General features: G+C 73.3%; 96 protein-coding genes, 4 tRNA genes and 1 pseudogene (1 of these 101 running past the window's edge). 66 read left to right on the top strand and 35 right to left on the bottom strand.

What is annotated here, in order from left to right; genetic code table 11:
* Positions 1-776: the 5' portion of a helix-turn-helix domain-containing protein gene (locus ACIOJE_RS26765; RefSeq protein ID WP_400779365.1), read on the bottom strand. 115 nt of this gene lie to the left of the window's left edge; 776 of the gene's 891 nt are visible here — the first part of the coding sequence; the start codon lies at positions 774-776; its stop codon lies beyond the left edge, outside the window.
* Positions 777-953: 177 nt separating this feature from the next.
* Between ACIOJE_RS26765 and ACIOJE_RS26760 the strand changes: the two genes are divergently transcribed.
* From ACIOJE_RS26760 to ACIOJE_RS26740, 5 genes are all read left to right on the top strand, one after another.
* On the top strand, positions 954-1322 hold the full coding sequence (locus tag ACIOJE_RS26760; protein ID WP_400779363.1) for an ATP-binding protein: 369 nt from the start codon (positions 954-956) through the stop codon (positions 1320-1322).
* A gap of 20 nt (positions 1323-1342) precedes the next feature.
* A complete protein-coding gene (locus ACIOJE_RS26755) occupies positions 1343-1576 on the top strand; it encodes a hypothetical protein (RefSeq protein WP_400779361.1) in 234 nt (77 codons plus the stop codon).
* A 105-nt stretch (positions 1577-1681) separates the two neighbouring features.
* Positions 1682-2029, top strand: coding sequence for a hypothetical protein (locus ACIOJE_RS26750; protein WP_400779359.1), 348 nt, complete (start codon positions 1682-1684; stop codon positions 2027-2029).
* A 78-nt stretch (positions 2030-2107) separates the two neighbouring features.
* Positions 2108-2308 (top strand): hypothetical protein, encoded by a 201-nt coding sequence (locus tag ACIOJE_RS26745; RefSeq protein ID WP_280678551.1) that lies wholly within the window; start codon positions 2108-2110, stop codon positions 2306-2308.
* Positions 2309-2410: 102 nt separating this feature from the next.
* Positions 2411-2815: a DUF3052 domain-containing protein gene (locus tag ACIOJE_RS26740; protein ID WP_280678549.1), complete on the top strand. Its 405-nt coding sequence runs from the start codon at positions 2411-2413 to the stop codon at positions 2813-2815.
* A 100-nt stretch (positions 2816-2915) separates the two neighbouring features.
* Here the strand turns inward: ACIOJE_RS26740 and ACIOJE_RS26735 are convergent, their stop codons facing one another.
* The gene (locus tag ACIOJE_RS26735) at positions 2916-3569 is read right to left on the bottom strand and encodes a CatB-related O-acetyltransferase (RefSeq protein ID WP_400779356.1); all 654 of its coding nucleotides are present in this window, start codon (positions 3567-3569) and stop codon (positions 2916-2918) included.
* A gap of 264 nt (positions 3570-3833) precedes the next feature.
* On the bottom strand, positions 3834-4550 hold the full coding sequence (locus tag ACIOJE_RS26730; RefSeq protein ID WP_400779354.1) for a chitinase: 717 nt from the start codon (positions 4548-4550) through the stop codon (positions 3834-3836).
* Positions 4551-4808: 258 nt separating this feature from the next.
* Here ACIOJE_RS26730 and ACIOJE_RS26725 point away from each other — a divergent pair, with 258 nt between their 5' ends.
* Entirely contained in the window at positions 4809-6743 is a 1935-nt protein-coding gene (locus ACIOJE_RS26725) for a tetratricopeptide repeat protein (RefSeq protein ID WP_400779352.1), read from the top strand.
* An 11-nt stretch (positions 6744-6754) separates the two neighbouring features.
* On the opposite strand, the gene ACIOJE_RS26720 is transcribed toward ACIOJE_RS26725, so the two are convergent.
* Positions 6755-6979 carry a DUF6011 domain-containing protein gene (locus ACIOJE_RS26720; RefSeq protein WP_280678541.1) on the bottom strand — a complete coding sequence of 75 codons (225 nt, stop codon included), beginning with the start codon at positions 6977-6979 and terminating at the stop codon, positions 6755-6757.
* A gap of 40 nt (positions 6980-7019) precedes the next feature.
* On the opposite strand from ACIOJE_RS26720, the gene ACIOJE_RS26715 reads away from it, so the two are divergent.
* On the top strand, positions 7020-7793 hold the full coding sequence (locus ACIOJE_RS26715) for a TetR/AcrR family transcriptional regulator C-terminal domain-containing protein (protein WP_400779350.1): 774 nt from the start codon (positions 7020-7022) through the stop codon (positions 7791-7793).
* A gap of 239 nt (positions 7794-8032) precedes the next feature.
* Complete coding sequence (gene rarD / locus ACIOJE_RS26710) at positions 8033-9001, top strand: EamA family transporter RarD (RefSeq protein ID WP_400779348.1); 969 nt, start codon at positions 8033-8035, stop codon at positions 8999-9001.
* Here rarD and ACIOJE_RS26705 read toward each other — a convergent pair.
* Genes ACIOJE_RS26705 through ACIOJE_RS26695 form a run of 3 tightly spaced genes read right to left on the bottom strand, consistent with a single transcriptional unit; the run spans position 8991 to position 12288 of the window.
* A complete protein-coding gene (locus ACIOJE_RS26705; protein ID WP_280678535.1) occupies positions 8991-9881 on the bottom strand; it encodes an ABC transporter permease in 891 nt (296 codons plus the stop codon). The two genes, rarD and ACIOJE_RS26705, sit on opposite strands and share 11 nt — an antisense overlap.
* On the bottom strand, positions 9868-10986 hold the full coding sequence (locus ACIOJE_RS26700; protein WP_400779345.1) for an ABC transporter ATP-binding protein: 1119 nt from the start codon (positions 10984-10986) through the stop codon (positions 9868-9870). The genes ACIOJE_RS26705 and ACIOJE_RS26700 overlap by 14 nt, the downstream gene beginning before the upstream one ends.
* 3 nt (positions 10987-10989) lie before the next feature.
* Positions 10990-12288, bottom strand: a complete 1299-nt coding sequence (locus tag ACIOJE_RS26695) for an outer membrane lipoprotein carrier protein LolA (protein ID WP_400779343.1) — start codon at positions 12286-12288, stop codon at positions 10990-10992.
* A gap of 197 nt (positions 12289-12485) precedes the next feature.
* Between ACIOJE_RS26695 and ACIOJE_RS26690 the strand changes: the two genes are divergently transcribed.
* Both ACIOJE_RS26690 and ACIOJE_RS26685 read left to right on the top strand, forming a co-directional pair.
* Positions 12486-15059 (top strand): bifunctional FO biosynthesis protein CofGH, encoded by a 2574-nt coding sequence (locus ACIOJE_RS26690; protein WP_280678529.1) that lies wholly within the window; start codon positions 12486-12488, stop codon positions 15057-15059.
* A gap of 173 nt (positions 15060-15232) precedes the next feature.
* Positions 15233-16348: an ADP-ribosylglycohydrolase family protein gene (locus ACIOJE_RS26685; RefSeq protein ID WP_280678527.1), complete on the top strand. Its 1116-nt coding sequence runs from the start codon at positions 15233-15235 to the stop codon at positions 16346-16348.
* Positions 16349-16547: 199 nt separating this feature from the next.
* Here ACIOJE_RS26685 and ACIOJE_RS26680 read toward each other — a convergent pair whose 3' ends face one another.
* From ACIOJE_RS26680 to ACIOJE_RS26670, 3 genes are all read right to left on the bottom strand, one after another.
* Entirely contained in the window at positions 16548-16757 is a 210-nt protein-coding gene (locus ACIOJE_RS26680; protein ID WP_280678521.1) for a DUF397 domain-containing protein, read from the bottom strand.
* Positions 16757-17617, bottom strand: a complete 861-nt coding sequence (locus tag ACIOJE_RS26675; protein WP_400779340.1) for a helix-turn-helix domain-containing protein — start codon at positions 17615-17617, stop codon at positions 16757-16759. Before ACIOJE_RS26675 ends, ACIOJE_RS26680 begins: the two co-directional genes overlap by 1 nt.
* 601 nt (positions 17618-18218) lie before the next feature.
* The gene (locus ACIOJE_RS26670) at positions 18219-18965 is read right to left on the bottom strand and encodes a GPP34 family phosphoprotein (protein ID WP_280678517.1); all 747 of its coding nucleotides are present in this window, start codon (positions 18963-18965) and stop codon (positions 18219-18221) included.
* 298 nt (positions 18966-19263) lie between these two features.
* Between ACIOJE_RS26670 and ACIOJE_RS26665 the strand changes: the two genes are divergently transcribed.
* Positions 19264-21666: a hypothetical protein gene (locus ACIOJE_RS26665; RefSeq protein ID WP_400779338.1), complete on the top strand. Its 2403-nt coding sequence runs from the start codon at positions 19264-19266 to the stop codon at positions 21664-21666.
* A gap of 88 nt (positions 21667-21754) precedes the next feature.
* Here ACIOJE_RS26665 and ACIOJE_RS26660 read toward each other — a convergent pair whose 3' ends face one another.
* The gene (locus tag ACIOJE_RS26660) at positions 21755-23287 is read right to left on the bottom strand and encodes a glycosyltransferase family 39 protein (protein WP_280678513.1); all 1533 of its coding nucleotides are present in this window, start codon (positions 23285-23287) and stop codon (positions 21755-21757) included.
* 126 nt (positions 23288-23413) lie between these two features.
* Here ACIOJE_RS26660 and ACIOJE_RS26655 point away from each other — a divergent pair, with 126 nt between their 5' ends.
* The 4 genes from ACIOJE_RS26655 to ACIOJE_RS26640 all read left to right on the top strand — a co-directional run bounded on the left by ACIOJE_RS26655 (position 23414) and on the right by ACIOJE_RS26640 (position 26918).
* On the top strand, positions 23414-23812 hold the full coding sequence (locus tag ACIOJE_RS26655) for a hypothetical protein (RefSeq protein ID WP_280678511.1): 399 nt from the start codon (positions 23414-23416) through the stop codon (positions 23810-23812).
* A 399-nt stretch (positions 23813-24211) separates the two neighbouring features.
* A tRNA-Arg gene (locus ACIOJE_RS26650) sits at positions 24212-24284 on the top strand.
* Between the two features lie 1020 nt (positions 24285-25304).
* Positions 25305-25874, top strand: coding sequence for a hypothetical protein (locus ACIOJE_RS26645; protein WP_280678510.1), 570 nt, complete (start codon positions 25305-25307; stop codon positions 25872-25874).
* A gap of 516 nt (positions 25875-26390) precedes the next feature.
* Positions 26391-26918, top strand: a complete 528-nt coding sequence (locus ACIOJE_RS26640) for a hypothetical protein (protein ID WP_280678508.1) — start codon at positions 26391-26393, stop codon at positions 26916-26918.
* 40 nt (positions 26919-26958) lie between these two features.
* Here ACIOJE_RS26640 and ACIOJE_RS26635 read toward each other — a convergent pair whose 3' ends face one another.
* The 4 genes from ACIOJE_RS26635 to ACIOJE_RS26620 all read right to left on the bottom strand — a co-directional run bounded on the left by ACIOJE_RS26635 (position 26959) and on the right by ACIOJE_RS26620 (position 29805).
* On the bottom strand, positions 26959-27825 hold the full coding sequence (locus ACIOJE_RS26635) for an arylamine N-acetyltransferase (RefSeq protein WP_400779334.1): 867 nt from the start codon (positions 27823-27825) through the stop codon (positions 26959-26961).
* A gap of 71 nt (positions 27826-27896) precedes the next feature.
* Positions 27897-28022, bottom strand: a complete 126-nt coding sequence (locus ACIOJE_RS26630) for a hypothetical protein (RefSeq protein ID WP_280678504.1) — start codon at positions 28020-28022, stop codon at positions 27897-27899.
* 57 nt (positions 28023-28079) lie between these two features.
* Complete coding sequence (locus tag ACIOJE_RS26625; protein ID WP_400779332.1) at positions 28080-28949, bottom strand: carbon-nitrogen hydrolase family protein; 870 nt, start codon at positions 28947-28949, stop codon at positions 28080-28082.
* 43 nt (positions 28950-28992) lie between these two features.
* Complete coding sequence (locus ACIOJE_RS26620; protein ID WP_400779330.1) at positions 28993-29805, bottom strand: phosphatase PAP2 family protein; 813 nt, start codon at positions 29803-29805, stop codon at positions 28993-28995.
* 427 nt (positions 29806-30232) lie between these two features.
* Between ACIOJE_RS26620 and ACIOJE_RS26615 the strand changes: the two genes are divergently transcribed.
* Positions 30233-31204, top strand: coding sequence for a sigma-70 family RNA polymerase sigma factor (locus ACIOJE_RS26615; RefSeq protein ID WP_280678498.1), 972 nt, complete (start codon positions 30233-30235; stop codon positions 31202-31204).
* A 234-nt stretch (positions 31205-31438) separates the two neighbouring features.
* Entirely contained in the window at positions 31439-31672 is a 234-nt protein-coding gene (locus ACIOJE_RS26610) for a hypothetical protein (RefSeq protein ID WP_280678496.1), read from the top strand.
* 12 nt (positions 31673-31684) lie between these two features.
* Here ACIOJE_RS26610 and mscL read toward each other — a convergent pair whose 3' ends face one another.
* The 5 genes from mscL to ACIOJE_RS26585 all read right to left on the bottom strand — a co-directional run bounded on the left by mscL (position 31685) and on the right by ACIOJE_RS26585 (position 36394).
* Complete coding sequence (gene mscL / locus ACIOJE_RS26605) at positions 31685-32104, bottom strand: large conductance mechanosensitive channel protein MscL (RefSeq protein ID WP_280678494.1); 420 nt, start codon at positions 32102-32104, stop codon at positions 31685-31687.
* A 30-nt stretch (positions 32105-32134) separates the two neighbouring features.
* Positions 32135-32398: a hypothetical protein gene (locus ACIOJE_RS26600; protein WP_280678492.1), complete on the bottom strand. Its 264-nt coding sequence runs from the start codon at positions 32396-32398 to the stop codon at positions 32135-32137.
* A gap of 292 nt (positions 32399-32690) precedes the next feature.
* Positions 32691-33008: an FmdB family zinc ribbon protein gene (locus tag ACIOJE_RS26595; protein ID WP_400779327.1), complete on the bottom strand. Its 318-nt coding sequence runs from the start codon at positions 33006-33008 to the stop codon at positions 32691-32693.
* Positions 33009-33156: 148 nt separating this feature from the next.
* Entirely contained in the window at positions 33157-34551 is a 1395-nt protein-coding gene (locus tag ACIOJE_RS26590) for an MFS transporter (RefSeq protein WP_280678487.1), read from the bottom strand.
* Between the two features lie 358 nt (positions 34552-34909).
* Positions 34910-36394 carry a potassium/proton antiporter gene (locus ACIOJE_RS26585; protein WP_280678485.1) on the bottom strand — a complete coding sequence of 495 codons (1485 nt, stop codon included), beginning with the start codon at positions 36392-36394 and terminating at the stop codon, positions 34910-34912.
* Between the two features lie 310 nt (positions 36395-36704).
* Here ACIOJE_RS26585 and ACIOJE_RS26580 point away from each other — a divergent pair, with 310 nt between their 5' ends.
* Entirely contained in the window at positions 36705-39416 is a 2712-nt protein-coding gene (locus ACIOJE_RS26580) for a penicillin acylase family protein (RefSeq protein WP_280678483.1), read from the top strand.
* A 54-nt stretch (positions 39417-39470) separates the two neighbouring features.
* Here ACIOJE_RS26580 and ACIOJE_RS26575 read toward each other — a convergent pair whose 3' ends face one another.
* Positions 39471-40046 (bottom strand): 5-formyltetrahydrofolate cyclo-ligase, encoded by a 576-nt coding sequence (locus ACIOJE_RS26575; protein ID WP_280678481.1) that lies wholly within the window; start codon positions 40044-40046, stop codon positions 39471-39473.
* Between the two features lie 75 nt (positions 40047-40121).
* On the opposite strand from ACIOJE_RS26575, the gene ACIOJE_RS26570 reads away from it, so the two are divergent.
* The 8 genes from ACIOJE_RS26570 (at position 40122) to ACIOJE_RS26535 (ending at position 46564) form a co-directional block, all read left to right on the top strand.
* Complete coding sequence (locus ACIOJE_RS26570; protein ID WP_400779323.1) at positions 40122-41033, top strand: GGDEF domain-containing protein; 912 nt, start codon at positions 40122-40124, stop codon at positions 41031-41033.
* Positions 41034-41083: 50 nt separating this feature from the next.
* A complete protein-coding gene (galU, locus tag ACIOJE_RS26565) occupies positions 41084-42004 on the top strand; it encodes a UTP--glucose-1-phosphate uridylyltransferase GalU (RefSeq protein ID WP_280678477.1) in 921 nt (306 codons plus the stop codon).
* Between the two features lie 25 nt (positions 42005-42029).
* Entirely contained in the window at positions 42030-43370 is a 1341-nt protein-coding gene (glp, locus tag ACIOJE_RS26560; protein WP_400779321.1) for a gephyrin-like molybdotransferase Glp, read from the top strand.
* Between the two features lie 114 nt (positions 43371-43484).
* Positions 43485-43985 (top strand): cyclic pyranopterin monophosphate synthase MoaC, encoded by a 501-nt coding sequence (gene moaC, locus ACIOJE_RS26555; protein ID WP_280678473.1) that lies wholly within the window; start codon positions 43485-43487, stop codon positions 43983-43985.
* Positions 43982-44485, top strand: a complete 504-nt coding sequence (locus ACIOJE_RS26550) for a MogA/MoaB family molybdenum cofactor biosynthesis protein (RefSeq protein ID WP_280678471.1) — start codon at positions 43982-43984, stop codon at positions 44483-44485. The genes moaC and ACIOJE_RS26550 overlap by 4 nt, the downstream gene beginning before the upstream one ends.
* Positions 44486-44523: 38 nt before the next feature.
* Entirely contained in the window at positions 44524-45108 is a 585-nt protein-coding gene (locus ACIOJE_RS26545; protein WP_400673665.1) for a GNAT family N-acetyltransferase, read from the top strand.
* A gap of 149 nt (positions 45109-45257) precedes the next feature.
* Complete coding sequence (gene glpR, locus ACIOJE_RS26540; protein WP_400779318.1) at positions 45258-46409, top strand: gephyrin-like molybdotransferase receptor GlpR; 1152 nt, start codon at positions 45258-45260, stop codon at positions 46407-46409.
* A gap of 81 nt (positions 46410-46490) precedes the next feature.
* Positions 46491-46564, top strand: a tRNA-Ala gene (locus ACIOJE_RS26535).
* Between the two features lie 130 nt (positions 46565-46694).
* On the opposite strand, the gene ACIOJE_RS26530 is transcribed toward ACIOJE_RS26535, so the two are convergent.
* The 3 genes from ACIOJE_RS26530 to ACIOJE_RS26520 all read right to left on the bottom strand — a co-directional run bounded on the left by ACIOJE_RS26530 (position 46695) and on the right by ACIOJE_RS26520 (position 49445).
* On the bottom strand, positions 46695-47153 hold the full coding sequence (locus ACIOJE_RS26530) for a universal stress protein (RefSeq protein ID WP_280678467.1): 459 nt from the start codon (positions 47151-47153) through the stop codon (positions 46695-46697).
* A gap of 91 nt (positions 47154-47244) precedes the next feature.
* Positions 47245-48120, bottom strand: a complete 876-nt coding sequence (locus tag ACIOJE_RS26525; protein WP_280678465.1) for a peptidase — start codon at positions 48118-48120, stop codon at positions 47245-47247.
* Positions 48121-48122: 2 nt separating this feature from the next.
* The gene (locus ACIOJE_RS26520) at positions 48123-49445 is read right to left on the bottom strand and encodes a VWA domain-containing protein (protein ID WP_280678463.1); all 1323 of its coding nucleotides are present in this window, start codon (positions 49443-49445) and stop codon (positions 48123-48125) included.
* Positions 49446-49669: 224 nt separating this feature from the next.
* Between ACIOJE_RS26520 and ACIOJE_RS26515 the strand changes: the two genes are divergently transcribed.
* The 7 genes from ACIOJE_RS26515 to ACIOJE_RS26485 all read left to right on the top strand — a co-directional run bounded on the left by ACIOJE_RS26515 (position 49670) and on the right by ACIOJE_RS26485 (position 58153).
* Positions 49670-50518: an ATP-binding cassette domain-containing protein gene (locus tag ACIOJE_RS26515; protein ID WP_400779444.1), complete on the top strand. Its 849-nt coding sequence runs from the start codon at positions 49670-49672 to the stop codon at positions 50516-50518.
* Positions 50515-51198: an ABC transporter gene (locus ACIOJE_RS26510; RefSeq protein ID WP_400779315.1), complete on the top strand. Its 684-nt coding sequence runs from the start codon at positions 50515-50517 to the stop codon at positions 51196-51198. Before ACIOJE_RS26515 ends, ACIOJE_RS26510 begins: the two co-directional genes overlap by 4 nt.
* 155 nt (positions 51199-51353) lie before the next feature.
* Entirely contained in the window at positions 51354-51866 is a 513-nt protein-coding gene (locus tag ACIOJE_RS26505) for a DUF1269 domain-containing protein (RefSeq protein WP_280678459.1), read from the top strand.
* 130 nt (positions 51867-51996) lie between these two features.
* Complete coding sequence (locus ACIOJE_RS26500; RefSeq protein WP_400779313.1) at positions 51997-53355, top strand: FtsW/RodA/SpoVE family cell cycle protein; 1359 nt, start codon at positions 51997-51999, stop codon at positions 53353-53355.
* Positions 53355-54875 (top strand): penicillin-binding transpeptidase domain-containing protein, encoded by a 1521-nt coding sequence (locus ACIOJE_RS26495; RefSeq protein ID WP_280678455.1) that lies wholly within the window; start codon positions 53355-53357, stop codon positions 54873-54875. The genes ACIOJE_RS26500 and ACIOJE_RS26495 overlap by 1 nt, the downstream gene beginning before the upstream one ends.
* 247 nt (positions 54876-55122) lie before the next feature.
* Positions 55123-56619 carry an amino acid permease gene (locus ACIOJE_RS26490; RefSeq protein ID WP_348534100.1) on the top strand — a complete coding sequence of 499 codons (1497 nt, stop codon included), beginning with the start codon at positions 55123-55125 and terminating at the stop codon, positions 56617-56619.
* A gap of 124 nt (positions 56620-56743) precedes the next feature.
* Complete coding sequence (locus ACIOJE_RS26485; RefSeq protein ID WP_400779311.1) at positions 56744-58153, top strand: glycosyltransferase 87 family protein; 1410 nt, start codon at positions 56744-56746, stop codon at positions 58151-58153.
* A 37-nt stretch (positions 58154-58190) separates the two neighbouring features.
* Here ACIOJE_RS26485 and ACIOJE_RS26480 read toward each other — a convergent pair whose 3' ends face one another.
* Positions 58191-59963 carry a penicillin-binding transpeptidase domain-containing protein gene (locus tag ACIOJE_RS26480; RefSeq protein WP_400779309.1) on the bottom strand — a complete coding sequence of 591 codons (1773 nt, stop codon included), beginning with the start codon at positions 59961-59963 and terminating at the stop codon, positions 58191-58193.
* Between the two features lie 176 nt (positions 59964-60139).
* On the bottom strand, positions 60140-62032 hold the full coding sequence (locus tag ACIOJE_RS26475; protein WP_400779307.1) for a phospholipid carrier-dependent glycosyltransferase: 1893 nt from the start codon (positions 62030-62032) through the stop codon (positions 60140-60142).
* Positions 62033-62138: 106 nt separating this feature from the next.
* On the opposite strand from ACIOJE_RS26475, the gene rsmI reads away from it, so the two are divergent.
* From rsmI to ACIOJE_RS26440, 7 genes are all read left to right on the top strand, one after another.
* Complete coding sequence (gene rsmI, locus ACIOJE_RS26470) at positions 62139-63011, top strand: 16S rRNA (cytidine(1402)-2'-O)-methyltransferase (RefSeq protein WP_280678445.1); 873 nt, start codon at positions 62139-62141, stop codon at positions 63009-63011.
* A 345-nt stretch (positions 63012-63356) separates the two neighbouring features.
* Complete coding sequence (locus ACIOJE_RS26465) at positions 63357-63782, top strand: hypothetical protein (RefSeq protein ID WP_280678442.1); 426 nt, start codon at positions 63357-63359, stop codon at positions 63780-63782.
* Positions 63783-63943: 161 nt separating this feature from the next.
* Positions 63944-65563: a methionine--tRNA ligase gene (metG, locus tag ACIOJE_RS26460; protein ID WP_280678440.1), complete on the top strand. Its 1620-nt coding sequence runs from the start codon at positions 63944-63946 to the stop codon at positions 65561-65563.
* A complete protein-coding gene (locus ACIOJE_RS26455) occupies positions 65563-66438 on the top strand; it encodes a TatD family hydrolase (protein WP_400779303.1) in 876 nt (291 codons plus the stop codon). Before metG ends, ACIOJE_RS26455 begins: the two co-directional genes overlap by 1 nt.
* A 147-nt stretch (positions 66439-66585) precedes the next feature.
* On the top strand, positions 66586-67551 hold the full coding sequence (gene rsmA, locus ACIOJE_RS26450) for a 16S rRNA (adenine(1518)-N(6)/adenine(1519)-N(6))-dimethyltransferase RsmA (protein ID WP_400779301.1): 966 nt from the start codon (positions 66586-66588) through the stop codon (positions 67549-67551).
* The gene (locus ACIOJE_RS26445) at positions 67548-68465 is read left to right on the top strand and encodes a 4-(cytidine 5'-diphospho)-2-C-methyl-D-erythritol kinase (RefSeq protein WP_400779299.1); all 918 of its coding nucleotides are present in this window, start codon (positions 67548-67550) and stop codon (positions 68463-68465) included. Before rsmA ends, ACIOJE_RS26445 begins: the two co-directional genes overlap by 4 nt.
* 226 nt (positions 68466-68691) lie before the next feature.
* Complete coding sequence (locus ACIOJE_RS26440; RefSeq protein ID WP_400779297.1) at positions 68692-70557, top strand: ABC-F family ATP-binding cassette domain-containing protein; 1866 nt, start codon at positions 68692-68694, stop codon at positions 70555-70557.
* Positions 70558-70624: 67 nt separating this feature from the next.
* Here ACIOJE_RS26440 and ACIOJE_RS26435 read toward each other — a convergent pair whose 3' ends face one another.
* Positions 70625-72523: an FUSC family protein gene (locus ACIOJE_RS26435; protein ID WP_280678430.1), complete on the bottom strand. Its 1899-nt coding sequence runs from the start codon at positions 72521-72523 to the stop codon at positions 70625-70627.
* A 422-nt stretch (positions 72524-72945) separates the two neighbouring features.
* Here ACIOJE_RS26435 and ACIOJE_RS26430 point away from each other — a divergent pair, with 422 nt between their 5' ends.
* The 4 genes from ACIOJE_RS26430 to ACIOJE_RS26415 all read left to right on the top strand — a co-directional run bounded on the left by ACIOJE_RS26430 (position 72946) and on the right by ACIOJE_RS26415 (position 78326).
* A complete protein-coding gene (locus ACIOJE_RS26430; protein ID WP_400779294.1) occupies positions 72946-73386 on the top strand; it encodes a hypothetical protein in 441 nt (146 codons plus the stop codon).
* A gap of 43 nt (positions 73387-73429) precedes the next feature.
* On the top strand, positions 73430-75082 hold the full coding sequence (locus ACIOJE_RS26425; RefSeq protein ID WP_400779292.1) for a WXG100 family type VII secretion target: 1653 nt from the start codon (positions 73430-73432) through the stop codon (positions 75080-75082).
* 99 nt (positions 75083-75181) lie between these two features.
* Positions 75182-76555 (top strand): type VII secretion-associated serine protease mycosin, encoded by a 1374-nt coding sequence (gene mycP, locus ACIOJE_RS26420; protein WP_400779290.1) that lies wholly within the window; start codon positions 75182-75184, stop codon positions 76553-76555.
* Between the two features lie 436 nt (positions 76556-76991).
* Complete coding sequence (locus ACIOJE_RS26415) at positions 76992-78326, top strand: MFS transporter (RefSeq protein WP_400779288.1); 1335 nt, start codon at positions 76992-76994, stop codon at positions 78324-78326.
* A 20-nt stretch (positions 78327-78346) separates the two neighbouring features.
* Here the strand turns inward: ACIOJE_RS26415 and ACIOJE_RS26410 are convergent, their stop codons facing one another.
* Positions 78347-78943, bottom strand: a complete 597-nt coding sequence (locus ACIOJE_RS26410) for a flavodoxin family protein (RefSeq protein WP_280678421.1) — start codon at positions 78941-78943, stop codon at positions 78347-78349.
* A 185-nt stretch (positions 78944-79128) separates the two neighbouring features.
* On the opposite strand from ACIOJE_RS26410, the gene ACIOJE_RS26405 reads away from it, so the two are divergent.
* The 5 genes from ACIOJE_RS26405 (at position 79129) to ACIOJE_RS26385 (ending at position 83122) form a co-directional block, all read left to right on the top strand.
* Positions 79129-79584 carry a winged helix-turn-helix transcriptional regulator gene (locus tag ACIOJE_RS26405; RefSeq protein ID WP_400779286.1) on the top strand — a complete coding sequence of 152 codons (456 nt, stop codon included), beginning with the start codon at positions 79129-79131 and terminating at the stop codon, positions 79582-79584.
* A gap of 172 nt (positions 79585-79756) precedes the next feature.
* Positions 79757-79832 (top strand) — tRNA-Thr (locus ACIOJE_RS26400).
* A gap of 170 nt (positions 79833-80002) precedes the next feature.
* Positions 80003-80671 carry a LuxR C-terminal-related transcriptional regulator gene (locus ACIOJE_RS26395; protein WP_280678417.1) on the top strand — a complete coding sequence of 223 codons (669 nt, stop codon included), beginning with the start codon at positions 80003-80005 and terminating at the stop codon, positions 80669-80671.
* A 222-nt stretch (positions 80672-80893) separates the two neighbouring features.
* A complete protein-coding gene (gene galE / locus ACIOJE_RS26390) occupies positions 80894-81856 on the top strand; it encodes a UDP-glucose 4-epimerase GalE (RefSeq protein ID WP_280678415.1) in 963 nt (320 codons plus the stop codon).
* A 318-nt stretch (positions 81857-82174) separates the two neighbouring features.
* Positions 82175-83122 (top strand): LuxR C-terminal-related transcriptional regulator, encoded by a 948-nt coding sequence (locus tag ACIOJE_RS26385; RefSeq protein WP_400779283.1) that lies wholly within the window; start codon positions 82175-82177, stop codon positions 83120-83122.
* A gap of 99 nt (positions 83123-83221) precedes the next feature.
* On the opposite strand, the gene ACIOJE_RS26380 is transcribed toward ACIOJE_RS26385, so the two are convergent.
* A complete protein-coding gene (locus tag ACIOJE_RS26380) occupies positions 83222-83719 on the bottom strand; it encodes a MarR family transcriptional regulator (protein ID WP_280678411.1) in 498 nt (165 codons plus the stop codon).
* 111 nt (positions 83720-83830) lie between these two features.
* On the opposite strand from ACIOJE_RS26380, the gene ACIOJE_RS26375 reads away from it, so the two are divergent.
* The gene (locus ACIOJE_RS26375; RefSeq protein ID WP_400779281.1) at positions 83831-84622 is read left to right on the top strand and encodes a methyltransferase domain-containing protein; all 792 of its coding nucleotides are present in this window, start codon (positions 83831-83833) and stop codon (positions 84620-84622) included.
* 48 nt (positions 84623-84670) lie between these two features.
* Here ACIOJE_RS26375 and ACIOJE_RS26370 read toward each other — a convergent pair whose 3' ends face one another.
* Both ACIOJE_RS26370 and ACIOJE_RS26365 read right to left on the bottom strand, forming a co-directional pair.
* A complete protein-coding gene (locus ACIOJE_RS26370) occupies positions 84671-85273 on the bottom strand; it encodes a TetR/AcrR family transcriptional regulator (protein ID WP_280678407.1) in 603 nt (200 codons plus the stop codon).
* A 191-nt stretch (positions 85274-85464) separates the two neighbouring features.
* On the bottom strand, positions 85465-86445 hold the full coding sequence (locus tag ACIOJE_RS26365; RefSeq protein ID WP_400779279.1) for an acyl-CoA desaturase: 981 nt from the start codon (positions 86443-86445) through the stop codon (positions 85465-85467).
* A 247-nt stretch (positions 86446-86692) separates the two neighbouring features.
* Here ACIOJE_RS26365 and ACIOJE_RS26360 point away from each other — a divergent pair.
* The 6 genes from ACIOJE_RS26360 (at position 86693) to ACIOJE_RS26335 (ending at position 91558) form a co-directional block, all read left to right on the top strand.
* Positions 86693-86763 (top strand) — tRNA-Gln (locus tag ACIOJE_RS26360).
* A gap of 142 nt (positions 86764-86905) precedes the next feature.
* Entirely contained in the window at positions 86906-88360 is a 1455-nt protein-coding gene (glmU, locus tag ACIOJE_RS26355) for a bifunctional UDP-N-acetylglucosamine diphosphorylase/glucosamine-1-phosphate N-acetyltransferase GlmU (protein WP_400779277.1), read from the top strand.
* A gap of 204 nt (positions 88361-88564) precedes the next feature.
* Positions 88565-89542, top strand: coding sequence for a ribose-phosphate diphosphokinase (locus tag ACIOJE_RS26350; protein WP_280678401.1), 978 nt, complete (start codon positions 88565-88567; stop codon positions 89540-89542).
* A gap of 282 nt (positions 89543-89824) precedes the next feature.
* Complete coding sequence (locus ACIOJE_RS26345; protein ID WP_280678399.1) at positions 89825-90412, top strand: 50S ribosomal protein L25/general stress protein Ctc; 588 nt, start codon at positions 89825-89827, stop codon at positions 90410-90412.
* A gap of 110 nt (positions 90413-90522) precedes the next feature.
* Entirely contained in the window at positions 90523-91098 is a 576-nt protein-coding gene (pth, locus tag ACIOJE_RS26340) for an aminoacyl-tRNA hydrolase (protein WP_400779274.1), read from the top strand.
* A 136-nt stretch (positions 91099-91234) separates the two neighbouring features.
* Positions 91235-91558: a hypothetical protein gene (locus ACIOJE_RS26335; protein WP_280678396.1), complete on the top strand. Its 324-nt coding sequence runs from the start codon at positions 91235-91237 to the stop codon at positions 91556-91558.
* A gap of 133 nt (positions 91559-91691) precedes the next feature.
* Here the strand turns inward: ACIOJE_RS26335 and ppc are convergent, their stop codons facing one another.
* Complete coding sequence (ppc, locus tag ACIOJE_RS26330; protein WP_400779272.1) at positions 91692-94487, bottom strand: phosphoenolpyruvate carboxylase; 2796 nt, start codon at positions 94485-94487, stop codon at positions 91692-91694.
* A 260-nt stretch (positions 94488-94747) separates the two neighbouring features.
* Here ppc and ACIOJE_RS26325 point away from each other — a divergent pair, with 260 nt between their 5' ends.
* Entirely contained in the window at positions 94748-96019 is a 1272-nt protein-coding gene (locus ACIOJE_RS26325; RefSeq protein ID WP_400779270.1) for a sensor histidine kinase, read from the top strand.
* Between the two features lie 63 nt (positions 96020-96082).
* On the opposite strand, the gene ACIOJE_RS26320 is transcribed toward ACIOJE_RS26325, so the two are convergent.
* Together ACIOJE_RS26320 and ACIOJE_RS26315 are read right to left on the bottom strand one after the other, a co-directional pair.
* Positions 96083-96592: an SUKH-3 domain-containing protein gene (locus tag ACIOJE_RS26320; RefSeq protein WP_280678834.1), complete on the bottom strand. Its 510-nt coding sequence runs from the start codon at positions 96590-96592 to the stop codon at positions 96083-96085.
* An 83-nt stretch (positions 96593-96675) separates the two neighbouring features.
* A complete protein-coding gene (locus ACIOJE_RS26315; protein WP_280678390.1) occupies positions 96676-97137 on the bottom strand; it encodes a YwqJ-related putative deaminase in 462 nt (153 codons plus the stop codon).
* Positions 97138-97231: 94 nt separating this feature from the next.
* On the opposite strand from ACIOJE_RS26315, the pseudogene ACIOJE_RS26310 reads away from it, so the two are divergent.
* The 6 genes and pseudogenes from ACIOJE_RS26310 to mfd form a co-directional block, all read left to right on the top strand.
* A pseudogene (locus tag ACIOJE_RS26310) lies at positions 97232-97621 on the top strand (Gfo/Idh/MocA family oxidoreductase); the annotation flags it as partial.
* Between the two features lie 361 nt (positions 97622-97982).
* Positions 97983-98576 carry a DegT/DnrJ/EryC1/StrS family aminotransferase gene (locus ACIOJE_RS26305; RefSeq protein ID WP_400779441.1) on the top strand — a complete coding sequence of 198 codons (594 nt, stop codon included), beginning with the start codon at positions 97983-97985 and terminating at the stop codon, positions 98574-98576.
* Between the two features lie 117 nt (positions 98577-98693).
* A complete protein-coding gene (locus tag ACIOJE_RS26300) occupies positions 98694-99695 on the top strand; it encodes an SMI1/KNR4 family protein (protein ID WP_400779268.1) in 1002 nt (333 codons plus the stop codon).
* Between the two features lie 60 nt (positions 99696-99755).
* Positions 99756-102485 carry an SUKH-4 family immunity protein gene (locus ACIOJE_RS26295; RefSeq protein WP_400779266.1) on the top strand — a complete coding sequence of 910 codons (2730 nt, stop codon included), beginning with the start codon at positions 99756-99758 and terminating at the stop codon, positions 102483-102485.
* Positions 102486-102751: 266 nt separating this feature from the next.
* The gene (locus ACIOJE_RS26290) at positions 102752-104065 is read left to right on the top strand and encodes a hypothetical protein (RefSeq protein WP_400779264.1); all 1314 of its coding nucleotides are present in this window, start codon (positions 102752-102754) and stop codon (positions 104063-104065) included.
* A gap of 721 nt (positions 104066-104786) precedes the next feature.
* On the top strand, positions 104787-108416 hold the full coding sequence (mfd, locus tag ACIOJE_RS26285; protein WP_400779262.1) for a transcription-repair coupling factor: 3630 nt from the start codon (positions 104787-104789) through the stop codon (positions 108414-108416).
* 195 nt (positions 108417-108611) lie between these two features.
* On the opposite strand, the gene ACIOJE_RS26280 is transcribed toward mfd, so the two are convergent.
* Positions 108612-109250: a DUF4352 domain-containing protein gene (locus tag ACIOJE_RS26280; RefSeq protein ID WP_400779260.1), complete on the bottom strand. Its 639-nt coding sequence runs from the start codon at positions 109248-109250 to the stop codon at positions 108612-108614.
* 212 nt (positions 109251-109462) lie between these two features.
* On the opposite strand from ACIOJE_RS26280, the gene ACIOJE_RS26275 reads away from it, so the two are divergent.
* The 3 genes from ACIOJE_RS26275 to ACIOJE_RS26265 all read left to right on the top strand — a co-directional run bounded on the left by ACIOJE_RS26275 (position 109463) and on the right by ACIOJE_RS26265 (position 114045).
* Entirely contained in the window at positions 109463-111640 is a 2178-nt protein-coding gene (locus ACIOJE_RS26275) for an N-6 DNA methylase (RefSeq protein WP_400779258.1), read from the top strand.
* A gap of 156 nt (positions 111641-111796) precedes the next feature.
* The gene (locus ACIOJE_RS26270) at positions 111797-112369 is read left to right on the top strand and encodes a hypothetical protein (RefSeq protein ID WP_280678372.1); all 573 of its coding nucleotides are present in this window, start codon (positions 111797-111799) and stop codon (positions 112367-112369) included.
* A complete protein-coding gene (locus ACIOJE_RS26265) occupies positions 112366-114045 on the top strand; it encodes a protein kinase (protein WP_400779256.1) in 1680 nt (559 codons plus the stop codon). Before ACIOJE_RS26270 ends, ACIOJE_RS26265 begins: the two co-directional genes overlap by 4 nt.
* The last annotated feature ends 152 nt before the right edge of the window (positions 114046-114197 follow it).

Genomic DNA, 114197 nt, shown 5'->3' with positions numbered 1-114197 from the left:
TGGAACATCTGGCCGTAGGCCGCCAGCTCAACAGGGTCGCCAATATGCTCGGCCCTCTTCGGACCATCCAGAATGACGGTTGCGAGTTCTCGGCAGCTGGGATCACAGAGCAGGAAAGAGCGCGAGAAGGGTGCATGCTTCGGAGCGGTGAACGGCAGCACCTGCATGTCGACGTTGGGAAGCTCGGCAATCTCAAGCAGATGCACGAGTTGAGCTCGCATGACCTCATCTCCGGCGAATCGCATGCGTAGCGCGGCCTCGTGGATAACGAAGCGGAACTGTCGCTGCTTCTCGTCAGTCAGGATCCGTTGCCGGTCCATGCGGAACTGAACCTGCGTTGTCGTGTCCCACTTCCCGTTCCTGGTGCCTCCGTTGTAGAGGGCCTCGGCATATTGGGGCAGTTGGAGTAGTCCGGGGATGTAGAGAGTCTCGTAGTTGTCGAGACGGGTTGCGCGGTCTTCGACCTCTGCCAGATCGAGCGAGAGGTCTGGCACCTTGCTCTTGTACTTGCTCCACCAGCCCTTGCCGTTGCTGGCGCCGAGACCCTGCAGCAGCTCGGCATAGGTGTTATCCGTGCACCCGTAGCCATCGAGCAAGACCGAGAGTCGCTCCGGGTCGAGCCCGGTGCGAGCGGCCTCGATGTGGCTGAGCTGCGGGCCGAGGATGCCGATGAGGGCGCCGGCATCCTTGACCGCCAGGCCTGCGGCCTCGCGTAGCCGCCTCAGCTCAGCGCCGAATCGCCGCTGCCGTTCGCTGATTTGGGTCCTGAGCGCCAAGGGGGGTTCCTTCCGTGTCGGGCCAGTCTCCACCCACACGAGTGAGCTTATCCAAGCTGGGTGGGCCTTCTTCGCGATGAGGTTGCACGCGTGAGCCCTGCGGCCCTACTCTCAGTGTTGCACCGATCACATGACGGATCGTCAGTGGTTCCCCCCTCCTCTTTCCTGGGGCTTCTCATGTGTGCCTTCAACCCTCCCGACTGGACCGCCGCCCGCACCGAACTGTGCGACCTCCTCGCCTCCGCCGGGTGGCCGCCCGACATCATCTCCGACGCCGAACTCGCCCTGCATGAACTGTTCGTCAATGCCTGGAAGCACGCCGGGAGCCCCGCGCCCCTGGTCATCGTCGCCCTCCTCGACCGCCGCCTCCGCGTCTCGGTCTGCGACGACAGCCCTACCCTCCCCGGGCCGAGCGTCCCCGCGGACCTCTTCTCCCGCTCCGGCCGGGGCCTGCACCTCGTCCGTTCCCTCACCCATCGCTTCGGCGCCGACCCCCGCAAGACGGGCAAGGCCGTCTGGTTCGAGCTGCAGTTGGACGCCGCCTGATGATGAACCGCCGCCACCCCATGAAGCCCACGGACCCCCGGATTCGCCACTACACCGAGGCCCAGATCCGTGCGCTCCTCGCCGAAGTCCACGAGCGGGGCCGCCGGTTCGGCCTGGTCTGGCCCTCCGCCACCACCGACACGACCATCGACGGCCGCGTGCTCGTCCGCTTCAACACCGCGCCCGCGTCGACCCTCCTCAACCTCCTGAACCTGCTCCTCGACGCCGAACGAGACGCCTCGTGCGATTTCTGATCGCGGCGGCCTTCGCCGTCCTCCTCGCCCTGGCGATCGCCACCGTCGTCCTGGGTGTCATCACCGCACTCAACGTTGCAAAGCCCGACGAGGAGGACCCCTGACATGCCCGGCCCCATGCCCGACCCCGACCCCTGCCCTGCACCGGACCCCCTGGCCAACGCCCTCGCCGCGACCCACTACGCCGTCGCGACCGCCTTCAACGCCCTCGTCCCCGGCACCGCCCCGCCCGTCCCCGATGACTTCGACTGGCGTGAACTCGAAGCCGTCATCTACCACCTGGGCTTCGCCGCCGACGAGTCCGACGCCGCCCTCAACCTCTACCGCCTGCTCGCCGCCGTCCAGCGGATCGCCTACCGCGAGGCCGCCGGCCGCAACTCCACGGGCCACCCGGCCCGCCTCAACCCCTGCACGCCCTCGGTGGGATTCACCCGTGGGGGTGGTGCCCGGTGAATGCCGCCGGCCGGGCCCCGCGCGGCCCCTAGCGTGGGCAGGGCCGAACGCCAGCCATCCCGGGGGAGGGGAGCCGACGTGTCCGACGTCGCCGAATACCTGATGCTCTACGTGGAGAACGGCACCGTCGTGGCCCACGACGCCGACCTCCGCCCGCACGCCTTCACGCTGCCGCCCGGCGACCTGGGTGCCACCATCGCCCGGGCCGACGCCACCGGCTGCACACAGCTCCTGCTCACCGTCAGCGCCTCCACGGTCGTCTCCTGCCGCGAGGTCTGACCTGCGTCAACGGCCGGGCGTGTTCCGGCTCGCCACCGTACGTGTCTGATTGGCTACCCGTGAGCGAGGCGGCAGGCGCCTCCGACCCAAGGGAAGACCGTCATGACGACAGAGCGCACCAACCCGGCGGCCCGGCTCGGGTTCGAGCCCGGCCAGGTCGTCCAGGAGATCGGCTACGACGACGATGTCGACCAGGACCTTCGCGAGGGCATCGAGTCGGTCATCGGCCAGGACCTCGTCGACGAGGACTACGACGACGTGGCCAACGTCGTTCTGCTCTGGTTCCGCGACGAGGACGGGGACCTCACCGACGCCCTGGTGGACGCCATCGGCCTCCTCGAAGAAGGCGGCACGATCTGGCTACTCACCCCGAAGGCCGGCCGGGACGGCTACATCGAGCCCAGCGACATCAGCGACGCCGCCCAGACCGCGGGCCTGTCCCAGGCCAGGTCGGTCAGCGTCGCCAAGGACTGGTCCGGCACCCGCCTCACCGCCCCCAAGCGCTGAGCCCCCGGTGGCGCAGGACGTCGGCTGGGCCGACTTCCTGCGCCACGCCGCCGCGCGGCTCGGCTCGGAGTCCTGGAGCCCGGCGGCGGGTCCTGGGGCGCTACTCCGCCGCCTGGGCGGCCGCGGCCTTCGCCAGGTCGTCGACGCTGCCGGACATGATCGTGCGGACGTGTTCGGTGATCCGCTGGAGCGGCCAGTCCCACCAGGCCAGGGCCAGGAGGCGGTCGACGTCCGCATCGCCGTAGCGGCGGCGGATGAGACGGGCGGGGTTGCCGCCCACGATGCCGTAGTCGGGGACGTCGTCGACGACGACGGAGCCGGAGGCGATGATCGCCCCGTGACCGATGCGGACGCCGGGCATCACCATGGCCCCGTAGCCGAACCAGACGTCGTTGCCCACCACCGTGTCGCCCCGTCCGGTCAGGCCGGTGACGAGGTCGAAGTGCTCGGCCCAGGAGCCGCCCATGATCGGGAACGGGAACGTCGAGGGGCCGTCCATGCGGTGGTTGGCGCCGTTCATGATGAACCGCACACCCGTGCCCAGCGCGCAGAACTTCCCGATGACCAGCTTCTCCGGCCCGTAGTGGTACAGCACGTTGCGGGTCTCGAAGGCGGTCGGGTCATCGGGATCGTCGTAGTAGGTGAACTCTCCGACCTCGATCAGCGGCGAGGTGACCAGCGGTTTCAGCAGCACCACCCGCGGCTGCTCGGGCATCGGATGGACCACGGTCGGGTCGGCGGGAACAGGTGGCATCGCGAAGTGCTTCCGTAGGCAACGAGAAGATCTGACGGTTCGTCGAGCGAGCGGCCGACCCGGAGATTCTGCGGCACGACCGGGGCCTTGCCGCAAGCCCCCCACTGGGCCGTATGTTGATCACGGCGAAGGGTGACGCCCTCCCCTCGCCCCCGTCATCCACTGCACGCCCATCGCCGACTCCCCCCGCCGAAGCGGCGGTCCCGCCACACAGCTGTGCGCAGGACGTCGGCCGGGCCGACTCCCTGCGCACCGTCGGACGGGTCAGCAGGAGATGTTGCCGCCTCCGACGTCGGTGCCGAGGACACCGACGAACTTCTTGTACAGGTTGATGCGGTCGTTGCGCTCGTCCGGGTTCTTGCCGTCGCACTCCAGCGCGCCGTTGATGCTGCGGATGGTCTCGCCGAAGCCCTTGTTGTTGACGATGGCGTCGTGCGGGGTCATCGACCCGGCGCCGCTCTGGGTGTCCCAGAACCAGAGGGCGGTCTTCCAGGAGACGGCGGAGTTCCGCTCGACCTGGTAGGGGTCGTGCAGCAGGTCGATGTGCAGGGCGTCGCCGGCGGCCTTGTAGTTGAAGTTCCAGCTGATCTGCAGCGGCCCGCGCCCGTAGTAGGCGGCCTGGCCGGCCGGACAGCCGTACGGCTGGGAGGCGTCGCAGTAGTGGCTGTAGTTGGCGGTGTTCTGCTCGACGACGTACTTCAGCCCGCCGGTCTCGTGGCTGACGTTGGCGAGGAACGCCGCCGCCTCGCGCTTGCGGGCGGCGTCGTTGCCGGTGGTGGTGAACTTCGGGTAGGCGCTGAGGGCGTCGACCAGGCCCTGGTAGGTGTAGAAGGCGTTCCGGCTCGGGAACATCTGGTTGAACTGGGACTCGCTGACCACGAACGAGCCGGCGGCGGTCGCCGGCGTGGCCGGCCCGGTCAGGGCGATGGTGCTCAGGACAGCGGCCGAGGCCACTGCGGACAGGGTGCGGGAGAGCTTCATCGTCACTACTCGCTCGGAATCGGGGCGGGTTGCTTCGGGGGCGAAGCGCTGGGGTCCATCGTGGTGGGCGCATTTCAGAGCAAGCGGTTCGCCGGTGCCCAAACCACTCGTTCGGGTCGTATCCGATCGAGGAGGTGAGAGGGATTCAGGCCATCTCCAGCTCGTCCGACACGCCGACAGGGTGATCATCCGGTCGTCGTATACGCGGGATAACCTCATCCGCGCACATCGGAGACACCGCGAGCGGGGGACGAACACATGGGCCAGACCGACGACGAAGGCGACGAGCGGCTCGCGGCGGAGGGCGAGGTGGCGGTGGCCCGGCTGGCGATCGACTCCGGGGACCTCCCGCACGCCGCCGACCACCTGGCCGACGCGATCCTCGCCGACCCCCAGCTGCCCGAACTGCACGAGGCGCTGGCCGAGTTGTGCGCCGCCGCCGGAGGGCCGGCCGCGGCCCGCGAGCTGTTCCCGCTGGACGGCCAGGTCTACCTGGGCACCGTCGCCTGCCGGGCCCACGTCGAGGCCGCCGCCGGGGACTGGGACACCGCCGTCGGCCTGCTCGCCTCCGCGATCCAGTACGAGCCCGCGAGACCCTGGGCGCACACCGCCTGGCTCGCCCGCGAGGACCTGCCCGCCCTCGTCGACCCGGACGCCGTCGCCCAGGCGGTGGCCCGGGCGACCGGCGGGCTGCCCGACCCGCTACCGGCCGAACTCGCCGCCGCCGTCCGGCCGTTCGACGGCTTCGTGCAGGCCGTGGTGGCCCGCCACGGCGACCACGCGTTGCTGCTGGCGATGGCCTCCGGCCTCACCCGCCGCCTCGGCGCCACCGCCCGCGCCGTCGAACTCGCCGAACTGGCCCACCGCTTGGCCCCCGGCTACATGCCCTCCGTGATGCTCGGCAACGCCCTGCGCGCCCACGGCCGGCCCGAACGGGCGCTCGCCGTCTGGGAGGCCGAACTGGCCCGGGTCGAACCGGAGCGGGACAACACCAGCAGCTACCTCGCCGTCGACGTCGCCGAGCTGTACGGCACCCTCGGCCGCCCCGCCGACGGCCTGTCCTGGCTGGACCGGGTGCTCGCCACCGAACCCGACCACCCCAAGGCGGCCCCCGCCCGGTACGGCCTGCGCCACGCCGTCGACGGCGACCCCGCCCACCTGCTCGCCCTGGCCGACCACCACCGCGCCCACCCCGACCACGAGTACGCCCAGGACCTGCTGGAGCGGCTCAGCCACCGGGAGCCCTGGCTCGGCATGGTCTCCGGCGCCACCGAGGCGACCGTCAACGTGCTGCACCAGGTGCTCGCCGCCCCCGGCACCACCCGCGACAGCGAGATCGGGTGCAGGGCCTCCGCCGTCGAGCCGCCCAGCTCGCTGCTGGCCGTCCGCCTCGCGCTGCCGCTCGCCACCGTCGACTACCAGTCGGTCGCCGAGCCCGACCCCCGGCTTCCGCTGGTCGAACCCACCACCCGGATCTGGGCCTGGGACGGCACCGACCCACGTCCGGCCGTCGCCCCGCCCGCGCCGGAGAGCGCCGAACTCGTCCGGTCCACCGCCGAGATCGTCTGGCCGACCGTCCCCGCCGCCTACGACCACGCCGTCCGGCTGGCCGGGCTGCCGCTGGACGACCTGCTCGGCACGCTCGTCCACCCGCCGATGCCCCGGGAGGACGAGCTCGGCCGGGCCCTGCTCGCCCACCAGCCCGAACTGTGGGTGCGGGCCGTCCAGGTCTTCGCCTGCCTCGGCATCGCGCACCACCGCACCGACCAGCCGTGGGAGGACTCCGACCGCCGCCGCGTGCTGGTCGACCTGCTGCTCGGGCCCGAGGACTGGGTGGTCGAGGCGGCCGGCTTCGCCCTCGTCGCGATCGGCTGGACGCACCCCGAGACCCGCGCCGACATCGCCGAGCGGCTCCGGCAGCGCCTGCACTACAGCGCCCGGGCGCGCCGCACCCGGGTGGTGACCGTCCTGCGGTCGCTGGCCGCGCTGGCGCTCGCCGCACCCTGGCTGCCCGAGGGCGACGCCGACCTGGCCCGGCGGCTGATCGAGCGGGTCGAGGCCCAGGAGACCCGGGAGGCCGCGGGGGCGGAGGAGGGCGAGGAGAGTGAAGAACCGGTCGAATCGACCGAGGCGCAGTCGGAACCCCGCCCCGGCTTCCTCCGCCGCCTCTTCGGGCGCGGCCCGCAGTCCTAGGGCCGGACGCCCTAGCCGACGCCCGGCAGCGGATCCTGGTCGACGTCGAAGCGCGCGACCCGCTCCGCCGGATCACGGCACTCCGGGCCGAGCCGGAGGATCCGCGACTCCGGGTCGTGCAGCGGGCGGTGGCAGCGGCGGCAGGTGACGCGGGGTCGGACGGCCTCGCGGGTGTCGGTGCCCGGGAGCGGCACGGGGCCGGCCGGGTCCGGGCTGCTGGTCGGGGCGCTGGTCATGGGGAGACGGTAGCCGGGCGGCCCGTGAAAAGATCCCCCCATGGCCACGGACCGCAGCAGCGCAGGAGACCCGGCGAGCACCCTCGCCCTGCTCTGGGGGCTGACCGCCGAGGAGAAGCCCGGGCGGCGCGGTCCGAAGCAGGCCCGGTCGACCGGTGAGATCGCCGCCGCGGCCATCGCCCTCGCCGACGCCGAGGGCGTGGAGGCCGTCACCATGCGCCGGGTGGCGCAGGAGCTGGGGCTGTCCCCGATGGCGCTGTACACCTACGTCCCCGGCAAGGCCGAACTGCTCGACCTGATGCTGGACACGGCCTACGCGGCGATGCCCCGCAGCACCCCCGCGGGCGACGGCTGGCGGGCCAGGGTCACCGCCGTCGCCGACGACAACCGGGCGCTCTACCGCGCCCACCCCTGGGTCGCGGCCGTCTCCACCAGCCGCCCGCCGCTCGGCCCGGGCCTGATGGCCAAGTACGAGTACGAGCTGCGCGCCTTCGAGGGCACCGGCCTGCCCGACGTCGAGCTGGACGCCGCGCTCACCCACCTGCTCGGCTTCGTCCAGACCTGCGCCCGGATGGCCGCCGACGAGCGCGCCGCCCGGCAGGACAGCGCGATGACCGACGCGCAGTGGTGGGCCGCCAACGCCGACCTGCTCGCCAAGGTCTTCGACGCCGAGCGCTACCCGGTCGCCGCCCGGGTGGGCGCCGCCGCCGGCGAGGCCCACGGCGGCGCGTACGACCCGGACCACGCGTACGCCTTCGGCCTGGCCCGCATCCTGGACGGCCTGGCGGCGCTGGTCACGCCCGGGCAGGGCTGACGGCGCCGGTCATGCGCGGGCGCCGCCGACCACGCGCGGTCGGTCCGCGCCGCGCTCACGGTCTGACGCCCAGGGCGCCAAGGCCCGACGTCTCCCCGGACGCCTCGGGGCCCGACGGCCGGGGCCCGAGGTTTCCCCAGGTCAGCGATGTCATGACCAAAATGCGGAAACGGAGATGACAGGCTGCCCTTCCGCCCGCTACCGTCACCTCGACACACGCGCGCGGAGGGCAGGCGGCCATGCCAGAGACAACCCAGCAGGACAGCGGCCGAGGCCTCTGGTACGGCTTCGCGGCCTACGGAATCTGGGGCCTCTTCCCCCTGTTCTGGCCACTGCTGGAGCCCGGCGCCGCCGACGACATCCTGGCCAACCGGATGGTCTGGTCCCTGGTCGCCGTGGTGCTGCTGCTGGTCGCCCAGCGGCACTGGGGCTGGATACGCCCGCTGCTGCGCCAGCCCCGCCGGGTCGCCATGCTGGCCGGCGCGGCCGTGGTGATCTCGATCAACTGGGGCGTCTACATCTGGGGCGTCAACGCCGGGCACGTGGTCGAGACCAGCCTCGGCTACTTCATCAACCCGCTGGTCACCATCGCCTTCGGCGTCCTGATGCTCAAGGAGCGGCTGCGCGTGGCGCAGTGGACGGCGGTCGGCATCGGCGCGGCCGCCGTCGTGGTGCTGAGCGTCGCGTACGGGCGGCTGCCGTGGATCGCGCTCACCCTGGCGCTGTCCTTCGCCACGTACGGCCTGCTGAAGAAGAAGGTCGGGCTGAGCGGGCTGGAGAGCCTGGCGGCGGAGAGCGCCTTCATGTTCCCGTTCGCGCTCGGCTACCTGGTCTACCTGGAGGTCAGCGGGCGCGGCACCTTCGGGCACACGGTGGCCGGCTCGTACGGCTGGGGGCACTCCGGGCTGCTGATGATCAGCGGGGTGGTCACGGCGATCCCGCTGCTGTTCTTCGGCGCGGCGGCCGTGCGGGTGCCGCTGACCGTGCTCGGGCTGCTGCAGTACCTGGCGCCGGTGTTCCAGTTCCTGATCGGCGTGGCGGTGTTCCACGAGTCGATGCCGCCCGCCCGCTGGGCCGGGTTCGCCCTGGTCTGGGCGGCCCTCGTGGTGCTCACCTGGGACGCGCTGCGCCAGCTGCGGGCCGACCGCGCGGGGCGGGCCGCGGCCGTGCCGCAGCCCGCCCCCGCCGAGGCGGCGGTCAGGCGCTGATGTCCCGGCTGGCGAAGCGGGACCAGGCCGCCGCGCCGAACACGGCGACGTAGGCGGCCTGCAGGCCGAGGTCCTTCCACACGCCGTCCCAGTACATCGGCTGGCGCAGCAGGTCCGCGAAGCTGAGCCAGTAGTGGGTGAACAGGAACGGCCGGACGGCGTCCAGCTGCGGGAAGGCGTCCAGGATCTGCACGGTGATCACCAGCCCGACGGTCGCGGCCATCGCCGCGATGCCGCTGCCGGTGAGCGTGGAGACGAACAGCCCGATGGCCACCAGCCCGGCCAGCGAGGCCGCCACCACCCCGGCCACCAGGACCGCCCGCAACAGCGCGTCGCCGAAGCCGATGGTGTCCCCGGAGATCAGCGTCACCTCGCCGAGCGGGAACAGCGCGGCGCCGGTGGCCAGCGCCGCCGCCGCGACCGCCGCGGTGGCGGCCAGGCAGAACACCAGCCCGGCGGTGAACTTGGCGGCCAGCAGCCTGGTCCGTCCGGCCGGCGCGACCAGCAGGTAGCGCAGCGTCCCGGTGGCCGCCTCGCCGGCGACCGAGTCCCCGGCGACCACGCCGACCGTCATCGGCAGGAACACCGGCAGCGCGACCGCGAGCGCGGTGAACACCAGGAACAGGCCGTTCTGGGTGGTCTGCGCGATGAAGTTCACGCCGCCGCCGCCCTCGTGCGGGCTGTCCGTGTTGAGCTTGACGACCACGCCGATCAGGATCGGCAGCACCGCCAGGATCCCCAGCAGCACCTTGGTGCGCATCCGGCGGAAGGTCAGGTGCAGCTCGTTGCGGAACAGCGCCAGGAACCCGGCCGCCGTCTGCGGCCGCCGCCCGATCCGGACGGGCGGTGCCGCGGGCCCCGCCGTCTCAGCCTGCGACATCGAAGCCCTCCCCGGTCAGCGCCACGAAGGCGTCCTCCAACGTGCCCCGCTCCAGCCCGAACCCGTGCACCCGCACGCCGGCCTCGACCAGCGCCGCGCACAGCTTCGGCAGCGCCTCCTCGGCCGACGTGCCGCCCGACGTACCGCCCGACGTGCCGGCCGACGACCCGAGCGCGCCGAGCTCGCCGTCCACCCGCCCGTCGCCGGGCAGCAGCGAACCGACCTGGTGGGCCGCCAGCACCTCCACGGCCTGGGCGACGTCCGGTGTGCGGACCACCAGCCGGCCCTGCGCCCGGGCGGCCAGCTCGGCGACGGTGCCCTGCACCACCAGCCGGCCCCGGGACATCACCGCCGCGTGCGAGCAGACCTGCTCGATCTCGTCCAGCAGGTGCGAGGAGAGGAACACCGTGGTGCCCTCCCCCGCGACCTCCCGCACCAGCGCCCGGATCTCACGCATGCCCTGCGGGTCCAGCCCGTTGGTGGGCTCGTCCAGCACCAGCAGCTCGCGCGGCTGCAGCAGCGCCGAGGCCAGGCCGAGCCGCTGCTTCATGCCCAGCGAGTAGGCGCGGGCCTTCTTGCCCGCCGCCGCGCTCAGCCCGACCCGCTCCAGCGCCGTCTCGACGCGGTGGCGCCGGGTGCGGGGGTCGGCGGTCGGATCGGCGGCGTCGAACCGGATCAGGTTGTCCCGCCCGGAGAGGAAGCCGTACAGCGCCGGGCCCTCGATCAGCGCGCCCACCCGGGGCAGCACGCCGGCGACGGACTGCGGCATCGGCTCGCCGAGGACGGTGGCCACGCCGGAGGTGGGGGAGATCAGGCCCATCAGCATCCGGATGGTGGTGGTCTTGCCGGAGCCGTTCGGGCCGAGGAAGCCGAAGACGGAGCCGCGCGGCACGCTCAGGTCCAGGCCGTCCACGGCGAGCTGGCCGCCCCGGAAGCGCTTGGTCAGGCCGCGGGTCCTGATCACGTCGTCGGTGCCGGAATCGACGGAGGCAGGGGAGGGGGAGGAGGGGGAGGTGGTGGTGGAAGGCGCGGGGGCCGGGCGCTGCTCGGCGCCCGGACCCCCGGCCGACTCCGTAACGTCCCCCGTTACGGGAGCCTTGGTCATCCGTCAGTTCACCCCGGCGGCGTGCTGCAGCACCGGCAGGGTCACCGCGCCGGCGAAGACCCGGCCGTCGTCGGTGACCAGGACGTTCACCACCTTGGTGCTGATCAGCGTGCCGCCGCCGACCGGCTTGCCGAGCGACTTCAGCAGCGCCTGCGGGTTCAGGGCCTGGCCCCGGCCGCCGTGCTTGCCGCTCTTCCCGCCGTCCTGCGGTGCGCCGACGGTGCCGGCGGGCAGCTGCGCCGAGACCACGGTCGTCCAGCCCTCGCCGATCACGTTCACGCCGTCGTGGCCCCGGCCGTCCGCTCCCGTGCCCGCCTGGCCCTTGCCCGGTGCGCCCTGGCCGGCCGCGTCCTGCCCCGCCGCGTCGTGCCGTCCCGCGGCGCCGTCCGCCTTCTGCTCCGTCACCTTGGCGCCCTTGGGCACGGTGAAGTCGAAGGTCTTGCCGGCCGGCTTGGCGAAGGACACGTCGGTGAAGTGCACGTCCAGGACGGTGGAACCGTCGACGCCCTTGACCACGACCGAGAGCGGCACCCCGTTGTCGGCGGCGACCGCGATCCGGACCTCGGCGACGGTCGAACCGGACTGGGTGGGCTTGACGCTCAGCTGGTACGCCTTCTGCCCGGCCACGTTGGCGGTGCCCGCCACGGTGACCGAGGTGGTGCCCGCGCTCGCGTCCAGGAACTGCCGGGCGGCCTCCTGCGGGGTCGTCGGCACCCCGGTCAGCGGAGCGCCCGGGTGCTTGCCGGTGTGCTGGGCGGCGGCCGCCGCCGGGCCGGTCAGGTGCACGGCGGTGTTGGTCGAGCTGTCCCAGGCCCAGGCCTGGTCGCCGTTGTGGACGACGGTGTAGCCGGCCATGTTCTCCAGCAGGTCCACCCGCTGGCGGTCCGGGCCGTCCACCGCGACCCGCAGGGTCTGGTCGCCGCCGAGCAGGCCGAGCAGCTTGGACTGCGGGTCCGCCGCCGAGGAGCCGCCGTTCTGGCCCCCGCCGCGGCCGGCCGCCGCGCCGAGCCCGCCGGCCGCGGCGCCGAGCAGCTGGCTGGGCAGACCGAGGTCGGTGGAGACGGACACCGTGCCGGAGAGGCTCTGCGCGTCGGAGCCGAGCGCCTTGGCCACCACCTGCTCGGCCGTCAGGGTCGGAAGGTCGGGCGGGGAGTCGGCCGCCAGCGCGGGCACCAGCCCGATCCCGGTGGCGATCACCGCGGCCACCGCCAGCGGCACCCCGGCCCGTACCAGGGTGCGCCGTCGCGAACGGTACGGCACGCCGCCGTCCACGCTGTCCCCCGCCGCCGTGTCAATGGTCATGGCGTCCTCAACTCCTCTGTGAACACGAGCGATTGGCTGTGCTCCTCCATTAGAGGCCCGCCGACCGCCCCCGTCATCGCCCTGCAGGGCCAGTTCGGGGTAAACCTCCCGGGTACACCGACCCTGAGAAGGCCTCAGGGTTGACTCCTCCGAACGTACGACACCTGGCGTAGGGTCGCGCCATGGACGGAACCGCCATGGACGCAAGCACCCCCCCGACCGCTAACGCGATGCGGCGCGCCCTGCGCCGCGCCCGGGACGGCGTCGCCCTCGACGTGACCGAGGCCGCCGTGCTGCTCCAGGCCAGAGGCGAGGACCTGAGCGACCTCTGTGCCGGCGCCGCCCGGGTCCGAGACGCCGGGCTGGCGGCGGCCGGGCGGCCCGGCGTCATCACCTACTCCAAGAGCGTCTTCATCCCGCTCACCCGGCTCTGCCGCGACAAGTGCCACTACTGCACCTTCGTCACCGTCCCCGGCAAGCTGCGCCGCGCCGGCCACGGGATGTTCATGTCCCCCGACGAGGTGCTGGACGTCGCCCGGCGCGGCGCCGAACTCGGCTGCAAGGAAGCCCTGATCACCCTCGGCGACAAGCCGGAGGACCGCTGGCCCGAGGCCCGCGAGTGGCTCGACGCGCACGGCTACGACGACACCATCGCCTACGTGCGGGCGATGTCGATCCGGATCCTGGAGGAGACCGGCCTGCTCCCGCACCTCAACCCCGGGGTGCTGAGCTGGACGGACTTCCAGCGGCTCAAGCCCGTCTCCGCCTCGATGGGCATGATGCTGGAGACCACCGCCACCCGGCTGTGGAGCGAGCCCGGCGGCCCGCACTTCGGCTCGCCGGACAAGGAGCCGGCCGTCCGGCTGCGGGTGCTGGAGGACGCCGGGCGCAGCTCCGTCCCGTTCACCAGCGGCCTGCTGATCGGCATCGGCGAGACCTACCAGGAGCGCGCCGAGTCGCTGTTCGCGCTGCGCAAGGTCTCCCGCGCCTACCACGGCGTCCAGGAGCTGATCCTGCAGAACTTCCGCGCCAAGCCGGACACGGCGATGCGCGGCATGCCCGACGCCGAACTGGACGAGCTGGTCGCCACCGTGGCGGTGGCCCGGCACCTGATGGGCCCGGCCGCCTGCCTGCAGGCGCCGCCGAACCTGGTGGACGGTGAGTACGGGCGGCTGATCGCGGCCGGCGTCGACGACTGGGGCGGCGTCTCCCCGCTGACCCCCGACCACGTCAACCCCGAGCGCCCGTGGCCGCAGATCGAGCGGCTCGCCGAGCGCTCTGCGGCGGCCGGCTTCGAGCTGCGCGAGCGCCTGGCCGTCTACCCCGAGTACGTGCGGCGCGGCGAGCCCTGGCTGGACCCGCGGGTGCTGCCGCACGTGCGCGCCCTGGCCGACCCGCAGACCGGGCTGGCGAACCCGGACGCGGTGGTCCGCGGCCTGCCCTGGCAGGAGCCCGAGGACCTGCCCGACGCGTACGGGCGGACCGACCTGCACGCCACCATCGACACCGAGGGGCGCACCGGCGACCGCCGGGCCGACTTCGAGGACGTCTACGGCGACTGGGAGGTGCTGCGCGAGCAGGTGCTCGCCGCCGGCGCGCCGGAGCGGCTCGCGGGCGACCTGCGCGAGGCCCTGGCGGTGGCCGCCGACGACCCGACGCGGCTGACCGACGACCAGGCGCTGGCGCTGTTCCACGCGGACGGCCCGGCTCTGGACGCGCTCTGCCGGATCGCCGACGACGTCCGCCGGGACGCCGTCGGGGAGGACGTCACCTACTGCGTCACCCGGAACATCAACTTCACCAACGTCTGCTACACCGGCTGCCGCTTCTGCGCCTTCGCCCAGCGCCGCACCGACGCCGACGCCTACACCCTGTCGCTGCAGCAGGTCGCCGACCGCGCCGCGCAGGCCTGGGAGGTGGGCGCCACCGAGGTCTGCATGCAGGGCGGAATCCACCCGGACCTGCCCGGCACCGCCTACTTCGACATCGCCCGCGCGGTGAAGGAGCGGGTGCCCGGCATCCACGTGCACGCCTTCTCCCCGATGGAGGTGGTCAACGGCGCGACCCGCACCGGCCTGTCCATCCGCGACTGGCTCCAGCGGGCCAAGGAGAACGGCCTGGACAGCATCCCGGGCACCGCCGCCGAGATCCTGGACGACGAGGTCCGCTGGGTGCTCACCAAGGGCAAGCTGCCGGCCGCCACCTGGGTCGAGGTGGTCACCACCGCGCACGAGCTGGGCATCCGCTCCTCGTCCACGATGATGTACGGGCACGTGGACACCCCGGCGCACTGGCTCGGGCACCTGCGGCTGCTCGCCGGGATCCAGCAGCGCACCGGTGGCTTCACCGAGTTCGTGACCCTGCCGTTCATCCACACCAACGCGCCGGTTTACCTGGCCGGCATCGCCCGGCCCGGCCCGACCGCCCGGGACAACCGCGCGGTGGTCGCGATGGCCCGGCTGCTGCTGCACCCGCACATCCCCAACATCCAGACCAGCTGGGTCAAGCTGGGCGCGGAGGGCGCCGCCGAGATGCTCCGCTCGGGCGCCAACGACCTGGGCGGCACGCTGATGGAGGAGACCATCTCGCGGATGGCCGGTTCGGCGTACGGGAGTTACAAGTCGGTGCGGGACCTCCAGGCGATCGCCGAGGCGGCGGGCCGCCCGCACCGCCAGCGCACCACCACCTACGGCGAGGTGCCGGCCGAGCGCCGGGCGGCGGCGCTGGCCTCGGACGGGCACCTGCCGGAGCTGCTGCCGGTCGTGGACTGATCCCGGCGGCGTGGCCGCCCGGGGCGCCGGACGGCGGGGTTGCAACAGTGTGTTGAAGTGCTGGTGTTCGAGGTGGCTCGTCGATACGTTCGAACCTTCGAATACAGTGCCAGGGCGCGCGACCGGCCGAGCGTCGCGCGGCCCCCTGCCCCGACGAAAGGCGCCCCGTCGTGATGCCACTGTGGTCACGCGCCCAGCAGCAGGACTTCCGCAGCCGGGTGCGGGGCTGTCTGCTCGGCGGTGCCATCGGCGACGCGCTCGGCGCCGGCGTCGAGTTCGAGCCGCTGGAGAAGATCCGCGCCCAGCACGGCCCGCAGGGCGTCACCGGGTACGTCCCCGCGTACGGGCGCACCGGCGCCGTCACCGACGACACCCAGCTCACCCTGTTCACCGTCGACGGCCTGATCCGCGCCCACATCCGGCGCGACACCGGCAGCTGGCACCCGCCCACCGACCTGCACCTGGCCTACCTGCGCTGGGCCGCCAGCCAGCGCGACTGGGGCCCCGACGAGCGCCGCCCCGACCTCGGCTGGCTCGGCCGCGAGGAGTGGCTGTACGCCCAGCGCGCCCCCGGCCAGGGCTGCCTGTCCGGCCTCTCCGGAGCCGAGGGCGAGCGTCTCGGCACCCTGGAGCGGCCCAAGAACCCGCACTCCAAGGCCTGCGGCACGGTGGTGCGGGCGGCGCCGTTCGGGCTGCTCACCACCTGGGAGCCGGGCCTGGTGTTCCAACTCGCGGTGGAGTGCGCGGTGCTCACCCACGGGCACCCCACCGGCTACCTCGCGGCCGGCGCGTTCGCGGTGATCGTCCACAGCGTGGCCCGCGGCGGCACCCTGGAGGAGGGCGTCCACCTCGCCCTGGCCCTGCTCTCCGAGCGGCAGGCGCACGAGGAGACCACCGCCGCGCTGCGGGCCGCGCTGGACGCCGTCCGGGCCGGCGAGCCGTCCGCCGACCGGGTCGAGGCGCTGGGGGAGGGCTGGGTCGCCGAGGAGGCACTGGCGATCGGGGTCTACTGCGCACTCGTCGCGCACGACGTGCGCTCGGGCCTGCTGCTCGCGGTCAACCACTCCGGGGACAGCGACTCCACCGGCGCGATCTGCGGGAACCTGCTCGGGGTGCTGCACGGTGACACCGCGCTGCCGTCCGGGCTGGTGGCCGGGCTGGAGGGGCGCGGCGCGATCCTCGAACTGGCCGACGACTTCGTGCTGGAGCTGATGCACGGCGCCGAACTGCACGACCCGCGGACCCCGGAGGGGCTGATCTGGTCCGGCCGGTACCCGGTGGTGCGCTGAGACCATCAGGTGGTGCGCCGAACGGGAGCGGTGCGAACGACAGTTGCCCGTAGCGTCGGCCGCCGCCGGAGAGGGCGACGGCCACCGCTACGGGCAACTGGACCGAGCACGGAGCCGGATCGGGGTCCCGCGGCCTTGCTGAGGGACCGGATCGGGGGGCCGGACCGGGGGCTGGATCGGGGCCTGACGAGGGGCCGGATCAGGGGCCGCCGAACGCCCCCGCGGCCGTGGCGCTCGCGAACGCGTTCCAGGCCTCGGCGGAGAAGCGGAGCTGCGGTCCCTGAGGGTCCTTCGAGTCCCGTACCGCCACCGCCCCGGCGGCCGGCCTGGCGATCTCCACACAAGCGCCGTTGCCGCCGCTGTGACTGCTCTTGCGCCAGCGGGTTCCGTGCTCGGAGGTGGTGCTCATCAGTGGTATCCCTCTTCAATCTCAGCTATCAGTGTCCGGCTCTCCGCCACGCCGAGCGCTGCCGCCCTCAGGTAGTCGTACAGACCGGTATAGCGGCGCACGTCCGCGTCCTTCTCCAGGTAGAGATCGCTCGTCACCCCTTCGAAGTAGACAACCGTGGAATCGGCTGACTCGGGGAACTCCAGCAGGGAGAATGTCCCGGTCATGCCGGGGTGGGCACCGGCCGAGAACGGGATCACCTGGATCGTGATGTTCGGCCGCTGGCTCAGCTCCATCATGTGCTTCAGCTGCTGGGCCATCACCTCGCGGCTGCCGACCTCGCGGCGCAGCACCGCCTCGTCTATGACGGTCCACAGGCTGCCCAGCTGGTTCTCGCCCTGGATGCGGTCCTGGCGCTTCATCCGGACCTGCACCCGGCGCTGCACGGCGAGCGCGTCGGTGTCCGGCTGGGTGCCCTCGACGACGGCCTGCGCGTACTGCTCGGTCTGCAGCAGGCCCGGGACGAACGAGGACTCGTACGCGCGGATCGAGGAGGCTTCGGCCTCCAGCCCGATGTAGACGCTGTACGGGGTCGGCATGTCGTTGAAGTCGTGCCACCAGCCGCGCTGGCGCGACTCCTTGGCCATCTCCATGAGGCTGGTGCGCAGCTGCTCGTCGTTCACGAGGTAGACGTCGCAGAGGTCGCGCACGTCGCGCTGGCTGATGCTGCGGCGGCCGTTCTCCAGTCGGCTGATCTTCGACTGGGAGACCATCAGCCGGCCGGCCACCTCCTCCGCGGTCATCCCGAGGCCTTCGCGGAGCTTGCGCAGCTCCGAGCCGAGGCGCCGGCGGCGCACGGTGGGATTGATGTTGGCGGACACGTCGACCTCCGGCCGGACCTCTGGTGATCGTTGGAACGGCAGCCCTCGGAACACTTCGGACATTGGGACCAACCCCCCTGACTTGGAGCAGCATGTCATCTTGGGCCAGGTCGGCGTCAGGAATCACAGGAGCGCAGTAGAACAGATCGTCGGAAAAGCACTTCTGTGAGACGCCGAAGGTCCCCAGGTGGTAATGCGGCTCAGCGGCTCGTACCGGTACGTGCTGTGAGTTGTGCTCCCCGGCGGTGCAGGTGCCGGTGGCACATGCGAGGACAGGGTCCGCCGGGCTCCCCGGGCGGGCCTCGGCGGGTCCTCGGGGACGGCAGAGGGGCGGTCGCCGGGCGACTTCCGTCGCGGGGCGACCGCCCCTCCGTGCTTCTGGTGGTGCGGGTGGTGCGGGTGGTGCACGTCGTGCCGGGTGGCGCGTTGGTGGTGCGTCGGGTCGCTCAGCGCCGTCGGGCGGCGTGAGCGAGGTGGCGCGCGCCGTCGGGCGTGTCGCCAGGCGTGCCGTGCAGGCCGTGCGTGCCGTACGGGCCGTGCGTGCCGCACGGCGGTCGGTACGGGGTTCGGGACGGCGTTCCGTGCGCCGGGGCGGCCCCGGTCAGCGGACGCCGACCCGTGAGGCGGCGACCCGCCCGGAACCCCGGCCCGCCGCACGGGCGCCGGAGCGGCCGGTGCCGGAGGCGCCGGTCGCGGACCCCTGGGGTGAACGGTTCTGCTGCGCCGGCAGGCCGTTCTGCACGTCCATCACGGCGTGCGCGACCATCCCGCCCAGCGGGTCGTACCGGATCAGGTCGCGCAACCGCGACCGTGAGGACCGGCCCTCGTTGCCCGGGTACAGGTGCTTGCCCAGGCCCACCGAGTGGGCCAGGGCCGCCAGCGCCGCCGTCCGCGGGTCCGGCGGCACGCCGGTGCGGATGGCGGTGTCCAGCCGCTGTTTGATCGCGGCGTTGGTGCAGTCGTCCGACGCCTGGTAGCGGGTCGTCGGCAGCACCCCGCACACCTGGCCCGGCACGGCCGTGACCATGCCGCAGCGCTCCAGGTGCGCCAGGTAGGTCTGCCGCAGCCCCAGTCGGGGCCCGCCGATCCAGTGCGCCGCGCGGACCGGACTGCCGCGTCGGCGCAGCAGTTCCAGTGCGTGGTCCAGAGTCGGGTCGCCGGTCGGCCGTGCGAGCACGACAGCGATCCGGTCTCCCTCCGGTACGATCCGTCCGGCCAGGGACAGCTCGACGAGCTGCGCCCCGGCGAGTCCGAGGTCGAGGGTCTGCGGCTGCGCCGTGGTACCCGTGGTCGGGTCCAAAGCGAGCAGCAAGAGTTCCTCGGGAACAGTTCTGCGGCTCTTGCCCATCCAAGCCTCCCCGCGTGGATGAGAGACAGGGTGACGCCTCTCACACGGGCTTGTCGAGTACGCCTCCGAATCGTGACCTTGCGGTGAAGGCGGGGAACCAGGGGCGGTGGGCCGGGCGTCTGACCGGTGAACGGGCCGCAGCGCGGCCGTGCGACGGCAATAAGCGCCGGTCGGGCGGGGTGTGCGCGGCCGGATCGGCCGTCGGTGGCGGAGACTGTACAGGTACACGGGGCGGGGCGTCGGCTTCCCGAAATCGGGTCTGCCGGTGCCCCGCCGGGCGTTGAGGAGGCTGGGATACGTGGGCGAGTCCCCCGACAGGGTGCTGAGGGACGGCGAGCGGGCGCAGGAGCGCGAACGCGAACGGACCGGGACGGCCGCCGGTGCCGGTGCGGACCCCGACGGCACCGCGGGCCCGGAGGCCGATGCCGCCCCCGGCGACGCGCCGGAGAAGGGGGCCAAGCGCGGCTCGACCGTACAGCTCCGTGTCCGGGATGTGGACAGCAAGACCACGATGCTGCGGCTGCCGGTGGACAGCGCGACCACCGCGCTGCGGCTGCCCGAGGAGCTGACGAAGCCCGCCGCTGCCAGGAATTCCGAGGATGCAGCGGAGGTCGCAGAGACTGCGGAGGCTTCCGCCGCCGCGGACGCAGTGCCCGAGCGGCCCGTCGGCGCCGACCCGCGTCTCGCCATGCGGACGGCCGCGGAGGGCGCGGCAGTCGCGGGGAAGGGTGCGGCGGAGAGCACGGCGGCGGCCGGTGGGAAGAGCGCGGCCGAGGGCGACACGCCGGGGGCGTCCGCGCCCGCCGAGGGCGACGCACGCGAGGCGGACGTGCCTGAGTCCGACGAGCCCGAGTCCGACGAGCCCGAGTCCGACGAGCCCGGGGCGGATGTGCCGGAGGCCGACGCGCTCGGGACTGACGCACCGAAGACTGACGCGCCGAAGGAGGCCGCGGCCGAGTCCGCCGCCCCCGCCGTCCCCGCCGTCCCCGCCGAGTCCGCCGAGTCCGCCGAGTCCGCCGAGTCGGACGGGTCGGCTGAGGCCGATTCGGCTGCCGAGGACCCCGCGTCGGTGAAGCCGGTGAAGTCGGTCGCGTCCGAGAAGCTGGAGAAGCTCGGGCCGCTGCGCGCCCCCGCCGCCCCCGCGGCCGGTACGGTTCCCGAGCCCCCGGTGCCGAGCCCGGTGCCCGAGCCGTCCCCCGTCCCGGATCCGGTGCCCGAGCCGCACCCGGCGCCCAAGCCCGTCCCCGAACCCGAGCCGCAGCCGGGCCCGGAGCCGCTGCCGAAGCCGGCCCCCGTGCCCGAGCCCGGCCCCGCCCCGGCCCCCGAGCCGCTGCCCACCCCCGACCCGCGGCCGGTGCCGCCCGTCCCGCCGCTGCCGAAGCCCGAGCCGCTGCCCGCCCCGGAGCCGCTGACCTCGCCGGAGAACACCGCCGAGGCGATGGATGTCCTGGCGACCCTCAACGCCCGCCCGGTCTCACCGCTGCGCCGCGCGCTCAAGCGGGTCACCATCTGGACGGTCTTCCTGGCCGTGGTGCTCGGCGCGGCGGTGGTGGCCCAGTTGCTGCGCCCGCTGCCGGACGCCAAGGTGCGGCTGACCGCCGCGAGCGGCTTCAGCTTCGGCGGTGACCAGCTCGACCTCGCCTGGCCGGCCAAGGGCCAGTCCGCGGCCGAGGTGGTCGGCGTGGGCAGCCTGGGCAGCTCCGGCCCGGAGACGCCGGCCTCGATCGCCAGCGTCACCAAGGTGATGAACGCCTACCTGATCCTGCAGAAGTTCCCGCTGAAGAAGGGGGAGAGCGGCCCGAAGATCACCGTCGACAAGCAGGCCGCGCAGGAGTCCGGCAACGTCGACGAGTCGAAGGTGCCGCTCACCGAGAACCAGGTGCTCACCGAGTACCAGGCGCTGGAGATGCTGATGCTGCCGTCGGCCAACAACGTGGCCCGGCTGCTCGCCCGCTTCCACTCCGGCTCCGAGGAGGCGTTCGTCAAGCTGATGAACGAGACCGCGGCCAAGTTCGGGATGGGCAACACCACGTACGCGGACCCGGCCGGCTTCAACGCGGACACCAAGAGCACCGCCAAGGACCAGCTGAAGCTGGCCGAGCAGGTCATGCAGGACGAGATCTTCCGCCAGATCGTCTCCACCCCGGACACCACCCTCGGCACCCAGAAGGTCTTCAACACCAACACCCTGATCAACCCGAAGGCCGGGATCATCGGGGTCAAGACCGGCTCCAGCACTCCGGCCGGCGGCTGCCTGATGTGGGCCGCCTACAAGGAGATCGGCGGTGTGAAGCGGCTGATCCTGGGTGTCACCCTGGGGCAGCAGGCCACCTCCTCGGCCCCCGCCGACGGCATCCTCCCGACGGTGCTGAAGGTCAGCGGCAAGCAGATCCAGGCCGCGCAGAACGGCCTGACCGGCCAGACCCTCGCCAAGAAGGGCGACGTCGTCGGCTCCGTCGAGGACGGTCTCGGCGGCAAGGTCCCGGTCGTCGCGACCAAGGACCTCGTGGTGGCCGGTTTCCCCGGCGTCACCGGCACGCTCAGCCTGGACGCGGCGAAGCTCGGCCACACCGCGAAGGCCGGCCAGGAGGTCGGCACGCTGTGGGTGGGCGAGGGCGAGAACCGGGCGACGGTCCCGGTGGCCCTTCAGTCCGACCTGAACCCGCCGTCCATCCAGTCCCGGCTGACCCGCACGCTCTGAACCCGCAACGACGGAGGGGGAGCCGGTTCGCCCGGCTCCCCCTCCGTCGTTCTCCGGGCCCGTCCGTCGCCGTTCTCCGGGCCCCGCGTCAGTTGTCGCGGTCGAGCAGCGCGACCGTGAGCCCGCCGAGCGGCGTCACCTGGTCGGGCGTCCCGTACCGCGTGCGGAGTGCCTGCGCCTGCTCCTCCGGCATGGCGGTCAGCGGGTCCTCGATGTCCCCGAGGACCAGGAGCCAGATCCGTTCCCCCTGCCCCAGGCAGGACTCCGGCTGCGGGCACGGCGCCGGTGACAGGTCCTCCGCGTCATCGGCACTCTGCGCGACGAAGACCGGGTACGGGCGGACGTCCTCCGGCAGGTAGTAGCTGACGCCCGGCCACACCATCGCCCAGGCCTGGTTGCCCAGTGGGGCCGCCATCCCGTCCCCGGACCGGTAGCCGGCCGCGATCACCCCGGCCGCCGCCCGGAACGGCTCCTCCGAGTCGTTGTGCGAGCCCACGTAGCGCACCGCGGGCTGCTCCGGCAGCGCCGCCACGGCCGGGACGGCGAGCAGCCCCAGCGCCAGCAGCCCCGCCGCCGCCCGGGCCGGTCCCGAGGCACGGAAACGTTTCGCCCAGGCCGCCGCCACGCCGTACACCGCGCCGACCCCGCCCCCGGCCAGCACCGCCCACGCGGGCACCGTGAACAGCAGGTACCGCTCTATGAAGTACGAGGTGCCGCCCTGCGACACCACCCACACGCCCACCACCGGCAGCTCCGCGAGCATCAGCGCCTGCCAGGCCTGCACCCGCCGACCCGGCAGCAGCAGCGCCGGCAGCGCCAGCAGGGCGAAGGCGTGGAAGGCCTGATCCGAGCCGAACAGGTGCTCGCCGAAGTGCCTCAGGTCCCAGAGGGACGGCGTATCGATCCAGCCCAGCTGTCGGTCCGACTGCCGGCTGCCCAGCAGCACCACCGGCAGCACCGGCAGTGCCGCCACCCCCACCGCCACCGGGTACTGCCACAGCAGCCGCCGCTCCACCGCCCCGCGCGTGCGCCACAGGTGCAGCAGCACCAGCGGGACCTGCCCGGCCACCGTGCTGAACGAGATCAGGTGCCCGGCGCCGGCCACCGCCATCGCCGCGCAGTACGGCGCCCACCGCCGCCACGTCGGCCGCTCCAGCGCCCGCAGCAGGAACCAGGTGGCCGCCGCGATCGCGCAGGTCACCAGCGCGTACGCGCGCGCCTCCTGCGCGTACCGGGACACCTCCGGCGGCACCGCGAACAGCAGCCCCGCGCCGACCGCCGCCACCCGGTTGCCGAACAGCCGCTCGGCGGTCAGCGCCACGAACGCGGCCGCCCCCGCCATCGCCAGCACGGACGGTATTCGCAGCGCCATCACGGAGTCGCCGAACACCGCGGTCCAGCCGTGCATCAGCAGGTAGTACGCGCCGTTGCTGGCGTCTATGTGCTGCAGCAGGCTCAGCAGGTCGCCCAGCGACCGGGTGGCCGCCGTCCAGGTCGCCATCTCGTCCCGCCACAGCTCCGGCGTCCCCAGCCGGTACCCGCCCACCGCCAGCATCACCACCGCGGGCCACACCCACACCTGCCCCAGCAGTCGCACCACCGGGTGCCCAGCAGGTCTCATCGGGTCCTTCGTCTCCTTCGCGCGGCGGGACAGGGCGGGTCGAACACTTCCCGGCAGGCTACTGGACCTCCCCTGACCCCCCGTCGGCACCCGCACCCCCAACCGCCACCCTCGCCACCAGGCCTGTTGGAGCCGGCTTCCTACAGCCAGCCAGCCTGGGCGACAGGCGGCGCCGGCCTGAGCACCGACCACGCCGACCCGTACCCGTCGCCGACCGTGCCGGTGAGCAAGGCCGGCGACCTCTTCCACGCGACGCGCCTGGTGGACGGGAACCGGACGTCCTTCAGTCCGCTGGACGGCTACGCCGGCTCGGCGCGGTTCGCGGCCCGGGCCGAGGCGATCGCCGGCATGCCGAACGGCGACGCGCAGCTCACAGCGGTGGGCGACGATGGCATGGTGTACCACAACGCCCTTTATGCCTCCGGAAGTTGGCAGGGAGGGTGGAACACCTCCTCCGGCGGGCAGAAGGCCGCCATCGCCGGCATGAAGGACGGCGGCGCCCAGATGGTCGTCTCCCGCAGCTGAGCGTGGCCTCCGTCGGCCGCACTCGCGGTGAACGGCGAGTGCGGCGCGACCGCTGCCCGCATGGACCGATCCCGAGCCGCCCGCCGGAACGGTCGACCCCGACCCCGACCCCGACCCCGAGACACGGGCCCGGTGCCGGCTGCTGCTTCCGCCCGCCCACGGAGGAACTCGCCGCGTTCCCGCTCACCGGCTGACCGGCCCGGATCGGCCGGCCTCACAACCTCAGCGCCCGCCAGATCCCCGATCCGGTACTCTGTGGATCGAGCGTCCAGGCGGGCGTCTCAGTACGCCCAACAGGCGAACGCAGGCCTCCCCGCCGTCCCGATGCTCACCGCCTTGTCGGCAGCCTTGCGACCGGCTCGCTCACGCGAGTTCCGCGCAGGGTTTCGGACAAGCCCCGCCTCAGTAGCTCAGGGGATAGAGCACGGCTCTCCTAAAGCCGGTGTCGCAGGTTCGAATCCTGCCTGGGGCACAGAGAACCTGCAGGTCAGGGGCCCCTCGCCGGAGTCGGCGAGGGGCCCCTGCGGCTTCCGGCGCGGATTCGGCGGGGGTCGGGCCGCCGTGGGCAGGGCGGCGTGCTCCGGCGCGGCCGGCTGGGCAGGGGCGGCCGCCCGTCCACGAGCCGACGACCCGCCGCCGGGCGGATCACCTGCCCGTCCCGGGTGGCCGTTGGCACCCTCGTCGGCGCCGACGGCATCGGCCAGGCCTCTGCGGTGCCGATCGAGGCGACGAGCCCGGCGTCGGATGTTCGGTGACCGGCACCGCGCAGCGGCCGCCACTGCCTCGCGGCAGGGCACGGGGCACCTGGGGTCGGTTTCCTCGGCCGGGTGCCATCGGCCCCGGATATCCCAACCGGCATGCCTCGATGCGGTGTTCACGCCTAAGGCGGCCTGCGGGGTCGAGCGGCGCAGGCCGGGGCCGACGGTCGGTGATCCCCGCAGTGGATCAGGCCGGCCCGGCGCAGTGCGCCCGGCCGCGATCCGCATCCGGCGAGGTTCCGGCGGCGCGGCGGGCTTCGTCACCCCGGCCGACGGGGTCGGCCCGATGGCGGGCGCTCCCGGCAGCCCCGCCGGCCGTAGGTCGCCCCCCCGCAGGTCCCCGTCCTCCTCGGCCCCGCCGGGCCCCGCCGGGCCCCGCCGGGCGGACGACGTGGCGCTCGAAGGCCGCTTCCGTGGCTGCCGGCGCGGCGGCGGCCTTGTCGTGGGCGGGGTCGACCCGTCTCGTCGCGTCGGCGGCGCCGGGCGTCCTGCCGCCAAAGGGATGGGCCTGCGTCAGATAATCACACTAATGGCCCCAGTGTTCGTCAACTGGCCTTTTTTTCACGCGACTTGATGGAGTTGCGGCCCGGTCCGGGGGTCGATGTGACGGGCCGATGCACCCCGTTTGGCCCTCTTTCGATATGCCCGAAATGACACCGATTGGGGCGGTAAGTACGTTCAATCTCGGGTCGGCTGCTCAGTCGACACATCACCTGAAATGTAGGAGAAGTTCCATGAAGATCAACCGCGTTGCCGCCACCGCCGCCGCCATCGGAGTCGCGGCCCTGGCCGTGACCGGCGTGACGTACGCGTCGGCTGCCTCCGAGCCGATGGCCCCGCAGGCTTCCGTGCGGCAGGTGGCTGCCGCTCCCCAGGTGGCTGCCGCTCCCGCCCAGCTCCCCGCCGGTGGTGGGCAGCAGGTCGCTGCTCCGGCCGAGCTGCCCGCCGACGGCGGCGCCGCCGGCGGGAAGGGCAACGAGGGGCGCAACGAGGGGCGCAACGAGGGGCACGGCGAGAAGCGCCACGAGGAGGGCCGCATCCACATCAACGAGCGGACCTACTCCGCGCACTCGGGCGGCTGCATCACCGTGGTCAGCGGCCTGGGTGCCAAGACCCTGAACATCCGCAACGACAGCCACAAGACCGTCGAGGTGTTCCGCGGGGCGGTCTGCGACAACGGCGCCCCCATCGCCACCGTCGGGCCGCGCAGCACCAGCGACGGCGTGAAGGTCCACCACACCAAGGGCATCCGGGTCAAGGACGGTGTCGTGGGCAGCTTCCGCGTGGTCGAGCACTACCGCTGAGTCGACTGGCCAGCTGCGTCGACTGAATGACGTGGAGCCCCGAGGGGTCAGCTCGGGGCTCCAGTCCGGCCCCCGCCACCGGGCGGGGCGCCCTCCCGACCAGTATCCGATAGATCCAACACGATGCGCAGACGCTGCCAGGGCTCCGGTCACCGGGCCCTGGTAGGTCTTTTCCCGGCCGGCCCGCAGCTCGCGCTCCCCGGAGCAGCTGCGGGCCCGATGCGTGCGATCCGCCGCAGGGCCGGTGCGGGAGCGGTCCGCCGGGGGCCGAAGGAGTGAGGATATGTCAGATGATCACCCTTAAGGGCTAGTCGGACCGTCAACCTGCCCACGGTTCACCTATCGTGGTCATTCGCCACCCCTCCGAGTCCGACGGCACGCGGGTGTGGCGGGTACCCCGTTCGGCTCTTTGAAGCCAATCATTCGATATGTCTGCCATGGAAGTCGCGGGGGCGGTCAGTACGTTCAGTCGTGCGCCGGCTGCCCGGTCGGCCTCTCCGAGACGGGAGAAGTTGCATGACGATGACCTGCTCCGCGGCGGTCACCGCGGCCATCGCGGCGGCCGCGGCCCTGGCCGCGACCGGCATCACCTACGCCTCGGCGGCGGCCTCCCGGCCGATGGCTCAACCGGCTTCGGCACAGCAGCCGGACGCTTTGGTCGAGGCGCTCTCCGACGGCATCCTCGGATGGGATGACAAGGGCGACGGGTACGAGAGCAGGGGTGACGGGGGCCGAAGGTTCCCCGAGCAGGGCAGGGTCCGCATCAACGAGAGGTCGTACTCCGCCTACCCGGGCGACTGCATCACCGTGATCAGCGGCCTGGGCGCCAAGAGCCTGAACATCCGCAACGACAGCCGCCGCACCGTCGAGCTCTACCCCGGCGCGGTCTGCGACAGCGGCGCCCCCATCGCCACCGTCGGGCCGGGCGGGTCCAGCGACGGCGTGATCCCGCCGCCCATCGAGGGCATCTCGGTGCTCCACGGCGTGGTGGGCAGCTTCCGGGTGGTCGGACCCTCGAAGGGTTTTGCGCGGCCGCCGAGATAGCCGGACCGTCGGCGCTCCGGCGCAATCGGATGCCGGGCCATCACATCGAACCTGCACGCCCGCTCGCCGGATCGTGCAACACCCTTGAATGCGGAAGCCCCATCTCCGCCACGAGGATCTGCTGGATCTCGCCGTCGGTGAGGGTGCGCGTGACGGTGGTGCCGTCCGCGCGGGTCACGGTCAGCTCCTCGCCGCTGAGTGACCGGTGCGCGTCGGGGCTGGTGCGCTGGACGTGGATGCGGCTGTGGAAGGGGGAGTTGGGGTAGGTGGCGATGTACCAGTTGGCCACGGTGATGTCGGAGTGCTCGGCCGGTTCGGTGGTGAAGGCGTACTGGGAGGCCCAGCCGTCGGGGCCGTGCGCTTGCAGGGTCCAGGTCTCCAGTCGCCCGGCCCGGTCGTCGCCGGTGCGCAGCAGGCGGTGGCCGCGGTTGTCGGCCCAGTGCTCCGCGTCGGGGGTGAGCGGGACGGGCCGGGTGAGCGCGCCGATCGCGCCGAAGCCGACGTCGGCGAGGTAGGGGGCGGGACGGCCGGGCACGTCCACCAGGAGGGCCATGTGCGTGCGGGGGCGGGTCGCGGGATCGCCGGTGCCCAGGACGACCCGGCCGGTCAGGTAGCGGAGCGTCAGGCCGGTCGCCCGCAGGGCGGCGGCCAGCAGGAGGTTCTGCTCGTAGCAGTAGCCGCCCCGGCGGTCCTCGACGAGCTTCTTCTGGAGGTCGTCGAGGGCCAGGGACGGCACGATGCCGTGCACCGGGTCGAGGTTCTCGAACGGGATCGACATGACATGGGCCCGGTGCACGTTGCACAGCGTCTCGATGTCGGCACCGACCGGTCCCGGATGCCCGATGCGAGCGAGATACGCGTCGAGGCGGAATCCGGGGGCGTCGGTCTGCTGTGTGTGGGTGTTCATCCGTCCACTCTTCTCCGGTGTCAAGCGGCTCGGCCGCTGTCTGGTCGGTCCTGTGCGTCGCGGGCTGTGTGCTACCGCTGGTAGGCGGCCGAGATCTGACCCGCCAGGACCGCGAACGGCATGTCCGGTGCGGCGTACACGGGGGCGGCCTCGGGTGCGGAGAGGGCGGGCAGGGCCGCGCAGACCTCCAGGGACACGCCGGCGAAGATCAGCTTCCGGGTGCGGAGGAGCGGCCGGGCCGGAGGTCGAATGGTTCAGCCCAGGGTGAAGCGCGTGCGCGGGGCGACCGGGCGGGTGCCGGCCTCGGCCAGGTCGGCGAGCAGGGTCTCGGTCTCCCGGGCGGTGCGCAGCACGGCCGGGTCGAGGTCGACGACGACGAGTTCACGCTGGTCCTCGCCCGCCTCGGCGAGCAGTCGTCCGTCCGGGGCCCACACCGCGCTGCCGCCACAGGTGTGCCAGCCGCCGGTGTGGCCGATGTGGTTGGCGAGCACCGTGTAGAGGGTGTTGTCGAGCGCGCGGGCCGGGAACCAGGTGCGGGACTCGTGGTGGCCGTGGCCCATGCTGAACAGCGCGCCGACCAGGTAGGCGTGGCAGCCGTCGAGTGCGGCGGCGCGGGCGTGCTCTGGGAAGCCCGAGTCGTAGCAGATGCCGAGGCCGAGCCGCCAGCCGTCCAGCTCCAGGGTGCAACCGGCCGTCCCGGGGCGGTAGTAGGCGCGTTCGGTCTTGAACAGGTACTGCTTGTCGTAGCGGGTGACGAAGCCGCCGTCCGGGCCGAGGACGAGGGCGGAGACGCGCAGGTCGTCGCCGTCCTGTACGGCGGCGCCGACGATCGCGGCGGTGCCGGTCTCGCGGCAGGCTTCGGCGATCGGTGCGAGGCGCGGATCGCCGGGCTGGACGGCGCACTTGAGCGGGTCGGTGCGGATCAGCTCGGGCTCGTAGCCGGAGAGGAACTTCTCGGCGAACAGCACCAGGCGGGCGTCGGCCTCGGCGGCCTCGCGGATCAACTCGGCGGCCTGGGCGGCGTTGGCGGCCACGTCGCCGGCCACGGCCTGGGCCTGGACGGTGGCGATCCGCAGCCGGCGCTCGGGGTAACGGGCGGCGGCGGGAACCGTGGTGAGAGGCATGGCCGTCACGCTATCGGACGGCTCCCGGCGGCCGCGGAGGACCTCAGTGGACGGCCTCGTCCGGGCGGTCGGTGGCGGTGCCGCCCAGCGGCTCGGTGCCGCGCGACGACCGGACCGACGGCACGGTGATCCGCTGAACCCTGGGTCTGGTGCGCCAGTTGACCCGCCGTACGTCACGGGCCAGCGCGCCCGGCCGCCAGAGTTCGACGACGGCGGTGACGGCGCCCAGCACCATCCCGGCGGCCAGCCAGCCGGCGAGCACGTCGCTCGGCCAGTGGACCCCGAGGGCGATCCGGGTCCAACCGATGGTCAGCACCGTCGCCGTGGCCACCGTGCAGGCGGCGATCCGGCCGCGTCGGTGGACCCGGTACCAGACCAGGCCGACCAGCACCGCGCAGGTGATCGCCGAGGCCATGGCGTGCCCGGAGGGGAAGGCCGGGCCGCCGGCGTGCGAGACCGGGTCGGTGAAGGAGGGGCGCTGGCGGCCGATGGCCAGCTTCAGCGCCCACAGAGCGCCCCAGCCGACCAGGGTCTGGGCGGCCACCCAGCCGGCCAGCACCCGGGCGCCGATCAGCCAGAGCCAGACGGCCGCGATGCCGAGCAGTGTACGCATCGTGACCGTGCCGCCGATGTCGGAGAGCGTCTGCACCGAGGCGGTCCAGATCCGGTGCTGCCGGGCGAAGGTGTGCAGTTCGCCGATCCAGCTCTGGTCGAGCTGTTCCAGCGGGTGCCAGTGCCGGGTCACCAGTGCGGCCAGGAGGCCGAACAGCACGGCACAGACCACCGCGAGCGCCGAATCCCGCAGAAGGCGGCGGTGACGCGCAGTGATGGAGGGCGAGCTGTTGGTCAGGTGCATGGCTGACACCTTCCCAGTGTCCCGGGTCGATCGGGAGCCGGAGTGATAGCGATTCGGCATCGTTTGTGGGGAGAACCTGCGTGCGCCGGGGTGCGGGCGCGGGCGGGCGCCGGGGGCGCGCGGGAACGCGCGCGTTCGTTCGCGGGTTCATCCAGTGCGGCGGCGGACGCGTGTGCGGCAAGTGAAGGAAACGCTCCGAAGTGGTCGGGGAATTGGCACTGAAAGTGCTCGGTAGGTCACCCAGTGTCCATATCCGGAGTGAAAACCGGCAGGATACTGCATAGTCGGGAAGAATCTGAGTGACTTGGGAATGTTGTCCGGATTCTGTTCGTTGGATCGTTACGTGTGAGCCCCGAGGGGCCCGCACTTCTTGCCCTCTCGGGGGGCAGGCAGGCAGACCTCGGCAATTCCAGCAAAGGGAGCAAGCATGGCCACCCGTGCCGTCGTTCGCGACAGGGCCGACCGGACTCGCGCGGCCCGCCCGACCAACTTCGAGGCCGACCGTGACCTGGTCGGCATGTACCTCGACGAGATCGCCAGGACACCCCTGCTCGATGCCGCCGAGGAGGTCGAGCTCTCGCTGCGGATCGAGGCCGGCGTGTACGCCCAGCACCTGCTGGCGGAGGGCGAGTTCCCCGACGGTGTCACCCGCGAGGAACTGGAGGCGATAGCCGAGGACGCCGAGCGCGCCAAGGACGTCTTCATCCGCTCCAACCTCCGGCTCGTGGTGGCGGTCGCCCGCCGGTACCCGCGCAGCGGCCTCCCGCTCCTGGACCTCATCCAGGAGGGCAACGCGGGTCTGGTGCGCGCCGTCGAGAAGTTCGACTACGCCAAGGGTTTCAAGTTCTCCACCTATGCCACCTGGTGGATCCGGCAGGCGATCACCCGGTCGATCGCCGACCAGTCCCGCACCATCCGGCTGCCCGTGCACCTGGTCGAGGAGCTGGGGCGGATCCGGCGGGTGCAGCGGGAGAAGTCCAAGGAGCTGGGCCGCGAGGCCGAGCCGGCCGAGATCGCGGCCGAGTTGGACACCACCGAGGCCCGGATCAAGGACGTGCTGGACTGGGCCCGGGATCCGGTCAGCCTCAACATGGCGGTCGACGACGAGGGCGAGACCCAGTTCGGCGACCTGGTCGAGGACACCGGGGCGACGTCCCCCGAGGACGCCGTGATGGTCATGCTCCGCCGTGAGGAGCTGGACGACCTGATCGGGCGGCTGGACGACCGTACGGCCTCGATCATCCGCTCCCGCTACGGGATGGAGGACGGCCGCGAGCGCACCCTCACCGAGGTGGGCAAGCAGCACGGCCTCACCCGCGAGCGGATCCGCCAGATCGAGAAGCACGCGCTGGCCGAGCTGAAGAAGATCGCCGACCACGCGGGCTTCGAGGCCGCCTGAGGGGCCGCCCGGGGGACTCGTCCGAGGGAGTGCCTGCGGGCCTGCGAGGCGCTCCGGGCGGCCGCCCGTGAGGTGGCGTCACGGCCGGCCGCTTGAGGCCGTCACCCGCGCCCTGATGCGGAGCGCTCCGCACCGGGGCTCGTGGTGCGCCACGGGGCTCATAGGCTGGACGCCGCAGGGCTCATAGGCTGGAGGGGGGACAGGACGATCCGGGCGAACAGCGGAGTGAGCAGGGTGAGCGAGCAGGGACAGGGCCGGGAGCGGCCGCAGGCACAGCAGCAGGAGCAGCAGGGGCAGGGTGAGCAGCCGGCGGCGCCGAAGGCCCGGCTGGTCTTCCGGGACCCGCTGGACCAGCCGTCCCGGGACGACACCGACACCGGCTGGGGCGAGCGCCCCGGAGCGGGGGAGAGCGGTGGGCGGGGGCTGGACTGGTACCTGAGCCAGCGCCCGCCGCACCACGGGGACTGAACGGGAACGTGCTCAGCGCTGCGGCGTGACCAGCGCGTCGCGGATCTCGGTGAGCAGTTGGATCTCGTTGGCCTCGGCCTCCGCCGTCTCTTCGAGGGGGCTCTTCCTTCTGGCGGCCAGCTTGTTCATGGGCACGATCAGGACGAAGTAGACGACGGCCGCGGTGATCAGGAACTGCAGGGCGGCACTGAGCACCGATCCCCACAGGATGAGGATTCCGGACGTGACCTCGCCGGTGGCGCTCGCCTCGCAGGGCCCCTTGAGGCAGGAACTGTAGGACGCCAGGTCCTTCGTCCCGAAGACACCGACGATCGGATTGATCACGCCCTTGACGAAGGCGTTGACGATGGTGGTGAAGGCCGCACCGATGACGACCGCGACGGCGAGTTCGACGACGTTTCCACGCAGCAGGAATTCCTTGAAGCCTTTCATGCCGCCGTGAACGACGAAGTCGTTTCCTGGTCACGGATGATCTTCGATGGAGCCGGATTGACAACCCGTCCGGCCCATCGCGCCGCCCGAGGGCGGCGGCAGCCCGGCCCGCGCGGGCCCGACCGCGAGCGCTGCGGCCACCGCGAGCAGCACCAGCAAGGGCACCCCGGCCCGCCGCCGTACGGCGTGCCGCCAGCGGTGCCACCCGCCGGCCCCGCGCCGGATCGGAGGGAAGCGCGGCACCTCCCGCCGGGGCGGCACGGTGGGGGCGGGCAGCGGGACGGAGAGGCTCATGGACGTCATGGTCACCACCGGGGTCGTCGGGGACCGCCCCTTTCCGGGCCGGTCGGTCTCTGGTGACCCACACGATGCGTGCCCCGCGCCGTCCCGGAAAGCCCTTATCCGCAGCCTGTGGACAACTCGACCCTGTGGACAACTTCGTACACCCGCACGAGGGACTCCGGCCCGCCCGGGATGACGAAAAGGCCCGCCGCCCCGCGAAGTGCGGGGCCGACGGGCCTTGTCGATGCTCTCTACCTGCCGCCCGGGCCGGGCCGAATGCCGCCCGCCGCGCCCGGCGGCGAGGTCAGCTCGCGGCCGGAGCCGGGCTCGAAGAGGTCGAGGAGCCGGAGGAGCTCGAAGAAGTGGAGGGCGACGACGCCGGGGTCGAGCCGGACGACGACGTGGCGCCGCCGGAGGTGCCGGTGCCCACCGTGCTGCTGGAGGACGAGCGGCTGTCGGTCCGGTAGAAGCCGGAGCCCTTGAACACGACGCCCACGGCCGAGAAGACCTTGCGGAGCCGTCCCTGGCAGTCGGGGCACGTGGTCAGCGCCTCGTCGGTGAACTTCTGCACCGCCTCCAGGCCGTTGCCGCACTCGGTGCACTGGTACTGGTACGTGGGCACTTGTCTTCCTCCTGGCACTCTCGCCTGATGAGTGCTAACGATGGTCAATGATGCGGCATTCCGCTGAATCAGTCCAGCGACTCCGATGTGAGATGAGCCGGGAGCGGCCCTCCGGCCCATCCGGGCACCACCGTCGTCGCGTGCCCGCTCAGCCCTTGGCCGCACCCACCAGCTGCGGCGCCGCGGCGCGCTCCGGCGAGGCCGTGACCGCCGCGTTCGCCGGCCCCGACGCGGTCAGCAGGTGCCGCAGCGAGACCAGCGCGACCAGGCCCAGGCCGGCGCCCGCCAGCGGCACCAGGAACCCGACGGACGGCCCGTGGCCGTCGATCAGCCGCCCGGCCGCCATCGAGCCGACCGCCAGGCCGAGGCCGATGGCACCGGTCAGCCAGGTGAAGGCCTCGGTCTTGGCGCCGTCCGCGACGAGCGTCTCGACCAGGGTGTAGCCGCTGATCAGGGTCGGCGCGATGGCCAGGCCGCAGACCAGCCCGGCGACGGTGAGCGCGATCAGGTTGGGCATCGCCCACAGCGTCGAGCAGCCCAGCACCAGCAGGGTGTAGCTCATGATCATCCGCTGCTGCACGACCCGCCGCCAGGCGATCACGCCGTACAGCACGCCGGCCACCATCGAGCCGCCCGCGAAGATCCCGTACACGGTGCCGCCGGCGCCGTGCTGCCCGACCGAGTCGGCGAAGGCGTACACCGAGACCTGCAGGCCGCCGAACACGGCGCCGACGCCGAGGAACGTCCCGGCCAGCAGCCGGACGCCGGGCGAGGCGAGCGCGGAGGCGCGCTTGGCGCCGGGGCGGTGGGCCTGGCGGGCGGGCGCGGTGTTCCGCTGGGCGGCGAAGGCCAGGCCGCCGACGACGGTCAGCGCGGCCTCGACGATCAGCCCGGTCGAGGGGCTGATGGTGGTCGCGATGGCGGCGGTCAGGATCGGGCCGATCACGAAGGTGAACTCGTCCGTGACGGACTCGAAGGCGAACGCGGTGCTCACCTTGGCCGTGGACGAGCCGGAGGCGCCGTCCGCGGTGAACTTGGCGATCCAGCGGGCCCGGACCATCGCGCCGATCTGCGGAACGCTCGCACCGGCCGGGACGGCGGCCAGGAACAGGCTCCAGGCCGGTGCGTGGCCGAGTGCCAGCGCGATCAGCGCGCCGACCGAGAGCGCGTGCACGATCACGGCCGGCACCAGCACCGCGGCCTGGCCGTAACGGTCGGCCAGCCGCCCGGTCTGCGGGCCGATCAGGGCCTGGGCGACGGCCGCCACGGCCGCGACCGTGCTGGCCGTGCCGTAGGAGCCGTGGGTCTCCTTGACGAGCAGCAGGATGCCGGTGCTGAGCATCGCGTAGGGCAAACGCGCGAGGAACGCCGGCGCCAGGAACGTCCATACGCCGGGTGTGCGCAGCAGTGTGCCGTAGCCGACGCGCGCGGGCGCGGTGGCAGTGGTGTCGGTGGTGGCGCCGGCGTCAGCGGCGGTGGTGTCGGCGGTGTCACGCGGGGTCGCGCTGTCCGCGGGGTTGTCGACCGTTCGGCGGGCCGTCACGGTCGGTCCTTCCTGCTGCCTGGTAGCGCGGCAGGGCATGGGGTGGCCCCGACGGCGCCGAGAGTCGTCCTCTCGCGCGTCGACCGGGGTAGATACCGGGTCGGCCCGGCGTGGTGGCCGGGGTCCGGACCGCGGCCGCCGAGCGGTCGCGCCAACTCTGCGTCAGGCAGATGCAGATGCTGGGTGTGATCAAACCATCATACATATACGCGCGTAGATTGTCGCGCTTTCCCCGACATGACAGCGCGCCTCCGCCCTTGTCCTGCCAATCGAAGGTGAACAGCGGATGAGGCCTTCCGGCGCCGACGGGGCGAGCCTCCCGGCGCCGGACGGCGGGACCTCCCGGCGCCGACGGGCCTCACCGCCCGTGCAGCCACCCTGCGAGCTTGCCGCCCTTGTCCACGGCCCGCAGCCGCCGCTCGGCCGCCTCGCCGACCTCGTCCGTGGTGACCACCAGCAGCTCGTCCCCGCCGCGCAGCACCGTCGCCTTGTCCGGCACGAAGGAGCTGCCCTCCCGTACCACCAGGGTGACCGCGGCCCCCTTGGGCAGTCGCAGCTCGCTGACCTCCACGCCGGACATCCGCGAGCCCGGGGCGAGCGTGACCGACAGCAGGTGCCCGTGCAGCTTCTCCAGCGGGGCGGACTCGATGTCCAGGTCCTGGCCCATCGCGCCCTCGCCGATCCGTAGCTGCTTGGCCACCCACGGCAGGGTCGGGCCCTGGATCAGGGTGAAGACGACGACCAGGATGAACACGATGTTGAAGACGTCCTGGGCCTTCGGTGCGCCCGACACCAGCGGGATGGTGGCCAGCACGATGGGGACCGCCCCGCGCAGCCCGGCCCAGCTGAGCAGTGCCTGCTCCCGGCCCGGCACCTTGAACGGGGTCAGGGTGAACACCACGGACAGCGGCCGGGCCAGGAAGACCAGCACGCCGCCGATCACCAGCGCGGGCACCACGGCGTCGCCCATCGTCTCGGGCGTGCAGAGCAGGCCGAGCAGGACGAACATGCCGATCTGCCCGATCCACGCCAGGCCGTCGGCGAAGCCCCGGACGGCCGGGCCGTGCGGCAGCTTGGAGTTCCCGAGGACCACCGCGCAGATGTAGACGGCGAGGAAGCCGGAGCCGTGCAGCAGCGCGCCGCCCGCGTAGGCGAGCACGGTCAGCGCCATCACGGCGATCGGGTAGAGGCCGGAGGAGGGCAGCGCGACGTGCTTGATCCCGTACGCGCCGAGCTTGCCGATCGCGAAGCCGATCGCCGCGCCGATCGCCAGCTCGGCGACGATCGTGCCGACCAGGACGTACCAGGAGTCCAGCTCGCCGGTGGTGGCGAAGGCGACGACCAGGATGACCACGGGCGCGTCGTTGAAGCCGGACTCGGCCTCCAGCAGGCCGGTGAGCCGGTGCGGCAGCGGGACCATGCGCAGGACGGAGAAGACGGCGGCGGCGTCGGTCGAGGAGACGATCGCGCCGAGCAGCATCGAGGTCCGCCAGTCCAGGCCGACCAGCCAGTGCGCGCCGGCCGCGGTGACGAACACGCTGACCCCGACGCCGACGGTGGCGAGCACGGTGGCGGCCGGCATCACCGGTCTGACCTCGCGCCAGCTGGTCTTGAGGCCGCCCTCGGCGAGGATCACCACGAGCGCCGTGTAGCCGAGGACCTGGGTCAGCTCGGCGTTGTTGAAGTTGACGCCGATGCCGTTCTGGCCGAGCGCGACGCCGATCCCGAGGTAGATCAGCAGGCTGGGTAGCCCTGATCGGGTGGAGATCCGCACGGCGACCACCGCGACCAGCAGGATCACGGAGAACTCGAGGAGCAGCTGGTTCAGGTGGTCGATGTTCACGCAGTGGCACCTCGGGCAGGCAGGGGCGGGCGGGGTGTCTGGTGGTGCTGAAGAGGGTGACCCGTTAAGAAGGCGTCAATGCTCCCCTTGCGGATCGTTACTCAGTCTAACATTTTGCCATATCTTTAGCTTCCTTGTCCTCTCAGGCCCCCACCGCCCCGTCCGGGCCTCCTTGTTGATCTCCCCCGAACCCACGGTGAGCGTCCCCCGTGCACGGCGCTCGGCCGACTCGGCCTAATGTGGTGCCCTGCCACGGCCCCCGGCCCTGGACACGCCCGCCCGCCCCGAAGTCAGGACCGCAAGGACCCAGATGCCCCGCTCGAAGAAGTTCCGGCGCGCCCGTCTGATCGTGATCATGCTGGTCGTGCTGCTGGTGGCCGGCGTCGGCTACGGCGGCTACCGCGGGGTCACCGCGGTCCGCGCGTCCTTCCCGGAGGTCGACGGCAGCGTCAAGGTGGCGGGCATGAGCGCGCCGGTCGACGTCAAGCGGGACGCCAACGGCATCCCCCAGCTCTACGCCGACACCTCCGAGGACCTCTTCCGCGCCCAGGGCTACGTCCAGGCGCAGGATCGCTTCTGGGAGATGGATGTCCGCCGGCACATCACCGCCGGCCGGCTGGCCGAGATGTTCGGCGACGGCCAGGTCGACACCGACGCCTTCATCCGCACCATGGGCTGGCGCCAGGTGGCGCAGAAGGAGTGGGACACCAAGCTGTCGCCCGAGTCCAAGAAGAACCTCCAGGCCTACGCGGACGGCGTGAACGCCTGGCTCGCCGAGCACCCCGGCGGCGAGAAGGCCTCGCTGGAGTACGCCCTGCTCGGCACCGTCAACGGCGACTACAAGCCCGAGCAGTGGAGCCCGGTCGACTCGGTGGCCTGGCTCAAGGCGATGGCCTGGAACCTCTCCGGGAACCTCCAGGAGGAGATCGACCGCTCGCTGCTGGCCCAGGACTTCGGCCCGGACAAGATCGCCGAGCTATACCCCGAGTACCCGTACGCCCGCAACGGCACGATCGTGAAGACCGGCACGGTGGCCGGCGACACCTACCGCCCCGCCGACGGCTCCCCCCAGTCGGGCACCGGCACCGCCACCACCCAGGGCGCGGCCACCACCAAGGCGCTGCTGCAGGGCCTCACCGACCGGGTCGACGGCCTGCCGCAGATGCTCGGCCGCCCGGGCCAGGGCATCGGCTCCAACTCCTGGGTGGTCGCCGGCACCCACACCACCACCGGCAAGCCGCTGCTGGCCAACGACCCGCACCTCGGCCCCGGCCTGCCCTCGGTCTGGTACCAGATGGGCCTGCACTGCCGCACCACCTCGCCGGCCTGCCAGTACGACGTCTCCGGCTTCACCTTCGCGGGCATGCCCGGCGTGATAATCGGCCACAACAAGGACGTCGCCTGGGGCTTCACCAACCTCGGCGCCGACGTCACCGACCTCTACCTGGAGAAGGTCACCAGTCCGGACACCTACCAGGTCGACGGCAAGGACGTGAAGTTCGACCTCCGCAAGGAGACCATCAAGGTCGCCGGCGGCGAGGACCGCACCATCACCGTCCGCACCACCCAGACCGGCGCCCCGCTCATCTCCGACCAGAGCACCGAACAGCAGAACGTCGGCAAGTACGCCCCGAACGGCACTGCCGCCCCCGACCGCGGCACCGGCGGCTACGGCGTCGCCCTGCAGTGGACCGCGCTCAGCCCCGGCAAGACCATGGACGCGGTGTTCGAGCTGGACCGGGCCCGCAACTGGGACGACTTCCGCAACGCCGCCAAGGACTTCGCCGTCCCCGCGCAGAACCTGGTCTACGCCGACGCCAAGCACATCGGCTACCAGGCCCCCGGCGACATCCCGATCCGCAGCAAGGGCGACGGCACCTACCCGGCTCCGGGCTGGGACTCCTCCTACCAGTGGAAGGGCTCGATCCCCTTCAACGCCCTGCCGTACAGCCTGGACCCGAGCGCGGGCTACATCGTCACCGCCAACCAGGCCGTGGTGGACCCGAGCTACAAGTACCCGCTCACCAAGGACTGGGAGTACGGCACCCGGGCCAAGGAGATCACCGACCAGATCGAGGGCCTGCTCAAGAACAACGGCAAGATCTCGCCGGACGACATGCAGACCATGCAGCTGGACAACACCAACATCATGGCCAAGACGCTCGTCCCGCTGCTGCTCCAGCAGCAGATCGACGACCCGTACGTGCGCGAGGCCCAGGACCTGCTGAAGGACTGGAACTACCACCAGGACGCCGATTCGGCCGCCGCCGCCTACTACAACGGCGTCTGGCGCCAGCTGCTCAACCTCGCCTTCGGCCAGAAGTTCCCGGCCGACCTGCGGGCCAAGAACAGCTGCCTGCTGGTCCGCCAGCAGGACGACCCGACCAAGCCGGACAGCTCCAGCCGGATCGTCACCGAGTGCGGCACCCGCGACCCGGGCAAGGCCCAGCCGGACGGCGGCGACCGCTGGACCGAGGTGGTGCGCCAGCAGCTGGACAAGCCCGACAGCACCTGGTGGACGTACATCGACTCCGACCACAAGGAGCAGAAGGGCCTGAACAACCTGCTCAAGGAGGCGATGAAGAACGCCCGGCAGGACCTCACCTCGCTGCTCAGCAAGGACGTCTCCACCTGGAGCTGGGGCCGCCTGCACAAGCTGACCCTGCGCGAGCAGACCCTCGGCACGGACGACTCCTCGATCGCCTCCGGCCTGGTCCACCGGCTGCTCAACCGCGGCCCGTACCGGCTCTCCGGCGGCTCGGCGGCCGTCGACGCGGCCGGCTGGAACGCGGCGGCCGGCTACCAGGTGGACTGGATCCCGTCGATGCGGATGGTGGTCGACCTGAGCGACCTCGACTCCTCGCGCTGGATCAACGTCGGCGGCGCCTCCGGCCACGCCTTCCACGACAACTACAACGACCAGACCGACCTCTGGCTCAAGGGCAAGCTGCTGACCTGGGCCTACACGCCGGACGCGGTCGAGAAGGCCACCAAGCACAAACTGGTGCTCACCAACGGCTGACCCCGCGCGACCCCGGCGGCCCCGCTCCCTGCCCGGAGCGGGGCCGCCGCCGTCTCACCCCAGCCGCTGCGGCCCGGACGGCGTGACCGCCAGGTCCACCGGCCGGTCGTGCGGCTCGGCCGGCACCTGCTCCACCAGCTCGTGCTCGTACAGCAGCACCGCCAGCACCGGCCGTGCGCCCGCCCGCGCCAGTCGGGCCAGCACCCGGTCGTAACTGCCGCCGCCGCGGCCCAGCCGCAGCCCCTGCCGGTCCACCGCCAGGCCCGGCAGCAGCACCACCGAGGCCTGTGTGACGGCCTCCGGGCCCAGCCGCGGGCCGACCGGCTCCAGCAGCCCGCGCCCCGCCGGGGCCAGCGCCTGCGGACCCTCGTACGCGGCCCAGTCCAGGTCGTTGTCGGGCAGCAGCACCGGCAGCAGCACCCGCACCCCGCGCGCCCGCAGCGCGTCCAGCAGCGGCCTGGTCCCGGGCTCGGCGCCCACCGAGACGTACGCGGCCACGGTGGTGCCCGGCGCCGCCAGCTCCCCGGCGTGCCCGGCCAGCGCGCGTGCCGCCTCCGCGCGTCCCTCGGGGGAGAGTGCGCGGCGCTCCGTCAACAGCCGTGTCCTCAGATCGCTCTTCTCGTTGTGCATCGGATCCTCCGCAACTCTGTGCCGCCGGCCGGTGTCGTCGACGCGCAGAGCCTGACACGCGAAAGGGCGTCGCGATTGTCCACCCCGCTGCTGGTCCAGGCCCTGGCCGTGCTGAGCGCCCCCGCGCTGGCCGGCGCCACCGTGCTCGGGCTGCGGCTGCGCCGGGGCGGTGCCGCAGCCGCCGCCCGGCAGGACCGGCTGCGCGAGCGGATCGCCGAGCTGGAGGCGCACTGCGCCGACCTGGAGCGCACCGCCTCCTGCGACCCGCTCACCGGCGTGTGGAACTACCGCCACCTGCAGCTCACCCTGGACCGCGAGATCGAGCGCGCCCGCCGGGCCGAGCGGACCGACCAGCCCGAAGGACCGCGCCCGCTGGCCGTGCTGCTGCTGGAGATCGCCGGCTTCGACGCGGTCGTCGCCGAGCACGGGCGCGGCCGCGCCGGCACGATACTGCGCGACCTCGCCCAGCGGCTGGCGATGGAGATCCGCCGTGCCGACACCCTCGGCCGGTACAGCGGGGAGGAGTTCCTGGTGGTGCTGCCGGACACCGGCGCCGAGGGCGCCGCGCAGGTCGCCGAACGGCTGGTCTGGTCGGTCCGCCGGCACCTGCTGCTCGACTGGTCCTCCGGCCCGCGCGAGCCCCGCCCGGCCCACGGCAACGGACTCACCGCCGCGATCGGCATCGCCGTGCTGCCCGAGGACGGCACCCACGCCGCCGTGCTGCTGCGCGCCGCCGACCGCGCGCTCGCCGAGGCCAGGGCGGCCGGCGGCGACTGCTGGCGGGTCCGCCCGCGCCCCGGGGACCGGCCCGCGGCGGAGCTGAACGCCCCGCCCGCCTGCCCTCCGGAGCACCGGACGACAGCCGAGCGTGACCGTTTGGGAAAGCCGGGTAGTGTGTCGCCCTGTGCCGGAGGGGCCCCCCTCGCTCAGCCGGTCGATTCCCATACGCCTGCCACCGTGGCCGGGCCCCGCGACGTGCTGTCATAGCCGTCGACCGCGCTCGGCCGGGCGAAAACGTGCCTGAGTAAGGTAAACGCATGACGACGACCAACTCCCGAATCCCGGTAACCAAGGCTGTGGTACCCGCGGCCGGACTGGGCACCCGCTTCCTGCCGGCAACCAAGGCCACTCCGAAGGAGATGCTGCCCGTCGTCGACAAGCCGGCCATCCAGTACGTCGTCGAGGAGGCCGCTTCCGCCGGGCTGTCCGACATACTGATGGTCACCGGCCGTAACAAGCGCGCGCTGGAGGACCACTTCGACCGCGCCTACGAGCTGGAGGAGCTGCTCTCCCGCAAGGGGGACGAGGATCGCCTGCGCCGGGTCCGCGAGTCCGTCGACCTGGCCAACATGCACTACGTCCGCCAGGGCGACCCGAAGGGCCTCGGCCACGCCGTCTCGGTCGCCGAGCAGCACGTGGCCGGCCAGCCCTTCGCCGTCCTGCTCGGCGACGACCTGATCGACCCGCGCGACCCGCTGCTCTCCCGCATGATCGAGGTGCAGCAGGAGCTCGGCGGCTCGGTCGTCGCCCTCATGGAGGTCGACCCCTCGCAGATCCACCTCTACGGCTGCGCCGCCGTCAAGGCGAACGGCTTCGGCGAGGACGTCTTCCAGGTGACCGACCTGGTCGAGAAGCCCGAGACGCACGAGGCCCCGTCGAACTACGCCGTCATCGGCCGCTACGTCCTCGACCCGCTGGTCTTCGACGTGCTGCGCGAGACCCCGCCCGGCCGCGGCGGCGAGATCCAGCTCACCGACGCCCTGCGTGAGTTGACCACCCGCGAGCCGGAGGCCGGCGGCCAGGTGCACGGCGTGCTCTTCAAGGGCCGCCGCTACGACACCGGCGACCGCGCGGACTACCTGCGCGCTATCGTCCGGCTGGCCGCCGAGCGCGCGGACCTGGGCCCGGAGTTCCGCTCCTGGCTGCGGGAGTTCGTCGCCACCGAGCTGCAGGACTGACACGACGACAGAGAGTGAGCCGCCGATGACCGGGTCCACCGAACACACCACTGGGTCCGCCGCAGCCTGCTGCGACGGGTCCGCGGACCCGGCACCGGCGGCCCCCCGCCTCTGGACGGTGGACGAGCACCTCGCCGACGTGCTGGCCGCGGTCGGCCCGCTGCCCGCCATCGAGCTGCAACTGCTCGACGCCCAGGGCTGCCGGCTCGACGAGGACGTCCGCGCCGACGGCGACCTGCCGCCCTTCGACAACAGCTCGATGGACGGCTACGCCGTCCGCACCGCCGACACGGCCGGCGCCACCGACCGCTACCCCTCGGTGCTCGCGGTCGTCGGCGACATCGCCGCCGGCGCGGACGAACTGCCCCGGGTCGGGCCCGGCCAGGCCGCCCGGATCATGACCGGCGCCCCCGTCCCACCCGGCGCCCAGGCCGTCGCCCCGGTCGAATGGACCGACGGCGGCACCGGTACCGGCGCGCCCGCCGACGCGATGACCGCGCCCGTCGAGGACGAGGAGGTCCGCGTCCTGCGCCCGGTCGCCGAGGGCGCGCACATCCGCCGCCGCGGCAGCGACGTCGCGGCCGGAGCCACCGTCCTGGAGGCCGGCACCCGGCTCGGCCCGACCCAGCTCGGCCTGCTCGCCGCGATCGGCCGCGGCACCGTGAAGGTCCGCCCGCGCCCGCGGGTCGTGGTGCTCTCCACCGGCAGCGAGCTGGTCCAGCCCGGCGAACCGGTCGGCCCCGGGCAGATCTCCGACTCCAACAGCTTCACCCTCACCGCGGCCGCCCAGGAAGCCGGTGCCATCGCCTACCGGGTCGGCGCCGTCCCGGACCGGGCCGAGCGCCTGCGCGCCGTCCTGGAGGACCAGCTCGGCCGGGCCGACCTGATCGTCACCAGCGGCGGGGTCAGCGTCGGCGCGTACGACGTGGTCAAGGAGGTCTTCGAGTCCTACGGCGGCGTCGACTTCCGCAGGCTGCGGATGCAGCCCGGCAAGCCGCAGGGCTTCGGCCGGATCGGCGGCGCGGCCGGCGTCCCGCTGCTCGCCCTGCCCGGCAACCCGGTCAGCGCCTACATCTCCTTCGAGCTGTTCGTCCGCCCGGTGATCCGCACCATGCTCGGCGCCGCTGACGTCCACCGCCCGGTGGTCCGGGCGCTCTGCCCGGCGGCACTGCGCTCGCCGGCCGGCCGCCGGCAGTTCCTGCGCGGGCGCTACTCGGCGGCGGACGGCACCGTCGAGCCGGTGGGCGGCGCCGAGTCGCACCTGGTCGGCGCCCTGGCCCGGGCGAACTGCCTGATCACCGTCCCCGAGGACGTCACCGCGCTGTCCGCCGGCAGCGAGGTCGACGTGGTGCTGCTCGGCTCCTGACCCCGGTCGCACGAGGCCGCGGGGCGCGTCCTGCCACCCGGCCCCTCCCACGGGGCGGGCCGGGGGAGCTGTACGGTAGCGCGGTATTCGATCTGCGCGCCCCTGGAGCCACCCGTGACGACACCTGCCCCTGGCGACCGCCTCACCCATGTCGACGACCAGGGCGCGGCCCGGATGGTCGACGTCTCCGAGAAGGCCACCACCGCGCGCACCGCCGTCGCGACCGGCCGGGTCCGGGTCTCCCCGACGGTGGTCGAGCTGTTGCGCGGCGAGGGGGTGCCCAAGGGTGACGCCCTCGCGGTGGCCCGGATCGCCGGGATCATGGGCGCCAAGAAGACCCCCGAGCTGGTCCCGCTCTGCCACCCGATCGCCGTCTCCGGCGTCAAGGTCGACCTCACGGTGGTGGACGACGCCGTCGAGATCACCGCCACCGTGAAGACCGCCGACCGCACCGGCGTCGAGATGGAGGCGCTGACCGCCGTCGCGGTGGCCGGCCTCACGGTGATCGACATGGTCAAGGCCGTCGACAAGGGCGCCACCATCGAGTCCGTCCGGGTGCTCAGCAAGACCGGCGGCAAGAGCGGTGACTGGTTCGCGCCGGAGGCCGGCGCATGAGGGCCCTCGCGGTGACGGTCTCCAACCGGGCCTCGGCCGGCGTCTACGAGGACAAGGGCGGCCCGCTGCTGGTGGCCGGCCTGACCGCGATGGGCTTCAGCGCCGACGGCCCCCGGGTCGTCCCGGACGGCGAGCCGGTGGAGGCCGTCCTGCGCGAGGCCGTCGCGGCCGGCTACGACGTCGTCCTCACCACCGGCGGCACCGGCATCTCGCCGATGGACCTCACCCCCGAGATGACCGCCCGGGTGATCGACCGGCAGGTCCCCGGCATCGCCGAGTCCATCCGCGCGTACGGCCGGGAGAAGGTCCCGACCTCGGCGCTCTCCCGGGGGCTGGCCGGCCTCGCCGGACGTACCCTGATCGTCAACCTGCCGGGATCGACCGGCGGCGTCCGGGACGGCCTGGCCGTCCTCGAACCGCTGCTCGCCCACGCCGTCGACCAGCTCGGCGGCGGGGACCACCCCCGGCCGGACGCCCCAGCTTCCGGGAGGGCGCACTGAACGCCGGCTGGCCGGTCGAACTCCACGAGGGGGAGGTCGTGCTGCGCCCGATCCGGGCCCGCGACCAGCGTGAGTGGCAGGAGGTCAGCCGCCGCAACCGGGACTGGCTGCGCCGCTGGGAGGCGACCGTCCCGCCCGGTCCGGCCGGGCAGGCCGCCGGGCCGCGCCCGACGTACCGGCAGATGGTCCGCTTCCTGCGCGGCGAGGCCTCGGCCGGGCGGATGCTGCCCTTCGTCGTGCTCCACAAGGGGCAGCTGGTCGGCCAGCTGACCGTCGGCGGCATCACCTGGGGCTCGATGTGCTCGGCGAACGTCGGGTACTGGATCGACGAGGCGGTGGCCGGCCGGGGCATCATGCCGACCGCCGTGGCGCTTTCGGTCAACCACTGTTTCCGCACCCTCGGACTGCACCGGATCGAGGTCTGCATCCGCCCGGAGAACGCCCCGAGCCGCCGGGTGGTGGAAAAGCTCGGCTTCCGCTCGGAGGGAATCCGCCCACGCTATCTCCACATCGACGGCGACTGGCGGGACCACCTGGTGTACGCGCTGACCGCCGAGGAGGTCCCGGAGGGGATGCTGGAACGCTGGCGGGCGATCAGTTCCGGCCGCGAGTCAACTAATTGAATATATGTTCGAAACAAATATCGATATGGCATCGGCGTGGCGGTGGACTGGCACAAATACCGGCAAAATAGTCGGAGAATCAGCTTGATCACACGACACGCCGAGCCAAATTGCTGCCAGGCCTTCCCGGCGCCCGTACGGTGTGAATCGTGAGCAGTAGTGGCCTTATCTACGCCGTCATCGTAGGGGCCTGGGCCGCCTATCTGGTGCCGATGTGGCTCCGCAGGCAGGACGAACTCAACGAGGCGCGCCCGACGGAACGCTTCAGCACCGCCATTCGCCTGCTGGCCGGGCGTTCGGGGCTGGAGCGGCGGGCAGCCCGGGCCCTGGGCGACGAACCGCGTGAAGACGAGCACGGCAGCGACGGCACTCCCGGACGGGACGAGGCCGCCGTCGGCGACCCCGCGGCGGACTCCGCGCCCTCCGCCGAGCCGTCCGCCGCCGAGCCTTCGCGTCCCGTCGAGCCCCCCGCCGTCGAGCCGGCGTCCGTCGCCGAGCCCTCGCCCGAGCGGGACGTTCGGGGGGAGCGTCCGCCGGCCGAACCGCACGGCGGTGCGCAGCGCCGGGCCCGGCTGCTGGCCCGTCGGCGCCGGATGGTCACCCTGCTCTTCCTGGCCTTCGCGCTCGGCGCCGTGGTCGCGGCGGTGGCCGGACTGGCCTTCCTCTGGGTCCCGGCCGTCCCGGCGATCCTCCTCACGCTCTACATCGGCCACCTGCGCAAGCTGGAGCGCGAGCGCTACGAGGTGAAGCTCGACCGCGCGCGGGCCGCCCAGGCGGCCGAGCGGCTGCGCAAGCGCGAGCAGCAGCGTGCCGCGGCCCGGAGCGCCCCCGTCGCGGCCCCCGCCACCCAGACCCAGACCCAGGCCCAAGGCCAAGCGCAGGCCCAGGCTCAGGTCCGGGCCCAGGCCCCGGGCGCCGGGGAGCGGGCCTGGCGCCGTCCGCACCTGCGGCTGGCCACCGACGCCGGCGAGGCCACCGTCTTCGCGCCGTCCGTCTCCGCCCCGTCCGTCTCCGCGCCGTCCGCCTCCGCGGTGGCCGAGGCGACCGAGCACGAGGAGTGGGTCGACGGCATGCGCGAGCGCGGCGCGGCCGGCCCGGACTCCTGGGAGCCGGTGCCCGTCCCGCTGCCGACGTACGTCACCGCGCCGGTCGCCCCCCGGGTCTCGCGCGGCCTCGACCTGTCGGCCCCCGGCACCTGGACCGCAGGGCGTCCCGCCGAGTCTCCCCGCAAGACCCCGCTCTTCGACCAGTACGCCGAACCCCTGGCCCCGGAGAGCCGCCCCCGCGCGGCCAACGAGTGACAGCTCCGGCCCCCGACCAGCACCGCGTCCCCGGGGGTGGTCACGGACCCCCTCCGAAAGGTGCTAGAGTTTCTTCTCGTTGGGGCTGTGGCGCAGTCCGGTAGCGCACCTCGTTCGCATCGAGGGGGTCAGGGGTTCGAATCCCCTCAGCTCCACCCAACAGAAGCCCCGCCCGGTCGTGAGACCGGGCGGGGCTTCTGCGTTGCCCGGGGCAATCCGGTGCGGGGGCGCGGGAGTTGGCCGTGTGATGGCCGTCATGGTCGGGGTGGGGCGGTGAACTGACGGTCAGTCGCGGACGATCACCACCGGACAGGGGGCGTGGTCGAGGCAGTACTGGGCGACGGTGCCGAGCGGGGCGTCGGGCGGGGTGGAGCGGCCGCGGTTGCCGAGGACGAGCAGGGCGGCGCCGGCCGCGGCGGCGACCAGGGCGGGGCCGGGCGGGCCGGCCGTGAGGCGGCGGTGCACGGACGGTGGGCGGCCGGGCGGTGGCGGGGGGCCGGGTGGGGCGCAGGAGGCCAGCGCCTCGTCGAGGATCTCGGCCGCGCGGTGCTCGCGCCCGAAGCCGTCCAGGGCGGGCGGGACGAGGCCGTGCTCGCCGTAGAGGCAGGGGAAGTCCCAGACGGCCACCGCCTCCAGCGGTCCGCCGGTGAGGACGGCCTGGCGGGCCGCCCAGCGGACGGCGGCGCGGGAGGGCGGGGAGCCGTCCACGCCGACCACGATCCTGCCGTCCGGCTGCGGGGCCATGCTTCGAGCGTAGGCCCGCGGGGCCGGGGCGGGAACGGCCGAGGGCCGGCCGGAGCGAGTCCGGCCGGCCCTCGGGGTGGGGCGGGGTGGGTCAGGGGCGCTGGGAGCCGGCGTAGGGGCCGGGCTGGGGGGCGCCGGACTGCGGCGGGACGGCGCCGTAGCGGCCCGGGCGGTGGCCGCGCGGGTGCCGGGTCAGGTTGTAGCCCAGGACGCCCGCCAGGGCGGCCAGGGCGCCGCCGCCGATGCTCCAGTACCAGCGGCTGTTCCAGCCGGAGAACCAGCCGGTGTACCAGTGTTCCTCGGGCTCCACCGGGGCGGCCGCCTTGGCGGTGCTGGCGCCGCCGCCGGCCGGCGGGACCAGCGGGGCCTTGAGCTCGCCGCCCTCCGGCTGCGCGTTGTCGGCGTTGCCCTTGGCGCTGACGTGCAACTGGACGGAGGTGGCGAGGCCGAGGTCCGGCTGCGGGACGTCGCTGACCGAGAGCCGCACGTAGTAGGTGCCGGGCAGCGGGTCGCCGGACCACGGCTCGGCCCAGGAGCGGATCTCGCGCAGGGTGCAGCTGAGCGCGAGCGTGGCGGTGTTCTGGTCGCCGGTGGCGTTCTGGGTGCCGGCCGTGCAGGACTGGCGCCGGCGCAGCCCGTCGAAGACCTCGACGGACCAGGTCTGCGGGCCGTGCCGGTCGGTCGCGGGGGCCAGGTTGACGGTCAGGCCGATCGTCGGGGTCTGGCCCTCCGAGGCGCCGAACGCCCAGTACAGGTAGTCGCCGGTGGAGGCGGCGACGTTGGCGTCCTGGCCGGGGGAGAGGTTGGTCGCGGTCAGGAAGGACGTGCCGGCCTTGGTGGCCGGGGCCGGGGTGCCGCTCGCGCTCGCCGAGGGGGACGGCGAGGCGGCCGAGGCGGCCGGCGCGGCCAGCGCGAGGGCGGGCAGCAGGGTGAGGGCGGCGAGGGCGCCGCGAAGGGTCGTACGCATGGTCAGTTCTCCCGCCAGACAGAGATCCGCCAGCGCGCGATCCAGCCGAACACCAGGCCGAACACCAGGCCGGCGAGGGTGAGGGTGAGCAGCAGGATCCAGCCGCGGCCCAGCCCCATCGCCGCGCCCTCGGGGGCGGACGAGGCGGTGGCCAGGTCGACGGTCAGTTCCAGCGGCAGGCCCGGGTCGGCCTGGACGCCGGCCTGCGGGGCCAGCGAGTTGCTGACGACCAGGCAGACGGCCGTCTCCGGCTTGGCGCTCGGCGAGGAGGTCGGACTGGCCGTGACGTAGCCCTTGGAGTCGCCGGTGGACCAGCGCAGGCCGGTGGAGATCACGTCGGTGCGGCTGCTGCCGGCGTCGGTACCGCGGACCAGCTCCTGGCCGGTCGCGCTGGTGGCCTGCAGCAGGACGCCGTAGTCCCGGGCCACCGCGCGGTCCAGGCCCACGCTGACCGAGGCACGCAGCTCCTGGCCGGACTTGACCGGGACCTTGTAGACGCGGTGCTCGGAGAACTTCTCGCGGTCGCTGTACACGCCCGGGGCGAGGACGGGGGCGTTCTCGCACTTGTCGGTGCCGACGGTCTTCACCGGGGTCACCGCGTAGGTGTCGTTGGAGCGGTCGACCAGCTGCTTCACCTTGTCGGTGAGCTGCTCCTGGGTGCGGACGTCGGTGTAGGTGCCGCCGGTCGCGTTGGCGATGCAGAGCAGCTGCTGACGGGTCTTGTCGTCGTGGGCCAGGCCGAGGGTGTCGACGACCAGGTGGATGCCCTGGGAGGCGAGTTCGCGGGCCACGTCGCAGGGGTCGGGCGGGGTGCAGGTGTCCTCGCCGTCGGTGATCAGCACCACCCGGCGGGTGGTCTCGCCCTTGCCGAGGTCCTGGGCCGCGCCGCGCAGGGCCAGGCCGATCGGGGTCCAGCCGGTGGGGCGCAGGGTGGCGACCGCCGTCTTGGCCTCGACCTTGTTGGTCTTGCCGACCGGGAACAGCTGCTTGGTGTCCTGGCAGCCCTGGTTCTTGTCGTTGCCGGGGTAGGTCGCGCCCAGGGTGCGGATGCCGAACTCGGTTTCCGCGGGCAGCGCGTCGATCACGTCGTTCAGCGACTGCTGGGCCACCGAGATGCGGCTCTTGCCCTGGATGTCCCGCTCGTTCATGGAGCCGCTGACGTCCAGGACAAGGTCGACCCGGGGGGCCTCCTGGGGCGCGGCGGCGGCGCCGGCTGATGGTTCGTCGGCGTGGGCGGGCAGGCCGAGGAGCAGCGAGGCGCCCGTTATCGCCAGGGCGGCCAGCAGGCCGCCGAGCCTGGTCTTTGGTCGTCGTCCGGTAGTCACCCGGGAGATCCTAGGGATCATCAGTTCGCCATGGCCAAACGAGTCCGGATCGTGCCCCACCCCGCCCCGGCGTGAACTCCGGCGCTTGGACGGGCGGTCGGAGCCGGGCGGGACGGCCGGGATTTACGCGGGCCCTACCCGTGCTGGATAGCCTTCCGTGCGAACTCGCCTGAACCCGTGCGGGTTCGCCGAGCCGGGTGGGAGTGGACGGGGGCGGGGTCGGGATGGAGCTGGCGGCGGTCGGCAAGCGGTACGGGCGGCGCGGGCGGTGGATCCTGCGCGGGGTCGATCTCGCCGTCGGGCCGGGGGAGTTGGTGCGGATCGCCGGGGCGAACGGGAGTGGCAAGTCGACGCTGCTGCGACTGGTGGCCGGGATCGAGCGGCCGACCGCCGGGCGGGTGGTCCGCCCGGGCGCCGCCGCGTACGTACCCGAACGCTTCCCGCCCGCGCTGCCGTTCGACGCCGCCTCGTACCTGCAGCGGGTGGGCCGGGTGCACGGGCTGTCGGCGGAGTCGGCGCGGCGGCGGGCCGGGGAGTGGCTGGACCGCTTCGGCATCGCGGACCGGGCGGGCACACCGCTGAGCCGGCTGTCGAAGGGCACCTGCCAGAAGGTCGCGGTCGCGCAGGCGCTGCTCGCCGAGGCCCGGGTGCTGCTGCTGGACGAGGCCTGGACCGGGCTCGACCCCGAGGCCAGGGCGGTGCTGGACGAGGCGGCCGCCGAGCGGGCGGCGGACGGCGGCACGGTGCTGTTCGTCGACCACGACCCGGCCCGGCTGGCCGGTCTGACCAGCGCGGCCTACCGGGTCGGCGCGGACGGCGCGCTGCGGCCCGCCGAGCAGGTGGAGCCCGTGCCGGACGGCGGCGGCCCGGTGACGGAGATCGAGGTGGACGTCCCGGGCGGCTCGCCGCTGCCGCCCCGGCTGCCCGGGGCGCCGCGGCCGACCCCGCTGGCCGGCACGGCCGTGCGGCTGACCGTGCCGGCCGCGCACTCGGACGCGCTGCTGCGCCGGTTGCTGCTCGGCTGCCCGGCCGTCCGGGTGCTGGCGGTGCGGCGCCGGGAGGAGGAGCGATGAGGCAGGTCGGGGCGCTGACCCGGTACCACCTGGAGCTGCTGGTGCGCTCGCACGCCTGGCTGCCGCCGTTCCTGACGTACGCGTTGCTGCTGGTGGTGGGTGTGACGGCGGGCAACCCGCTGCTGGGCGACCTCGGCTACGGCGCGGCGGTGCTGCTGCCGGTGAGCGCCTGGTACGTGCGCAGCGTGCTCGGCGCGGAGCCGCCGGCCGCGCGGGCCTGCCTGGTGGCGGCGGCGGGGCCGCTGCGGGTGCACCTGGGCGCGCTGCTGGCGGCGCTGACGGCCGGGCTGGTGCTGGCGGTGGCCGAGGTGGCGGTGCTGTGGTGGCTGAGCGGGACGGTGGCCAACCCGGGGGTGGAGCGGCAGCCGTCGGCCGGATCGGCGCTGGCGGCCGGGCTGCTGACGGCGGTGGTGTGCGTGCTGCTGGGGGTGCTGGCCGGGGTGCCGGCCAACCGGCCGGTGCTGATGCGGCCGCAGTACGGCATCGCGCTGGCGCTGGCGCTCGCCACGGTGGCGCTGGTGGCGCCCGCCTCCCCGGCAAACGCGGCGGTCCGCGTCCTGGTCTCCGCCGCCCGGACCGGCCGGGTGGCCGTGCCGTGGGGCGAACTGCCGCTCGCCGCCGCCCTGCTGGCCGCGGCGGTGGCCGGGACGGCGGCGCTGGCCGGTCGGCGGCCCGAGTAGGAGGCCTGGAGGATTCCCGGCAATAGCGGACACACCGTAGCGAAGAGCGAATAAATATGGATAAAGCTCGTTAGGGTGACGAACCGGGGCGCGGGGGCCCGCCGTACCGGCGCCCGGACCCGGCCGGCACGTCCGATTCGTTGGAAGGACCCGCAGTGAGCAACCTCTTCGCGATCGCCTACCCGGACCTCGCCACCGCCCAGGCGGTACGCAACGAAGCGATCGGCCTGCAGAAGCAGCAGCTGATCGACCTGGAGGACGTGGTCGTCGTGGAGCGCCGCGACGACGGCAGGATCAAGCTGCACCAGCAGGTCAGCACCACCGGCGCGGGCGCCGCGACGGGCGCGCTGTGGGGCGGCGTCATCGGGTTGCTGTTCTTCATGCCCTTCCTCGGCGCGGCGCTCGGCGGCGCGACCGGAGCCGCCGTCGGCGCCTCCACGGACATCGGGGTGGACGACGACTTCATGCGCGAGGTCGGGCAGCACCTCCGGCCGGGCACCGCGGCGGTCTTCCTGCTGGTCCGCAAGGCCACCGCCGACAAGGTCGTCCCGGCGCTGGCCCGCCACGGCGGCCAGATCATCCAGACCTCGCTGTCCGCCGCCGCCGAGGCCGAGCTGAAGGCGACCGTCGAGGCGTCCCGGGCGCAGGCCTCTCCCCCCTCCGCCTGACCCCCGCACCACCCGACAGCCGCTCACGTCGGGGCGGACCGGCCCCGTACCGCCGGTCCGCCCCGATCGGCACCCCCGGAGAGCGTTCCGGAGAGGCGTTCCCGGTACCCCGCGACCCCCAGGACGGTCCGTGGCGACACCCCCCGCCGTGACGAGAGCCGCCGCCCGGCCGAGCCGGCCGGTGCCGACCAGGCGCGGCACCGAGCTCGCGCTGGTCCTGGCCGCCGTGCTGACCGCCGTGTTCGGCTACGTCGAGGTCGGCGTCAACCTGGACGGCAAGGTGCCCGCCGACGCGGCCCAGTACGGTGCCGCGCTCGGCGTGCTCGCCCTGCTGGCGCACGCCGTGGTCCGCTGGCGGGCCCGGTACGCGGACCCGCTGCTGCTGCCGATCGCGGTGCTGCTCAACGGGATCGGCCTGGTGGTGATCTACCGGCTCGACCGGGCCTCCTCGGGCGCCGGCGCGGCCTCCACCCAGCTGCTCTGGTCGAGCCTGGGGGTGGCACTGTTCATCCTGGTCGTGCTGCTGGTGCGCGACCACCGGCGGCTGCAGCGGTACGCCTACCTCGGGGCTCTGGTGGCGCTGGTCCTGCTGGTGCTGCCGATCTTCTTCCCACCGGTGTACGGCTCGCGGATCTGGATCGTGATCGGGCCGCTGTCCTTCCAGCCGGGGGAGTTCGCCAAGGTCCTGCTGGCCGTCTTCTTCGCCGCCTACCTGGCGGTGCACCGGGACGCGCTGGCGCTCACCGGCCGCCGGGTCTGGCGCTGGCAGCTGCCGCGCGGCCGGGTGCTCGGGCCGGTGCTGCTGATCTGGGCCGCGTTCGTCGGCGTCCTGGTGCTGGAGACGGACCTCGGCACCTCGCTGCTGTTCTTCGGCCTGTTCGTGGTGATGCTGTACGTGGCCACCGCGCGCACCGGCTGGATCGCGATCGGGCTGGTGCTGGCGGCGGTCGGGGCGGTCACGGTGGGCTGGCTCTCGCCGCACGTGCACAGCCGGGTGACGGACTGGCTGGACCCGCTGGGCTCGATCGCGGCCGGCAAGGGCGCCAACCAGATCGCCCAGTCGCTGTTCGCCTTCGCCTGGGGCGGGGAACTGGGCACCGGGCTCGGCAACGGGCACTCGGTGCTGATCGGCTTCGCCGCCAAGTCGGACTTCATCCTCGCCACCATCGGCGAGGAGCTCGGCCTGACCGGGCTGATCGCGGTGTTCCTGCTGTACGCGCTGCTGGTCTCCCGGGGGTTCCGGACGGGCATCGCGCTGCGCGACCCGTTCGGGCGGCTGCTGGCGATCGGGCTGGCCGCGATCGTCGGCCTGCAGGTGTTCGTGGTGGCCGGCGGGGTGCTCGGCCTCATCCCGCTGACCGGGATGACCCTGCCGTTCGTCGCCCAGGGCGGCTCCTCGGTGGTCACCAACTGGATCATCGTGGCGCTGCTGGTGCGGATGAGCGACATCGCCCGCCGGCCGGCGCCCTTGGCGTCGGAGGAGTCCTGATGGCGCGCAACCGTCCCCGTCCGCGTCCCCGGGGCAACGGGCCGCAGGGCCTGCCCGGCATCTCCGTCACCGGGCGCCGCGCGGGCACCTTCTGCCTGCTGCTGATCGCGGCGCTGTGCGTCCAGGCCACCCGGGTGCAGGTGTTCCAGTCCGACGACCTCGACCACAACGCCGCCAACCAGCGGCTCACCATCGAGCGGTACTCGCAGCCGCGGGGCAACATCCTGGTCGGCGCGGACACCGTGACCGGCTCCGAGCCCACCGGCGGCCGGTACGACTACAAGCGCACCTACACCGACGGCCCGATGTACGCGGCCGCCACCGGCTTCGCCTCGCAGGCGTACGGCAACACCCAGCTGGAGGGGGTCGAGGACGACCTGCTGTCCGGCACCGACAGCCGGCTGTCCGGCTGGGCGGTCTGGGACGCCGTCGCCCGCAGGCAGAACCCCGGCGGGGACGTCTACACCACGCTGAACCGGGCGGCCCAGGAGGCCGCGGTGCGCGGGCTCGGCAGCCAGAAGGGCGCGGTGGCCGCGATCGAACCGGCCACCGGCCGGATCCTGGCCCTGGCCAGCACGCCGTCCTACGACCCGGGCAGCTTCGCCGGCTCCTCCTCGGCCGACCAGGCCGCCTGGAACCGGCTGCAGGCCGACACCGACCAGCCGATGCTCAACCGGGCGCTGCGCCAGACCTACCCGCCGGGCTCGACCTTCAAGGTGGTCACGGCGGCGGCCGCGCTCGCGGACGGGGTGGTGACCGACATCGACGCGCCGACCTCCGCGCCGTACCCGTACGTGCTGCCCGGGACGACCACGCCGCTGGTCAACGACAGCTCGGCGTGCGACGAGCCCGAACTGTCGCTGGACACCGCGATGGTCTACAGCTGCAACAGCGTGCTGGGCTACCTCGGGGTGCAGACCGGGCTGGACCGGATGGTGGCGATGGCCGAGAACTTCGGCTTCAACGACGCCAGGCTGGACATGCCGGTGCGCCCGGCCCGGTCCAACTTCGACACGAAGATGAACCAGTCGCAGGTCGCGCTCTCCTCGATCGGGCAGTTCGACACCGCGGCCACCCCGCTGGTGATGGCGATGGTCGCGGCCGGGGTCGCGAACAACGGGACGGTGATGCGTCCACAGCTTGTGGACAAGCTGACGAGGAGCGACGGCACCACGGTGCAGCTGACCAAGCCCGCCGTGTACCGGCAGGCGATGACCCCGGCGGTGGCCGGGCAGATCCAGCAGCTGATGACCGACGTGGTGGAGAACGGCACCGGCGGCAACGCCCGGATCGGCGGTGCGGTGGTCGGCGGGAAGACCGGCACCGCGCAGCACGGGGTGGGCAACAGCGGGACGCCGTACGCCTGGTTCATCTCCTGGGCCGGGCCCGCCGGCTCCGACGCGGTGCCGCCGGTGGCGGTGGCCGTGGTGATCGCGGACAGTGACGCCACGGACGTCACCGGTGGCGGGCTGGCGGCGCCGATCGCCCGCTCGGTGATGCGGGCGGTGCTCGGCCGCTGACCGGCCGACCGCCGCTGAGCTGCCGTTTAGTCGCCGAATGGCAGATGCGCCGTTTACGAAGTGTCCGGTTTGTATAGCCTTATGCGCCAATTCGTCCAATGCGCCGATCAGGACTGTTCGTTTGCGACACTGGTGCTTTCGCGGGGTACTGTCCCATCTTTGTTCGGTTGGTCCCCGATGACACCCCATGGCGCGTCGAGTGACCGGCCGCCAGGACACCCTCCCCCCGCCCAGAAGGACCGCAGTTTTGGCCAGCAACTCCCTCGGTGCGCGTCTGCTGCGCCGCAAGCCAGTCTCGTCCCTCATCGCCGAGAGCGAGGGCCGGGACGGCCCTCCGGCCGGCGCGCCCGAGGAGGGCGGCCGCTCCGGCATCCACCTGCGCCGCTCGATCGGCCTCTGGCAGTTGTCCTCGATCGGCATCGGCGCCACCATCGGCACCGGCATCTTCTTCGTGCTCAGCACCGCGGTGCCCTCGGCCGGCCCGGCCGTCATCCTGTCCTTCGTGCTCGCCGCGGTCACCGCCGGACTCACCGCGCTCTGCTACGCCGAGATGGCCTCCGCGATCCCGGTCTCCGGCTCCTCGTACTCCTACGCCTACGCGACCCTCGGCGAGGGCGTCGCGTTCGGCGTCGGCATCTGCCTGCTGATGGAGTACGGCGTCTCCGCCTCCGCGATCGCGGTGAGCTGGGCCGAGTACCTGAACAAGTTCCTCGACCTGACCTTCGGCTTCACCATCCCCGAGCAGCTCTCCGGCGCTCCGGACAGCACCCACTGGTTCAACCTGCCGGCGCTGCTGCTGGTCGCCATGGTCTGCGTCCTGCTCATCCGCGGCGTCAGCGAGTCGGTGAAGGTCAACGCGGTCATGGTCGCGATCAAGATCCTCATCCTGCTGCTGTTCGTCGGCATCGCGCTCACCGGCTTCCACTCCGGCAACCTGACCCCGTTCATGCCGCTCGGCATCGGCGGCGTGCAGGTCGCCGCCTCCAGCATCTTCTTCTCCTTCATCGGCCTGGACGCCGTGTCCACCGCCGGTGAGGAGGTCAAGAACCCGCGCCGCACCCTGCCGCTGGCGATCATCATCTCGCTGGTCGTGGTGACCCTGCTCTACATCCTGGTCGCCCTGGCCGGCATCGGCGCCCAGCCGTGGCAGAAGTTCGACGGCCAGGAGGCCGGCCTCGCCCAGATCCTGCAGGACATCACCGGCCAGAGCTGGCCCGCGATCGTCTTCGCGATGGGCGCGATCATCTCGATCTTCAGCATCACCCTCGTGGTGATCTACGGCCAGACCCGCATCCTCTACTCGATGGGCCGCGACGGCATGCTGCCCAAGCGCTTCGCCGAGCTCTCCCCGCGCACCGGCACCCCGGTCTGGAACACCCTGGTGGTGGGCCTCGGCGTCGGTGCGCTGGCCGCGTTCACCCCGCTGAACATCCTGGCCGACATCACCAGCCTCGGGACGCTCATCGCCTTCTCGGTCGTCTCGATCGGTGTGATCATCCTGCGCCGCACCCAGCCCGACCTGCCGCGCGGCTTCAAGGTCCCCGGCTACCCGGTCGTGCCGCTGCTCAGCGTCGCCTTCTGCGTCTACCTGATCACCGGCCTGCACGCCGACACCTTCCGGGCCGGCGGGATCGCCGTCGCCGTCGCCGTGGTCGTCTACTTCGGGTACAGCATCAAGCACTCCAAGCTGGAGCAGCCGCAGGCCGCCGCGGCGGACAACGCCGCCGACAGCAAGACCGGTTGAACCGGGCACATCCGGCCCCGCGGGGCCGCCGGGCGGGACACCCGGCGGCCCCTCGGGTGTCCGCTCCCGAACCGTGTCCCAGGGCATGGCGACAGGGCCTTGCCCCCACCCATAACCTTCCACCATGGTGAGCACCCGCACGCCCGGCTTCTCCCGCCCGCGCGGCCGCTTCACCGGCCGTTCCAGAACGCCGGCCCCGCAGACCTCCACCGCGGCGCCGTCCGAGCCCGGACGGCCGCCCGTCGGCTACTCCACCCGACCGTTCCCCCGCCAGCGTGGCGAGAGCACGTTCCCGCCCACGCCCGATCGGCTGAATCCCGCCGGACTCGCCTCGATGCGCACCGTCCAACTGCTCGGCTGCCTGGTCGCGGCCGGCTGGGCGGCCGCCTTCCCGCTCGTCTCCGACCTGCCCAACCAGCGGCTGTGGGGCCTCGTCGCGGCCCCCGCCTACGCCCTGGCCGGTCTGCTCTGCCTCACCCTGCCGCGCCGCTTCGCGGCCCGCTCCGCCGCCGCGGTCGCCCTCGTCGGGGCCGTCCTCGCGCCGCTCGCCCTGCTGGCCCTGCAGGGCCGCCACCAGTCCGAGGTGATGGTGGTCGAACGCTCGGCCCACCTGCTGCTCACCACCGGCAGCCCGTACCTGCCGCACCCGGTGGTGGTCACCGACTACAACCCGTACCTGCCGGCCATGACCCTGTTCGGGATGCCGCGCCAACTGCTCGGCGACGGCACCGCCTTCGCCCGGGTCGCGGGGGACGCCCGGATCTGGTTCGCGCTGGCCTTCGTCGCCTGCCTGCTGGCCAGCTGGCGGCTGCTGCGGCCGTCCCGGGACCGCGCCCCGCTGCTGCCGCTCGCCGTGCTCACCGCCTCGCCGCTGATCGCGCTGGCCCTGGTGGTCGGCGGGGTGGACCTGCCGCTGATCGGTCTCTGCTGCCTCGCCATGGCGCTCGCGGAGCGGGACCGCACCGTCGCCGCCGGACTGGTGCTCGCCCTCGCCTGCACCCTCAAGTGGACGTCCTGGCCGGCGCTGCCGGTCGCCGCGCTGCTGCTGTGGCGGCTGTACGGTCGCCGGCCCGCCGCCCGGACCACGCTGATCACGCTCGGCACGGGCCTGGCCGTGCTGCTGCCCTCCGTGCTGACCCGGGCGGACGCGCTGCGCGAACAGGTGGTGCGCTTCCCGCTCGGACTCACCGCCATCCACACCCCGGCCGGCAGCCCGCTGCCCGGCAAGGTGCTGGCCGGCTTCGGGCCGACCGGGCACTCCATCTCGCTGGCGCTGATGACCATGGGCGGGGTCGGGGTGGCCATCTGGCTGCTGGCCCGGCCGCCGGTGTCCGCGATCGCGGCCGCCGACCTGCTGGCCGCCGGGCTGGCCATCGCGTTCATGCTCGCCCCGGCCGGGCGGTTCGGCTACCTCGCGCTGCCGGTCGTCCTGGTGATCTGGCCCCGGCTGGCGGCCCGGCGCTGGAGCAGCCGGCGCCCGATCCCGCCGCGCCGGCTGCCGGGCAGAGCGGAGCCCGCCCTGCCACGAGGCTGAGCGGGCTCCGTCCGAAGGCCGTGTCGTACGACCGTGCTCAGCGCCCGGCGGCCGCCTTGAGCAGGGCGGCGACCGCGGGGCCGGCCGCGTCCACGCCGTGGCCGCCGCCCTGCACCTCGGCGGCGACCGCGATGTTGCCGCGGTAGGCGGTGAACCAGCTGTTGGTCACGGCCACCCCGGCCACCTCGGCGGAGCCGGTCTTGGCGCCCGCGTTGTCGGTGATCCCGGCCATCACGTCCTTGGCGGTGCCGCCCTGCGCGGTGGCCGCCATCATCGCCCTCAGCTTGCCCGCCACGTCGGGGGAGAGGTTGCGGGCGGCCTTCTGCTGGGGCAGGTCGGCGACCAGGATCGGCTGCTTGAACTCGCCGCTCTGCACCGTGGCGGTGACCGAGGCGATGGCCAGCGGGTTCATCTGGACCTTGCCCTGGCCGATGTAGTTCATCGCCTGCTCGTCCTTGTTGGCACCCGGGTCCGGCACCCGGCCGTCGGCGTTCGGCAGGCCGGTCTTCCACTCCGGGCCGAGGCCGAAGACGTCCTTGGCGGTGCTGGACAGGGTGTTCGGCTTCAGGCTGGTCAGGCCCTGGTTGATGAAGGCCGTGTTGCAGGACACCATGAAGTCCTGCTGCAGCGTGTTGTTCGGGAAGGCGCCCGGGAAGGAGTTCGGGATCGCCTGCGCGTTGCTGCTCTTCTCCGGGCAGGCCACCACGGTGTCCGGGTTGACCCCGGCCTCCAGCAGCGCCGTCGAGGTGACGATCTTCATCGTCGAGCCCGGCGCGAGCAGGCCGGTGAAGGCCCGGTTCTGGCCGTTGGTCGGCGCGTTGGCGAAGGCCAGCACCTGGCCGGTGCTCGGCTCGATCGCGACGATCGACCCGGACTTGCCGCCCAGGTCCGTCATCGCCTTCTCGGCCGCGGCCTGGACGTTGTTGTCGATGGTCACCTTGAACGGCTTGCCGGGCTTGGGCTCGACGATCGTGAACAGCTTGTCGGCGGCGGTCTTGCCGGCCGGGTCGCTGATCACCACCGCGCTGCCCGCGTCCTGGTCCTTGTTCGGGTCCGGCGGCAGCAGCTTGTGGGCGTTGTCCTGCAGGGTGGACAGCAGCGCCGGGGTGATCGAGGCGCCCTGCAGCGGCTTGCCGTTGCGGTCCACCACGTTGGACGGCGGGGCGAAGACCTGCTGGACGGCGATCGTCTCGCTGCCGGACAGGTGCGGGTGGATCACCGTCGGAGCCCAGTGCACGGCCGGGGTGTCGTCGCTCATCTTCACGACGTTCAGGAAGCCGTTGTAGTCCCAGACCCGGTTGGTGCCGGCGAACTCGGCGCGCGCCTTGAAGCCCATCAGCACGCCGGCGGGCCCGGCCGAGGCGGAGGCCGACGGGGAGTCGGTGGCACCGGGCGTCGCGCCCGCCGACGGCGTGGCCGAGGCGCCGGCGGAGGGCTTGGCGGCCGGGGCGGGGGTGCCGGTGGCCGAGGCGAAGGCCTGCGGGGTGGCCGGGCCGGCCGGGGCCAGGGTCAGCGCGCTCGGCTTGACCTGGTCCCGGAAGGCCGCCAGCGCGGTGGTGGCCGCGGTGGGGTCGTCGGTCAGCGAGGCCGCCTTGTCCAGGTCCCCGGCCGCCCAGGCCGCCAGGAAGTCCTTCGCACCGTTGGTCGCCTGCTCGGCCGAGGGCGGTTCGGCGACCACCGTGCGGGGCTTCTTCGCCGAGGACGTCCCGGAGTCCGAGCCGCCCATCAGGCTGTACGCCCCGTAGCCGCCGCCTGCGAGGACCGCGACGGACACGCCGGTGATGATGCCGATCTTCGCGCCTCTGCGCATGGTGCTGCTCCCCCATGGGTCTGCCGGCCGGGCGCAACCGACCGGGGCCGGAAACGCTATTCGCCCCCCACCCTAGGCAGCGCCGATCGGTGCGCCGACGAAACGCCCGGGAGTTGTGACGGATCTGGTACGTGTCGTGCACCGCATACGGACGATTGGGGGATGGACGGTGGACGTCAGATCCAGCTGTTGAACCACATCCGCTGGCGCCAGTCGTCCATCGGGATCGTCTGCCCGGTGAACAGCGGGAAGAAGAAGAGGAAGTTCCACACGATCAGCAGCACCAGCAGTCCGGCCGCCGCCGAGCCGATGATCCGGCGGTCCCGGGACGCGCCGGGCGGCCCGATCAGCGCGCCGACCAGCATCGTCACCGCGAGCACCAGGAACGGGACGAACACCACCGCGTAGAAGAGGAAGATCGTGCGCTGCTGGTAGGCGAACCACGGCAGGTAGCCGGCGGCCAGGCCGCACAGCACCGCGCCGGCCCGCCAGTCCCGCCGCGCCACCCAGCGCCACAGGCAGTACACCAGCGCCACCACGGCCGCCCACCACAGCAGCGGGGTGCCGATGCCCAGCACCTCGCGGGCGCACTCGGCGGCCGTGCAGCCGCTCTGGCCCTGCTTGGGGGACTCGTAGAAGAACGAGACCGGCCGGCCCAGCACCAGCCAGGACCACGGGTTCGACTGGTAGGTGTGCGGGTCGCTCAGGTGGGTGTGGAAGTCGTAGACCGTCGAGTGGTAGTGCCACAGGGCGCGCAGCCCCTCGGGTATCCACGGGTAGTCGGTCGAGCGGCCGACCGCCCAGTCCCGGCCCCAGCCGCCCTGCCCGGGGGCGTTGCTGCTGGCGAACCAGCCCCACCAGGACGTGAGGTAGACGACCAGCGACACCACCACGATCGACACGAAGGCCGGCACCACGTCCCGGGCGAGCGTCGCCAGGTACGGGCGCGGGGCCCCGGCCAGGCGGCGGGCGCCGGCGTCCCACAGGACCGTCAGCACGCCGAAGGCCGCCGCCACGTACAGGCCGCTCCACTTGGTGGCGCAGGTCAGGCCGACGCAGACGCCGGCCGCGATCCGGTACGGGCGCCAGCCCAGGTTCATTCGCTGCGCCAGGACCGCGTCCGGCACCCCGCCGAGCTTCGCCGCCAGCCGGCCCCGGGTGCGGTCGCGGTCCAGCAGCAGGAAACCGAAGGCGGCGAGGATCCAGAACATCACCACCAGGTCCAGCAGCGCGGCGCGGCTGAGCACCAGGTGCAGGCCGTCCACCGAGAGCAGCAGGCCGGCCACGCAGCCCAGCAGGGTCGAGCGGAACAGCCGGCGGGCGATCCGGGCCACCATCAGCACCGACAGCGTGCCGAGCAGGGCCACCGCGAACCGCCAGCCGAAGGGGTTCATGCCGAACAGCCACTCGCCCGCGCCGATGATCCACTTGCCCACCGGCGGGTGGACCACGTAGGAGGCCGCCGAGCGGTAGGGGACCGCCGCGCCCGGCGTCATGATCTGGTCGTTGGCGCCGTCCGGCCAGCTGATCTCGTAGCCGCCGTGCCAGAGCGCGTAGGCGTCCTTGGCGTAGTACGTCTCGTCGAAGATGATCGCGTGCGGCTGGCCGAGGTTGGTGAACCGCAGGATCCCGGCGAACACCGCCACCGCCAGCGGGCCCAGCCAGCCGGCCCAGCGGCACAGCCACGACCACAGGCCGGCCGGCACGGACACGCCCAGCCGCAGCAGCAGCGGCGACGGGGGCACCACCGCCGGGGTCACCCCGCGGCCGTCCGGCATCGGCGGGACCAGACGCTCGGCCAGCGGGGCCGTCGGGCGGGCGGCGTAGCCGAACCCGGCCAGCCGCTCCCGCCAGCTGCGCGAAGCCTGCTCGGACGGCGGGGGAGCCTGCTCGGACGGCCGCCGGGGGGCCTCGTCGGAGGGCTGTGCAGCCTGCTCGGACGGCAGGGGAGCCGGCTCGGACGGGCGGGGGCCAGGGACGGCGGGGGTCGGCAGGCCGGCCACGCCGGCGCCATCCTGCGCGGTGTGGTCTGTACCGGTGGGCGTCCGAGCCGCCGTGTCGCCGTTCATCCGCCACATCGTAGGGGCGCTCTTCGTACGTGTGAGCGCTCCCTCGGAAGCTGCCCGAATCGTCACCAAAAGCCCCGGGCGGCCGGTAGCTGCAAGGATGGGGCCCGTGACAGGAGTACTCGTTCTCGCAGGCACCCCCATCGGCGACGTCTCGGACGCCCCGCCCCGGCTGCTCACCGAACTCGCCACGGCGGACGTCATCGCCGCCGAGGACACCCGGCGGCTGCGCCGGCTCACCCAGGCGCTCGGGGTGACCCCGGCCGGGCGGGTGGTCTCCTACTTCGAGGGCAACGAAGTCGGCCGCACCCCCGAACTGGTCGAGGCGCTGCTCGGCGGAGCCCGGGTGCTGCTGGTCACCGACGCCGGCATGCCCTCCGTCTCCGACCCCGGCTACCGGCTGGTCGCCGCCGCCGTCGCCGCCGACGTCAAGGTCACCGCGGTGCCCGGACCGTCCGCCGTGCTCACCGCGCTCGCGCTGTCCGGCCTGCCCGTCGACCGCTTCACCTTCGAGGGCTTCCTGCCGCGCAAGACCGGCGACCGGGCCCGGCAGCTCGCCTCGATCGCGGCCGAGCCGCGCACCATGGTCTTCTTCGAGGCGCCGCACCGGATCGCCGAGGCGCTCGCCGCGATGGCCGAGGCGTTCGGCGCCGAGCGGCCCGCGGCCGTTTGCCGCGAGCTCACCAAGACGTACGAGGAGGTGAAGCGCGGGCCGCTCGGCGACCTGGCGAGCTGGGCGGCCGAGGGCGTCAAGGGCGAGATCACCGTCGTCGTCGCGGGTGCCCCGCCGGCCGCGCCGCAGGAGCTCACCCCCGCCGAGCTGGCCCGGCTGGTGGCCGTCCGGGAGGAGGCCGGGGAGCGCCGCAAGGAGGCCATCGCGGCGGTCGCGGTGGAGCTGTCGCTGCCGAAGCGGGAGGTGTTCGACGCGGTGGTGGCGGCCAAGAGCGCGGCCGGGAGCGAGGCCGGGAAGGCTGCGAAGTAGGGCGGCGCGCAGGGCCGTGGTCAGGGCCGTGATCAGGGCTCTGACCAGGGCTCGGCCGGTTCGGAGACCGCCCCGGGCGCGGTCGGACGGGGCCGTGGAACGGGGGTGCACTCCGGGGGGTTGCGGGACTCCTGGGGAGTCGTACCGTGGAGAGAAGGCCCCGGTAAACGCCCACGGAGCTGAAGCTTCGGCCGCGGTTTCCGGAACGGACCAGGCCCTTCGTATAGGGCTTCCCAATCCGCGTCCAAGTCTTCACAAGCAGGGCATCGGCCGAGGCGGTCCGGGCATTTCCTGGAATGGAAAGACCCAGCCGGGCGAGCGCCCGGCGGGCGCTGGGAGACGGCTATGAGCGAGATGATCGGTAGCCCCCTCGGTGGCAACGCGCTGAGCGCCCCCGGCCTGGCCGGAAGGCCGCACACTCCCGTCGAGACCGTACGGGAGGCCTACTCCTTCGCGTGCCTGAAGTGCGGGTACGGCTGGGAGCAGGCGTACGACATCGAGCACCACGTGGGCAAGGACGGGCACGTCGTCTTCGAGTACCACGCCAACGGTGTCCGGGTACCGTCCCCGCTGCTCAAGCCGACCTGCCCGGGGTGTGGTGGACACACCGTCCGGATCATGCGCGAGGGCCGGGTCGCCACCGCCGACCAGTCCTGGCACCACGCCCCCGGCTACCCGGCCCACGCCGAGCCGGCCGGGGCGCCCCCGGTGGACGGCTCCGTGAAGCCGCGCGGACGCTGGGCCCGGTTCTGGTCGCGGCTGCTGGGCTGACCGTCGACGTCGGGAGCGCACCCGGGGGCCGCCCGCCGCGAGCAGTGCGGCGGGCGGCTCCCGCCGTCCGTGCACGGGCACCCGTGTCCGGTCGGTGATGCGATCGCTCGGGCGGTCGCGCGGTCGAGGGGTGCGTTCGGGCCCGACTAAGCTTTCCGACCATGGCGGCCACTGCAGACCACAGCACCACCGGGGCGAACACCCCGGCGTACTACGTTTCCACCCCGATCTACTACGTCAACGATCGCCCGCACCTGGGCCACGCGTACACCACCGTGGCGGGCGACGTCCTCACCCGCTGGCACCGCCAGCGCGGCGAGAAGGTGTGGTACCTGACCGGCACCGACGAGCACGGTCAGAAGATCATGCGGACCGCCGAGGCCAACGGCGTCAGCCCGCAGGAATGGTGCGACAAGCTGGTCGAGGAGGCGTGGAAGCCGCTCTGGGAGCACCTGGAGATCGCCAACGACGACTTCATCCGCACCACCCAGCAGCGTCACACCGACCGGGTGCAGGAGTTCGTCCAGGACCTGTACGACAAGGGTGAGATCTACAAGGGCGGCTACTCCGGCCCGTACTGCGTCGGCTGCGAGGAGTACAAACTCCCGGCCGACCTGCTCGACGGCGCCGCCGAGGACGAGAAGCTCTGCGCCATCCACAAGAAGCCCGTCGAGTGGCTGGAGGAGGAGAACTACTTCTTCCGCCTCTCCGCGTACGGCGAGAAGCTGCTGGAGTTCTACGCCGAGAACCCCGGCTTCATCGCCCCCGAGTCCGCCCGCAACGAGGTGCTGCGCTTCGTCGAGCAGGGCCTGCAGGACCTCTCCATCTCCCGCTCCACCTTCAACTGGGGCGTCCCGCTGCCCTGGGACGAGAAGCACGTCCTCTACGTGTGGGTGGACGCGCTGCAGAACTACATCACCGCGGCCGGCTACGGCAGCGACCCGGAGCGCTTCGCCGAGCTGTGGCCCGCCTCCGTTCACCTCGTCGGCAAGGACATCCTCCGCTTCCACGCCGTCATCTGGCCCGCCATGCTGATGGCCGCCGGGCTGCCGCTGCCCAAGCGGGTCGTCGCCAACGGCTGGCTGATGGTCGGCGGCGAGAAGATGTCCAAGTCCAACCTGACCGGCATCGCGCCCACCGACCTCACCTCGCACTTCGGCGTGGACGCCTACCGCTACTACTTCCTGCGGGCGATCCCGTTCGGCACCGACGGCTCGTTCTCCTGGGAGGACTTCACCGCCCGGTACACCTCCGAACTCGCCAACGACTTCGGCAACCTGGCCTCCCGGGTCGCCGCCATGGTCGGCAAGTACTTCGACGGTGCGCTGCCGGAGGCGACCGCCCACGGCGAGGCCGAGCAGGCCGTCGCCGACGGCCTCGCCGCCGCCGTCGCCACCGCCGACCGGAAGATCGGCGAGGAGCTGGACTTCGCCGGCGGCCTCGCGGCGATCTTCGAGTTCGTCAAGCAGGTCAACGGCTACCTCACCGAGCAGGAGCCGTGGAAGGTCGCCAAGGACGACTCGGAGGAGGGGCGCGCCCGCCTCGCCACCATCCTCTACACCGCCGCCGAGGCGCTGCGCGGCACCGCCGTCCTGCTCAACCCGGTGATGCCGTCCACCGCCGAGAAGCTGTGGGTCTCGCTCGGGGCCGAGGCCGGTCTCGGCGCGCTCGCCGCGCAGACCGTCGCCACCGCGGCCGACTGGGGCCGACTGCCCGTCGGCAGCACCGTCACCAAGGGCGAGATCCTGTTCCCGCGCCTCGAAGAGAAGCCCGCCGCCTGATGTCTCCCAAGGACGATCGCGCCACGCCGCCGCCGCTGCCGGAACCCCTGGCGGTGGCGGTGGCGGACTCGCACACCCACCTCGACATGCAGTCCGGCACCCCGGCCGAAGGCCTGGCCCGGGCCGCCTCGGTCGGGGTCACCACGGTCGTCCAGGTGGGCTGCGACGTGCCCGGCTCGCGCTGGGCCGCCGACCTGGCGGCCCAGTACGAGCAGGTGCACGCGGCCGTCGCCCTGCACCCCAACGAGGCGCCGCGGATCTTCCTCGGCGACCCCGACGGCTGGTCCGGCCGGCAGCGCGCCGCGGGCGGCGCCGCCGCGCTCGACGAGGCCCTCGCCGAGATCGACCGGCTCGCCGCCCTCCCGCAGGTTCTCGCCGTCGGCGAGACCGGCCTCGACTACTTCCGCACCGGGCCCGAGGGCGTGGAGATCCAGAAGGAGTCGTTCCGCCGCCACATCGAGATGGCCAAGCGGCACGACAAGGCGCTGGTCATCCACGACCGCGACGCCCACGAGGACGTCATCGCCGTGCTGCTGGCGGAAGGCGCCCCCGAGCGGACCGTCTTCCACTGCTACTCCGGCGACGCCGAGATGGCCAAGGTCTGCGCCGAGCACGGCTGGTACCTGTCCTTCGCGGGACCGGTCACCTTCAAGGCCAACCAGCCGCTGCGCGACGCCCTCGCCGTCACCCCCCTCGACCGGATCCTGGTCGAGACCGACGCCCCCTTCCTCACCCCCCACCCTTACCGGGGCCGCCCCAACGCCCCGTACCTCATCCCGGTCACGGTCCGGTCGATGGCCGCCACCCTGGGGCTGCCCGAGGACGAGCTGTCCGCCGCCATCGCCGCGAACACGGCGCGGGCCTTCGGGTACTGAGTCGATCGAACGGACATCGGATCGCGGGGAAACGGTTCGGCACTCTCGTGGCGCTGTGATGCTGGTGAGCATGAGTGCCCGCCGTGGAGATCGACCTCGCCGCGGTCGTCGAACTCTGAGTGGCTTCCGCGCCCGTATCCTTGGCGCGTGAGCACCACCGATCCCACCTCTGACAGCCACCTGCTGGGCGCCGCCGACATCCGGGAGCTGGCGGCCGCGTTCGGCGTGAAGCCGACCAAGCAGCGCGGGCAGAACTTCGTCATCGACGGCAACACCGTGCGGCGGATCGTCCGGGCGGGTGGGGTGACGGCCGAGGACTCCGTGGTCGAGGTCGGGCCCGGGCTCGGGTCGCTGACGCTGGCGCTGCTGGAGGTGGCGCGGCACGTGACCGCGGTCGAGATCGACCCGGTGCTCGCGCAGCACCTGCCGGACACCGTCGCCGCCCGGCTGCCCGGCAAGGCGGACGCCTTCGACCTGGTGTTCAGCGACGCCATGGAGGTCACCGAGCTGCCCGGGCCGGCGCCCACCGCGCTGGTCGCCAACCTCCCGTACAACGTGGCCGTGCCCGTCCTGCTGCACATGCTGGCGACCTTCCCCAGCATCGAGCGGACCCTGGTGATGGTGCAGAGCGAGGTCGCGGACCGGCTCGCCGCCAAGCCCGGCAACAAGGTGTACGGCGTCCCGTCGGTCAAGGCCAACTGGTACGCCGACGTGAAGCGGGCCGGCGCCATCGGGCGGAACGTGTTCTGGCCCGCGCCGAACGTCGACTCCGGGCTGGTCTCGCTGATCCGCCGCGAGCCGCCGAAGACCACCGCCAGCCGCCAGGAGGTGTTCGCCGTCGTCGACGCCGCGTTCGCCCAGCGGCGCAAGACCCTGCGGGCCGCCCTGGCCGGCTGGGCCGGCTCCCCGGCCGGGGCCGAGCAGGCGCTCGCCGCCGCCGGGATCGACCACAAGCTGCGCGGCGAGATGCTGACGGTGGAGCAGTTCGCCGCGATCGCCGAGCACAAGCCCGAGGCGGCCGCCGGGCACCAGCCGGAGGCGACCGGTGAGCACCAGCCCAAGGCGGCCGCCGGGCACCGGCCGAAGCAGAGCGACGAGGTCGAGTCCGAGTGATCACCGTACGGGTTCCGGCCAAGGTCAACGTCCAGCTCGGGGTGGGCGGACTGCGTGCCGACGGGTTCCACGACCTGGCCAACGTGTTCTTCGCCGTCGCCCTCGGCGACGAGGTCACGGCCACGGCGGGGGAGGGCGTCACGCTGTCCTGCACCGGGCCGGACGCCCACGCCGTACCGCTCGACGAGAGCAACCTCGCCGCCCGTGCCGCCCGCCTGCTCGCCGCCCACCACGGCATCGCCGAGCCCGGCGTGCACCTGCACATCGCCAAGGCCATCCCGGTCGCCGGCGGCATGGCCGGCGGCAGCGCCGACGGGGCGGCCGCGCTGGTCGCCTGTGACGCGCTCTGGCAGCTCGACACCCCCCTCGACACGCTCCTGGAGCTGGCCGCCGAACTCGGCTCCGACGTGCCGTTCGCCCTGCTCGGTGGCGTCGCGCTGGGCCGCGGCCGGGGCGAGATCCTGCAGCCGCTCACCGTCGAGGGCACCTTCCACTGGGTGTTCGCGGTCGCCGACGGCGGCCTCTCCACCCCCGCCGTCTTCCGCGAGTGCGACCGCCTGCGCGAGGAGACCGGCACCGGCTCCAGCGAGGTGCAGGTGCCCACCCCCGACGCCGACCCGGCGCTGCTCGCCGCGCTCGCCGCCGGCGACGCCGTCGCCCTGGCCGCCGCCCTCACCAACGACCTCCAGCCCGCCGCCCTCTCGCTGCGCCCCTCGCTCGCGGCCACCCTGCGGGCCGGCACCGAGGCCGGCGCGCTCGGCGCCCTGGTCTCCGGCTCCGGGCCGACCTGCGCGTTCCTCGCCAAGGACGCCGACGCGGCGGCCGCCGTCGCCGAGGCACTGCGGGCCTCCGGCACCTGCCGGACCGCGCACGCCACGTACGGGCCGGTGCCAGGGGCCGGGCTGGTGCCGTAGCTCCTCCGCCGGTGCAGGGCCCCCGCCGGTGCAGGGCCCCCGCCGGTGCAGGGCCCCCGCCGATGCAGGGCCCCCGCAGGTGGGGGCTCCCGGGCCCCGCCGGTGCAGGCGGTGAGGGCGCTTCGGCGGGCCCATTAGGCTGGGGAGATCGGGGTGTCCCCGACAGGGGCGCCCGGCCGCGAGCGGCGGGCCGCCCCGAGACCGCCAACCCAGGAGCGCAGCACACGTGGCCGTCAACCTCGCCACCATCGAGTCCGTCACGAAGGTCTACGGCACCCGCGCCCTCCTGGACGGGGTCAGCCTCGGTGTCAGCGAGGGTGACCGGATCGGTGTCGTCGGACGCAACGGCGACGGCAAGACCACCCTGATCCGGATGCTCGCCAAGCTGGAGGAGCCGGACGGCGGGCGGATCACCCACGCCGGCGGGGTGGAGATGGCCATCCTCACCCAGCACGACTCGCTCGACCCCAAGGCCACCATCCGGCACGAGGTGATCGCCGACCGGGCCGACCACGAGTGGCTCGGCGACGCCCGCATCCGCGACATCATCGAAGGCCTCTTCGGCGGCCTCGACCTGCCCGGCTTCGCCGACGGCCTCGACACCGTCATCGGCCCGCTCTCCGGTGGCGAGCGCCGCCGGATCGCCCTCGCCAAGCTGCTCCTCGGCTCGCCCGACCTGATCGTCCTCGACGAGCCCACCAACCACCTCGACGTCGAGGGCATCAACTGGCTCGCCCAGCACCTGCAGAAGCGCCGCTCCGCGCTGGTCTGCGTCACCCACGACCGCTGGTTCCTCGACCAGGTCTGCACCCGGATGTGGGATGTCCAGGGCGGCGCCGTCCACGAGTACGAGGGCGGCTACTCCGACTACGTCTTCGCCCGCGCCGAGCGCTCCCGGATCGAGGCCGTCGAGGAGCAGAAGCGGCAGAACCTCGCCCGCAAGGAACTCGCCTGGCTGCGCCGCGGCGCCCCCGCCCGCACCTCCAAGCCGCGCTACCGGATCGAGGCCGCCAACGCCCTGATCGCCGACGTGCCGGAGCCGCGGGACAGCTCCGAGCTGATGAACTTCGCCAACGCGCGCCTGGGCAAGACCGTCTTCGACCTGGAGGGCGTCACCGTCAAGGCCGGCCCCAAGCTGCTGCTGGAGAACCTCACCTGGCAGCTCGGCCCCGGCGACCGGATCGGCCTGCTCGGCGTCAACGGCGCCGGCAAGACCTCGCTGCTGCGCGCCCTGCGCGACGCGTACGCCTCCGAAGGCGACGTGCAGCCCGCGTCGGGCCTGATCAAGGTCGGCAAGACGGTGCGGCTCGCCTACCTGTCGCAGGAGGTCGCCGAGCTGGACCCGGCCATCCGGGTGCTCCAGGCCGTCGAGCAGATCCGCTCGCGCGTGGACCTCGGCAAGGGCCGGGAGATGAGCGCCGGCCAGCTGTGCGAGCAGTTCGGCTTCGGCAAGGACAAGCAGTGGACGCCGGTCGGCGACCTGTCCGGCGGCGAGCGGCGGCGGCTCCAGCTGCTGCGCCTGCTCATGGACGAGCCCAACGTGCTGTTCCTCGACGAGCCCACCAACGACCTCGACATCGAGACCCTCAACCAGCTGGAGGACCTGCTCGACGGCTGGCCCGGCTCGATGATCGTCATCAGCCACGACCGCTTCTTCATCGAGCGCACCACCGACGTCGTCCACGCGCTGCTGGGCGACAAGAAGATGCGGATGCTGCCCGGCGGCGTCGACGAGTACCTGGAGCGGCGGGCGCGGATGGCCGCCTCGATCGCCGCCGCCGCTTCGGCCGCTTCCGTCACGTCGGGGGCCTCGGGCGCGGCGGGCACCTCGGGAGCCTCGGGCGCCTCGGGTGCCGAGGCCGCTCCATCGGCGCTGTCGGGCGGCGATCTGCGGGCGGCGAAGAAGGAGATGCAGAAGCTGGAGCGGCAGATCGCCAAGCTGGACGAGAAGGAGGCCAAGCTGCACGCCCAACTCGCCGAGCACGCCGCCGACTTCTCCAAGGTCGCGGAGCTGGACGCGCAGCTGCGCGGCGTCCGGGAGGAGAAGGAGGAGCTGGAGATGAGCTGGCTGGAGCTGGCCGAGCAGGTCTGAGCTCGCTGAAGGGGCCTCCGTCGGGGTCGTCTCCTGAGGATTCCTCCCGGGGTGGCTACCGGGGTGGCTACCGGGCGAGCAGGGCCTCCAGCTCGTCCGCCGCACGGCCCAGCGCACTGCGCGTCGGGTCGTGCGGCGCCGTCGGGCGGGCCGCCGCCCCGGTCGGCGGGCGGTGCTCGCGGGCTGCGGCGGTCAGCTCGTCCAGCGCCCGGCACACCCGTCCGACCTCCGTCGGGTCCGGCACCCGGCCGCCGTACCGGAGCTGCGCCGCGAACGCCGCCACCGCGCCGCCCAGCCGCTCCAAGGCCGCCGTCGCAGGCAGCCACTGCTCCGCCAGCCGACCGGTCGGCGGCGGCTCGGCCAGCCCCTGCCGCACCTCCTGGCGGGCGTCCGCCAGCGCCCGGTAGGCCGTACGGCGCAGCCACACCTCGGCCCGGCCGGCGTCCCCGGTGACCGCGTCCAGGTAGGCCCGCAGCGCGGTGGCCGCGTCCACCAGCCGCGGCTCGATCCGGTGGCGCGGACGCTCCGGCCACAGCAGGTAGCCGAAGAGCAGCACGATCGCGCTGGCGAGCACCGTGTCCAGCACCCGCGGCCAGAACTCGGCCGCGCTGCTCTGCCCGCCCAGCTGGAGCAGGATCAGCGCCATCGGCGTCATCGCCACCGTGTTCAGCCCGTAGTGCGCCGCCGTCGCGTACGGCAGCAGGGCCACGCAGAACGCGGCGATCGCCGTCAGCACCCACTCGTCGGTCGTGAGGGAGACCACGGCCGCGGTGACCGCCACCCCGAGCACCGTGCCGATCGAACGGCTCACCGCACGCAGGAACACCGAACCGAGATCCGGCTTCAGCACGAAGGCGATCGTCATCGGCACCCAGTAGCTCTTGCTGAGCGGGTAGTTGGCGGTCACCGCCGAACCCACCGCGATGCACAGCGCCACCCGCAGCCCGTACCGGACCGAACCGCGCGACAGCAGCTTCACCCGGAGCCGCCACGGATCGGGCGGGGGCGCCGGGGCGGTGCCGATCTCCGCGTCCCGGCCGGCCACGGTGTCGGCGGCGGCCCGCAGCGCCACGTCCAGGGCCTGCCGGGACGGGGTGTCCGGCTGCCAGTCCGGGACGACGACCTCGCCGCCGCCCCGCCGGACGGCGGCCGCCAGCCGGCCCGGCACCTCCGCGATCTCCGGCGGCACGGGCCGCCAGGCCCACAGCAGGCCGGTCGCCGCCTCGGTGGCGGCCAGCGCCGCCTCGTACATCCGGCGCAGCCGGGCCGTGCGGGCGGACTCCGCCCCCGGGCGGCGCGGCCTCGGGAGGAGGTCCTGGAGCTGGTTCAACCGGGCCGTCAACACCTGGCGCGAGGCCGCGCCCTGCGGCGTGCCCAGGTCGGCGAGCGTACGGCCGAACGCCTCGTACGCGGCCGCCAACGCGCGGTTGCGCGGATCGGAGGCGGGCCGGAGGTGCGCGCTCCCGGGCAGACCCAGCAGTACGACGAACGCGGCGCCCGCCGGCATCATCGGCGCCGCCGCCCACCACGGATCCGGCAACGGCATCCCGCTGCCCAGCGCGGCCGACACCAGCAGCAGCATCCCGGCCGCCGAACCGCGCGGGCCCGTCGCACTCAGCGCGCCGGACGCGAAGGCGGTGAGCGTGAGCGCCGCGCCGAGCACGGCCGCCGAGACGTCCGCATGCTGAAGGGCGGTACCGATCAGCATGCCGAGCGCCGAGGCCAGCACCGCCGACGCGATCCGGGAGGCCCGCAGCCCCGCCGGCTCGGCCCGGTCGTTCATCGTCGCGTGCATCGCACCCAGGCCGGCGAACACCCCCAGATCCAGCCGGTGCGCCAGCAGGCCGACGGTCAGCGGCACCGCCATACCCACGGCGGCGCGGACCATCAACGCGACCGGCAGCGGAGGCCGGGAGGGGCGCGCGGCGCGCGCCCACCAGGAGGGGGCGGGCTCGTCCGAAGGCATGCGATCACGTCCGTTCTGCGGCCAAGGGTCGCTGCTGTGCGACATTGCGCGGCAGATGGGGGCGTACCCGGTCCAACCGGGCGAGGCCAGTCTAGCGGGGGCTTGTCCAGGTGCCCCGGCGGGTTGCACGTGTCAAGTTCGTACCGATCGCGCACAGGCGGGCCAAGGGCCCTGCCGGTCCGACAGAGGCGGTGGCTACGATTGTGGAGGTTGAAACCGCCCCCAGGGCGGGCGGTGCACCGACCAGGACTGTACGACCGAGAAGTTGACGGTATGTTGCGGAGCGGCGGCCCCGGGGTTACCCCGAACCGCCGCCCGTACGGGGGAAGAGGTGAACTGCTGTGGCAGGAGAGGTTCCACCGAACACGGGGGCCAATCCGGATCCGTCCGGTGACGTCACGCCTTTTACGCTCAGCCATTACATGGGGATCGGCCCCGTGATCAGCACCGTGCAGACGTACGTCAGCGCCGGCGACCTGGTGTCCGCCTTCGGCAAGCAGGACGTCAAGGTCGAACTCGACACGCTCACGTCGTTCGCGAAGAAGATCGAGGCCCTGCTCCAGGCGATGGAGGGCTCCCCGGCGGCACCGTACAAGCTCCAGGAGCAGAAGCTGACCGGAGGGAGCTTCGCCAGCGCGCAGTTCGCCGAGGCGACGGCCCTGACGGCGGCCTACGGCAAGGTGCACACCCAGCTCGTCAAGCTGCACAAGGACTTCGTGTCGCAGATCGAGGCGATGAAGACAGCGGTCGCACAGACGGCGGGCAACTACTCGACCAACGAGGACAACACGACGGCCGACCAGAACGCCGTCGCGAAGAACGCAGGCGGCACCACGCCGGAGCGGGCCGACTCGACGTTCTGATGGTCGTGCGAGGAGAGATCTACGGGGAGACGGGGAGTAAGTAGTGGCAGGCGGAACGAACTTCGAGAGCTACGACCACGACAAACTGAGGAAGATGGTCGACAGCACGGACCCCTCAACGGTCCTGAGCCGCGGCACCCAGCTGCAGTCGGCCGGCCGTGTTCTGAAAGAACTGAGCACGGCGCTCAAGTCGCACATCGACCAGGTCCACTGGGAAGGCCCTGCCGCCGAGAGCTTCAAGACCTGGGCCGGGAACCTGCAGCAGTCCGCCGGACTGCTCGGCGACTACTCCAAGACCGCCGGCGACGCCATGCACCAGGCAGGCGAGGCGCTCAGCACCGCCAAGTCCGCTGTGCCCGAACCGCCGCACACGGAGATCGCGACGGTCGCCAAGCGCAACAGCCAGACGGTCTACCTGTCCCCAAGCGTGCAGCTCGCCGTCGGACAGTCCGTCGACGACTACATGAAGACGGTCAACACGAATTGGGTGACCGGGACAGAGGCCACCCAGGCCCAGGCGAAGGTTCAGAAGGAGCACCAGGAAGCCGTTCTCCAGATGGAGAAGCTGGCGCAGGCGTACGACGCGGCGACGACGAAGCTGGCCGGGCTCGGAGTAGTGGACCTCCCGGGGACGCCCGGTGGTGAGAAGGAGAGGGGCACAGACTCGGGGTACACGGGCGGTGGCGGTTACGGAGGGGGCTCGGGCGGCTCTCTCCGAAGCCCTCGTTCGAGCGGTGGTACCAGTAGCGGTGGGAACTACCGTTCGTCCGGAAATAGCTACAGCGGTGGTTCGGTCACCATTCACAACCCGGGGTCGGACCCACAGGGGCCGAGTGTGTCGGGGCACACCGACCCGATTCCGCCGCGAAACGGCGGCCAGGTGCCGCCGACGCCAGTGGATGTGGGTTCCTCGACGCCGTCTTCCGTGCCGGCGGACCCCGTCTACCGTCCTGGTACCGGCCTCGACAGCCTGCCGGCAGTGCCGACCCTGCCAGGTCAGACGGGCCCGGTCGGGCCCAGCGGTGGTGGCAGCTTCCCGCCTGACGGTCCGGGTGGTACTCCTGGATACCCAGGTGGCCCCGGTGGGACTCCGGGATACCCCGGTGTTCCGGGTGGCGGCCCGGTGACCGGCTTCCCGGTCGGGACCGGCGGTGGTTCGATTCCGGTCAAGGGTGGCAGCGGGTCCATCTCCGGCAAGGGCGGTGGCTCGGTCCCCGCCCGTACGGTTCCGTTCGGTGGCGGCTCGGTGCCGGGAAAGTCCGGCGGTACCCCGGGTCTGCCCAGCGGGACGGTATTCGGCGCCCGCGAGGCCCAGGCGGGCCGGTCGGGAACCGCCGGCAGCACGGGCGGCATGCACCCGGGGATGGGTGGCGGCCACGGAGCGGTTGGGGCGGGTGGCAGCTCGCGGGGCCGGGGCCTGACCTCGACCGGAGGAGGCACGATCGGCGGCCGCAAGGGACCGGCCGCCGGAGGGGAGTTCACACCCGGTGGCACGGGTCTGCGCAACCGGGCGACCAGTGCGGGTGGCGCCGAGGGCGGAGCCCGGTCCGGGCAGAACGGCACGATGGCCCCTGGAACGGCGGGTCACTCCGGGCGGAACGAGCGCGATCGCCGCAAGCGGGCCGACTACCTCCATGAGGACGAGGAGACCTGGACCAGCGGTACGCCGCACAGCAACCCGGACGTGATTGAGTAGGACGGCAACGACTGCCCGGCCACTGGGCCTTTCCCGGTGGCCGGGCAGACCTGTTCAGGGTGTTTCTCTCGATCGACGGGGAATTGGCGAGGAGTTGTGATGGGGCGGAAACGAGTGCGTCATCGGGTTTTTGCTGCGGCACTCCTGACTGTGGGAATCGTGGTCGGCCCGGTTGCAGTGCCTGCCGTTGCCGGTGATTCGATCCGCGCTGATCAGTGGCACCTGGATGCTATGCATGCGCCAGAAATGTGGAAGATCTCGAAGGGCGAAGGAATCACTGTTGCGGTGATCGATGGGGGCTTCAAGCTGGATCACCCAGATTTGGAAGGACAGTTCCTTCCTGGCAAGGACTTCAGCGGGAGCCCCGGCGGAGTGGGTTCCTATGCAAGCGGGCATGGCACGGAGATGGCCAGCCTTATTGCCGGGACGGGCAAGAATCGAGGGGGCGGCGGGGCCTACGGCCTAGCGCCCAGCTCCAGAATTCTTCCGCTGAAGATCAGTAATGGGTCCGAAGGGTCGGTTATCGCTGCCGATTTTCTTGACCAGATTGGGCAAGCTGTTGCCTATGCGGTCGACCAAGGTGCCCGGGTGATCAACATCTCGCAGGGCACGGCTGCAGTGACAGCCGACCCGGAGGATGTGGCCAAGCTGAATCGGATTCTTGCAACTGCGAGGGCGAAAGGCTCGCTCGTGGTCTCCAGTGTCGGAAATTCGGCACAGTCGGGGAATCTAGTTGAATACCCTGGCGCTCTGCCTAATGTTGTCGGGGTTGGAGCTGTCGACCGTAGCGGAACCGTGACGCCGGAGTCTCAAATGGGGCCGCAGGTCGCTCTTGTGGCTCCAGGCATGGACATCATTGAAGCCTGCACATATTCTACGGGATATTGCAAGAGTCACGGAACATCGGACGCGACCGCTCTGGTTTCCGCTTCGGCGGCGCTGGTGTGGTCGGTGCATCCGGACTGGACGGCGAATCAGATTCTGAGGGTCCTCATCAACACGGCGGGAAAGTCGAGCGACGGGGCCGTCCGAAACAATGACGCCGGATATGGGGCGGTGCGACCGCGGATCGCGCTGACGGATCCTGGTGATCCCGGTCCGGCGGACATCTCTCCGCTTCCGGTACCTGAGGTTTCGCCGTCGGCTGCTCCGTCGGCTTCGGCGGGTTCGCCCTCTCCTGCCGCGTCGGCGCCGAGCTCGGTGGTGCCGAGTCCGAGTGATGTAGCGGTGGGGGCACCGGAGTCGGGGAAGTCGTCCGGTTCGGGCAGCGCGCTGCCAGTCGTGGCCGCTGTGGTGGGCGGGTTGGTGATCGTCGCCGGTGTTGTGTTTGTCCTGCTGCGGAGGCGGAAGGTGGGTGAGCCTGCTGAGGCGTACGGGCCGCCGGCGCTGCAGCAGGTGGGCTCGGTGACTCCGCCGCCTCCGCCGTCGTACGAGCCGCCGGTGCCGCCGGGGGACAATCCGTACGCGAGGTAGTCGCATGTCGCTTTGACCGCCCGGCCGTTGGGTGTTGAGCCCGACCGGTCGGGCAGTTGCGTGCCCGGAGGTTCCAGCGGGGGCGAAGCGGTTCAGGTGGTCATCGTCCGTACGGCGGGTTCGACCGCCACGGAGACTTCGAGGGCCGACCGTAGGCAGCGGCGGCCCCGAAGGGCCGTGGAAGGGCGTGGTTGTTGTGGTCGACCGCAGAGATCAACCACGGGACCCCCATGCGCGTCCGCATGTGACGTCCTCTCCCATGGTCCGCCGCCCGTCAGTGCTTGCCGCCGGTCGGTGCTGTTCGGTCCGAGTCACTGATGCCGGGAGTCTGCCGGGGGCGCGCGTGGTGCGCATGAGTACGCGCGTTCAGGTCGTGCGCCTGGGTCACTCGGGTGGGGGCTGGTGGGAGGGGTGGGTGGGTGGCCAGGGTGGTGGTATGGATGCGGAGGAAGCCCGGCGGGTGGGGCAGTTGCGGCGTGCGGCGGCTGCGGCGCTGATCGGTACGGCGATCGAGTTCTACGACTTCTTTTTGTACGGAACGGCTGCGGCCTTGGTGTTCGGGTCGGTGTTCTTTCCTGAACTGGGCACGATGGGGGCGCTGTTGGCGGCGTTCTCGGTGTACGCGGTGGCGTTTCTGGCCCGGCCGCTGGGGGCGGTGGTGTTCGGGCACTTCGGGGATCGGGTGGGGCGGAAGGCGACGCTGGTGGTGTCGCTGTTGTCGATGGGCTTGTCGACGGCGGCGGTGGGGGTGTTGCCGGGGTTCGGCTCGTGGGGGTGGTGGGCGCCGGCGGCGTTGGTGGCGCTGCGGGTGTGCCAGGGCGTGGGGTTGGGCGGGGAGTGGGGTGGGGCGGCGCTGCTGATCGCGGAGAACGCGCCGGCCGGGCGGCGGGGGCGGTACGGGGCGTTCCTTCAGCTGGGGCCGACGATCGGGTTCGTGTTGGCGAACGGGGTCTTCCTGGCGGTCCAACTCGGTCTGGACGAACGGGCGTTCCGGGAGTGGGGCTGGCGGGTGCCGTTCCTGGCGTCGCTGGGGCTGGTAGCGGTGGGGTTGTTCGTACGGCTGCGGTTGGAGGAGACGCCGCTGTTCCGGCCGGACGAGCCGAGGGACCGGGCGCCGGTGGTGGAGGTGCTGTGCGGGCATTGGCGCACGGTGCTGTTGGGCTGCGGGGCGATCACCGTGGGGTACGCGCTGTTCTACCTGACCACGACCTATGCGTTGGCGTATGCCACGTCCGGGCTGGGGGTGGCGAGTTCGCTGGTGCTGTCGATGCTGCTGGTGGGCGCGGCGGGCATGGCTGCGACGGTGTGGGTGAGCGCGTCGCGCAGTGACGGGTGGGGGCGGCGGCGGACGTTGTGCTGGGCGACGGGTCTGGCGGCGGGGTGGTCGCTGGTGTTGTTCCCGCTGTTGGAGACGGTGCGCTGGCCGTTGATGTTCCTGGCGCTGGCGGGTGCGCTGGTGGTGCTCGGGTGCCTGATGGGGCCGGTGGCGGCGTTCCTGCCGGAGCTGTTCCCGACCCGGGTGCGGTACACGGGCGCCGCGCTGACGTACAACCTGGGCGGGGTGGTGGGCGGTGCGACGACGCCGCTGGCGGCGACGAGGCTGACCGCGGCGTACGGGACGGCGCAGCCGGTCGGCTGGTACCTGGCGGGGTTGGGCGCGGTGGCGCTGGGGTGTCTGTGGCTGCTGCCGGAGACCGGTGGCGCGGAGCTGGGGGCGGTGGACGGCGGACGCCGCCGGGTGCCCCTCCTGGGGACGGACCCGGCGGCGTAGGTGCCGACCGTGCGGGGTGGTCAGCCGGCGAGGGCGGCGCGGCCGGCCAGCACGACGGCGGTGTGCTTGGCGACCCGCTCGCCGAGGTGCTCGGCGGTCGCGATGTCGGCCTTGTGCACGGCCTCGGGGCCGGCGTCGGACGGGCTGGAGGCGGCGGCGCCGTTGAAGAAGCCGAGGCGGTTGAGGTCGTTCTCGGTGGCGGTGGTGGAGTTCCAGCCGGGCTTGAGGCCGAGGTTGACCCAGCTCATGGAGTGCTGGGCGGCGAGGGTCTGGAAGAAGGCGAGGGTGCCGGCCTTGTCGCCGCTCTTGGAGGCGGAGTTGGTGAAGCCGGCGGCGACCTTGTCCCGCCAGGCGTCCGAGAACCAGCGCTTGCTGGTGGCCTCCGCGAAGACGTGGAAGGCGCCGGAGGCGGTGCCCATGTAGGTGGGGGAGCCGAAGACGATCGCGTCCGCGGCGTCGAGCTGGGCCCACTGCTCGTCGGTGATGGTGTCGACGGCGATCGAGACGACCTCGGCGCCGGCGGCGGCCGCGCCGCGGGCGACGGCCTCGGCTATGACGGCGGTGTGGCCGTAGCCGGAGTGGTAGGCGAGGGCGACGGTCGGGCGGATGGCGGTCATGCGGGGCACTCCTGTACGGGGACGGGAACGGAAACCGGAACGGAAGCGGGAACGGAACCAGGAACGGGTGAGGGCAGGGGCAGAAGCACCGTGCTGGGCCCGTCGGCCGATCGGTCTCCAATATAGACCAGGTCTCCATTAGTTACCAGGAGTGGATTGGAGACCGCAGGGCTACCCTGGACGGCATGACGACGGAGGAAGTGGCCCAGGCGCAGGTCTGCGTCGGGCGGCACGGGCAGGAGTGGGGGAGTGGGCAGGGGAAGGACGAGGAGCAGGAGCTCGACGTCTTCGCCCAGCTCTGTCCCAGCCGCGCGATGTTCGCCGAGCTGGCCGACAAGTGGTCGATGCTGATCCTGATGAGCCTCGCCGGGTGCGGGCCGCAGCGGTTCTCCGAGCTGCAGCGCGGGATCGGCGGGGTCAGCCGCAAGATGCTCACCCAGTCGCTGCGGACCCTGGAGCGAAGCGGTCTGGTGCGTCGCACGGTGTTCCCGGAGACGCCACCGCGTGTGGTCTACGACCTGCTGCCGCTCGGCCGGGAGCTGGCCGTGCTGCTGGCGCCGCTCGGCCGGTGGACGGAGCAGCGCACCGGGCAGATGTTGGCCGCCCGCGAGGAGTTCGACCAGGCGCACGCCGAGGGCTGAGCCGCAGTACACCGAGGGCTGACCCGCGGCACATCGAGGGCTGGCCCGCCGTGCGCCGGCGACCGGCCCGGTGCGCTCCGGCATGCGCCGAGACCGTGGATCCGATTTCCCTTCCGGGCCGCGAGCCGTGTAATGTCTTCCTTGTTCGACCGGCCCGGTGAAAGCCCGGCAAGCCCCTATAGCTCAGTCGGTAGAGCGTCTCCATGGTAAGGAGAAGGTCTGCGGTTCGATTCCGCATGGGGGCTCCATACGGAAGGCCCTCGCTTCACGGCGAGGGCCTTTTGCTGTTTCCCGATCAGCTCGCCGGGCAGTGCGCGGCGGCCTAGCGGGTCGGGTACGGAATGCGCTGTGATGGTGCGTCATCGGCCGCCCGCCCATGGGGTGCGGGCGCGAGCCGGACCCCGACCGGGAGGGCGTCATGGGCGTTCGACTCGTGGTGGTCGACGACCACCGGCTGCTGGCCGAGGCACTGGCCACGGCGCTTCAGCTGCGCGGCCACCGGGTGCTCGCGGTCGGCTGCCCGGCCGGGGTCGCGGCCGATCTGGTGGTCGGACGGCGGCCGGAGGTGTGCTTGCTGGGGGTGGCCGCGCCGAGCGAGCCGGGGGCCTTCGACGGGCTGCGCCGGATTCGCCGGGAGCGCCCCGAGGTGGCCGTGATCGTGCTCGGACCGGTGGGTGAACTACGCGGCGTGGCGGGCGCGTTCGCGGCCGGGGCAGCCGGGTACGTGCCCAGTGACGAGCGGATCGGGGTGGTCGAGCGGGCGATCGGGCGGGCTCGGGCGGGCGAGGCGGCGGTGGCCGTGGACGTGCTGCGCGGGGCCTTCGACCAGCTGCTGCGGCCGGTCGCCGAGCCGGACGACGAAGCGGTGCGGCTGCTGCGGCTGCTGACCCGCCGTGAGGTGCAGGTGCTGGCCCGGATCGCGGACGGCGAGGACACCGCGGCGATCGCCGCCGGGATGCGGATCGCCGCGAGCACCGCCCGGACGCACGTCCAGCGGGTGCTGATGAAGCTCGGCGCGCGGACCCGGCTGGAGGCCGCCGCGGTGGCCGCCCGGACCGGGCTGCTGGAGCGGATGGCCGGCGGCTGAGCCGGGGCGGCCGCACGGGGCGGGAGCGGTGGCCGCACGGGGCGACAGCCGTGGCCGCACAGGTCGGGAGCGGTGGCCGCACGGGTCGTCAACGGGTGGTCGCGCGGTCCGTTCGGGTGGTCCTGAGCACCCCCGGCGGGCAGGGAGAATATCCCCAGTCGTACGCACGTCGTCGATGGCCGCCGCTGATCCGGCGGACCATCGCCCGCTGGAGGTCTCATCATGAGTAAGTACCTGGTCACGGGTGGCGCCGGCTACGTCGGCAGCGTGGTGGCCGCCCACCTGCTGGAGGCGGGGCACCAGGTGACCGTCCTGGACGATCTCTCCACCGGTTTCCGTGAGGGTGTCCCGGCCGGTGCCGAGTTCGTCGAGGGCCGGATCCAGGAGGCCGGCCGGGTGCTGGACTCCTCCTTCGACGGGGTGCTGCACTTCGCGGCCTCCTCGCAGGTCGGCGAGTCGGTCGTGGACCCGGAGAAGTACTGGCGCAACAACGTGGCCGGTTCGCTGGAGCTGGTCTCCGCGATGCGCGCGGCGGGCGTGCGCAAGCTGGTGTTCTCCTCCACCGCCGCCGTCTACGGCGAGCCGGAGGTCGTGCCGATCGCCGAGACCGCCCGCACCTCGCCGACCAACACCTACGGTGCCACCAAGCTCGCTGTGGACCACCTGATCACCAGCGAGGCCGTCGCACACGGCCTGGCCGCCGTCTCGCTGCGCTACTTCAACGTGGCCGGCGCGTACGGCGCCCACGGGGAGCGCCACGACCCCGAGTCGCACCTGATCCCGCTGGTCTTCCAGGCCGCGCTGGGCCAGCGTCCGCACATCGCGGTGTACGGCGAGGACTACCCGACCCCGGACGGCACCTGCATCCGCGACTACATCCACGTCGCGGACCTGGCCGACGCCCACCTGCTGGCGCTGGACGCGGCCAAGCCGGGCGAGCACCTGATCTGCAACCTGGGCAACGGCAGCGGCTTCTCGGTGCGCGAGGTGATCGAGTCGGTCCGGCGCGTCACCGGCCGGGAGATCCCGGTGCAGGTGGCCGGCCGCCGGGCCGGCGACCCGGCCGTGCTGGTGGCCTCGGCCGCCCGCGCCCACGAGGCGCTGGGCTGGACGCCGCGCCGCCCGAACCTGGACGACATCGTCGCCGACGCCTGGAAGTTCACCCTGGAGAAGAACGCCCAGTAGGCCGCACGACCGCCGCAGGCGCCGCTCCCGGACGGTTCGGGGGCGGCGCCTCGGTGTCGTCCGGGCCATCGGTGTTGTCCGGGGCGCCGGCCGGCGACGCACATCCCGCCACTCACGCACCTCCTGACGAAACTTCACCAAACCGCCACGAGAGGGTTTTCCGGCCCGTACGCTGAGTGCGGTACCGGTGGGGGTCGGCGCTCTTCTTCGGCCGCACCGGTCACCGGTGGGCGGGCGGAGCGGCGGGCCAGGAGCGCGGGTGCCGGGGCCGGTCCCCGACCCCGGGCTCGGGCCGCTCTGAGCAGGGGGGTAGTGACGATGGGGCGGATCCGCGTCCTGGTGGTCGACGACCACCGGATCTTCGCCGAGGCACTGGCCGCGGCACTCGCCGCCGAGCCCGACGTGGAGGTGGGCGCGGCCGGCAGCGCGGCCGCCGCCGAGCGCGCGCTGGAGCGCGCCGCCGTCGAGGGACGGGCCTTCGACGTGGTCCTGATCGACGCCGATCTCGGCGCGGAGGGAGCGGGGGCGTCCGGCGCCCGTACCCGGCCGGGCCAGGACCCGGCCGACGAGGCCCGGCGGCGCCTGGCCCCGCCCGTGCCGCCGCCCCGCCACCCGGCCGCCCCGCCGGTGGCGCCGTCCGGCGGCCGCCCGGTGGACCTGCTCCGCCCGGACGCGCGCGGCACGGGCCCGACCCGCCCGGACCCGTACCGGGCCGACCAGCTCAGAGCCGCGCCCCCGGCGCCCGACGGCATCACCTTGCTCGCCCGGCTCCGCCGCGCCCACCCGGGGCTGCGGGCCGTCGTCCTGGCCGCCGTCGACGACCCGCACCGCGCGGCCCGGGCCCTGCACGCGGGCGCCACCGGCTGGGTGGCCAAGGAGAGTTCGCTGGCCCGGCTGCTCGCCGTGGTCCGGGGCGTGTTGCGGGACGAGACGCACCTGCCGCCCGCGCTGCTGACCGGCGTCATCCGCGAGCTGACCACCGCCCGCCGGGACCGCACCGAGAGCGAGCGGCTGGTCGACACCCTCACCCCGCGGGAGAAGCAGATCCTGCGCTGCATGGTCGCGGGCCTGGGCCGGCAGGCCGTCGCGGAGCGGCTCTACCTGTCGCCGCACACCGTCCGGACGCACATGCAGAACGTGCTCGGCAAGCTCGGGGTGCACTCCACGCTGGCGGCCGTCGCGGTGGCCCGCCGGGCCGGGGTCAGCCCCGCCGAGCCGGTCGTGCCCGCGCCGCCGTCCATCGCGACCACGGTGGACCGGCCGTAGGAGCCGGTTCGGCCGGGACGTTCAACCCGGTTGTTCGGGCCCGTTGTTCAAGCCGGCCGTTCAGCCCGGCCGTTCAGCCCGGCCGTTCAAGTCGGCCGTTCAGCCCGGGATGTTGTCGAACGGGGCGACCAGCTGCCGCAGCAGCGCGGCGAGTTCGCCCTGCTGACCGGCGGTGAGCTGGGCGAGCAGTTCGCGCTCGTGCGCGAGCAGCCCGGCGAGCGCCTGGTCGGCGCGGTCGCGGCCGTCTTCGGTGAGTCGGACGAGCACGCCGCGCCGGTCGTCCGGGTCGGGCAGGCGCTTGACCAGGCCCTTGCCGGTGAGGCGGTCGATGCGGTTGGTCATGGTGCCGGAGGTGACCAGGGTCTGGGTGAGCAGCTGGCCGGGGGAGAGTTGGTACGGGGAGCCGGCCCGTCGCAGGGCGGTCAGGACGTCGAACTCCCAGGGCTCCAGCCCGTGCTCGGCGAAGGCGGTGCGGCGGGCGCGGTCGAGGTGCCGGGCGAGCCGGCTGACCCGGCTGAGGACCTCCAGCGGCCCCACGTCGAGGTCGGGGCGCTCCCGGCGCCACGCTGCGACCAGCCTGTCGACCTCGTCCTCCATGACGATCAGTGTATCGGTGGATGTGTCGATGTGAAGTCTCTTGACATCGAGAAATGTGCCAGCGAGGCTACATCGAGATATCTTGATGTCGAGATACCTGTGAGGTGAACCATGACCACCCCCGTCTGGGACCCGGCGCAGTACCTGCGCTTCGCCGACGAACGCACCCGCCCGCTGCGCGACCTGCTCGCCCGCGTCCCCGCCCTTCCGCACCCGAGCGATCCCGTGATCCTCGACATCGGCTGCGGCCCCGGCAACTCCACCGCCGTGCTGCGCGAACGCTGGCCGCACGCCCGCCTCACCGGCGTCGACAACTCCGCCCCGATGCTGGCCACCGCCCGCACCGAGGGTGAGCCCACCGCCGACTACCTGCTCGCCGACGCCCGCGACTACGACCCGGCCCCGGCCGAACCCGACCTGATCGTCTCCAACGCCACCCTGCAGTGGATCGGCGGTCATCTCGACCTCGTCCCGCGCTGGGCCGCCGCCCTGCGGCCCGGGGGAACCGTCGCCTTCCAGGTCCCCAGCAACTTCGACGCCCCCAGCCACACCCTGCTCGCGGAACTGCGCCGCAGCCCCCGCTGGCGCGACCTCCTCGGCGACGACGCCGTCCGGGCCGGAGTCCACCCGCCCGAGCGCTACCTCGACGCCCTCGTCGCCGCCGGTTGCACCCCCGACGTCTGGGAGACCACCTACCGCACCCTGCTCCCCGGCCCGGACCCGGTCCTCGACTGGGTCAAGGGCACCGCGCTGCGCCCCGTCCTCACCCGGCTCGCCGACCCCGACCGCCGGGCCGCCTTCCTCGCCGAGTACGGAGCGCTCCTGCGCGAGGCCTACCCGGCCGGACCGCACGGCACCGTGTTCCCGTTCCGGCGGATCTTCGCCGTCGGGATCAGGGAGTAGATCAGGGAGTAAGCCGAACCCGGAGCGCGGTCGGGACCCGAAAGCCGGTCAGCCCTTCCGGTCGCCGACCAGCTTCGGGTGCCGCTCCAGTCCCTCCAGCCCGTGCCAGGCCAGATTCACCAGGTGCGCCGCGACCTGCGCCTTGTCCGGCTTGCGGACCTCCAGCCACCACTGCCCGGTCAGCGCCACCATGCCGACCAGCATCTGCGAGTACATCGGGGCCAGCCGGGCGTCGAAGCCCCGGGACTTGAACTCCAGGCCGAGGATGTCCTCCACCTGCGTCGCGATGTCGCTGATCAGCGAGGCGAAGGTGCCGGTCGACTGGGCCACCGGGGAGTCCCGGACCAGGATCCGGAAGCCGTCCGTCGACGTGTCGATGTAGTCCATCAGCGCGAACGCGGCCTGCTCCAGCAGTTCCCGCGAGTGCCCGCCGGTCAGTGCCCCCGTCACCATGTCCAGCAGCAGCTGCATCTCGCGGTCCACCACCACCGCGTACAGCCCCTCCTTGCCGCCGAAGTGCTCGTACACCACCGGCTTCGAGACCCCGGCCCGTTCGGCGATCTCCTCGACCGAGGTGCCGTCGTAGCCGCGCTCCGCGAACACCGTCCGGCCGATCTCCAGCAGCTGTTCCCGCCGCTGCTTGCCGGTCATCCGGACCCGGCCGCCCCGGCGGCGCGTCGCCGGAGCAGTCGCACCCCCCGAGGCGCCCCCGCCCGCCGGTGCAGCGGTTCGCGGACGGGCCGGCTCCGCGTCGGGTGCCGCGTCCGTCCGCGTGCTCTGGTGGCCGCCTGTGCTGTCTGCGCTGCTCCCGTTCACCCCTACATCATGCTGGAAGCGACGCCTCATGCGGCGCGGCGGGCGGCGATCCGTTGTGTGTCCGGCCACCGGACGTCCCGGACCCAGCCCGCCAGCTCGAACCAGCGGATCAGCCGGGCCGAGGAGTCGATCTGTCCGCGCAGCACCCCGTGCCGGGCCGCGGTCGGGTCCGCGTGGTGCAGGTTGTGCCAGGACTCGCCGCAGGAGAGCACCGCCAGCCACCAGACGTTGCCCGAGCGGTCCCGGGAGCGGAACGGGCGCCGGCCGACGGCGTGGCAGATCGAGTTGATCGACCAGGTGACGTGGTGCAGCAGCGCCACCCGGACCAGCGATCCCCAGAAGAAGGCGGACAGCGCACCCGACCAGGACAGTGTGACCAGCCCGCCGACCAGCGGGGGCAGCAGCAGCGAGATCATGGTCCAGAGCCAGAACAGCCGGGAGATCCGCCTTATGGCCGGGTCGCGGACGAGGTCCGGCGCGTACGCGAGCTGCGGGGTCTGCTCCTCGTCGAACATCCAGCCCATGTGCGCCCACCACAGGCCCTTGAGCAGCGCCGGGAGGCTCTCCCCATAGCGCCACGGCGAGTGCGGGTCGCCGTCCTTGTCGCTGAACCGGTGGTGCTTGCGGTGGTCGGCCACCCAGCGCACCAGCGGGCCCTCGACCGCCAGGCTGCCGGCGACCGCGAGGGCGAGCCGCATCGGGCGGTTGGCCTTGAAGGCGCCGTGGGTGAAGTAGCGGTGGTAACCGACGGTGATGCCGTGGCAGGTGAGGAAGTACATCGCGACGGTGATCGCCGCGTCCGTCCACCCCAGCCCCCACCCCCAGGCCACCGGCACGGCGGCCAGCAGTGCGGCGAACGGCAGGACGATGAACAGCCCGAGCGCGAGCCGCTCGGCGACGCCCTGCCGCTCCCCGCCGCGGGTGGCGGACGGCGGGGTGGCGGAGTCGGGGGAATCGGTGGGAAGCGCGGCGGTCCCCGCGCTCGGCTCGCCGTCCTGGATGGTCATGGGCGTCCCTTTGCGGCGTCCCTGTGCGGGAGAGGAGCGGAGGCTACGTTGGCGTAACCTACGGCATCGTAGGTTGCGCTCCGTGGCGAAGGGAACACACTGCCGCGCGGCGCTTGAGTGAATTCACCCGACTGGATGGATGAACCCCCGGCCCGGTCCGTTCGAGAATCTCCGGCGGATCGGGGCCTGCGGATCGGGGCAGTTGATACCCACGGCAGCGTCGACTCGGGTAGGGTCTGAGCAACTATCCGCCGTGGTGTAATGGCAGCACAGGGCCCTTTGGAGGCCTTTGTCTGGGTTCGAATCCTAGCGGCGGAGCTTCTGCACGCCTCTGGTTCGGGCGTACCACCGATCCGCCGGTATTGTCGGTGCTGCTCGGCGGACTGTGCGAATGGCGACCGGCCTCGGTCCGGTCCGGGCCCGTTCCGCCCCCTCTGAACCGACCGAGGAGCCTCCCCGCATGGGTGCCAATTCGCTTGCCGCCGTTGTCGTGCTCGCCGCCGGTGGCGGGACCCGGATGAAGTCGAACAAGCTGCCCAAGGTGCTGCACGAGGTGTGCGGCCGGTCGCTGGTGGGTCATTCGGTGTCGGCGGCGGGGGAGCTGACGCCGGAGCAGCTCGTCGTGGTGGTCGGCCACCAGCGCGAGCAGGTCCAGGAGCACCTGGCGGCGCACTACCCGGCGGCCCGCCCGGTGGTGCAGGAGGAGCAGAAGGGCACCGGACACGCGGTGCGCACCGCGCTGGAGGCGCTGGCCGCGGACGGCGTGGTGCTGGACGGCACGGTGATCGTCACCGCCGGGGACTCCCCGCTGCTGACCGGGGCCACGCTGCGCCGCCTGGCGAAGGCGCACACCGACCAGGACAACGGGGTCACCGTGCTGACCGCCGTCGTCCCCGAGCCCTTCGGCTACGGCCGGATCCTGCGGGACGAGGACGGCACGGTCGCCGCGATCGTCGAGGAGCGGGACGCCACCGCCGTCCAGCGCTCGATCGCCGAGATCAACTCGGGCGTCTTCGCCTTCGACGCCAAGCTGCTGGCCGAGGCGCTGGCCGAGCTCACCACGGACAACTCGCAGGGCGAGGAGTACCTGACCGACACCCTGGAGATCCTGCGCACGGCCGGGCACCGGGTCGGCGCCGTGGTCGCGGAGGACCACCGGGACATCCTCGGCATCAACGACCGGGTGCAGCTGGCGCAGGCCCGCCGGCTGCTGAACGACCGCCTGCTGGAGCGGGCGATGCGGGCCGGCGTCACCGTGGTGGACCCGGGGACCACCTGGATCGACGTGCAGGTGACGTACGAGCCGGACGCCGTCGTGCTGCCGAACACCCAGCTGCAGGGCGCCACCCACCTGGGCGAGGGCTGCGAGGTCGGCCCGAACTCGACCCTCGCCGACACCCTGATCGGCGCCGGCGCCCGTGTGAGCAACACCACGGCGGACCGGGCCGAGGTGGGCGAGCTGGCCACCGCCGGCCCGTACGCCTATCTGCGGCCGGGGGCGAAGCTGGCCCGCAAGGCGAAGGTCGGCACCTACGTCGAGGTGAAGAACTCCGAGCTGGGCGAGGGCGCCAAGGTGCCGCACCTCTCCTACATCGGGGACGCCACGATCGGCGAGGGCACCAACGTCGGCGCGGCCTCGGTCACCGTGAACTACGACGGCGTCAACAAGCACCGCACGGTGATCGGTGCGCACTGCCGCACCGGCTCCGACAACATGTTCATCGCCCCGGTGACGATCGGCGACGGCGCCTACACCGCGGCCGGTTCGGTGATCACCAGCGACGTCCCGGCGGGCGCGCTCGGGGTGAGCCGGGCGCACCAGCGCAACATCGAGGGCTGGGTGGAGCGCAAGCGCCCGGGGACCACCTCGGCGCAGGCCGCGCAGACCGCGACGGACGGGGCCGCGGACGCCTGATGGGGCGGACCGTCGTCCGAGGGACGGTCCCGGGGCGGACGGTTTCCGCGTGGGCGCGTAACCTTGGGGACATACGTGCGCCACTGGGCTTACGGCCCGTGTCCAGGCGTACCGACAATTCCCCCGACCCCACCGTGCGAGCCGGCTGCGCCTGCCTGCGCGGGGTGACGGGGTTCAGCGTCAGCAACGCGAGGAGACGGTGCAGTGAGCGGGATCACGACGTCGGGTGAGAAGAAACTCAAGCTCTTCTCCGGCCGTGCCCACCCGGAACTGGCGAGGGAGGTGGCCGAGGCCCTCGGGACCGAGCTGGTCCCGACCAAGGCCCTGGACTTCGCCAACGGTGAGATCTACGTCCGCTTCCTGGACTCGGCCCGCGGTGCGGACTGCTTCGTGATGCAGAGCCACACGGCTCCCATCAACCAGTGGATCATGGAACAGCTGATCATGATCGATGCGCTGAAGCGGGCCTCCGCCAAGAGCATCACCGCGATCCTGCCGTTCTACGGGTACGCCCGCCAGGACAAGAAGCACCTCGGCCGCGAGCCGATCTCGGCGCGCCTGGTCGCCGACCTGCTGCGCCAGGCGGGCGCCGACCGGCTGATGGCCGTGGACCTGCACACCGCGCAGATCCAGGGCTTCTTCGACGGCCCGGTGGACCACCTGTTCGCGCTGCCGATGCTGGCGGACTACGTGGGCGAGAAGGTGGACCGCTCCAAGCTGACCATCGTGTCCCCGGATGCGGGCCGGGTGAAGGTGGCCGACCAGTGGTGCGACCGGCTGGACGCGCCGCTGGCGATCATCCACAAGCGCCGCGACATGACCCGGGCCAACACCATCCTGTCGGCCGAGGTCGTCGGTGACGTCAAGGACCGGGTCTGCGTCCTGGTCGACGACATGATCGACACCGCCGGCACGATCTGCGCCGCGGCCGACGCGCTGTTCGACAACGGTGCGGCGGACGTCCTGGTGGCGGCCACCCACGGCGTGCTCTCCGGCCCGGCCGCGGACCGGCTGAAGAACTCGCGGGTGAGCGAGTTCGTGTTCACCAACACGCTGCCGACCCCGGCGCAGCTCCAGCTGGACAAGATCACCACGCTGTCCATCGCCCCCTCGATCGCGGCCGCGATCCGCGAGGTGTTCGAGGAGGGCTCGGTCACGAGCCTCTTCGAGGGCGTGCACTGACGAAGCCCCACGGCGGCGGCCCCGGTCTGGATCGGACCGGGGCCGCCGCCGATTTCACGGGAGGCCGCAGGTGCGGTTAGACTCGTGAAACTGCTCGGCGAGGGATGCCGTGCGCCTGCTTGACGGGTGCGCGCTCCGTGATCGACGCGCTGCCGGTGACGGGTTCCCGTCCGTGGCAGAGGCCGTTACCGCCGAGTGACCCCCGAACGTACTGAGGGTGTGGTCCCGGCGGTTTTTCGCGTTGCCTGCACCCCCGCGCCAGTCTTCCCGAGGAGTGCAGTCGTGTCCGAGATCCGCATCGCCGCTGAGACCCGTTCCGAGTTCGGCAAGGGTGCCGCCCGTCGCGCCCGCCGTGCCGGCTTCGTCCCCGGTGTCGTCTACGGCCACGGCCACGCCCCGGTTCACCTGAACCTGCCCGGCCACGACCTGATGATGGCCCTGAAGACCCCGAACGCCCTGCTGGTCGTGCCGATCGAGGGCAAGGACGAGTACGTGCTGCCGAAGGCCGTCCAGCGTGAGGCCATCAAGCGCACCATCGAGCACGTCGACCTGCTGCTCGTGAAGCGCGGCGAGAAGGTCACCGTCGAGATCCCGGTCCACACCGAGGGCGAGCTGGCCCCCGGCGGCAACCTGCTCGAGCACGTGCTGAACGCCCTGCCGATCGAGGCCGAGGCCACCCACCTGCCCGAGTCCGTGACCGTCTCGGTCGAGGGCCTGGAGGCCGGTGCCTCCATCCTCGCCCAGGACATCACCCTGCCGGCCGGCGTCACCCTGGCCGTCGACGGCGACGCCGTCGTGCTGCAGGTCATCGGCGCCCAGGCCGCTCCGGCCGAGGAGGAGGCCGCCGAGGCCGAGGGCACCGAGGCCTGAGCCTCGCGCCAGCCAGTGAGACCGCTGCCCCGGTCGCTCCCGTCGGAGCGGCCGGGGCAGCGGTGTGTCCGGGAAGATGACGTGGAGCGCGAGCGCGAGGAGCGAGGGTGATGGCGGAGTACGAGGGCCCCTGGCTGGTGGTGGGGCTGGGCAACCCGGGCGAGCAGTACGCCCGCAACCGGCACAACATCGGGTTCATGGTGGTGGACCTGCTGGCGCAGCGGATGGGCGCCAAGTTCAAGGCGCACAAGAGCCGGGCGCAGGTGGCCGAGGGTCGGCTGGCGGGCGAGCGGGTGGTGCTGGCCAAGCCGATGTCGTTCATGAACCTCTCCGGCGGTCCGGTGACGGCGCTGCGGGACTTCTACAAGGCGCCGGCCTCGGCGCTGGTCGCCGTCCACGACGAGCTGGACATCGACTACGCGGCGCTGCGCCTCAAGCTGGGCGGCGGGGACAACGGCCACAACGGGCTGAAGTCGATCACCAAGTCGCTGGGGCCGGACTACTACCGGGTGCGGTGCGGGATCGGTCGGCCGCCGGGCCGGATGGAGGTCGCGGACTTCGTGCTGAAGGACTTCTCCGCCACCGAGCGCAAGGAGCTGGAGTGGTTCGTGGACCGCTCGGCGGACGCGGTGGAGGCGCTGCTGACCGAGGGGCTGGAGCGGGCGCAGGGCACGTACAACTCCTGACGTGTCGTCAGGGCGGGTGCGGTGGTACGCAACAGTCGTACAACGCTTGCCCCGCCAAACCTGAATAGGTGTGAGAAGCCTGTGCGGGATCGGATAGCGTCGGTCGGGTTCGCGAACGAGTCCTGGGGAGTCCTCGATGCGGGGTTTTCGTCCGGTCCGCCGACTGCGGCGGCTCCGGGTGGTCCGACTGAAGCAGCTCGGACGACGGGTCGGTACGGCCGGTGCGCTGGGGGCGGCCGGGGTGCTGCTCTCGGGCGGCGCCGTGGCGCACGCCGACGCGGTGGCGGAGCCGGACCCGGGGATCTCCCCGGAGCCGGCGGCGGCGCAGTTCGGGCCGGTGCTCGGTGAGTCGATGGGCCCGGACGCCGGGCTGCTGGCGGTCGGCGGCGGCCTGGTGGTGGCGGCCGGCGGCGCGGCGCTGTGGTTGAAGCGCCGGCGTGCGGGCGAGCCGGGCGAGTAGGCGAAGAGTCCTCAGGGGCCGGTGTCCACGGAGGTGGGCACCGGCCCTTTCGCGTTCCCCGACGGGCCTGCGCAGGGGCCGCCGCCCACCCCTGGAGGTTGGACGGCGGCCCCTGCGGCCTACGGGTCCGGCGTCAGCCGGTGTTGCGCAGGCCGGCGGCGATGCCGTTGACGGTCAGCAGCAGCGCGCGGGCGCGCAGCGGGTCCTCGTGGCGGCCGGCCGAGACCTCCTCGCGCTGGCGGCGCAGCAGCGCGACCTGAAGGTAGGAGATCGGGTCGAGGTAGGCGTCGCGGACGGTGAAGGTCTGCTTGAGTACCGGGTTGTGCTCCAGCAGCTCGTTCTCGCCGGTGAGCCGGAGCACCTCGCGCAGGGTGAGCTCGTGCTCGGCGACGATCTGGTCGAAGACGTGGTGCAGCTCGGCGGGCACCAGCTGCTCGACGTAGTGGCGGGCGATCCGCAGGTCGGTCTTGGCCAGCGTCATGGCGACGTTGGACAGGAAGTTGCGGAAGAAGTGCCACTGGCCGTGCATCTCGTCGAGCACGTCGCCCAGGCCGGCCGCGCGGGCGGCGGCGAGGCCGGAGCCGACGCCGTACCAGCCGGGGACGATCTGGCGGGACTGGGTCCAGCCGAAGACCCACGGGATGGCCCGCAGGCCGTCGAGGCCGGCGCCGGAGTCGGGGCGGCGGGACGGGCGGGAGCCCAGGTGCAGCGAGGCGAGCTGGTCGACCGGGGTGGCGGCGAAGAAGTACTTCGGCAGGTCGTCCTGCTCGACCAGGGCGCGGTAGGCGGTGTGCGCGGCCGCGGAGACCTGGTCCATCGCGGCGTCCCAGCGGGCCAGCTCCTCGGGGGCCTGGCGCGGCGCGGTGTGCAGCGCGGAGGCGGAGAGGGTGGCGGAGATGGTCAGCTCCAGGTTCTCCCGGGCGAGGGAGGGGAGCAGGTACTTGTCCGAGATGACCTCGCCCTGCTCGGTGACCTTGATCTCGCCCTCCAGGGTGCCCCAGGGCTGGGCCAGGATGGCCTCGTGGGAGGGGCCGCCGCCGCGGCCGACGGTGCCGCCGCGGCCGTGGAACAGGCGCAGCCGGATGCCGTAGCGGTGGGCGACGTCGCGCAGCCGGCGCTGGGCGCGGTGGATCTCCCACTGGGAGGTGGTGATGCCGCCGAACTTGGAGGAGTCCGAGTAGCCGAGCATGACCTCCTGGACGTCGCCGCGCAGCGAGACGAGCAGCCGGTAGGAGGGGTCGGACAGCATCTCGTCCAGGATGCGGTCGGCCTCCTGGAGCTCGTCGGTGGTCTCCAGCAGCGGCACGATGCCGATCTTGGCGATCCCGGCGTGCAGGTCGATCAGGCCGGCCTCGCGGGCCAGGACGGTGGCGGCGAAGACGTCGTCGGCGCCCTGGCACATCGAGATGATGTAGCTCTCGACGATCTCGTCGCCGAAGCGCTCGAAGCCCTCGCGGATGGTGTTGAAGACGCCGAGGGTCTTGGTGCCGGCGGCGTCCAGTGGGGCCGGGGTGGGGGCGAGCGGGCGGCGCGAGCGGAGCTCCTTGGCGAGCAGCTTCTGCCGGTACTCGCGGGGCATGTCGGCGTAGCGCCAGGCCTCCTCGCCGAGGCGGTCGAAGAGCTGGCCGAGGGCGTGGTGGTGGGCCTCGGCGTGCTCGCGGACGTCCATGGTGGCGAGCTGGAGGCCGAAGGCCTCGATGGTGCGGATGGCGCGGGCGAGGCGGCCGTCGGCGATGAGCTCGCCGCGGTGGGCGCGCAGGGAGTCCTGGATGAGCCGCAGGTCGGTGATGAGCTCGCGGGTGCCGAGGTAGTCGCGGCCCTCGATGTGCGAGGTGCCCTGGGCGAGGCGCTCGCGGGTGTTCTCCAGCTTGAGCCGGACGCAGGTCGCCTTGAGGCGGTAGGGCTCCTCGGCGTTCATCCGCTTGTAGCGGGGGCTGAGTTCGGGGAGCTGGTGCAGGTCGGTGTTGAGCGAGGCGAGCAGTTCGACCGAGGCGCCGGCCAGCCGCTCGGAGGTGGAGAGGGTGCTGCGCAGGTCGTCGACGGCGGCCAGGGCGTCCTTGATGCCGTACTCGTGCTGGAGGTTGAGGACGTCCCAGGTGACCTGCGGGGTGACGTTGGGGTTGCCGTCGCGGTCGCCGCCGATCCAGGTGCCGAAGGTGAGCGGGCGGACGCCGTCGGGCAGGGTGAGGCCGACCCGGCCGAGCTCCTCGTGCAGCTCCTCCAGGACCTCGGGGACGGCGTCGCGGTAGAGCTCGTCCAGGTAGTAGACGGCGTTGCGGGCCTCGTCGGTGGGCTCGGGGCGGGCGATGCGCAGTTCGTCGGTCTGCCAGAGCAGGTCGATGACCTCGGCGAGGCGGCGGTCGGCCTGGCGCCGTGCGCTGCTGGTGCGGGCCGGGTCGGCCTGGGAGAGGCCGGCCGCGATCTCCTCGCGGTGGATGCGGTCGAGGAGTTCGCCGATGCGGCGCAGCTTGTTGAGGACGCTGCGGCGGGCGGCCTCGGTGGGGTGGGCGGTGAAGACCGGGCGGACCGCGAGGTGGGCCAGGGTGTCCTCGAGGTGCTTGGGGTCGGCGTCGGCCAGCTGGTCGGCGGTCTGGGCGAGCAGGGAGCCTTCCCGGGCGCGGCGGGTGGCGAACTCGCGGCCGCGGTGCACCTGTTCGGTGACGTTGGCGAGGTGGAAGTAGGTGGAGAAGGCGCGGACCAGCTTGGCGGCGGTGCCCAGGTCGATGTCGGAGAGGAGCTCGGCGGTGGCCTCGCCGTCGGTGCGGCTGAGCAGGCGGACCTGTTCGACCAGGCCCAGCAGCTGGGGGCCCTCCTGGCGGACCAGCGTCTCGCCGAGCAGGTCTCCGAGGCGGCGGATGTCCGCGCGCAGGGCGGCGTTGTCGGCTACGGCGGTGGGGCTGTCCGCCGGAGTGGGGACCGGAGCGGTCACGGCTGGCTCCCTGTGGTGGTGGGGTTCGGCAACGGCTCATCGTCACAGGTCCGCCCGCGGGTGGCGGGTGTGACGCGTGCGGACCGCGCTGTCCGACGCGACCAGCATAGGTGTCGGGGCGGTCGCTGTCCGCGAGGTGGCCGGATGGCGGACAGCGACCGCCGGGGACCGCACGTGGTCTGGACCACTTGAGGGCCTGGCGAGGTGTCGGGGGCAATCCCGGTGGGGAGGGGAGGGGGTTGCCGCTTAGGCTGTCAACCATGAGCAAGTCGCCTGGGGAGCGCGCGCCGGTCCGGTCGTTCTGGTGGTGGAAGCGGCCGCGCAGCGCCTTCCTGGACATCGGGCTGGCGGTGCTCGCCGCGCTGGAGTGCGCGCTCACCACGGTCTCCTTCCTCTCCGCCCGGGTGCACCTGAACTCCGCCGGTGCGACCGGGGTCGCTCTGCTCGGCGCGGTGGCGGGCGGCTCGCTGGTGCTGCGCCGCCGCTGGCCGGCCGTACCGGTGCTGGTGACCCTGGTGGCGATGCCCGGGATGCTGGGCGTCCTGCTGCTGGTGGTGTCGCTGTACACGCTGGCGGAGACCTGGGAGTGGCCCTCCCGGCGGTGGCGGGTGATGGCGCTGTCCGGGCTGGCCTTCGCCGAGGCCGTCGCCGTGATGATGGTGTCGATGCTGACGCCCGGCGACTCCGTCGTGGTGGAGCAGCCGCCGCTCTGGGGACAGGTGCTGATAGCCGTCCTGGTGGCCGTCGGCCTGACCGTCCCGCCGGTGGTGACCGGCCTGTACGTGGGCGCGCGGCGGCGGCTGATCGACTCGCTCAAGGACCGCGCGCACGGCCTGGAGACCGAGCTGGACCTGCTGGCCGAGCAGGCCCAGGAGCGCGCCCGCCGGGCCCGGTTGGAGGAGCGCACCCGGATCGCCCGGGAGATGCACGACGTGGTGGCGCACCGGGTGTCCCTGATGGTGGTGCACGCCGGGGCGCTGGAACGGATCGCCGCCAAGGACCCGGAGAAGGCCACGCAGAGCGCCAAGCTGATGGGCGAGGTCGGCCGGCAGGCGCTCAACGAGCTGCGGGAGATCCTCGGCGTGCTGCGGATGGACGACGAGCGGCAGCCGGAGCCGGACTCGCTGGCCGGGCTGCCGCGGCTGGTCGACCAGTCCCGGGCGGCCGGCATGGCGGTGACGCTGACCGTCAGCGGCAGCCGGCAGGAGTTCACCGGCGAGGCCGAGCAGACCGCCTACCGGGTCGTCCAGGAGGGCCTGACCAACGCGCACAAGTACGCCGGCGGCGCACAGGTGTCCGTCCTGCTCGCGTACGCGCCCAACGGGGTGCGGGTGAGCGTGGTGAACGCCTGCCCGGGCGGGGGCGGCGGCGCGGCGAAGCTGCCCAGCGGCGGCAACGGGCTGGTCGGGATGCGGGAGCGGGTGATCGCGCTGGGCGGCACCTTCTCGTCCGGGCCGGAGGCGGACGGCGGGTTCCGGGTCGAGGCGGTGCTGCCGTCCCGGCTGGCCGTCCGGGCCGAGCCGCTGCGCTGACGGGCCGCTGCGCTGACGGGCCCCTGCACTGACGGGCCTGCGGCGGCGCGCGCCGGGCCGCCGTCAGGACCCGTCGGCGGTGCGCAGCCGCTCGGGGGCGGTGCCGAGGACCAGGGTGGCGACCGCCTGGTCGATGCCGTGGCCGAGGAACCACTCGCCGGTGTGGTCCAGGCTGTAGACCCGGCCCTCCTCGTCGACGGCCAGCAGCGCCTGCCCGTACGCCTCCTCGCCGAGCGGGGCGAGTTGGGTGTCCAGGGCGCGGCCGAGGTCGAGCAGGGTGCGCGGCTGGTGCAGCCCGCACAGCGGGTCGATCAGGAACGGGGTGCGGGCCAGCTGCCGGCCCGGGCCTGCCAGGTCGAAAGCGAGGCCGCCGAACTCGGCCCAGGCCTCCACCGCCGCCGGGAACACCGCGTGCCGCACGCCGGACGCCCCGCCGTACCCCACCAGGGTGTCGGCCCACTCCTCGGCCTGCCGAATCTGCCAGCGGCCGGGGTGCCAGCCGGCCGTCTTGAGCTCGGCGGCGACGTCGGCGGGGAAGCGCGGGCGGGTCCGCTCGAGGGGGGCCGCGGCCAGGGTGGACGGCGGGGGCGGGGGCGGGCTGGGCGGGTTCAGGGCGGACTCCAGGGCTCGGGGACAGGGGCCGTACGAGGGCGCGGTCAGGGCGCGGGCGGCCCGACGGCGACGCTCTGCACGGTGAAGTGCTCCAGCATCGGGACGCAGGAGCGGCACGGCGGGGCGTGCGTGCCGTGCGCCGGGTCGCCCTCCTCCCGGATGCGGACGGTCGTCATCCGGGAGCCCTTGAGCGCCTTGCGGGCCTCGTGCAGGCTCATCGGCTTGCGGGCGGCGCGCTTGGAGCGCCGGCCATCGACCGCGGTCAGGTACTGGGAGAGCAGGACGGCCTCCGGGCAACGGCCGGTGAACCGCTCGCGCGCCTCGACGGGCAGCGTGCCCAGGAACTCGCCGACCAGCGGGTGCAGGACCGGCCGCCGGGCGTCCTTGTCGCCCGCCAGGGTCTGCACTTCGCCGCCCTTGAGCGACAGTGCGGCGGCGACGGCGGGCAGCAGGCTGTCGCGGTGGTGGCGCAGCACGGGCGGGCCCTGGGGCTCACCGGTGGTCATGCGTCCTCCTCCTCCTCGTTCCCGCTGACGGCAGGACCGGTGGGGCCGGTCCGGGGCAAGCCTGTCAAACGACACCGACATCCGCACAACCGGGGTGCGGGGCGGGCGAACGGCCGTGCGGGACCGGCCGGGTGGTCACCCGATCCTCGCCGGACCGGGGCCGGATCCGCACACCGCCGTCACGACTTGTCCGCCGATTTCCCGAAACCGCCCCCGGTCGTGGGCGCGGCCGGTACCGTTCCAGGACACCGCGGCGCTGCGGCTGCACTGGCTGTGCGACCTGGACGAGGCCAAGGCCCGTACCGTGCTGGGGGAGTACAGCACGGTCGGGGCGACCGGCTCCTACCGCCGGGTGCTCGACGACGAGCGGGTCGGGGCGGTCGCGGTGGCCACGCCCGCGGCCGCGCACTACCGGCTGGTGCGGGCCGCGCTGGAGGCCGGCAAGCACGTCCTGGTGGAGAAGCCGATCACCACCTCCGCCGCCGAGGCCGCCGAGCTGGTCGACCTGGCCGAGCGCAGCGGGCTGGTGCTGATGTGCGACCACACCTTCTGCTACACCCCGGTGGTGCGCCGGATCCGCGAACTGGTGCACGGCGGCGAGATCGGCGACGTCCAGTTCTTCGACTCGGTGCGGATCAACCTCGGACTGGTGCAGCCGGACGTCGACGTGCTGTGGGACCTCGCCCCGCACGACCTGTCGGTCCTCGACTTCGTGCTGCCGCCCGGCGTCGAACCGGTCGGGGTGTCCGCCCAGGGTGCCGACCCGATCGGCGCCGGCCGGGCCTGCGTGGCGTACCTGACGGTGCGGCTGAGCAACGGCGCGCTGGCGCACGGCCCACGGACGGATCGCGGCCACCAGCTTCTACCCGGGCAAGAACCTCGGCGGCTACGGCGACGCCGGGGCGGTGCTCACCGACGACGGCGAACTCGCCGCCGCCGTCCGGCTGATCGGGGACCCCGGCGCGCGCGAGAAGTACCGGCACGAGCGGTTCGGCTTCAACTCCCGGATGGACGCGCTGCAGGCCGTCGTGCTGCGGGCCGAACTGCGCCGGCTGCCCGCCTGGAACGCCGCCCGCCGGGCCGCCGCCGCCCGCTACGACGCGCTGCTCGGCGGCCTCGACGGCCTCACCCTGCCGCGCACCGCGCCCGGCAACGAGCACGTCTGGCACCTGTACGCGGTGCGGATCGGCCCCGGCCGGGACCGCGGCGCGGTGCTCGCCGAGCTGCACGCCGCCGGGATCGGCGCCGGGGTGCACTACCCCGTCCCGGTCCACCCGCAGCCCGCGTTCCGTCACCTCGGCCACCGCGCCGGGGCGTTCCCGGTCGCCGAGCGGTCCGCCCGCGAACTGCTCAGCCTGCCGCTGCACCCGCACCTCACCGAGGCCCAGCAGACCCGGGTGGCCGGGGTGCTGGCGGAGGCGCTCGGCACCCGGCTCTGACGGCCTCCCGCTCCCCGGGCCTTCTCCCCGGGCGGGGGGCCGGGCCCGGGGACGACCCCCTACGCTGGTGTCCAGCAAGCGCACCGAGAATTTGCAGCAGCCAGTGGGGGCTCCCAGATGACGACAGGTCGGCCCGGCGTCGCCGCCGCACCGAACGCGGCGTACGCAGGTCAGGTGGTGCAGTTCCCGGATCCGGTCCGCGCGGAGCGTCACCCCGCCGGGGTCCGGGTGGACGAGTACGGCTACCCGGACTTCGGCCCGTACGCCGCCGCCGCGGCCGAGGTCGCCGACCCGCCGGACGGCTTCGGCGTGGACGAGCTGCGGCTGACCGACTACGTGTCGGCCAACGCCGCGCTGTTCACCCAGGGCCACCCGCTCTGGGCCGACCTGGACACCGCCGTCGCCACCCCGCCCGGCTGGACCTGGCACCACGCGGTCGGCCGGGCCACCCCCGGCTGGCGGCGGATGGAGCTCGTCCCGGTCGAGGTCAAGGCGCTGCTGCGGCACCACGCCGGCCTGGCCACCTCCACCGCCGACCACACCCGCCGCGGCACCCGCCCGCTGCAGGAGCGCCGCCCGGTGCACTTCTCGCTGACCAAGGACGGCGGCGATCCGATCGGCGTCGCCGAGGACCTGGTGCAGCGCGCCGAGGAGCGCCTCGGCTACCGGCTGCCCGGCGCCTACCGCACCTTCCTCAAGCTGGGCGGCGGCCGCACCCCGGTCGGGGTGGCGCTGGACACCGAGCTCGGCATGCTGCTCGACCAGCCCTTCCTGACCCTCAGCGAGGAGTACGGCGTCCAGGACGTCGTGTACGCCAACAAGTGCCTGCGCGACCACCTGACCAAGGACTACCTGGGCGTCGCCTACGCGCAGGGCGGCATCGTCGCGCTCAAGGTGCGCGGCGACCGGATCGGCTCGGTCTGGTTCCACCTGTACGACGACGCCCGCGACACCGGTGCGCCGGAGGCCCCGGAGGAGCGCTGCGCCCGGCTGCTGCTGCCCTGCGGCGAGGACTTCGACGCCTTCCTGCTGCGGCTGGCCGGCAGCCCGCCGGAGCTGGAGACGGTCGCGGAGCTGATGGTGGACGGCGGGTTCGCCCGGGCCGTCCCGGTGGGCTGACGTGGCCGCGGTGGTGGAACGAGCGGGGACGACGAGGATGGGGACAGGGGTGAACCGGGCGTGGTGACGTACGCGCAGGCGCAGGAGCTCGCCGAGGAGTGGATCAACGGCGGGGTGCCGCAGCCGCAGCAGCGCGAGGTGCGGGTCCGGGAGTTCGACCTGGGCTTCGTCTGCTGGGCGGTGGCGCCCGCGGACGGGCCGTCGGGCCCCGCGGGTGCGGCGGACGGCTCGGCGGGCGAGGCACGACTGGTGATCGCCCGGGACTCCGGCGCGACCACGCTCTGGCCCGCGCTGCCCGTCAACGAGGTGGTCCGGCAGTATGAGGAGGTGTACGGGCGGCCGGTCGCGGCCAACCCGGCGGGGGCGGCGAAGCCCGCGCCCGGGCCGGTCGAGGCGACGTCCTTCCTGCTCAGCCCGCCGCAGTGGCTGCAGGAGGCGGGGGCCGCGGCGATCGCGGCGGAGGCGGAGCGGCTGGGGGCCGCCGGTGCTCCTGCTGCCGCTGCTCCCGCCCCGGCTCCGGCTCCGGCGTCCGCGCCGGCTCCGGTTCCGGCCCCTGCGCCGGTGCCGGTCGCCGAGTCGCCCGCGCCCGCCGTTCTGACCGCTCCGCCGGTCTCCGACCGGCCCGCCGGGGACGCGCCGACCATGCTCGCCCCGCCGGCCGGCCCCGCCGAGCCCGCCGTCGGGCCGCAGGCTCCGGCCCCCGTGCCGGTCCCGCCGCCGGGCGTGCCGGTCCCGCCGCCGGGCGTGCCGGTGCCGCCGGCCGGCGGCGAGGCGGCCACCGTCCTGATGCCCGAGGGCCTGCGGACCACCGGGTCCGACCTGCCCGACGCGCCCGCGCCCGCCGGGGCCGAGGCCGCGACCATGCTGATGCCGCCGGAGGGCGGCGGCTACGGCATGCCGCCGGTGCCGCCGGCCGCCGCCCAGGCTCCGCCGTGGCCCGCGCCCGTACCCGCCACCTCCCCGCAGCCGCCCGCGCCCGCCGCGGCCGCCGAGCCGGCGCCGACGCTGCTCGCGTCGCCGGACGCCGTGCCGGGGCTGATGGGCCTGCCGGGCGCGCCCTCCGCGCCGCCTGCACAACCTGCGCCTCCGGCGCCTCCTGCGCCCGTGGAGCATGCGCCGACCATGCTGGCCCCGCCCGGCGGGGTGCCCGGTGCGCCGTCGGCGTCCTCCGCCCCGGCCGAGCACGCGCCGACCGTACTCGCCGCGCCCGGCGATCTCCCCGGACCGGGCGGCCTGCCCGGCGCCCCGGCCCCCGGCGCGCCCGCCGCCCCGGTGGCCGGCGAGGCGCCGCAGGGTGCGCGCGGCCGCAACCCGGGGTCGGCTCCGCCGCCGCCCCCGCCGGCCGCGCTGCGCGGCGGTGCGCCCGGTCCGGGCGCCGCGCCCGGTGGTGCGTCGGGCCGCAACCCCGGCTCCGCCCCGCCGCCGCCCCCGCCCGCCGAGCTGCGGCACACCCCGGGCACCGGCACGCCCGCCGCGAGCCCCGGCGGCCGCGCCGCCGGCTCGACCCCGCCGCCCCCGCCCCCGCCAGGCCTGCGCGGAGGCGCCCCGGCGCCCGCCCCGGCGGCCCAGGCCGCGCCCGCGGCCGGTGTGGCCTACGAGGCGACCCAGCTGGCCGGCGCGATCGACCCGGCGCTGCTGGGCGCCGCCCCGGCCGACCCGGGCACCCCGCCGTCCGGCGGCCCCGCCGTCCCGCCGCCGCCCGGTGGCCCGGCGGCCCCCGCCGCGCCCGTGGCCGGGTACGGCTACCCGAACGCGGGCGCCGCCGTCCCGCCGGCGCCGGTGCCCGGCCCGCCGCCGGGCGCGGCCGTGCCCCCCGGGGTGCCGGCGGTCGGCCCCGGCTACTTCGCCGCGCTCAGCTACCGGGGCCCGGACGGCTCCGAGCAGAAGCTGCTGCACCGCAGCGAGCCCGGCACCCCGCATCCGGAGTGGAAGATCCTGCAGGACCTGCGGCGGCTGAACGTGCCGCCGGAGCAGGTGCTGGAGCTCTACACCGAGCTGGAGTCCTGCGACCTGCCCGGTGGCTACTGCAACCGCATGATCGCCGCGTCCTGGCCGAACGTGCGGCTCACCCACACCGCCGCGTACGGCCGCGACCACGCGTCCCGGCAGGCCGGGATGGCCGAGCTGCTCGACCACCTGGACGAGCTGCACCAGCTGGCCTCCGGGGCCCAGCGGGTCCGCCCGTTCCGGGTGCCGCTGCCCGCGCCGGGGACGGTCCAGCCGCTGCCGCCGCTCCCGCCGCAGCAGCTCGCCCAGGAGCTCGGGACGGCCTTCGGGCCGAACGTGTTCCGCTACGAGCAGCGCGCGGTCTCGCGCCAGGGCGTGCCCGAGCCGGTGTCGCAGTCCCTGATGTGGGCCGGGCTGCCGCGCGACTTCGGCCCGTTCTTCTGGGCGCAGGCGCAGGAGGGCCGGCCGATCCCGACGCTCGCCGAGCTGGCCGCCGAGCGCGGTCTGCCCGCGGCGCCGGACTTCGGCGGCTACCTGGTGCTCGGCAACGACTACGGCCGCCAGCTCTGCGTCCAGTACGGCACCGCGAACGTGGTCGCCGTGGACGTCGACGGAACCGGTCAGCCGCCCCGGTTCGTCAACACCGGTGTACCGGAGTTCGTCCGTGCGATGGCCCTGCTGGGTCGGATGTGGCGGCTGCGGTACGGGCTGACGCCTGACCAGGCCGGTCGTTGGACGACCGACTTCCAGGCGCAGCTCGCCGCGATCGACCCGGCGGCCCTGCAGACCGCGGACACTTGGTGGGCCGTGCTGCTGGAGCAGTTCTGGGACGGCCTGTTGTAGCAGGTCGTCGCGGATCCTCGCAGGTGGGGAGGGGTCGTTCCGGTGTCCGGAACGACCCCTCCGGCATGCCGTCACGGTGGTGCCTCGTTGGGGTTTCGCCCAGATCTGCGCAAAATAGGTCAAGAGGATGGGTCTATTCGTCCGGTCCTCGACGTATTCCGGTCCGCCTGACGACCGAATCCGGCCCCGGCGGCCGAACCGGTTCCGGATCCGTCCGTTCCGTCCGATCATGGGCTCCGCAGCCCGCGACACGAGGGGAAGAGCCCATGAGCGACGCCGTCCCCCAGTACGGCTTCACCGCTGCCCGGCGCGGATACGCGCCCGAGCAGGTCGACCGAGCCCTCACCGCGCTCACCGCGCAGCGCGACGAGGCGTGGGAACGGCTGAGCGTCCTCGGCGCCGGGCTCCGGCAGATGGAGGCCCGGCTGGCCGACATCCGGCGGGCCGCCGAGGACGCCCCGGAGCCCGACTACGAGGTCCTCAGCGAGCAGGCCGCCGGACTGGCCGTGCTGGCCCAGAACGAGGCGCGCGCCGTCCGGGACAAGGCCGAGCGCTTCGCCGAGGACCTCCGGGACGAGGTCTACGAGGCCGGCCAGGCGCTCGACCGCACCGCCAAGGAGTACTCCACCACCACCCGCGCCGAGGCCGACCAGGCCGCCCGGCGCACCGAGGAGCGCACCCGCGCCGAGGCCGAGGGCGTCCGCGCCGAGGCCGACCAGGAGAGCCGCAGCGCCCGGGACGCCGCCACCTCCTACGCCGCCAAGGTGCGGGTGGCCGCCGCCGAGGCGAGCGAGCAGTCCGAGGCGGAGCTGGCCGACCGGCGCCGCAAGGCCGACGAGGACTTCGCCGAGGCCCAGGCCAAGGCCGACGCCGAGGACACCCAGGTCTCGGCGACCGCTGAGCGCCGGGTCAAGGAGGCCGAACAGCACCGGGACACCGTGCTCGGCCAGATCAAGCAGCTGGAGACCGACGCCCAGGCCAAGGCCGACCAGATGATCGAGCAGGCCCGCCGGGAGGCCGAGCGGATCAACGCGGAGAGCGAGCGCGAGCAGCGCGAGTTCGACGGTCGGCTGGAGACCGTGCAGCAGCACCTGGACCACATCAAGGCCACGCTGGCCTCGCTCACCGGCGCGGCGGTCGGCGCGATCGAGCCCGACCACCCGGCGGTGGACGCCGAGCCGGTCGCCGACGTGGTGGCCGATGCGGTCGTCGACGCGGCGCCGGTGGACTCGGAGGCGGACACCGGCGAGATCCCGGTGGCGGGCCTGCGGAAGGTCGTCGCGCCGGCGGCGCGGGAGAAGACGTCGACGGCCGCGCTGCGGATGCCGGTCGTCGGCGGGGCCTCCGGCTCCGGCGGGACGGCCGCCGCCGCGGTGGCGACCGGTCCGGTCGCGCCGGCCGCCGTCCCGCCGAAGCCGGCCGGACTGCCCCGGCCGGCGGCCGACGGCGACGGCGACGGCGAAGGCGAAGGCGTCGAGAAGGAGCCGCAGGACGAGACCCGGATCATCCCGAAGATCGTCATCGTGGACGACGGCGTCGGCTACGCCCCCCCGAACACCGTGAGCTACAAGCGCCGCTGAGCCTGACGTCGGCGCTCGCGTCGACGCCTGCGCCGTCGGCCGGCCCGCGTTCGGCTGGGTGCGTTCCGCGCCCCGGGCCCCGACCGCCCCCATCGGGCGGCCGGGGCCGGCGCGTCGGAGCGGACCTCCGGCGGCCCGCGTCACCGCGGCAGGCGCCGGGGCTGGGGCCGGCAGGGCTCCGGGAAAGAGTTGAGGCCGAGACCCGTGGCGCCCTCCAGGAAAGGGCGCCACGGTTCCCGGCGCTTGGGCGGGCGCCCCCACCCAGGGTCGCCCGGCCTCGCACCTCCGACCCCCATCGGGGGTGCGACAGTGCCGCCACAGCCATCCCCCACGGTTGGGTGCGGCGGGCACATTCACCATGGTGCGCGATCTCCATGGACGGGCAGTGACAGGAGTATGTCCAGTTCGTGGCAGATCGCGGAGCCGGACCTTGACCGGCGTGTGGCTGGTTCGTCCACCGGCCGGTCCGGTGCTCCGTCCAGTGGTTCGTCCGCGGTCCCGTCGCGGGCTCCGGCCGGGATGCGTCCGGGGTCCGTTCGCCGGGCGGGACGGTCGTTCGTTCCCGCCCGGCCCCGCCGGGGCCGTACGCCGCGTGCCCGTCCGTGCCGCGGCGTAGGCTGGATACCCCCGGCCGCTCGGCGTGCCGGGCCGTTCGCGTTGCCCCGGCAGGCCTTCGCCGCCCGGAGGCAGCACCAGCCACGGGACGAAGAAGAGACCCCAGATGAGTCTGACCGGACTGCTCGATGTCGTCGCGCGCGATGCGGCGCTCGCCGAGGCCATCGAGGCGGCGACCGCCACCGGAGCCGCCGCCGGCGGCCGCCGCCACCTGGACCTGGTCGGACCGCCCGCCGCCCGGCCGTTCGCGATCGCCGCGCTGGCCCGCGCGCTCGCCGGCCAGGCCGGCGGCGACCGGGGCCGCCCGGTGCTCGCCGTCACCGCGACCGGCCGGGAGGCCGAGGACCTCGCGGCCTCGCTGCGCTCGCTGCTGCCGCCCGACGCCGTCGCCGAGTACCCGGCCTGGGAGACGCTGCCGCACGAGCGGCTGTCGCCCCGTTCGGACACCGTCGGGCGCCGGCTGGCCGTGCTGCGCCGGATCGTGCACCCGCGGGCGGACGACCCGGCGGCCGGTCCGGTGCAGGTGGTCGTCGCGCCGGTCCGCTCGGTGCTGCAGCCGCAGGTGAAGGGGCTGGCCGAGCTGGAGCCGGTGGCCGTCCGGCGCGGCGAGTCGCACGACCTGGAGGAGGTCGCCCGCCGGCTCTCCGCCGCCGCCTACGCCCGCGTCGAACTGGTCGAGAAGCGCGGCGAGTTCGCTGTCCGCGGCGGCATCCTGGACGTCTTCCCGCCGACCGAGGAGCACCCGCTGCGGGTGGAGTTCTGGGGCGACGAGGTCGAGGAGATCCGCTACTTCAAGGTCGCCGACCAGCGCTCGCTGGAGATCGCCGAGCACGGCCTGTGGGCGCCGCCCTGCCGCGAGCTGCTGCTCACCGACGAGGTGCGGGCGCGGGCCGCCGAGCTGGCCGCCGAGCACCCCGGGCTGGCCGAGATCCTGGACAAGATCGCCGAGGGTATCGCGGTCGAGGGCATGGAGTCGCTGGCGCCCGTCCTGGTGGACGACATGGAGCTGCTGGTGGACGTGCTGCCGCTCGGCTCGGTCGCCGTGGTCTGCGACCCCGAGCGGGTCCGCACCCGGGCCGCCGACCTGGTGGCGACCAGCCAGGAGTTCCTGCACGCCTCCTGGGTGGCGGCCGCGGCCGGCGGGGACCGGCCGATCGACCTGGAGACCATCGACGTCTCCGCCGCCTCGCTGCGCTCGCTCGCCGACGTGCGCGAGCACGCCGCCGAGATCGGCCTGCCCTGGTGGTCGGTCAGCCCGTTCGCGACCAGCGAGTCCACGGTCAACGAGGTGCTGGAGTTCGACGCCAACACCCTGACCCTCGGCATGCACGCCGTCGAGGCCTACCGGGGCGACACCGCCCGGGCGATCGCCGACGCCAAGGAGCGGCTGGCCGCGGACTGGCGGGTCGTCATGGTGACGGAGGGCCACGGGCCCGCCTCCCGGCTCGCCGAGGTGCTCGGCAACGAGGGCATCCCGGCCCGACTGGTCGCCGACCTCGCCGAGGCGCCCACCCGGGACGTCGTCTACGTCTCCTGCGGCTCGATCGAGCACGGCTTCGTCGACGAGGACCTCAAGCTCACCGTCATCACCGAGACCGACCTGTCCGGCCAGAAGTCCTCCACCAAGGACATGCGCCGGATGCCGTCCCGCCGCCGCAACGCGATCGACCCGCTGGCCCTGGCCGCCGGCGACTACGTCGTCCACGAGGCGCACGGCGTCGGCAGGTACGTCGAGATGGTGCAGCGCACCGTCCAGGGCGCCACCCGCGAGTACCTGGTGCTGGAGTACGCCCCGGCTAAGCGCGGCCACCCCGGCGACCGGCTCTTCGTGCCGACCGACCAGCTCGACCAGGTCACCAAGTACGTCGGCGGCGAGGCCCCGACGCTGCACCGGCTCGGTGGCGCCGACTGGGCGAAGACCAAGCAGCGGGCCAAGAAGGCGGTCAAGGAGATCGCCGCCGACCTGATCAAGCTGTACTCGGCCCGGATGGCCGCCCCCGGGCACACCTTCGGCCCGGACACCCCGTGGCAGCGCGAACTGGAGGACGCCTTCCCGTACGCGGAGACGCCGGACCAGCTGACCACCATCGCCGAGGTCAAGTCCGACATGGAGAAGTCCGTCCCGATGGACCGGCTGATCTGCGGCGACGTCGGCTACGGCAAGACCGAGATCGCGGTCCGGGCCGCCTTCAAGGCGGTGCAGGACGGCAAGCAGGTGGCGGTGCTGGTGCCGACCACGCTGCTGGTGCAGCAGCACTTCTCGACCTTCGCCGAGCGGTATGCCAACTTCCCGGTGACGGTGAAGGCGCTGTCCCGGTTCCAGACCGACAGCGAGGCCAAGGCCGTGCTGGAGGGCCTGTTCGAGGGCTCGGTGGACGTCGTCATCGGCACTCACCGACTCTTCTCGTCCGAGACCAGGTTCAAGGACCTCGGTCTGGTCATCGTCGACGAGGAGCAGCGGTTCGGCGTCGAGCACAAGGAACAGCTGAAGAAGCTGCGCGCCAACGTCGACGTGCTCACCATGTCCGCGACCCCGATCCCGCGGACCCTGGAGATGGCCGTCACCGGCATCCGCGAGATGTCCACCATCACCACCCCGCCGGAGGAGCGGCACCCGGTGCTGACCTTCGTCGGCCCCTACGACGAGAAGCAGATCTCGGCCGCGATCCGGCGTGAACTCCTGCGCGAGGGCCAGGTGTTCTACATCCACAACCGGGTGGAGTCGATCGACAAGGCGGCCGCCCGGCTCAAGGACCTCGTCCCCGAGGCGCGGGTCGCCACCGCGCACGGGCAGATGGGGGAGACCCAGTTGGAGAAGGTCGTCGTCGACTTCTGGGAGAAGGAGTTCGACGTCCTGGTGTCGACCACGATCGTGGAGTCCGGCATCGACATCTCCAACGCCAACACCCTGATCGTCGAGCGCGGTGACACCTTCGGCCTCTCCCAGCTGCACCAGCTGCGCGGCCGGGTCGGACGCGGCCGCGAGCGCGGCTACGCGTACATGCTGTACCCGCCGGAGAAGCCGCTCACCGAGACCGCGCACGAGCGCCTGGCCACCATCGCCCAGCACACCGAGATGGGCGCCGGCATGTACGTGGCGATGAAGGACCTGGAGATCCGCGGCGCCGGGAACCTGCTCGGCGGCGAGCAGTCCGGGCACATCGCGGGCGTCGGCTTCGACCTCTACATGCGGATGGTCGGCGAGGCGGTGGCCGAGTTCCGCGAGTCGCTGGCGAACGGCGGCGAGCCGGAGGAGGAGCCGCTGGAGGTGAAGATCGAGCTGCCGGTCGACGCGCACGTGCCGCACGACTACGCGCCCGGCGAGCGGCTGCGGCTGCAGGCGTACCGCTCGATCGCGGCGGTCAACTCGGAGGCGGACATCCAGCAGGTCCGGGACGAACTCGTCGACCGCTACGGCAAGTTGCCCGAGCCGGTGGAGAACCTGCTGCTGGTCGCGGCGCTGCGGCTGTACGCCCGGCGGTGCGGCATCTCGGACATCACCCTGCAGGGGGCCAACGTCCGGTTCGGGCCGGTGGAGCTGCGGGAGTCCCAGCAGCTGCGGCTGAACCGGCTCTACCCGCGCAGCCAGGTCAAGGCGGCCGCCCAGCAGCTGCTGGTGCCGCGGCCGAGCACCGGGCGGATCGGCGGCAAGCCGCTGGTCGGGCGGGAACTGCTGGGCTGGTGCAGCGAGTTCCTGTCGGCGATGTTCGACGACCTGGCGGGGGCGAAGAAGTAGCACCCGCGAGGGGGCGGGGCCGGACGGGCCCCGGAGGAAGTCGGCGGCGGTCCCGGGCTCGGCCCGGGGCCGCCGTTCCGCGTCTTCGGGTGTCGACCGTGGCCCGCGTGCGGTGGTGCGGGTGCGGGCGCTTCGGGGGTGGCGGCTGTGAACAGGGGTGTCGGCCGGGTGTCAGCCGGGGTGTCAGCCGGGGTGTCAGCCGATCTTCCACTGGCCGACCTGGTTGGCGAAGCCGTTGTCCAGGGCGAACTGGACCTTGTCGAGCTTGGCGTCGACCGGGACCTCGAAGGTGACGAAGCCCTTGCCGGTCTCGCCGGGGGCGATGTTGGTGGGGGTCTGGAAGGCGGGGCCGGCCTTGGTCTCGGCGAGGCTCGGGCCGTACGCCTGGCCCTGGGCGTCCACGACCTTGGCGCTGCCCCAGGGGGCCTCGCTGTAGGCCTGGGCGCCGGTGGCCTTGATCTGGAACTGGACCGCGACGTAGCGCTTGCCGTCGGCGGGCTTGAGGTACTCGTTCGCGCTCTCGGCCGGGTCGGCCACCTTCACGGTGGTGACGTCGGCGGTGTTGCCCTTGTCCATGCCCTTGAGCGCGATGGTGTCGCCCACCTTGGCCGGGGCCTTGGGTGCGTCGGCGGCCTTGGTCTCGGCGGGCTTGTCCCCGGCGGGCTTGGCGGTGCCACCGGTGGCGGCGGTCTGCTTGGCCTCGGTCGAGACGGAGGCGCCGCCGGTGGAGTTGCAGGCCGTCGCGGTGAGGGTGACCAGCGCGGCGCCCAGCAGCAGGGCGGCGGTGCGGCGGGTGGCGGCGCGGCGGGCGGTGGTGCGGGCGGTGGCGGACATGGCGGGTGCTCCCGAGTCGTCGGTGTCTTCCTGGTGGTCGCCCCCTGCTCGGTGGCGACGGAGAGATCACACCACTGATCCGTGAACCATGTCAATGAGATTTCATGAAACCTCTCTGTTCACATGTGAACTCCGTTGGGCGAGCGCATCGCTATGCTGTGTGATCACACCTCCCGCCCTCCGGGTTCGCCCGCGCCGCCGAAGGAGCCCCCGTGCCGGACCGTCCCGAAGTGACCGCCGTCGAGATCGCCCGGCTGGCCGGCGTCGGCCGGGCCGCGGTCAGCAACTGGCGCCGCCGCCACCCCGACTTCCCCCTCCCGGTCGGCGGCACCGACGCCAGCCCGACCTTCGCCCTCGGCGAGGTCGAGTCCTGGCTGCGCGCCCAGGGCAAGATCGCCGAACTCCCGCTGCTGGAGCGGGTCTGGCAGCTCGTCGACACCCTCCGCGACCCGGCCGGCCACCCCGCCGCCCCACTGGTCGAGGCCGGCGCCCTCCTCCTGCTGCTGCACCGCGCCCCCGACCGCTGGACCGAACTCGCCGACCAGCCGGACACCCGCCTCGCCACCGCGCTGCCCCGGGCCGTCGCCGACACCGCTGTTCACACCTTCGGTGCGGACGGCCCCCGCGCCCTCCGCCTGACCGGCCTGCTCGGCAGTACCCAACTGGACCTCGCCCGCCTGCTCGCCGCCCTCGTGGCCGAGGCCGGTCCGGCCGGCGCGTACGAGCAGCTGCTCACCCGGTACGCCGAGGCCAACACCCGCCAGCTCAGCCCCACCCCGCCGGAGGCCGCCGGCCTGCTCGCCGCCGTCGCCGGCGTCCCCGCCACCGTGCTCGACCCGGCCGTCGGCCTCGGCGCCGTCCTGCTCGCCCACCCGTCCACCACCGGCCGCTACGGGCAGGACGCCGACCCGGTGATCGGCGCCCTCGCCCAGCTCCGGCTCGCCCTGCACACTCCCGCCGGCGAGCCCGACCCGCTCCCGCTCGCCCTGCGCACCGGCGACGCCCTGCGCGCCGACGGCTACCCCGGCGACACCTTCGAGGCGGTGCTCTGCCAGCCCCCGTACAACGAGCGGGACTGGGGGCACGACGAGTTGCAGTACGACACCCGCTGGCCGGGCGGGCTCGTCCCGCCACGCGGCGAATCCGAGCTCGCCTGGGTGCTGCACTGCCTCGCCCACACCCGCCCCGGCGGCCTCACCGCCCTGCTGCTGCCCCCCACCGTCGCCAGCCGCCGGGCCGGCCGGCGCATCCGGGCCGAACTGCTCCGCTCCGGCGCGCTGCGCGCCGTCGTCGCGCTGCCCGCCGGCGCCGCCCCGCCGTACGGCGTCCCGCTGCACCTCTGGGTGCTCCGCGCGCCCCGGCCGGGGGACGACTTCCGCCAGGTCCTGCTGCTCGACGCCGGTGCGGCGGGCGCGGCCGGTGCGGCGTGGGCGTCGCAGGCGGGGGCGTCCGGGCCGTCCGGGGCGACGGCCGAGGGCGGCCGGGACAAGGTCGACTGGCCCGCACTGCGGCGGACCGTCCTCGACGCCTGGCGCGGCTTCGACCTGGCCGCCCGCGAGGGTCTGCCGCTGCCCGCCGACCGTCCGGGCGTCCACCGGGCGGTGGCCGCCATCGACCTGCTCGACGACGAGACCGACCTCTCCCCGGCCCGCCACGTCCCGCCGGCCGCCCCGGTCGGCGGCGCGGCCGAACTCTCCCACCTCGGCGGCCGGTTGGCCGAGCTCCTGGCCGGTCTCGACGACCCCGCCGGACTGCTGCCGGAGCCCGGGGCCGGATCCGTCGCCGGCGCGGCCCCCGCCGGTGTCGTCTCGGTCGGCGAACTGGTCCGCGCCGGTGCGCTGGAGGTGTACTCCTCCGGCACCGGTGCCGCCACCCGCCCGGTCGGCGTCACCCCCGGTGGCACCCCCGTCCTGACCGACCAGGACCTCGTCGCCGGCAACCCGCCCAGCGCCGTCCTCGGCACCGCCACCGGCCCCGCCGGCGACGTCCGCACCCGCCCCGGCGACGTCCTCGTCCCCGCCCTCGGCGGCGGCACCGCCCGCGTCGTCCCCGCCGAAGGTCCGCTGCTCGGCGCCGCCCTCGGCCGCCAACTCCACCTGCTCCGGCCCGATCCGACCGTCCTCGACCCGGAGTTCCTGGCCGGCCACCTCCGCTCCACCGCCGGTACCCGGCGCGCCGCCAGCCACGCCACCACCACCGCCCGCCTCGACATCCGCCGCGTCGAACTGCCCCGCCTCCCGCTCCCCGCCCAGCAGCGGCTCGGCGTCGCGTTCGCCCGCCTCGCCGCCTTCGACACCGCCCTCGGCCAGGCTGCCGCGCTCGCCCACACCCTGGCCCAGGCGGCGACGGACGCCCTCGCGACGGGCGCGCCGACACCGCCGGCCGACTGACCTGACGCCCGCTCAAACCCGGCTTCGCACCTGACCTCGGACCCGACCTCAAGCCGACCGGACGGAAGCCCTCCGGGCCGACGGGGCAGGGCGGTACGGTGTGCTGGGCCGTCCGCGCCGCGGCCGGCGTCGGTCCTCACCAGCTCAGGAGCGCACATGTCAGGGCAGTACCCCGGGCAGTTCGGACCGCCGCCCGGAGGGACTCCGCACCGCCCCGGACCGGAGCCGATACCGGGCCGGTTCGGCGTGCCCGGTCGGGTGCTCTGCGCGCTGGCCCCGCTGCTGTCGGTCGGCCTGCTCGGGGTGGTCCCCTCGCTGCTGCTGGCGGTCCGCCGCCGGCGGGCCTACGACATCGTGGGCGCGGGGGTGTTCTGTGCGCTGCTGCTGACCGTGTTCGTCTCCGCCGGGATCGCCGGCAGCCTGCAGGACCCGACGGCCGACGCCACCGGCCAGACCACGCTGATCGTGCTCTGGTTCGCGGCCCCGGTGCACTACCTGGTGATGGACAGTCGCGCGGTCTGGCAGGCCGGCCGGCCCCGGCCCGCCGCGCCGTACCTCTCGCCGTACGCGGTCACCATGCCCGGGTACGGCACCCCGGTGGCCCCCGCCGCGCCCATCGCCGCTCCGGTCGCTCCCGTCGCCCCGGTCGCCCCCGCCGCCGAGACCGCGCACGACCTGCGCCAACTCGGCGAACTGCTGCGCCGCCAGGCCCGCGAGGACCGGCCGTGACCGCCGCCAGACTGATCGACGGCCGCTACCGGCTCACCGAGAAGATCGGCCACGGCGGCATGGGCCAGGTCTGGGCCGGCCACGACGAGCGCCTGCACCGTCCCGTCGCGGTCAAGCTGCTCCGCCCCGACCGCCTCCTGTCCGGCGGCACCGGGCCCGCCGCCGGCGGCCTCGGCACCGGCACGGCCGGCGAACGCCGCCGCCACGGCGACGAGTTGCGCCGCCGGTTCCTGCGCGAGTGCCGCGTCACGGCCGCCCTCGACCACCCCGGCCTGGTCACCGTCTTCGACGCCGGCGAGGACGGGGGCGAGCTCTACCTCGTCATGCAGCGCGTCCCCGGCGTCAGCCTCGCCGACCTCATCGCGGAGGACGCGCCGTTCCCGATCGAGCGCGCGGTGGCCGTCTCCGCCCAGCTCTGCACCGCGCTGGCCGCCGTCCACGCCGTCCCGGTCGTCCACCGCGACCTCAAGCCCAGCAACGTCATGGTCCGCGACGACGGCCGCACCGTCCTGCTCGACCTCGGCATCGCCACCGCGCTCGACACCGAGACCACCCGCCTCACCCTCACCGGCGTGCCCATCGGCAGCCCCTCCTACATGGCCCCCGAACAGGCCCTCGCCGCCACCACCGACCCGCGCAGCGACCTCTACGCCCTCGGCTGCCTCCTGCACGAGATGCTCGCCGGCGAGGAGCCGTTCCGGGCACCCACCGCCCTCGGCGTCCTGCGCCGGCACGTCGACGAACCGCCCGTACCGCTGCGCGACCTGCGCCCCGAGGTGCCGCCGCCGCTCGAACGGCTCGTCCTCGACCTGCTCGCCAAACAGCCCGCCGACCGCCCCGCCGACGCCCAGGCCGTGTACGCGCGGCTGCTCCCCCTGCTGCCCGCCGCCGAAGCCGCCCCGCAGCCCCGCTACCCGGCCCTGCCCGACCCGGCGCGCCCGTACCGCTTCCCGCACCAGCCGCAGCCGGCCGCCGCACCCGCCGCACCCGTCGCGACTCCGCTGCTCCGCTCCGAGCCGCGCCCCTTCCTGATGACCGCCGTCCCCCCACCCCCACCCCCACCCCCGGCGCCCGCCGCGCCTCCCGCCGCCCCCGACCTCGGCGCGGAGTGCGCCCGGCTCTCCGACCTCGTCGACGCCGGACACCACGGCGAGGTCCTCGGCCTCGCCGCCCGACTGCTGCCCCGCGCCGAGGCCGAACTCGGCGACGGCGCCCCGCTGGTGCGCACCATCCGCACCATCTACGCCCGCACCCTCCTCCACGAGGGCCACCCCCACCAGGCCCTCCCCGAGTACCGCCGCCTGGCCGCCACCGCCGACGGCGGCCCGCACGGCCCCCAGGGCCTCGACCACCGCTACCGCGCCGCCGTCTGCCTCGACCAGCTCGGGTACGGCCCCGACGCGCTCGCCGAGTACCAGGCCCTGCTCGCCGCCCACACCGCCCGCCTCGAAGCCGGCCTCGACACCGACCCCGAACGCGGCTACGACCTGCGCGAACGCATCGGTCTGCGCCTCGCCGCCACCGGCGACACCGAGAGCGCCTGGCAGTGGCTGCTCCAACTCCTCTTCGAACGCGAACGCCGCGACGGCCCCCACCACCCCGCCGTCCGCCGCCTCCGCCAGTCCCTCGACACCCTCCACCCCCACCGCCCCACCCCCTGGCCACCCGCCTCCTAGAGCCCGCCCGCACACCCCCGCGCGCAGGCCCGCCGGGACTATCACGATCTAGGTGTAGGGACTATCACGATCTAGGTGTACGGCACCCGGTTGGCCTAGCTGTTGATCTTCCTGGTGGGCGTAGGCCGGATGGTCTACGCCCGTCCGGCTGA

This window comes from Kitasatospora sp. NPDC087861 (assembly GCF_044742585.1).
In the GTDB taxonomy this organism is placed as follows: Bacteria; Actinomycetota; Actinomycetes; order Streptomycetales; family Streptomycetaceae; genus Kitasatospora.
This window is presented reverse-complemented; position numbering and strand designations above follow the sequence as displayed.

Excerpts from the sequence above, each read along its gene's own strand:
- ACIOJE_RS26760 (WP_400779363.1), top strand. The coding sequence starts at position 954 with ATGTGTGCCTTCAACCCTCCCGACTGGACCGCCGCCCGCACCGAACTG.
- ACIOJE_RS26755 (WP_400779361.1), top strand. The coding sequence starts at position 1,343 with ATGAAGCCCACGGACCCCCGGATTCGCCACTACACCGAGGCCCAGATC.
- ACIOJE_RS26750 (WP_400779359.1), top strand. The coding sequence starts at position 1,682 with ATGCCCGGCCCCATGCCCGACCCCGACCCCTGCCCTGCACCGGACCCC.
- ACIOJE_RS26740 (WP_280678549.1), top strand. The coding sequence starts at position 2,411 with ATGACGACAGAGCGCACCAACCCGGCGGCCCGGCTCGGGTTCGAGCCC.
- ACIOJE_RS26735 (WP_400779356.1), bottom strand. The coding sequence starts at position 3,569 with ATGCCACCTGTTCCCGCCGACCCGACCGTGGTCCATCCGATGCCCGAG.
- ACIOJE_RS26730 (WP_400779354.1), bottom strand. The coding sequence starts at position 4,550 with ATGAAGCTCTCCCGCACCCTGTCCGCAGTGGCCTCGGCCGCTGTCCTG.
- ACIOJE_RS26725 (WP_400779352.1), top strand. The coding sequence starts at position 4,809 with ATGGGCCAGACCGACGACGAAGGCGACGAGCGGCTCGCGGCGGAGGGC.
- ACIOJE_RS26720 (WP_280678541.1), bottom strand. The coding sequence starts at position 6,979 with ATGACCAGCGCCCCGACCAGCAGCCCGGACCCGGCCGGCCCCGTGCCG.
- ACIOJE_RS26715 (WP_400779350.1), top strand. The coding sequence starts at position 7,020 with ATGGCCACGGACCGCAGCAGCGCAGGAGACCCGGCGAGCACCCTCGCC.
- rarD (WP_400779348.1), top strand. The coding sequence starts at position 8,033 with ATGCCAGAGACAACCCAGCAGGACAGCGGCCGAGGCCTCTGGTACGGC.
- ACIOJE_RS26705 (WP_280678535.1), bottom strand. The coding sequence starts at position 9,881 with ATGTCGCAGGCTGAGACGGCGGGGCCCGCGGCACCGCCCGTCCGGATC.
- ACIOJE_RS26700 (WP_400779345.1), bottom strand. The coding sequence starts at position 10,986 with ATGACCAAGGCTCCCGTAACGGGGGACGTTACGGAGTCGGCCGGGGGT.
- ACIOJE_RS26695 (WP_400779343.1), bottom strand. The coding sequence starts at position 12,288 with ATGACCATTGACACGGCGGCGGGGGACAGCGTGGACGGCGGCGTGCCG.
- ACIOJE_RS26690 (WP_280678529.1), top strand. The coding sequence starts at position 12,486 with ATGGACGCAAGCACCCCCCCGACCGCTAACGCGATGCGGCGCGCCCTG.
- ACIOJE_RS26685 (WP_280678527.1), top strand. The coding sequence starts at position 15,233 with ATGCCACTGTGGTCACGCGCCCAGCAGCAGGACTTCCGCAGCCGGGTG.
- ACIOJE_RS26680 (WP_280678521.1), bottom strand. The coding sequence starts at position 16,757 with ATGAGCACCACCTCCGAGCACGGAACCCGCTGGCGCAAGAGCAGTCAC.
- ACIOJE_RS26670 (WP_280678517.1), bottom strand. The coding sequence starts at position 18,965 with ATGGGCAAGAGCCGCAGAACTGTTCCCGAGGAACTCTTGCTGCTCGCT.
- ACIOJE_RS26660 (WP_280678513.1), bottom strand. The coding sequence starts at position 23,287 with ATGAGACCTGCTGGGCACCCGGTGGTGCGACTGCTGGGGCAGGTGTGG.
- ACIOJE_RS26645 (WP_280678510.1), top strand. The coding sequence starts at position 25,305 with ATGAAGATCAACCGCGTTGCCGCCACCGCCGCCGCCATCGGAGTCGCG.
- ACIOJE_RS26640 (WP_280678508.1), top strand. The coding sequence starts at position 26,391 with ATGACGATGACCTGCTCCGCGGCGGTCACCGCGGCCATCGCGGCGGCC.
- ACIOJE_RS26635 (WP_400779334.1), bottom strand. The coding sequence starts at position 27,825 with ATGAACACCCACACACAGCAGACCGACGCCCCCGGATTCCGCCTCGAC.
- ACIOJE_RS26625 (WP_400779332.1), bottom strand. The coding sequence starts at position 28,949 with ATGCCTCTCACCACGGTTCCCGCCGCCGCCCGTTACCCCGAGCGCCGG.
- ACIOJE_RS26620 (WP_400779330.1), bottom strand. The coding sequence starts at position 29,805 with ATGCACCTGACCAACAGCTCGCCCTCCATCACTGCGCGTCACCGCCGC.
- ACIOJE_RS26615 (WP_280678498.1), top strand. The coding sequence starts at position 30,233 with ATGGCCACCCGTGCCGTCGTTCGCGACAGGGCCGACCGGACTCGCGCG.
- mscL (WP_280678494.1), bottom strand. The coding sequence starts at position 32,104 with ATGAAAGGCTTCAAGGAATTCCTGCTGCGTGGAAACGTCGTCGAACTC.
- ACIOJE_RS26600 (WP_280678492.1), bottom strand. The coding sequence starts at position 32,398 with ATGAGCCTCTCCGTCCCGCTGCCCGCCCCCACCGTGCCGCCCCGGCGG.
- ACIOJE_RS26580 (WP_280678483.1), top strand. The coding sequence starts at position 36,705 with ATGCCCCGCTCGAAGAAGTTCCGGCGCGCCCGTCTGATCGTGATCATG.
- ACIOJE_RS26575 (WP_280678481.1), bottom strand. The coding sequence starts at position 40,046 with ATGCACAACGAGAAGAGCGATCTGAGGACACGGCTGTTGACGGAGCGC.
- galU (WP_280678477.1), top strand. The coding sequence starts at position 41,084 with ATGACGACGACCAACTCCCGAATCCCGGTAACCAAGGCTGTGGTACCC.
- glp (WP_400779321.1), top strand. The coding sequence starts at position 42,030 with ATGACCGGGTCCACCGAACACACCACTGGGTCCGCCGCAGCCTGCTGC.
- ACIOJE_RS26550 (WP_280678471.1), top strand. The coding sequence starts at position 43,982 with ATGAGGGCCCTCGCGGTGACGGTCTCCAACCGGGCCTCGGCCGGCGTC.
- ACIOJE_RS26530 (WP_280678467.1), bottom strand. The coding sequence starts at position 47,153 with ATGGCCCCGCAGCCGGACGGCAGGATCGTGGTCGGCGTGGACGGCTCC.
- ACIOJE_RS26525 (WP_280678465.1), bottom strand. The coding sequence starts at position 48,120 with ATGCGTACGACCCTTCGCGGCGCCCTCGCCGCCCTCACCCTGCTGCCC.
- ACIOJE_RS26515 (WP_400779444.1), top strand. The coding sequence starts at position 49,670 with ATGGAGCTGGCGGCGGTCGGCAAGCGGTACGGGCGGCGCGGGCGGTGG.
- ACIOJE_RS26510 (WP_400779315.1), top strand. The coding sequence starts at position 50,515 with ATGAGGCAGGTCGGGGCGCTGACCCGGTACCACCTGGAGCTGCTGGTG.
- ACIOJE_RS26495 (WP_280678455.1), top strand. The coding sequence starts at position 53,355 with ATGGCGCGCAACCGTCCCCGTCCGCGTCCCCGGGGCAACGGGCCGCAG.
- ACIOJE_RS26485 (WP_400779311.1), top strand. The coding sequence starts at position 56,744 with ATGGTGAGCACCCGCACGCCCGGCTTCTCCCGCCCGCGCGGCCGCTTC.
- ACIOJE_RS26480 (WP_400779309.1), bottom strand. The coding sequence starts at position 59,963 with ATGCGCAGAGGCGCGAAGATCGGCATCATCACCGGCGTGTCCGTCGCG.
- ACIOJE_RS26475 (WP_400779307.1), bottom strand. The coding sequence starts at position 62,032 with ATGAACGGCGACACGGCGGCTCGGACGCCCACCGGTACAGACCACACC.
- ACIOJE_RS26465 (WP_280678442.1), top strand. The coding sequence starts at position 63,357 with ATGAGCGAGATGATCGGTAGCCCCCTCGGTGGCAACGCGCTGAGCGCC.
- metG (WP_280678440.1), top strand. The coding sequence starts at position 63,944 with ATGGCGGCCACTGCAGACCACAGCACCACCGGGGCGAACACCCCGGCG.
- ACIOJE_RS26455 (WP_400779303.1), top strand. The coding sequence starts at position 65,563 with ATGTCTCCCAAGGACGATCGCGCCACGCCGCCGCCGCTGCCGGAACCC.
- ACIOJE_RS26435 (WP_280678430.1), bottom strand. The coding sequence starts at position 72,523 with ATGCCTTCGGACGAGCCCGCCCCCTCCTGGTGGGCGCGCGCCGCGCGC.
- ACIOJE_RS26430 (WP_400779294.1), top strand. The coding sequence starts at position 72,946 with ATGGGGATCGGCCCCGTGATCAGCACCGTGCAGACGTACGTCAGCGCC.
- mycP (WP_400779290.1), top strand. The coding sequence starts at position 75,182 with ATGGGGCGGAAACGAGTGCGTCATCGGGTTTTTGCTGCGGCACTCCTG.
- ACIOJE_RS26415 (WP_400779288.1), top strand. The coding sequence starts at position 76,992 with ATGGATGCGGAGGAAGCCCGGCGGGTGGGGCAGTTGCGGCGTGCGGCG.
- ACIOJE_RS26410 (WP_280678421.1), bottom strand. The coding sequence starts at position 78,943 with ATGACCGCCATCCGCCCGACCGTCGCCCTCGCCTACCACTCCGGCTAC.
- ACIOJE_RS26405 (WP_400779286.1), top strand. The coding sequence starts at position 79,129 with ATGACGACGGAGGAAGTGGCCCAGGCGCAGGTCTGCGTCGGGCGGCAC.
- ACIOJE_RS26395 (WP_280678417.1), top strand. The coding sequence starts at position 80,003 with ATGGGCGTTCGACTCGTGGTGGTCGACGACCACCGGCTGCTGGCCGAG.
- galE (WP_280678415.1), top strand. The coding sequence starts at position 80,894 with ATGAGTAAGTACCTGGTCACGGGTGGCGCCGGCTACGTCGGCAGCGTG.
- ACIOJE_RS26385 (WP_400779283.1), top strand. The coding sequence starts at position 82,175 with ATGGGGCGGATCCGCGTCCTGGTGGTCGACGACCACCGGATCTTCGCC.
- ACIOJE_RS26380 (WP_280678411.1), bottom strand. The coding sequence starts at position 83,719 with ATGGAGGACGAGGTCGACAGGCTGGTCGCAGCGTGGCGCCGGGAGCGC.
- ACIOJE_RS26375 (WP_400779281.1), top strand. The coding sequence starts at position 83,831 with ATGACCACCCCCGTCTGGGACCCGGCGCAGTACCTGCGCTTCGCCGAC.
- ACIOJE_RS26370 (WP_280678407.1), bottom strand. The coding sequence starts at position 85,273 with ATGACCGGCAAGCAGCGGCGGGAACAGCTGCTGGAGATCGGCCGGACG.
- ACIOJE_RS26365 (WP_400779279.1), bottom strand. The coding sequence starts at position 86,445 with ATGACCATCCAGGACGGCGAGCCGAGCGCGGGGACCGCCGCGCTTCCC.
- glmU (WP_400779277.1), top strand. The coding sequence starts at position 86,906 with ATGGGTGCCAATTCGCTTGCCGCCGTTGTCGTGCTCGCCGCCGGTGGC.
- pth (WP_400779274.1), top strand. The coding sequence starts at position 90,523 with ATGGCGGAGTACGAGGGCCCCTGGCTGGTGGTGGGGCTGGGCAACCCG.
- ACIOJE_RS26335 (WP_280678396.1), top strand. The coding sequence starts at position 91,235 with ATGCGGGGTTTTCGTCCGGTCCGCCGACTGCGGCGGCTCCGGGTGGTC.
- ACIOJE_RS26325 (WP_400779270.1), top strand. The coding sequence starts at position 94,748 with ATGAGCAAGTCGCCTGGGGAGCGCGCGCCGGTCCGGTCGTTCTGGTGG.
- ACIOJE_RS26315 (WP_280678390.1), bottom strand. The coding sequence starts at position 97,137 with ATGACCACCGGTGAGCCCCAGGGCCCGCCCGTGCTGCGCCACCACCGC.
- ACIOJE_RS26300 (WP_400779268.1), top strand. The coding sequence starts at position 98,694 with ATGACGACAGGTCGGCCCGGCGTCGCCGCCGCACCGAACGCGGCGTAC.
- ACIOJE_RS26290 (WP_400779264.1), top strand. The coding sequence starts at position 102,752 with ATGAGCGACGCCGTCCCCCAGTACGGCTTCACCGCTGCCCGGCGCGGA.
- mfd (WP_400779262.1), top strand. The coding sequence starts at position 104,787 with ATGAGTCTGACCGGACTGCTCGATGTCGTCGCGCGCGATGCGGCGCTC.
- ACIOJE_RS26280 (WP_400779260.1), bottom strand. The coding sequence starts at position 109,250 with ATGTCCGCCACCGCCCGCACCACCGCCCGCCGCGCCGCCACCCGCCGC.
- ACIOJE_RS26270 (WP_280678372.1), top strand. The coding sequence starts at position 111,797 with ATGTCAGGGCAGTACCCCGGGCAGTTCGGACCGCCGCCCGGAGGGACT.